Below are 111,705 nucleotides of genomic sequence, written 5' to 3' on the forward strand. Positions count from 1 at the left end.
GTGTTCGCGCTGGACCAGCTCGGCGGCGGACTGCCGCCGCGCTACTGCGCGAGCAGCGAGGCGGAGGCCCAGTTCGAGACGACGGTGGCGTACTGGCGGCACTGGCTGTCCGCGTCCCAGTACCGGGGCCGCTGGCGCGAGATGGTGCACCGCTCGGCGCTCACCCTGAAGCTGCTCACCTACGCGCCGACCGGCGCCATCGTGGCCGCGCCCACCACCAGCCTGCCCGAGCAACTCGGCGGCGAGCGCAACTGGGACTACCGCTACGTCTGGGTGCGCGACGCCGCGTTCTGTGTGTACGCGCTGCTGCGGCTCGGCTTCACCGAGGAGGCCGGGGCGTTCATGGAGTTCGTCACCCGGCATGTCTCCCCCGGCGACGGCCGGCCCTCCGGACCGCTCCAGATCATGTACGGCATCGACGGCCGCACCGACCTCCCCGAGCGCGAACTCGGCCATCTGGAGGGCCATCGGGGCTCGGCGCCGGTACGGGTCGGCAACGCCGCCGCCGAACAGCTCCAGCTCGACATCTACGGCGCGCTCATCGACTCGATCTACCTCTACGACAAGTGGGCCACGCCCGTCTCCAGCGCCCAGTGGGACGATGTGTGCGCGCTGGTGGACTGGGTGTGCGAGAACTGGGACCAGCCCGACGAGGGCATCTGGGAGACCCGGGGCGGCCGGAAGAACTTCCTCTACTCCCGGCTGATGTGCTGGGTCGCGATCGAGCGGGCCGTGCGGATGGCCAACAAGCGCGGGCTGCCCGCCGATCACGCCCGCTGGCAGCAGGTCAGGGACACCATCTACCGGCGGATCATGAGCCATGGCTGGTCGGAGCGGCGGCAGGCGTTCGTACAGCACGAGGGCGGCGAGGTGCTGGACGCGGCGGTGCTGATGATGCCGCTGACCAAGTTCATCGCGCCCACCGACCCCAAGTGGCTCTCCACCCTGGACGCCCTCACCCAGGACCTGGTCTCCGACTCCCTCGTCTACCGCTACGACCCGACGGCCAGCCCCGACGGACTCCGCGGGGACGAGGGCACCTTCTCCATCTGCTCGTTCTGGTACGTGGAGGCGCTGGTGCACGCCGGCCGGGTGGACGAGGCCCAGCTCGCCTTCGAGAAGATGCTGACGTACGCCAACCACCTCGGGCTCTACGCCGAGGAGATCAGCCACACCGGTGAGCAGCAGGGCAACTTCCCGCAGGCGTTCACCCACTTCGCGCTCATCAGCGCCGCGTTCAACCTGGACCGCGCGCTCGGCTGACCCCACCACCGCCTTCACCGTCCCTAGTTTCCGATTCCTCGTACGGGAGCCCCAGTTGACGAGTTCCGACACCCTGCTCGCGCCCACCGGCGACGACGAGACCGCCTCCCTGACCCTGACCGGAGTGCGCCTGGGCGCGGGCGGACCGCTCGGCGCCCTGCGCGTGGCGGACGGCAGGATCACCGCCCTCGGCCCGGACGTCGACGCGGCACAGGCGGGTGAGACCGACGTACGGGACCTGGGCGGTCGGACCGTCCTGCCGGGGCTGTGGGACGCGCATGTGCATCTCGGCCAGTGGGCCGGTGTGCGGCACCAACTCGACCTCGCCGGGCTGACCTCCGCACAGGCGGTCGCCGACGCCGTACGCGCGCGAACCCACACCACTCAGCCGGTCACCCGGCCGGACGCCCAGCCCGATGTGGTCGTCGGCTATGGCTTTCGCGACGGGCTGTGGCCCGACCTGCCGCACAAGGATGTGCTGGACGCGGTGTGTCCGGACCGGCCGGTCGCGCTGGTCAGCGGGGATCTGCACGCCGCGTGGCTCAACTCGGCGGGGCTGGCGCTGGTCGGCCGGGCCGGGCATCCGACGGGGCTGCTGCGGGAGGGCGAGGCGTTCGCGGCCGTGTCGGCGCTGCCCGAGGTGCCGGTCGATGTCCTGGACCGCTGGGTGGCGGAGGCGTGCGAGGCCGCGGCGGCGCGCGGGGTGACCGGGGTCGTGGACTTCCACTTCGCCGACAACCTCGCCGACTGGACCCGCCGCGCCGCCACCCGGCGGCCGGCCGTACGGGTCGAGGCGGCCGTCTATCCCGCCCACCTGGAGGCGGCGATCGCGCGCGGCCTGCGCACCGGCGACCCGCTCCCCGGCTCCGGCGGCCTGGTCCGGGTCGGCCCGCTGAAGCTGTTCACCGACGGCTCCCTCAACACCCGCACGGCCCTGTGCGGCGACCCGTACCCGGGCCTGGAGGGCACGGCGGAGGCGTACGGCATCGAGGAGACGTCGTACGACAGCCTCGTACGGCTGATGCGGCGGGCGGCCGGGCACGGCATCACGCCCGCCGTCCACGCGATCGGCGACCGCGCCAACACCCTGGCCCTGGACGCGTTCGAGGCCGTCGGCCACGAGGGCCGCATCGAGCACGCGCAGTTGCTCACGGCGGCGGACGTGCCGAGGTTCGCGGCGCTGGGGGTGACGGCCGGGGTGCAGCCCGCGCACGCGACGGACGACCGGGACGTGGCGGACCGGCACTGGGCGGGCCGTACGGGACGGGCGTTCGCGTACGGCGATCTCCTCGCGGCGGGCGCCCGGCTGGAGTTCGGCTCGGACGCGCCCGTGTCGCCGCTGGACCCCTGGCTCGGTGTCGCGGCGGCCGTCCACCGCACCGCCGACGGACGTCCCGCCTGGCACCCCGAGCAGCGGATCCCGGTCCGGGACGCGCTGGCCGCCTCCGCGCGGGGCCGGGCGGCGCTCGCGGTGGGGGACGTGGCGGACCTCGTGGTCGTGGACGTGGACCCGCTGGAGGCGGACGCGGCGACGCTGCGGGCGATGCCGGTGCACGCGACGCTGCTGGGCGGGCGGTTCACCCACGGGCCGGGGTGATCCGGAGCCCTGACCGAGGCGGCCTCCCCGCCGACGCCACAAGTGGCTAAGGTAAGCCTTACTTTGCCTTTGCGCCGGAGGGGAGAACACGTCATGCGTGTCGCCATGTTCGGGTACCAGACCTGGGGTCATCGCACGCTCCAGGCCCTGCTCGACTCCGACCACGAGACCGTCCTGGTCGTCACCCATCCCAAGAGCGAGCACGCCTACGAGAAGATCTGGGACGACTCGGTCGCCGAACTCGCCGAGAAACACGGCATCCCCGTCCTGCTGCGCAACCGCCCTGACGACCCGGAACTCCTGGACGCGCTGCGGGAGGCCCGGCCGGACATCATCGTGGCCAACAACTGGCGCACCTGGCTCCCCCCGGAGATCTTCGACCTGCCGCCGCACGGCACCCTCAACGTCCATGACTCGCTGCTGCCGTCCTACGCCGGTTTCTCCCCGCTCATCTGGGCCCTCGTCAACGGCGAGGAGCGGGTCGGGGTCACCGCGCACCGGATGAACGGCGAACTCGACGCCGGGGACATCCTGGTGCAGCGCTCGGTGCCGGTCGGGCCGGCGGACACGGCGACCGACCTGTTCCACCGGACCGTCGACCTCATCACGCCCCTCGTCCAGGAGTCGCTCGACCTCATCGCCTCCGGGCGGGACGCCGGACGCTGGCTGCCGCAGGACCGCGCCCGGGCGAGCTTCTTCCACAAGCGTTCGGCGGAGGACAGCCGGATCGACTGGACCTGGCCGGCCGAGCGGCTGGAACGGCTGGTGCGCGCCCAGTCCGACCCGTACCCCAACGCGTACGCCTTCCACAAGGGCAGGCGGCTGCGGATCGTCTCGGCTGCGGTCTCCGAGGGCCGCTACGGCGGTACCCCCGGCCGTGTCTTCATCCGGGAGGGCGACGGCGTGGTCGTGGTGGCGGGCGCGGAGGCGTACTCCGGCCGCCACCCGGGGCTGCTGGTGAGGCGGGTACGCACCGACGACGGGACGGAGTACGCGGCCTCCGACTACTTCCGCACGATGGGCGGATACCTCACCTCCCGGCCCTGACCGCCGACCAGTACCCGGGAGGGGGGACCGGGGACCGGGAACGGGGGACGGGGGCCGGGGGTTCCTCGGGTCTCAGCGCGGTGACGTGGGACGTGCTCGTGGGCGGTCGTGGGCCACAGCGGATGCGCGCCGCCCGCCGGCGCGGACGGCGTGTCACCTCACGGCGGCGGGCCGGCGCGGCCGTAGTACTCTGCTTGTAGTGATTTGACCGTCCGCCTTCCCTTCCCACGGAGTCCCCATGGCGCGCAGGAATCCCGAGCGACGGGCCGCCCTCGTCGATGCCGCGATCGAGGTGCTCGCCCGGGAAGGGGCCCGCGGGCTGACCTTCCGGTCGGTGGACCAGGAGGCGGCGGTGCCGGGGGGTACGGCCTCGAACTACTTCGCCAACCGCGACGATCTGCTCACCCAGGCCGGTGCCCGGGTGTACGAGCGTCTCGTGCCGGACGACGCGTTGATCGCACGGCAGCGCAACGCCTCCCCGGACCAGGAGACGTACGCCGGATTCATGTACGAGATGGTGGAGCGGGTCAGTTCGTTCCGCAGCGGGTATCTCGCCCTGCTGGAACTGCGGCTGGAGTCCACCCGGCGGCCCGAGCTGCGCAGGATCCTCACCGAGCGGGTGCGCGCCGATCTCGACCAGAACATCGCGTATCACCTGGAGTCCGGGCTGCCCGGCGACTCCACCGCTGTCGAACTGCTGTATCTCGCCCTGAACTGGCTGATCGTCGAACAGCTCACGCTGCCGGACGTGTTGTCACCGGCGGACCGGGAGCGGCTGGTGCGGGCGGCGGTGGAGCGGATCGTGACGGGGTAGGCCGGGCCGCCGCCCGGGGCACCGGTGCGGCAGCCCGGATCGGGGCGGTGCGGGCGGGTTACGCGGGGCGCGGCGCGCGGATGACGCCGTACGCGGACGCGCCCAGCAGGGCCACCCCGGACGCCAGGAGCAGGGTCCCGGGCAGGGACCGGCCGACAGTGGCACCCGCGACCGCGGCGCCCAGGGCGTAGGCGGTGAGCTTGAGGCTGGCGCCCGTCGTGAAGATCTGGCCGCGCAGCCGCTCGGGCGCGTCCCGGTGCCGTACGGCGAACAGGGCCGTCAGTTGCGGGCCCTCGCCGAGGCCGACGAGCAGCGCGGCGACGACCAGCGGGACGGGGCGACCGGTCGCGGCCAGGGCCAGCGCCGCGCACTGCACCAGGGCTCCGGCCCACAGGAACGTGTCCGGCGCCATGACGCGCGGTACGCGCGCGAGGACGGCGTTGGCGGCGAGCGCGGACAGCGCCGCGCAGGCCAGCAGCAGGGCCCCCTGGCCGGCGCCGCCGAGCACCCGCTCCCCGAGCAGCGGCAGACAGGCCACCAGCATGCCCTGGGCCGCGCAGCAGAGGACCGAGGTGAGGGTGGCGCGGGCCAGGCCCGGCACCTTGACGACGCAGAGCGTTCCCGCGCGCAGCTCCCCGGTGAGTGAGGACCGGTCCCGGCGTACGGCGGCGGCACGGGCCGGCAACCGCCATGCGGCGGGCAGCGCCACCGCGATCACGACCACCGGGACGACGAGGGCGGTGGACGCGCCGAGCGCCTCGGCCGCGAGACCGGCGAGGGCGGGACCGGCCAGCGCGGCGAGACCGAAGGTCATCGCGTCCAGCGCGTTCGCCCGGTCCAGGGCGGCGCCCGGTGCCACCCGGGGCAGTTGGGCGGTCCAGCCGCCCGACAGGGCGGGCCCCAGCAGTCCGGTGACCACCGCGAGCAGCACCACCGTCTCGATCGGGAGCCGCCCGAGCCCGGCGAGGACGGCCAGCAGGCCGCCGCCGTACAGCACGAGGGCGAGTGTCAGGAGGCGGCCGGGGTGTACGGCGCGGTCGAGCAGGGCGCCGAGGACTGGGCCGCCGACGGCCGCCGCGACGGTGAGGCCCGCGAGGAGGAGCGCCGCCTCGGACGAGGAGCCGGTGACGGTGAACCCGGCGAGGAGCAGTGCGGGGCCGGACATCTCGTCGCCGGTGCGGGCGGTCACCGCGCCGACGAGATAGCCACCCAGGGGGTAACGCGATCTCATGGCTGGGACGTTACGGAGGTAACTCAAACCTTCGCAATATGCGTTACATTCGCTGGGTGGACATGAGCATCCAGGACTCCGCCCCCGACCGGTCGGCCCGGCACTCCGTGCTGGCGACGGCCCGGCGCGCCGCCGACCTGGTCAATGTCCTGACCGCCGAGGCCGACGCGACGGTGGACGCCGTCGCCGCGGTCCTGCGGTCGTACGGCGAGGCGGAGCCGGTGACGCTCACGCCGGACGACGTGAGGGCGATGCGTACGGCGGCGGGGCTGCTCCGCGAGGTCTTCGCGGCCGGAAGCCCTCCCGCGCAGAACGCGGAGTCGGCGACGGGCACGGTGGACGGAGCGGCGCTGGTGCTGAACCGGCTGCTCCAGGAACACACCGGGCCGCTGCGGCTGACCGCGCACGGGGGTGCCACGCCCTGGCATCCGCATCTCGACCGCGACGACGACGGGCCGTGGGACGCGTGGCTGCTGGCCTCGTCCTGCATGGCCCTGGCCGTGCTGCTCTGGGACCATCAGCGCCCGCCGGGCCGGGTCTGCGCGTCACCGTCGTGCGGCCGGGTCTTCATCGCCCACGGCAGCGGCCCGGAGCGGCGCTACTGTTCCCGCCGCTGTGCCACGCGGGAGCGGGTGGCGGCGCACCGGCGGGCACGGTCCGGGTGAAGGGCGCCCTCACCGCGACCGACGTCGGCCGGGGGAAGGCCAGGCCGTGGGGGGTCAGGCGCTGGGAAGGTGCCGTACGTCGGTGGCCGCGAGTTCGGCGAGCCGTTCGCCCGTGCGGTGCAGTTCGATGAGGAGCGGGCGCAGGGCGCGTCCGGCCGGGGTGAGGGTGTACCGGGTGCGGACGGGGAACCCGGGGAGCCGTTCCTGGGTGAGGAGACCGCGGTCGCACAGGGCGTGGAGCCGGTCGGCGAGCACCTTGTCGCTGATCTCGGGCAGCCGGGCGCGCAGGGTGCCGTAGGAGTGCGGGGCGTGCAGCAGTTCGCGGACGACGAGGGTGGTCCAGCGGCCCGCGACGGCCGCGAGGGCGATCTCGACCGGGCAGGTCTCCTCCGGGCGGATGGTGCGGCCGGAGCCGGGCGGCACGAGTTCGGCGTCCCACTCGTAGCCCGGTGAGTGCGCGGGCGGGTGGCCCGTGGGCTCCCCGCGCCCGGCGTGGCTTTCCGTTTGGTGAGCCATTTCCGCACCGGCTTGGCTTCCGTCATGGACATCATCGACGCCAGATCCCTGCATGCCGACCACGCTACTGTCCGCCCCGGCCCCCTGGCCCTGGTTCCGGAGCGGCATCCCGCGGTCTTCGCGTCGGCGTTCAACTCCGGTGACCCGCAGGCGCTCGCGGGGGTCTACGACGAGGGCGCGGTGTTCGTCCCCCGTCCCGGCGAGGCGGTCGCGGGCGCGGAACGGGAGGCGGCCAACGCGGAGTTCCAGGCGCTGGGCCTGCCGATCAGCGTCCGTCCGCGTCACACCTATGTGGCCGACGACATCGCGCTGCTGATCGTGAACTGGGTCATCGAGGGCGACCGCGGGGACGGCGAGCACGTCCGGATCGAGGGCACCGCCACGGATGTCGCCCGGCGCGGCCCGGACGGACGGTGGCGGTACGTGATCGACAATCCCTTCGGCGTCGCGGTCGAGGACACTCCGTTCGACGCGGTGGGCGCCTGAGGAGGTCACGATGCCTTCGATGCGTCCCCGGCACACACCGCACACACCGCACCCGACGCGGCTGAGACGAGCCGCCGCCCCCGTCGGACCGGCCTGGACGGGCCGCGCGGCGAGGAATCGGCACCGATTACGGTGGATCCGCATGACCTCCACGGACATCGAGATCACCGCGGACCTGGTCCGCGATCTGCTGAACGACCAGCACCCCGACCTGGCCGACCGCCCGTTGCGGCTCGGCGCGCGCGGCTGGGACAACCAGCAGTGGCGGCTCGGCGACGACCTCGCGGTACGGCTGCCCTGGGCGACACCGGGGGCCGATGATCTGCTGCTCAAGGAACACGCCTGGCTGCCGTCCCTGGCCCCGCTCCTCCCGCTCCCGGTTCCCGTGCCGCAGCGCTTGGGCGTACCCACCCCGCGTTTTCCTCGCCCGTGGATCGTCACCACCTGGGTGCCGGGCACACCCGCCGACCAGGCTCCGCTCACCCGCGCCGCCGACGCGGCGGACACCCTGGCCGCCTTCCTCGGGGCGCTGCACCGGCCCGCCCCCGCGGACGCGCCCGGCGGCCGTGGCCGCGGTGCACTGGCCGACCAGGCCGACCGGTTCGCCGAGCAGTTCGCCGCCGTCACCGGACAGGGGCTGCTCGCCGACCCGGACGGGGTTCTCGCGGTGTGGGAGGACGCCGTCGCCGCGCCCGACCGGACCGGGCCCGCGGTATGGCTCCACGGCGATCTGCACCCGGCCAACGTCCTCACCCGGGACGGCGACCTCTGCGGTGTCATCGACTTCGGCGACCTGCGCGCGGGCGATCCGGCCACCGACCTCGCCTCCGCGTGGGTCCTGCTGCCGGACGGCGCCGTCGACCGCTTCCACACCGTGTGCCGACCCGCCCCGGACGCCGCGACACTGCGCCGCGCCCGCGGCTGGGCGGTGCTGGGCGCCCTCGACGGAGTCCTCATCGGGGAGGCGGGGGTACAGGGACGCCCCGGGGGCAAGGCGACGTGGGGGCCACCCGCCCACGCGGCACTGCGCCGCCTCGTGGCGACGACCGCCGACGCATGACACCGGCTGATGAAGCCCGGACCCACCGACCACCCGCTCAGGCTCCGGACGGCTGCGGTCCCGGCCAGGGGACGTCCGTCTCGGTCGGGACCGAGTAGTCCACCCCGGGCACGGTGAACCCGTACAGCCGCCCGACCTCGTCACGGAACCAGTCGAGGTCGGCGAGGTCGGCGACGGTGTCGGTGGTCGCCGCGTGCCAGCGCTCGGCGACGGCCCGCTGGACGTCGCCGGAGAGTTCCCATCCGTCGAGCCGTACCCGTCCCTCGCTGTCGACGTCGAGCGGGGCGGTCCCGGTCAACCGGTCCCACAGCTCGGCCAGTTGACGGGCGGGTGGGACCATTCCGTCGCCGAGGACTGCGCGCAGCAGTCCGGTGTAGAGGGCGATGCCGGGGATGGCGGTGGAGGACTGGGTGACGGCGGCGCCGTTGACGGAGGTGACGGCACGGCCGCCGACGAGTACGCGGAGCCGTTCGTCCAAGGTGCGGGCCGTGCGGAGGAGGCCACTTGGGTCGGAGAAAGGCAACTTCGACATGGCTCGCAAAGGCAGTTACCTTCACCTGGCCTTCGACGGTCGCCGTGCAGGGGTTCCTTCGGGCTGGGCCACCTGTCACGGGATGAGGCGGTCACGCCCCACCGCTCCTCGCCCCGTGGGTAGGCCACCGGACCGGGCGTACCAGCCGCCCTAGACCAGGGAGAGACACATGCCCCATCTTGCTCTGTACACGTTCGGCGTACTCAAGTCACCTCTCGCCGATCCCTCCCCTCTGACACGGGAGTTCCACGAGAGCGGTGAGGCCGCCTACCGGGAGATCGCCCAGCAGCCCGGATACCTCGCTCGTGCCGAATCGACGGATCGCAGTCTGGGCGCACGGACGGACTTCGACGCGGACTGGGGTGACTGGGGAGAGTTCGTTGTTCCGGCCTGGTACGGGAAAGGGCGCACTGTGGAGACCATCGCCCTGGCCGCGACCCTCTCACTCTGGGCCGACCTTCGTCCCGCCTTCGACGCCATCTACAGCGGTCTGCACCGAGGGGCGCTCAACAGGCGTTACGACTGGTTCGAGAGGACAGGACACCCGGGTCACGTGTTCTGGTGGGTCTCCGGCGGCGTGATACCCACCTGGCAGGACGGGGTGTCCAGGCTGGAGCACCTGCACGACCACGGCTCCGCGCCGCACGCCTTCACCTTCCAGCACCCGTTCGCAGCGGACGGGACTCCGACCAGCGTCAAGGGCGCCGGGCCAGGAGCGACCGGGTGCACTGTCCAGCCATGAGCACGGACCTCCGCAGTCACTCCCGTACCCCCGCCGACGCCACCGCCCGGCCCCGCCACACCGTGTGCGCGCCGGGTACGACCGCCGCCGCGACGGCCAGCACCGCGCACGCGACCGCCGCCGCGCCGACGGTGTCCCACGGCATGACGATCGGTGACCGCACCGACAGCAGCCGCAGAGCGACCCACATGCCGCCCAGGTTGAGCAGCGCGACCAGGAGTCCGAGGAGCGCCCCCACGGCGACGACGGTGAGGGCCTCGGCGCCGAGGAGCCGGAGCACCTGCCAGGGCGTGGCCCCGGCCAGCCGCAGGACCGCCAGTTCACGGATCCGGTCCGAGGTCGCCATCACCATGGTGTTGACCAGCGAGATGGCCGTGTACAGCAGGGCGATGCCGAGCACCAGCGCGTAGCCGAGCCGGGCGGTGCGGTCGGTCTCGGGGTACGTCGCCCTGACCCATCCGTCGGCGGTGTGCACCCGCCCGCCCTCGGCGGCGACCGCCTTCCGCAGCCCCGCCGCGACCGCCTCGGCGTCGGCTCCGGCGGCCACGGCCACCTCGACCCGGTCGACGACGGCACCCGGGGCGTTGGCGGGGGTGACGTAGACGCCGTTGCCGCCGGTGCCGGTGGTCATCACGGCGGCGATCCGCAGCGTCCTCGGCGTGCCGTCGCCCAGCCGGACCCGTACCCGGTCGCCCACGGTGTGCCGCTCCCACTCCTCGTTGACGACGATCGAGCCGTCGTCCAGGTCGCTCAGCCTCCCGGCCGCGAGCGGCAGCCGCGCGGTGGCCGCCAAGGCGTGCGGGTCGACGGCGCGGGCGTCGGACCGGACGAGCGCCACCCCGTCCTCCAGGACGTACACCGCGCTGGACGAGGTGGCGGAGACCTCCGCCCCGGGGATCGCGCGCAGCGCGCGCAGCGTCCGCGCGCCGAAGCCGGTGTCGTCGGCCGGGGTGATGACGTGGTCCGCCGTGGTCCGCTTCCGGGTCTCGGTGGCCCGCGCCTCGTTCAGAGTGGCGACGGCCCCGAGCAGCGAGCCCGCCAGGGCGACCGTGACCAGGACGGGCGCCGCGATCGCCGCCGTACGGCGCACTCCGGCGGCGGCGTTCTCCCGTACCAGCATCCCTCCGGCCCCGGGCAGCCGGGCCGGGAGCCAGGTCAGCAGCCGGGTCAGCGGGCGGACCACGACCGGCGCGAGCAGCGCGACGGCGGTGATCAGCAGCATGGGCCGGACCACATAGGTCTTGCGGTGCAGGAGTTCGCCGGGAGTTCCCGCCAGGGCGAGGACGAGGGTCAGGACGGCGGCGAGCAGCAGGCCCGCGCCGCACAACAGGCGGCCCCGGGTCAGGGTCCCGGTGTCCACGGACGCCTCCCGCAGCGCCTGGACGGGACCGATGCGGCCGGCCCGCCAGGACGCGGCCACCACCCCGCCCAGCGCGACCAGCAGGCCGGTCCAGAAGGCGAGATGGTACGGCCAGGTGGGCCCGCCGATCCTGAACCAGGCCGGTGCGAGACCGCCGTCCACCACCCGGGCGGCGAGTCTCGGGGCGCCGTACGCGCCGAGCGCGCAGCCGGTGGCGGAGGCGAGCACCCCGACCACCACGGCCTCGGCGAGCACCAGCCGGCGGAGCTGACCCGGTGTCGCCCCGGCCATGCGCAGCAGCCCGAACTCCCGGCTCCGCTGGGCGACGGCGAAGGCGAAGGTGGAGGCCACGACGAAGACGGAGACGAAGGCGGTGACGCCGCCCGCCGTGCCGAACAGCGCGTTGAGCGCGGTGAGCGCCTCGGTGTCCCGCTCCGGGTCGGCGTCGGCGTACCGGCGCGCCTCCCCGGTCAGCACCTGGGCGCCGCTCCCCCGTACCGCCTCGCGGACGGCCGCCGGGTCGGCGTCGACCACCAACTGGCGGCTGACGGGCGCCAGTCGAGCGGCACGGGCATCGTCGTGGAACACGGCGTTCTCGAAGCCGCCATCGCCCTCGCCGCCGTGGTCGGCCGCCGCCGTGCCGACGACCCGCAGCGCGCCGTGGTCCGTGCGGATCCACTGGCCGGGGTCGGCCCAGTCGCCGCTGACGACGACCTCCTCGGCCGTGCGCGGTGCCCGCCCTGAGGTGATCTCGTACGGGGCGAACGCCGCGCTGGACCAGGCGTGGCCCACCAGATCGGCGGGGCCGTCCTCCGCCCGTACGGCGAAGGAGCGGTCCTCGGTCACGGGGCCGAGGTCCCTCAGCGCGGCCACGGTCGCCGGGGGCACGGGGTGGGGGTGGGCGAGGGGCTGGGTGCGGTCGCCGATCGGGGTGGGGACGCGGAGGGTGTCCTGGCCCTTGACCACGACCGGCGCGGCGGAGAAGCGCTCCGGGGCGCGTTCGGGCGCGTCCAGGGAGGCGGCGAGGGTCAGTCCCATGACGGCGAGCAGGGCCGTGCCCAGGGACAGGGCGACAAAGCTGCCGGTGAAGGTGGTCCAGCGGGAACGGAGGGTGCGCAGCGCGATCCTCAGCACGGGGCGCCCTCCAGACGGGCCATGCGCGCGGCGATGGACTCGGCTCCGGCGCCGGTCAGTTCGCCGTCGACGCGGCCGTCCACGAGGAAGACGACACGGTCGGCGTAGGAGGCAGCGACCGGGTCGTGGGTGACCATGACGACGGTCTGGCCCTCGCGGTCGACCATGGCGCGCAGCAGGGCCAGCACCTCGCGGCCGGTACGGGAGTCGAGGGCGCCGGTCGGCTCGTCGCCGAACAGGACGTCGGGGCGGGTGATCAGGGCGCGGGCCAGGGCGACGCGCTGCTGCTGGCCGCCGGAGAGCTGGGTGGGCCGGTGCCGGGCCCGGTCACCGAGGCCGACCTGGTCCAGTGCCGCGCGCACCCGGGCGCCGGGCACCCGGTGGCCCGCGAGGCGCAGCGGCAGGGCGACGTTCTGCTCGGCGGTCAGGGCGGGCAGGAGGTTGAACGCCTGGAAGACGAAGCCGACGCGCTGCCGGCGCAGCAGGGTCAGCCGGGTCTCGCTCAGCCCGGTCAGTTCGGTGCCGCCGAGGGTGACCGAGCCGGAGGTGGGCCGGTCGAGCCCGGCGGCGCACTGGAGGAGGGTGGACTTGCCGGAGCCGGAGGGGCCCATGACGGCCGTGAAGGTGGCCGGGGGGAGGGACAGGGAGACCTGGTCGAGCGCGGTCACGGCGCTGTCGCCGGAGCCGTAGCGTCTGCTGACCCCGCGCAGGACGATCGCGTCGGGGTCCCCCGGCGCCGGTGCGCTCGCGCTCCCCCGCCCCGGTCCGCCCCTCTCCCCCGACCCGCTCCTCCGCCCCGGTCCGCCGCTTTCCCCCGACCCGCTCCCCCCTCCCGGTCCGCCGCTCTCCCCTGGGCTGTTCGGCCGTCCCCGCTCGATCATCCGTCCCCGCTCCCGTCGTCCGTCCGTCCCGGTCCGGGCCGTTCGCCCGGTGGCTCCACCCAAGCGAACGGGGGCCGTCGGGCGCAGTGCGGCAGAGCGGAGACCTGGGGTAGGGCCAGGCATACCCCCAAGGCTCCCGCTGGGTGGATGGCGGGCTCCGGAGCGGGCGTTCTACGGTGACCGGCATGCAGGCTCGGAATGTGTGGCAGGCCATGGCGCGGCCCGGCTTCGTCGTCTCCTGGTGGCCGTGGCGCTCGGTCGCCTATCTGGTCACCGGCGCGGTGACCGGTGCCGTCGTCCTGGTGGGCCTGGTGGCCGCGGTGGCGGCGGGCGGGGTGCTCGCGCTGGTGCTGGTGGGGCTGCCGCTGCTGGTGCTCACCGCGTTCGCGGGGCTCCCGGTGGCCCGGCTGGAGCGGTACCGGCTGCGTCTGATGGACCGTGACCCGGCGCCGGACGGCCGACGGCCGGTCACCGTGCCGGGGCTGTGGCCCTGGGCGCGGACCCGGTTGCGAGAGCCGGGCACCTGGCGCGAGCTGGGCCACACCGTGCTGCTCGCGGTGCTGCTGTGGCCGGTCGACGCCCTGGTGGTCGCGGTCGCCCTGCTCTGTCCGCTGTCGCTGGTCGCGACGCCCCTGCTGATGGCGACGGTCGGTGAGGGGCGGGAGGCGAAGGTGCTGAAGGAGTGGACGGTCACCGCCTGGCCCGCGGCGTTCGGGGTGGCCCTGCTCGGGCTGGTGCTGCTGGCCGTGTGCGCCTATGCGCTGGGGGTCGCGGCGGGGGCCCGTGCGGAGCTGACCCGGCTGCTGATCGCGCCGCGCGGGGGCGACCTGGACGCCAGGGTGGTCGAACTGACCCGGTCCCGGGTGCGGTTGGTGGACGCGTTCGAGGCCGAGCGGCGCCGCATCGAGCGCGACCTGCACGACGGGGCGCAGCAACGCCTGGTCGCGCTGACGATGACGCTGGGCCTGGCCCGGCTGGACGTACCGCCCGGTCCGCTCGCCGACCAGCTCGCGAAGGCCCACGAGGAGGCGGGGGCGGCGCTCACGGAACTGCGTGAGCTGATCCACGGCGTCCATCCCAAGGTGCTGGCCGACTACGGGCTCCAGGAGGCCGTCGCCGACGCGGCGGACCGCTCGGCCGTCCCGGTGGACGTCGGACTGCGCCTGGCGGGACGGCTGCCGCCGGCCGTGGAGGCCGCCGCGTACTTCGTGGTGTGCGAGGCGCTCGCCAATGTGGCGCGGCACAGCGGGGCGGGCCGGGCGGAGGTGGACGGCGAGCACCGCGACGGCCGGCTCTTCCTGCGGGTCGGCGACGACGGGCGGGGCGGCGCCCGGGCCGGGGCGGGCGGCGGTCTGACCGGTCTCGCCGACCGGGTGTCGGTACTGGATGGCAGACTCTCGCTGTCCAGCCCGCCGGGCGGACCGACCCTGCTGTCCGTGGAGATCCCTTGCGAGTGGAGCGAGCGCTGCGCGTAGTACTGGCCGAGGACAGTGTGCTGCTGCGGGACGGGCTCATCGCCCTTCTGGAGCGCTTCGGCCATCAGGTCGTGGCCGCCGTCGGTGACGCCGAGGCGCTGATCGCCGCGGTGGAGGCGGACCCGCCGGACGTCGTCGTGACGGATGTGCGGATGCCGCCCGGCTTCCAGGACGAGGGACTGCACGCGGCGGTGCGGCTGCGCGAGCGGCGGCCCGGTCTGCCCGTCCTGGTCCTCAGCCAGTATGTGCAGCGCACGTACGCCTCCGATCTGCTGGACTCGGGCGACGGCACCGGTGTCGGCTATCTGCTGAAGGACCGGGTCGGTCAGGTCGAGGAGTTCGTCAGGGCGCTCGGCGAGGTCGCGGCGGGCGGCACGGTGGTGGACCCGGAGGTCGTACGGCAACTGCTGCGCCGTCGGCGTGATCCGCTGGAGCGGCTCACCGCGCGGGAGCGGGAGGTGCTGGCGCTGGTCGCGCAGGGCAGGTCCAACCGGGCGGTCGCCCGTGAACTCGTCGTGTCCGAGGCGGCCGTCGGCAAGCACATCGGCAGCATCCTCACCAAGCTGGATCTGCCGCAGGCCGAGGAGACCCATCGCAGGGTGCTGGCCGTACTGGCGTATCTGCGGGCCTGAGTACCGGGGGCGGACGCCCTCGCCGGGCGGTCCCGGCCGACAGACCCTAGGCTCGTGGCGGCACCCCCATCGACGTACCGGCGCCCCGGGGTTCCCGGGGCGCCCCCAGCGCCGCCGGAGATCCGATGCTCGCCTCCTGGTACGACCGCCAAGGCCCCGCCCCCGATGTCCTGCGGGTGGGTGAGCTGCCCGATCCGTGGCCGGGGCCGGGCGAGGTCCGGGTCCGGGTGGCCGTGTCCGGGGTGAATCCGGGCGATACGAAGAAGCGGCAGGGCTGGCTCGGTTCGTCCATGCCGTATCCGCGGGTGGTGCCGCACAGCGACGGCGCGGGCGTGGTGGACGCGGTCGGCGAGGGCGTCGACGCGGGGCGGACGGGACAGCGCGTGTGGGTGTACGGCGCCCAGTCCTACCGGGCGTTCGGCACGGCGGCACGGTACGTGGTGGTGCCGGAGGAGCTGGCGGTACGGCTGCCGGACCATGTCCCGGACGACCTGGGGGCGTGTCTGGGCATCCCGGGGATCACCGCGCACCGCACGGTGTTCGCGGACGGCCCGGTGGACGGCGCGACGGTCCTGGTGCACGGCGTCCTCGGCGGGGTGGGCTCGCTGGCCGCGCAGTTGGCGCGGTGGGGCGGTGCCACCGTGCTGGGCACGGTCCGGCGGGGCGCGGATCTCGACCGGGTCGATCAGGCGGTGGTCCCGCACGCCGTGGCGCTGGACTGGGACGATCCCGCCGCCGCGCTGCTCGACCGGGCGCCGCGGGGAGTGGACCGGATCGTCGAGGTCGCGCTGTCGGACAACGCGGACCTCGACAACGCGGTGGCCGCCGAGAACGCCGTCATCGCCGCGTACGCGACCCGCGCGGACCGCACGGAGGTCCCGTTCTGGCCCCTGCTGTTCAAGAACGTCACCCTGCGGCTGCTGGGCAGTGACGACTTTCCCGGGCCGGCGCGGCGTCAGGCGGTGCGGGATCTCACCGCCGCCGCGGCCGTCGGCGCCCTGAGCGTCGGGATCGGGGCCCGCTTCCCGCTGGAGCGGATCGCGGCGGCGCACGACCGGGTCGACGCGGGCGGCCGGGGCCGGGTCGTGGTGGACCTTCCGCGGTAGCCGCCCCGGGACGGCGCCCGGGGTGCGGTCAGAGGGGCGGTACGCGGGCGAAGCGGGTCGCGATGTGCAGGTCCGTCTCGATGTCGGCGGCGGCGACCCGGAGCGGGGGCAGGACGTCGGTGACGCACTGCTCGGGGGTGCGGCGGCTGCTGTGCAGGGTGACGTTGACCGCCGCGACCGGGGTTCCGTCGCGGTCGCGGACCGGTACGGCGATCGAGCGCAGCCCTTCCTCCAGTTCCTCGTCCACGAGGGCGTATCCGTCGGCGTGGACGCGGTCGAGGGCGGCGGCGAGGTCGGCGGGGCCGGTGACGGTCCGGGCGGTGAGCGGGTCCGCTGCGGACCGGGCGAGCCGCGCCGCGCGCTCCTCGGGCGGCAGGGCGGCGAGCAGTACCCGGCCGACGGAGGTGGCGTGGGCGGGCAGACGGGAGCCGACGGCGATGTCGACGTCCATGATGCGGCCCGTGGGGATCCAGGCCGTGTACTGGACGTCGTCCCCGGCGAGCACGGCGAGCGCGCTGGAGTCCTGGACGCGCCCGGTGAGGGCGGTGAGGTGGGGGCGGGCGATCCTCGGGAGGGTGGTCCTGGACAGCGGCGGGAAGCCGAGGGCGAGGACGCGCGGGGTGAGCCGAAAGTCGCGGCCGTGGGCGGTGACGTGGCCGAGGTGTTCGAGGGTGATCAGGGCGCGGCGGGCGGTGGCGCGGGCCAGTCCGGTGGCCTCGGCGACGGCACTGAGGGTGAGGGACGGGCGGCCTTCGCCGAACGCCGTGATGACGGTCAGACCGCGGGCCAGTGACTCCACGAACTCCCGGCCCAGTTCCTGCTTGGAGGCTGCGGTCCAGCCGGCCAGCCCGGACGGGGTGCCGGGGGCCGGCGGGGGCGGTCCGGCGGTGAGGGCGGCTTCCATGGCGGTGACCGTCGTCCGCAGGGGAGGCAGCAGGGCGGTGCGCAAGGAGTCGGCGCTGTGCCGGCTGGTGTGGCTGACGACGCTGACGACGCAGGCGATCCGGCCGTCCGCCGTCCGCACGGGGGCGGAGAGGGCGACGAGTCCGGGCTCGATGAGCTGGTCGTCCAGCGCCCAGCCGTCCGACCGCGCCCGCTCGACCGCCGTCCCGAAGGCGTGGTCGGGGGTGGGGTGCGGGCGGGGCGGTACGGCGGGGAAGGTGCGGTCGGTGGGGTCGGCGGCCCGGCGCGCCTGCCAGCGCCGCCAGTCCGCGGCCGTCCACTCGGTGGCCAGCAGGGGGCCGGGGGCGGTGCGTTCGGCGGGGAGCAGGTCGCCGATGCGGAAGCTGAGGGAGAGGGCGCGGCGGCGGGTGGCCTGGTGGAGGAAGCGGATGCCGTCGCCGTCCGCCACCGCCAGCGACACGGACTCGTCGAGGGCGTCGGCGAGGGCGTCGGCGTGTTCCCGCAGCAGGGCGGGCAGTCGCAGGGCGGCCAGGTAGGCGTTGCCGAGTTCCATGACGCGGGGGGTGAGGTGGGCGGTCCGGCCGTCGAGGCGGACGTGACCCATGCGCGCGAGGGTGGCGACGATCCGGTCGACGGTGGAGCGGGCGAGTCCGGTGGAGCGCTCCAGTTCGCTGAGGCCGGCGCCGCCCCCGGCGTCGGTGAGATGGCGCAGCACGGCGATACCGCGCATCAGCGGGGCGACCGCCTCGGGGGGCGGCGCGCCCGCCGGCCCGGGGTCGGGGGGCGGCAGGGGGTGGCTCGTGGTCATGGGCGCTCCGTGACGAAGGTCGGGGCCACCGTAGCCGGGTGGACGGTGCGCGGGGTCCGGGGTGTGCGCGGCTCGGGGCCGTTGACAGGACCGGGAGCCGCGCGCACACTCACCCCGGTAAGTGTGAACTATTTTTCACCAGACGAACAGCCGCCTCGCCGCGGTGCCCGATGACCGTCCCGAGGCATCCGGAGGCCGTTCGGCCGCCGTTCGGCGGCTGTTGGCGACGTTCGGCGGCTGTTAGGCGGCTGTTGGCGACCGTTCGGCGGCCGTTCCGCGGCTGTTGGCGACCTTCGGCGGCGAGGAGATGCCCATGCACACCACGGTCGGGATCATCGGCGGCGGCCCCTCGGGACTCCTGCTGGCCCGTCTGCTGCACAACGCCGGGATCGACAGCGTGGTCCTGGAACGACGCGACCGGGCCTACGTCGAGCAGCGGCAGCGCGCCGGGATCCTGGAGCAGGCCACGGCGGACGTCCTGATCGCGGCCGGTGCCGGGGCGCGGCTGGAGCGGGAGGGGATACCGCACGAGGGCATCGAGCTGCGTTTCGGCCGCCGGTCCCACCGGCTGGACTTCCCGGCGCTGACCGGCGGCCGGCGGGTCTGGGTGTACGCCCAGACCGAGGTGGTGAAGGATCTCGTCGCGCTGCAACTCGCCGAGGGCGGCCCGCTGCTGTTCGAGGCCGAGGTGTACTCCGTGGACGGCGCGGACACCGACCGCCCGCTGATCCGCTACACCCACGAGGGCCGCGAGCAGACCTTGACCTGTGAGTACGTCGTCGGCTGCGACGGCTACCACGGGGTGGCCCGCACCGCCCTGCCCGAGCGGGTGCGCACCACGTACGAGCGGGTCTATCCGTACTCCTGGCTGGGCATCCTCGCCGAGGCCGCCCCCGTGTACGGCGAGCTGATCTACGCCCATTCCGAGCGCGGCTTCGCCCTCGCCAGCATGCGGTCGCCCACGGTCAGCCGGCTCTACCTCCAGGTGCCCAACGGCACCGATCCGGCCGACTGGCCGGACGAGCGGATCTGGGACGAGCTGGACGCCCGCCTCGCGACGGACGCGGAGCCCGGCCGGCTGCTCCGGCGCGGGCCGGTCACCGGCAAGTCGGTGCTGCCGATGCGCAGTTCGGTGACCGAGCCGATGAGCCACGGGCGGCTCCATCTGGCCGGGGACGCGGCGCACATCGTGCCGCCGACGGGCGCGAAGGGGCTGAACCTGGCCGCCGCCGACGTGGTGGTGCTGGCCCGCGCCTTCGCCCATCTCCGGAGGACCGGCTCGGCCGCGCTGCTCGACGCGTACTCCGACACCTGTCTGCGGCGGGTGTGGCGGGCCGAGCACTTCTCGTACTTCATGACCACGACCCTGCACACCGACCCGGACCAGAGCCCCTTCGAGACCCGGCTCCAATGGGCGCAGCTCGACCGGATCGCCTCCTCCCCGCACGCCGCGGCGGAACTGGCCGAGAACTACACGGGTCTGCCGCTGCCCAGGGTGGGGTGACGTACCCGCCCGTCCGGCCTGCTGAGATGATGGCGCCGACCACGACCGGGCCAGGGCACCGCACCCCCGCACAGGGCGCCACCCGGCCCGTACAGCAGGAGCAGCAAGGGAGAAGCGCATGATGGCACTCGTCCTGATCGGCGTGCTGGTACTCGCCGTCGGCGGTTGCGTCTGCGTCGTCTGGGCCTCGCGCGGCGGCCCGCGCTGGACCCGGGCCGTCGCCTCGGCGACGCTGGCGGCGGGCGAACTCGTCCGCAAGTCGAACCGCTCGGGCGGGCGTTCGAGGTCCGGGGACGAGGGGTAGCACCCGGACGGGCAGTCGCCTCGGTGTCGTCGTCAGCCGCCCTCCTCACTGATGTTGACCATCCAGGACACACCGAACCGGTCGGTACACATGCCGAAGACGTCGCCCCACATCTGTTTGTCCAGCGGTACGGCCACGGTGCCGCCCGCGGAGAGCTTCTCCCAGTAGCCGCGCAGGGCGGCGCCGTCGTCGCCGCTGAGGCTGATGGCGTAGGTGTTGCCGGGGGTGTACTGCATTCCGGGCGGCGTGTCGGCGCCCATGAGGGTGGGGCCGCCGTCCGGGGCCTCCAGCATGCCGTGCATGATCTTGTCGGCGCCGGGGGCGCCCTCCTGGCCGTACTCGCCGAAGGTGTGGAGGGCGAGGGTGCCGCCGAAGACCCCCTGGTAGAACTCCAGCGCCTGCCGGGCGTCGCCGTCGAAGCTGAGATACGGGTTGAGTCGCGTGGCCATGGTTCCTCCTGGGAAGCGGCCGGAAGTCCGGTCGTCCGGACGCTAACGCGCGACGCGGATCACGGCGCTCCCGGCAGGACCACTTGGAGCACACGGCGCTCGTGGCGCCGCGCGGACGGGACACGGGGGCGACGCACGCCCCGGTGTGGCGATCGGGCTGGTCCGCTCCCGGCTGGTGTGCCGGGGCCAGGGCGGGCGGGACCGGCGCCGAGCGTGCGCCACCGGCGTTCAGATCGGGGTCAGTGCGGATCGCAGCACCCCTCCCTGCGCAGTTGCCGGCTCACCTCCAGCCAGTCCTCGGCGGCGGACCGTGCCGTCGTGGTCTCGAACGCGTCGATCAGGTCGCTCTGTTCGAAGAGCAGTCCGCCGCGCAGGACGGCCGGGGTGCGGACGAGGGTGGCGAAGTCGGTGAACGGGTCGCCGTCCACGAGGGTGAGGTCCGCCAGCTTGCCCCGCTCCAGCGTGCCGAGGTCCCGGTCGGCGCCGAAGACGCGGGCGGGCAGCACGGTCGCCGTGCGCAGGGCCTCGGCCGGGGAGAGCCCGGCGCGGTGCAGGGCGCGCAGGGCCAGATGGAGGTGGAGGCCGACCGGGACGAGCGGCTGATCGGTGCCGAGCGCGACCAGGCCGCCGCCCGCGAGCACCCGCCGGTAGATCGCCGTCTCACGGCCCAGCGTGTCCAGTTGGTCTCTGGTCGGCGGGGCCGCCGCCTGCTGGCGGACGAGCGCGGTGTCCCAGGGCGGCATCAGGGTGCTGACGCGCGGGTCGTCCGCCAGGGCCGGGTCGGCGCCCAGCAGCGGGCCCGCGGTGAACGGGGTGGCGACGAGGTGGAAGTCGGTACCGGTGTAGATCTCGGTGACGTCCTGGTAGGAGCTGCCGCGCGCGGAAGTGGCGTGCCCGAACTCCAGCCGCTGGGTGGCCTGGAGGTGGGTCGTCAGGTCCTGTCCGAGCTGCACCCCGGGGCTGCACAGATGGCTGCCGCTGCGCACCCCGAGCCGCTCGTGTGCGAAGGAGGACGCCTCCTTCATCACCCAGCCGGGGGCGCGGACGTAGGTCTTGACGAAGTCCCAGTCCAGCGCGGCGGCGCGGGCGAGGGAGCGGTGGAGGCCCTCACGGGTGCGGTGGGCGCGGCCCATGCTGTAGGCGACCCGGGCGCCGTCGAGGAGTTCGCCGGTGGTCAGCAGGCGGGGCCCGGCGAGGACCCCGGCGGCGACGGCCTCGCGGAGGCGGGCCTGTTCGTAGGCGAAGCCGCCGAAGGAGACGGCGGTGGTGATGCCGTAGGCGAGTTGGAGGGCGGTCTGGCGTCCGCCGTAGGTGGACTGCCAGGGGTGGGTGTGCGCGTCCCAGAGGCCCGGGATCACGGTCCGTCCGCTCGCGTCGATCCGGCGGGCCGCCGGGCGTCCGGAGCGGTGCGGGACCACCTCGGTGATCCGCCCTTCGCGGACGACGACGTCGATGTCCTCGCGGACCTCGCTCCCGGTGCCGTCCCAGAAGCGGCCCGCGTGGACGACGGTGTCGGCGGGGCGCGGCCTGCGGTGGTCGAGCGGGACCCGGACGGTACGGGCCTTGCCGCTGTCGACGTCCAGCAGTCGGAGTCGGCCCGCCGAGAGGTAGAGCAGGGTGCGGGCGTCGGCGGACCAGGAGGGGTGGTCGGCGGGCTCGTCGGTGAGGCGGCGGGGTTCGCCGTCGGGGGTGCCGTCGGCGCGGACCGGCAGCAGCCACAGGGCCGATTCGGCGACCACGGCCATCGCGCGGCCGTCGGGGGACCAGACGGGCCCGGAGTCGTAGCGGTCGGAGAGGGAGGTGTGCGGGGCGAGGGCGTGCAGGGTGGCGGCGCCGGTGGTGGTGTCGACGACCCGGATGAGGTTGTAGCCCTCGCGGAAGCGCCGGTTGAGGCGGTTGCGGTCGCACAGGGCGACGTACCGGCCGTCGGGCGACCAGCTGGGCCGGCCCGGCAGTCCGCCCGTGCCGAGCGGGGCGGCGAGGACGCGTTCGGTGCCGCCGGGCAGGTCGCGCACCAGCAGGTTGCCGCTGATGTCGAGGCAGGCGAGTCGGGTTCCGTCGGGCGAGAGCGCGGGGAAGATCCGGCCGCCCTCGGCGAGCACGGTGTCGGCGCCGGTGGTGAGGTCGCGGCGGCGTACGGCGAACAGCCCGTCGCGGTCGTCGGCGTAGACGAGCGCCTTCCCGTCGGCGGTCCAGGCCGGGGCCGACACATAGCGGGTGACGGGTGCCTGGAGGATCTTGCGGGGTGCCCGGCGCCCGTCCGTGGGGGCCGTCCACAGGGCGTTGAGCGCGGCGAACGCGACGGAGGCGCCGTCGGGCGAGAGCGCGGGCAGATGGAGCGCGCGCACGGGGCGGGTTCCGGTGCCCTCGAAGTCGTAGGTCTTGCCGCGGTACTTGGGACGGTCCACGGGGAGTGTGGCGGTGAACGCGATCTCCTCGGCGGTCGCGGGCGCGTCCGGGTCCGTGAGGCGGAACCGGCCGTCGACGCAGAGCAGCAGTCGCCCGCCGTCGGTCCAGCGGGGCGGGGCCGCAAGGACGTCGCCCGCGACGGCGATCGGCTCGCCGTCCACGACGAGGGTGCAGGAGGCCGCGGGCGCCGCCGTGGTGCGCAGCAGGGCGAGGCGTCCGTCGGGTGCGACGGCGGGGGTCATCAGCTGGGCGCCGGAGCGGTCGAGGTGCTCGGTGGTGACCGGACCGGCGCCGTCGGAGGCGACCGCGGCGACGGTGTCGGCGCGCAGGGTGCCGGAGGCGGTGACGGCGGCCCGGACGAACAGCACGCGCTCGCCGTCCGGTGACCAGGTGGGGTCGGAGTCCTCCCACTCGCCGTCCTGCCCGGGCCCGGTCTGTCCCGGGTTCCCGGTGAGTCGGGTGAGCGCGCCGGTGCGGACATCCACGACCCAGATCCGGTACGGGGATCCGGTCACGGTGTCGCCGCCGCGCTCGGAGGCGAACGCGATCCGGGTGCCGTCCGGTGACCAGGCGGGGGCCCGGTCGTCGAAGGGGCCGTCGGTGAGGCGGCGCAGGCCGGTGCCGTCGGGGCGGAGTGTCCAGAGGTGGAAGCCGCCGCCGCGGTAGGCGCAGACGACGAGGGTGCCGCCGTCGGGCGAGAACTGCGGGCGGGTGGGTTCGAGGCCGGGCACGGTGAGCGCGACGGCCTCGCCGCCCGCGCGCGGGACGGACCACAGGACGCTCTGGACCTCGGCGACGAGGTGCTTCCCGGAGGGCGCGAGGGTGGCGGAGCCGCCGGTGGCGGCGGTGAAGGTGAGGGTGGTGGTGGCGGCGCCCGTGCCGGGTGCGGCGACTGCGGCGGGGGCGCCGGGTGCGGTGAGGCCGGAGGCGGTGACGGTGGCGGTGACGGTGACGGTGACGGTGGCGGTGACGGTGGCGGTGGCGGTCGCCTGGAGGAATCTGCGACGGGAGAGCGGGCCGGGGCGAGAGGAGTCCGAGCTGGCGTCGATGTCCAAGGATGCTCCCAGTGCACGGGGTTGGGGTGCCGGACAGGAGAGACCACGGGGAGCAACGTACGGGGGTGGGGCGGATTCCGACGGTGGCTGCGGCGGATATCGGCCGATCTTCACTCCAGGGGTGGGCCAGGGGTGGACAGATCGTTCCCCTGCCTTTCACGAGGCGATCATCTCCGGACGGTTGCGCTCACGTGCGGTCGAAATACGGTCATGGTGACCCATCGATCCGACCCGAGTGAGGTGCAGATGTCCGTAAGACGAGTGGTGGCCGTCCTGGCGCTGGCGCCGGTCCTCCTGCTGTCCGCCCTGCCCGGCGCCGCACAGGCGGCGGCGTACGAGCGCGGCGGACCGGCGTCGCACAAGAACCGTTTCGACCTCCAGGCCCACCGAGGCGGCCTCGGGATGACGACGGAGTCCTCCCTGGAGGGCTTCGCGAAGGCGCTGCGGCTGGGGGTGACCACCCTGGAGCTGGACACCCAGGTCACCAAGGACCGCAAGGTGGTCGTCACCCATGACCGTCAGGTCAGCGCCACGAAGTGCCGGGACACGGGGCCGGTGGTGGCGGGCGATCCGCTGTACCCGTACGTCGGCAAGTACATCAAGGATCTGACGCTGGACCGGATCCGGACGATGGACTGCGGCTACCAGCAGTTGCCCGGCCACCCCGGGCAGGAGGTCGTCGGCGGGCTGCGGATGGTCGAGCTGAAGGAGGTGCTGGACCTGGTCAGGAGCTACCGCGCCAAGCAGGTGAAGCTGAACATAGAGACCAAGGTCGAGGCGGGCGCCCCCGAGCAGACCGCGCCGCGCGACCTGTTCGTGCGCCGGGTGTACGAGGAGATCCGCAGGTCGGGCATCGAGGACCAGGTGACCATCCAGTCCTTCGACTGGGGCGCGCTGAAGGCGATGCACGAACTGGCCCCGAGGTGGCCGCTGGTCGCCCTCACCAACTACGACTTCCTCCAGGTCGGCAAGCCCGGCGCCTCGCCCTGGCTGGGCGGGATCGACGCCGACGACCACGACGGCGACTTCGTCCGGGCCGCCGCCACCGTCCCCGGCGTCAAGGCGCTCTCCCCGAACTACGGCTTCCCCCAGAACGGCAAGGTCGGTGACCCGGGCTTCCGGTTCTACCCGGACCGGAAGATGATCGCCGACGCGCATGCCAGGGGCCTGAAGGTCGTCCCGTGGACCTGCGACGACCCGGCGACCGTCGAGGCGCTGATCGACATGGGCGTGGACGGCATCATCACCGACTACCCGGACCGGGTCCGCGAGATCATGAAGGACCGGGGCATGCGGCTGCCGAAGTCGTACGGGCCCCGGTGACCGAAGGACTGGTGACCGAAGGACCGGTGACCGAAGGACCGGCGAGCGGCGAGCGGCGAGCGGATGACCGGCGGCCGGATGACTGGCGACCCGCAACCTGCAACCCGCAACCCGCAACCCGCAACCCGCAACCAGATGACCTGCGACCCGCGCCCTGCGACCGGATGACCGTTTCGTTCAAGACCGGGCCGCCGTCCGACGGCTACCGTCACGGCCATGGCACCGATCGACAGTGACACCCTGCACCTGAGCACCCGTATCGACCGCCCCGTCCAGGACGTCTACGACTACGCCTCGATCCCGTCCCACCTGCCCGAATGGGCGGCGGGACTGGGACGTACCGTCGAGCACCGGGACGGGCGCTGGTTCGCGGACTCCCCCATGGGCCGGGTGGAGGTCGTCTTCGCGCCGCGCAACGAGTTCGGCGTGCTGGACCACGACGTCACCCTTCCGTCGGGCGAGACGGTCCACAACCCGGTCCGGGTGATCGCCGACGGCGCGGGCTGCGAGGTCGTCTTCACCCTGCGCCGCCGGCCGGGCATGAGCGACGAGGAGTTCCGGCGCGACGCGGACACGGTGACCGCGGACCTGGCGACCCTCAAGGAACTCGTGGAACGGGGCGCTTAGCCGACCCGTTGGAGTGCCGCGTCGCGGTACGCGGCGACGCGGGAGCCGGACTGGCGCCGCGCCATCCGCCGGAGCACGACGGGCGCGAGGACCAGTCCCAGCAGCGCCCAGGCCCCGAGCACGCCCAGGGTCTCCAAGTGACGCCAGGACTGGCCGATCTCCACCGCGGCCATGTCCTGCGGCAGCAGCGCGGACCGCATGCCCAGCCCCAGCCAGTAGACGGGGAACACCTGGGCGATGCCCTGGAGCCAGTCGGGCAGCGCGGTGATCGGATAGAAGATGCCGGAGACCCCGATGAGCCCCATCACCGGGAGCGACATGACACCGGCCGCGCGCGGGTTGGACGCCAGCGCGCCGAACACGGCCCCGAGGGATTGCGTGCCCAGCAGCCCGAGCATCACCACCCAGGCCAGGGTGAGCCACGATCCGGCGCTGTCGAGCCGGAGTCCGTCGACGATGAACGCCCCGGGGATCAGCAGAATGGCGAGATAGACGAGGACGGAGCCGGACGTGGTGACGAGTTTGCCCAGGAAATAGCCACGGATACCGTGCGGAAGGGTTCTGGCGCGCAGGAGTGTGCCGTCCTCGCGTTCCACGGTGAGGTACTGCATGACGAGGATCATTCCCAGCGCGATGAACATGCCCAGCACGCCCGGCATCACGAGCGTGCCCAATGCGAAGCCGGTGTCCCGGAACTCCCGGTCCCGCAGGAAGAAGACCGCCGTGAGGGTCGCCACGGGCCAGAGCAGTTGATTGACCAGTTCGAAACCCGCGAACGCCTGGCGCAGTTCGATCAGCCCGCGGGAGAATCCGGTGCGTACGGCGGTCGTGGTGGCTGCACCTGCCTTTCCGGCCTTTCTTGACTTTCCGGCCTTTCTTGCCTTTCCGGTTTTTCCGGCTGTGGTGGCCGGGCCGGTGGCCGTCGTGGGGGATTTCATCGCGCCGCCGCCTTCCGTACCGGGCCGATGGCCTCGGTCTTCCCGGATTCGGCTTGTCGTACGAGGGACAGATAGGTGGCTTCGAGCGAGGAGCGGTGGACTTCGAGTCCGGAAACACCCTCGCCGCCCCGCGCGAAGAGGTCGCGGACGAAGCGGGTGGAGTCACGGACCGACTCGACGTGCCGCCGGCCGTCCTGGGTCCAGCGCACCTCGTCCCGGCCGACGAGGCGCTCGGCGAGTTGACCGGCCGTGCCGTCGGCGACGATCCGCCCGTCGTCGAGGATCACGATACGGTCCGCGAGTTTCTCCGCCTCGGCCAGATCGTGGGTGGTGAGCATGATCGTGGTCTCCCCCGTCGCGACGAGTCCCAGGATGAGGTCGTGGAACGTATGACGGGCCTCCGGATCGAAGCCGACGGTGGGTTCGTCCAGGAACAGCATCTCGGGGCGGCCCACCATGCCGATCGCCACGTCCAGGCGGCGCCGCTGCCCGCCCGAGAGCATCCTGATCGGCCGGTCGGCATGCCCGGTCAGCCCGACGTGGGCGATGAGTTCGTCGGCGTCCCAGGGGCGCTGGATGTCCGCGGTGGAGTAGGCGGCGTAAAAGGCGCCCATGTGGACGAGCAGGTCCCGTACCCGCCATTTCGCGTGATCCCGCCAGGACTGGAGGACGATTCCCACCCGGGCCCGCCAGAGTTCGTCACCACGCTCGGGGTCGGCCCCGAGGACCGAGACCCGTCCGGCCGAACGTTTCCGGAATCCTTCCAGAATCTCGATCGTGCTGGTTTTCCCGGCCCCATTGGGGCCCAGCATCACCAGCACCTCACCTCGATACGCCCGGAAGGTGACGTCCTTGAGGACGTCGTTGTCGCCGTAGCGCATACGCAATCCGTCGACTTCCAGGACGACTTCACCGTGCGTTGTCATCGACATGCAGTCAACCTAGATTGACAGCAGGAGCTTGTCAACCTAGGTTGCTCACCGGGCGACGGGCCCGTCCTCCATGGGCAAGACCCCCGGGAGGGTCGCGCGCCACCCGCCCGGATCACCGCACGGGCGCGCTGCTCCGCCCCTGGCCCCGCCCGCTCAGCTCGGCGTCGAGCGTCTCCTGCGCGACACGCATCCCCTCGGCGTGGACCGGCTCCTGGAGCCGCCGCCACATCTCGTCCTCGGCGACCACCTCGACCAGGGTGGAGACCCACCAGATGTTGCCGAAGGGGTCCTTGACCCGGCCGCCGCGGAACCCGAACGCGTCGTCCATCACCTCGGTGACGATCCGCCCGCCCGCGGCCACGGCACGCGCCATGGCCGCATCGGCGTCCGGCACATACACGTTCAGCAGACTCGGCATGACCGGCCAGTCCGCCCGCCGGTCGAAGGCCAGGACGACGGTGTCCTCGACCCTGATCTCCGCATGCCCGATCAGCCCGTCCTCGGTGGTCACCCGCGCCAGTTCCACCCCGCCGAACGCCTGGGCGACAAAATCCAGGAACGCCCCCGTGTCGTCCGTGACCACCCACGGCGAGACGGCGGTGTACCCCTGCGGCGCTGCGTTCTTCTGCTCGGGCATCGTGCGTCCTTCACTTCGTCGTTCACCGTCACCACGGCGGCGCGGTTCGTGTCGATCACGACGATAGGAACCCACTAGGTCAGATCACGTCCTAGTGACACGGTGGACGGGAGGCCGGATAGGGTCACCGGGCGAAGTGGGCCGGTCAGGTAGGGAGATCCCGATGTCCATGCACGAGATCGAGGACCTGGTCGCGGACTCGGTCCGCGTCCTGGACCTCCACACCCCGTCGGACGACGCGCGCGTCCGGGACTGGTTCGCGGTGCTGTACGGCTTCCAGGGCCGGTACGACTGCTCGTTCACGCACTTCCGGGTGATGGACATCCTGCTGCGCCGCCGATACGCGTACCGGTTCCCGATCGACCGGCACCCGGACCACGCCGAACGATCCGCGTACTTCGACGCGCTGTCCGAGTTCACCGGCCTGCGCGAGTTCGACGAGAACGCGCCGGAGTTCGAGGGCTATGACTCCTGGCTCGAAGACGGCTACGTCGACCCGCCGTTCCTCTACTGCGACGCCGGCACCGACCTGTGGCGGCGGATGGTCGCCGTCGGTGAACTCGGGGGCCCGGAAGCCGCGGCGCCCCGCCGCACCCCCCTGATCGACGTGGTCCGCGAGGTCGCCGTCGCCGCCGAGAAGGAGCGGGACCACGACCTCATCGGCCTGTGGTACGCCTTCGGGTGCGACACCCTTGTCGGCGGCCCCGCGGGCTGTCCCTTCGACGTCACCGAACTCGCCGAGATGCCCGCCGTGCGGGACCTCCGTGCCGTGGTCCGCCGCACCGACGCCCTGTCCCTCGCCCAACGCTCGCCCTACGCGGTGCCGTCGGAGTTCGCCGAGCACCACGAGCTGGAAGCCTGGTGGTGGGACCTCTAGCGGCCCGCACCCGCCGAGGGACGCACCCAGCGACGCCGTCCCCTAGTCGCAGATCTCGACGGTGCCGACGTAGTCGAGCTTCTTCCTCAGGACGTAGCCGGTCGCGCTGCCCGAGATGACCTCGTCAACGGTGCCGTAGTAACGGTCGTCCACGGGCGGGGGGTAGCTCGCGGACTCCCGGCGGAAGAACAGGGTGCCCGAGGCCACGTCGCCGATGCGGTTCCCTCCGGAGTCCCAGATCTGGCCCTTGTTGTTCACCCGGTACTGCTGCCGCAGCGGACAGGCACGCGTGGGTGACGGCTTGGGCGCGGGACGCTCCGGCGGCCTGGAGGACTCCGTCGGACGCGGGGCCCGCGACGTGGGCGAGGCCGTCGGCCGGGGTTCCCGCGGCGGCGACGAGGCGTTCGGCGCGGGATGCGGTGTCGCACGGGGCGTAGGAGTGGGCGTGGCGCTCGACGTGGTCGAGGGGGACGCCGACGGTACGGGCACCGTCAGGAGCGGCGGAGTGGAGCGGGGCGGATCCGAGGCGTCGTGCCCACTGAGGAGGACCGCTATCAGCCCCGCGAGCACGACGACCATCACCCGCTGCGCCCCGGGCCGCAGCGGTCCGTGCGCGAAGCAGTTGTACTGGACGGCCTTGTCCCCGATCACATTGCCGTCCCCGTTGACCGTGCAGGGCTGGCCCGGGCATTCGGCGGAGCACTTCTTCGTCACGGGTCAGTGGAAGTGGTTCTTCTGGATGATGCGGTCGCCGCATGCGACGCCCCGGCCGCCGTTCACCACGACGTGGTACTTGCCGGGTGGAACGTCGGCGCCGGACCCGGTCGCCGACCCGCTGCCCTCGTCCGCCGCGGTACCGGGCTCGACAGCGCCGCCTGTGGCACCGCGCCTCCGTGACACCAGGGAGGTCAGTGCCTCCCACCCCCTCCTTCCGGCCCGCTGGACCGTCTCCGTCAACCCACCCACCAGCCCGGCCGTCAAGGCGCCGACCATCAGTTCCATCGCAGGCACTGTTCCCCCTTTGCCGAGTCACCCCGTCCTGGATCGAGATGACGTCACCGAGGCCCAGTATGGTCAGCGCTCTCCTAGATCCTTTGTCGGTGACACGACCGGACGCGGCATGACCTCGGGGGACGCCACAGCGTTTTCGCCCGCACGGGTGAAGCACCGGACGACGGCACGGGCAGCCTCATGTCTCGTCCGGCCAGGCCGTGAGGGTCTCGCCGGTCTCGTCGTCCACCAGAACGACCCGCGTCCCCGGGAGACTGCCGTAGCTGCCCACCCAGGCGATGAACTTGCGCCTGGCGACCGCCTCGGTCTCCCACCAACCGGTCTGCACCTGGAGTCCGTCGATGGTGAGGGAGAGGCGGTAGCGCTCCTCGACGCCCATGGGGTCAGGGTCCCGCGCCGACACGGACTGTGCCAGCGCACCCCCTCTGACGTGCGGCGATGCCGCCGGACGGGTCAGCCTTCGAGTCGGTGAGGCGACTGGTGGCCCGGTCGGGGCGTGGGCCGGTGGCCGGTGGCCGGTGGAGCCCCTCCCGCCGGGAGTTCGCGGTCTCCCGGCGGGAGGGGCGTCGTGAGGGTGCGACCCTGACCCATCGGTCGCCCGGGCTCCATGCCGGGGGTCAGGGACGGCGGCGGACGTCGACGCAGTAGCGGTGGACCCGGCCCGCTCTCGTCGCCCCGCCGGACGGGCTGACCTTGTCGTACGGCACCCAGACGTCACCCGATTCGATCGGCTTGTCGCAGACCAGGCACATGACCTGACCACGCAGTGCGGCGTGGTGATCGCAGAGAACCAGGACGGACCGGGCGAGCCGCTCCACACGCGCCACCTCCGCGGTCAGCCCCTCCGGCACCGGCTCGTCCAGCCGCCGCCGTGCCTCGCGCACGCCGACCGCCGCGACCCGGGCCGGGCAGTCGTCCAGGGGCTGCGCGTCGGCGAACCGCTCGACCTGGGGGATCAGGTGTTCCAGGTACCGGCGGAAGTCGGCGCCGAAGCGCTTCACCGCCTGGCGGCGCAGTACGGCCTTCTGGTCGCGGAACCACACGGCCTGGGCCCGCATGATGCCGGTCGACGGGACCGGGGCCGTGGCCTGCGGCTCGCTGGTGACGGCGTTCACCGGCTGCCCGTAGGGCGGTGCATCGGGCACGCGCACGGTTCCAGTTGGTCAAGGCCCCAGAGGTTCCCGGCGGGTTCGTAGTCGTGGGGCACGACCACGGTGGCGCGCGGCGGGGTCACCCGTCCGTCCCGCGTCACGGTGTACACGTCGATGGTCATCTTCACGCCGGGTGGGCGTGGCGGCGGTGGGACGATACGGTTGGTCATGTTGACGCTTCTCTCTGCTTCGAGCGTTGGCCATCCCCGGGACCGGTCGCACGGTCGCCGGGACTTTCACTTCGGGGCAGGGTCAGAATCGGGCGGCGGACTCGATGGGGTCGGCGTTCGGCACGTTGACGACGAACGCCCGGTGGACTGCCAGCCACGTGTCGAACTGCTCCTGGTCCGCTTCACGAAGGCCGCACAGGCGGTGTATCGGGGTGACGATCCCCTGCGCCTGGCCGCTCTCGATGAGTTCGGCCAGCCTGGCCCACTGCGGTCGGTCCGTCATCGGCGTAGCGGCGCCGGACGGGTCGACCAGTTCGTCGGCCACGCTCCAGTCTCGGGCTGCGGCGTACGCGCGCAGATCGGTGAGAACCCGTTCGGTGTGCCCGTCGGGGAGGCACACGTACAGCACGACGCTGATGCGCCGGACGCCGCCGGTGGCAGCGTCCGCGATCTGTGTCCGACGGGCCTGTTCGGTTCGTGTCCTGGGCATACCGATACCGTCCCGCTGCACGACGTGTACGTGAAGAAGCGCCCCGTACGATTCTGCGGATTGCTGCTTCCGCCAGTCGTACGGGGCGCTTGCCCACGCCCTGCGACTCCTCGTCAGATCACTGGCAGGGTAAGAGTGTTGGGGGCATCAAGCTCCACCTCTCGTACGTCACATACGAGTCACACGGCTGTCCTGGCTGCCGAGGGCAGGGAGCCGTTCGCTCCTGTCGGCGCCACGCCGATCAGCTCCGACACCCGCCTGAGCCGCGCGGTGCCCGCCTTCCCGATCTTCTGCACGATCACACCGGGCAGGGCCTGATGACGACCCCACTCGGGATCTTTGGTCAGAGCCTTCTCCAGAACGTCGAGGGACGCGTCCCACATCTTCGCGTCGGCGTACGCCATGGCCCGGTCCATCTGGTACCGGTTGGTCGCAGCCCCCGACAGTGCGGACAGGTCGTCGTCCTGGATGGACTTCATCAGGGTCAGCGCCTTGCCCGTGTTACCGAGGGCCAGGTTGATGCCGACAGCCTGCGTCGTCGCGGAAACCGGCCCGAACAAAGTTCCGTGGGCCTGGTGTTCACCGCCCATGCGGGCACCCGTGGCATGGGACTGGCTGAGGTAGTCGGCGGTCCGCTCCTTGTCGCCCGTCCGGCTCGCCACCACCGCCGCGAAGTTCACGTGCGATCCGAACGCCACCAGCTCGTTCTTCGACGCCTTCGAGAAGCGGGGCTCGATGTCGACGGCGGACTTCTCCGCCAGCCGCAGGGCGTCCGCCAGCCTGGCGTCCCGCAGATACACCCAGGCCCGCCCGGAGGTGACCAGCGCTTGACGAAGCTCGTCGCCACCCCGCTCGGCGGCGACCTGCGCCTGCCCGATGGCCGCGTACGCCAGATCCCGGTTCCCCATGAGGTTCGCCACGTACCCGGCGAGCCGGTAGGCATCCGACATCACGCCCCACGCCGGCGACTGCTCCCCGGCGGCCTGTTCTCGCAGGCGGGCAGCCGCCGAGGTGATGAAGGGCGCGGCGATCGCTCCGGCCTCGGCGTACCGGCCGTCCCAGTACAGCCGCCAGCAGCGGTCCGTGATGTCCCGGAGTTCGTCCAGACCTGCCGCTTCCACACCTTCGGGGACGAGGCCGGCAGCCGTGTCGTGGACGGCCCGTGAGAGGTCGCGCATCATCGTGCGGTCCTGCTGCTCCATCGCACGGCGCGGGGCCTGCTGGCCGAGGATGACCGAGGTGTCGACCCCGATCGCGTCGGCGATCCTCAACAGCGTCTGGAGGGTGAGTCGTTTGTCCTGCTCGGCTTGCTGGACGGTGGGCAGTGAAAGCCCGGTCATGTCAGCGAGGTCGCTCTGCCGGATGCTCTTCCCGCGAAGGATCTTGATGCGCTCGCCGGTCGTGTAGTCGCTCCAACGGGCCATACTGGTCTCCATTCCTAGCGTCCACTAGGAAACGGTACCCCCGACCTCTCAACGGGCGGACCCGTTACGGGCCTTACGGTCACCGAGCGTGAGCCCGCCGCCGTTCTGCGGGCCACCACAGAAACCCGGCCCGGTCGGTTCGTGACGGCAAGGGGCCACCCCCGCACGCGCGGGGAGCACCGGGATCGTCGGCGCGGTCGACGTCGCCAGGACGGGACCACTCCCACATACGCGGGAAGCACAGGAGATGACCAGCGCGGTTGTCGTCAGAGCACCCAGACTCTGCCCACTTCACTCAAGCCAGGCCAGGCGAAGACGCAGATCCTCGTCCGCCCCCCGAAGGGCAACCCCGACGCCCCCAGGTCCTCCGCTGACCCTCGCAGGGCCACCGCAACCCCCGACGTGCAGCAACCCCCCGGCCGGGTGACGCTGAAGTATGACGTCAGCGACCCCCGTGGTGATCTACCCGCCCGACGAGCAGGGCGGCCGACGGGTACGCGTGGCCGGGCAGATCCTCGGTCGCGCCTACTCCGTGAACGACGTCGCCCGGATGCTCCAGGAGGTCGGGCTCCATGACTGGGACGAGATGGACGTCGTACGCAGCGCCCTGATCGAGTGGCGCGGCGGCGGACCGGACCGGTGGGGGCCGGACTAGAACGGCTGACCGGCGGTCCGGACGAAGACGGCTGGCCGGCGGCCCGGCCGCGGCGGCTCCCGGCGGCGACCCACCCTTGCCCCGCCCCCACCTCGCCCCTAGCCTGCTTTTGTGCCGCTAATAAACAAACTCCGGTTCCACAGCGCCGTGGCCGGACACGATCCCGAACTCCGCCGCCTCCGTACCGTCCTGACCTGCTTCTTCGCCCTCGACGGCGTCATCTTCGCCGGGTGGGTCGTCCGGATCCCCGACATCAAGCACCAGACCGGCGCCTCCGCCAGCGCGCTCGGGCTCGCCCTCCTCGGTGTCTCCGCCGGAGCCGTCATCACCATGATGATCACCGGCCGCCTCTGCCGACGCTACGGAAGCCATCGCGTCACGGTCGCCTGCGCCGTACTCCTCTCCCTCAGCATCACCCTCCCCCCGCTCACCCACTCCCCGCCGGCCCTCGGCCTCGTCCTGCTCGTGTTCGGCGCCGCCTACGGCGGTATCAACGTGGCCTTCAACAGCGCCGCCGTCGATCTCGTGACCGCCCTGCGGCGTCCGATCATGCCCAGCTTCCACGCCGCCTTCAGCCTGGGCGGCATGGTCGGCGCCGGGCTCGGCGCGCTGGTGGCCGGGAGCCTCTCCCCCACCCGCCATCTGTTCATCCTCGCCGTGATCGGCCTGCTCGTCACCGCCGTCGCCGGACGCGCCCTGCTGCGCATCCCACCGCCCCGCCTCCCCGAACGCACCCCGGGAACCGCGGGCGGCGGCCCGCACCGGCTCGCCGGGCGGGAGCGGCGACTCGTGACCGTCTTCGGGCTGATCGCCCTGTGCACGGCGTACGGCGAAGGCGCCATGGCCGACTGGGGCGCCCTGCATCTGGAGCAGGACCTGGACGCGTCCCTCGGCATGGCCGCGGTCGGCTACTCCTGCTTCGCGCTCGCCATGACCGTCGGTCGGCTGAGCGGGACGGCCCTGCTGGAGCGGCTCGGCCCCACCCGTACCGTGCTGCTCGGCGGGCTCACCGCCGCGCTCGGCATGCTGCTGGGCTCCCTCGCCCCGTCCGTCTGGGCGGCCCTGATCGGCTACGCCGTCACCGGACTCGGCCTCGCCAACCTCTTCCCGGTCGCCGTCGAGCGCGCCGGTGCCCTCGCCGGGCCCAGCGGGGTCGCCGTCGCCTCCACCTTCGGTTACAGCGGCATGCTGCTCGGCCCTCCGGCGATCGGCTTCATGGCCGACTGGTTCTCGCTGACCGCCGCCCTCACCAGCGTCGCGGTCCTCGCCGCCGTCGCCGCGCTCATCGGCTTCCTGACCCGGCGGGCCCTCACCCCCACCGGCTGACGACCGGGCCGCGCGGCGGGCTCGGAACGGTTCTTCCGGGGCTCTCTTGCGTGAACAGGCATACCGTCCGGCAGACTCACCCCATGGACACCTCCCGTCTCCTCGACACCCTCGACGCCGAGGGCCGGTCGCTCGCCACGGCCGCCCGGCAGGCCGGGACCGACGCCACGGTGCCGACCTGTCCGGAGTGGCGGATCGCGGACCTGCTGCGACACACGGGCGCGGTCCACCGCTGGGCGGCGGGCTTCGTCGCCGAGGGACTCAAGCGGCCACGCCCCCTCGACGCGCCACCGGAGGTGGACGGGGCCGAGTTGGTGGACTGGTACCAGGACAGTCACCGCACCCTGGTCGAGACCCTGCGTACGGCCGCGCCGGACATCGACTGCTGGACCTTCCTCCCCGCGCCCTCGCCGCTGGCCTTCTGGGCCCGGCGCCAGGCGCACGAGACCACCGTGCACCGGTTCGACGCCGAGTCAGCGCTGTCGGGCCCGCAAGTCCCCCAGGTGCCCCAGATTCCGCAGGTCCCGCAGATCCCGCAGGCCACACACATCCCGTCGGCCGGACCTGCGGTGCCCGCGCCCTCCCCCGTCGCCCCCGGCTTCGCCGTCGACGGCATCGACGAACTGCTCCGCGGCTTCCACGCCCGTTCCCGCAGCCGGGTGCGCACGGACGAGCCCCGGGTGCTGCGCGTACGCGCCACCAACACCCGCCTTCACACCCGCGCGGACGCCGACGCAGAACCCGACCCGGACACCGACACCGGCGCCGACGCCGTATGGACCGTACGGCTGTCGCAGGAGCCGCCGGTCACCACGCGCGGCGCGGACGGACCGGCGGAGTGCGAACTGGCCGGTCCCGCCGATCAGTTGTACCTGGCGCTGTGGAACCGGGTCCCGATCCCGCAGGTGTCCGGCGACCCGGCCCTCGCGGCGCTGTGGCGGGAGCTGTCCGGGATCTGACCATGGGCGGGACGGCCGTCAGCTCCCCTGGCGGCCCACTGCCGCGTCACCCTCGCCCGCCAGCATCCGCGTCAGCACCCCGCGCTGCACCGGCAGCACGGCCCCGTGCAACGCGCGGCCCTTCTCGGTGAGCAGGACCCGTACGCCCCGCCGGTCCTCCGCGCACATGGCCCGCTCCACCAGCCCGTCCCGTTCGAGGCGGGCGACCAGCCGGGACAGGGCGCTCTGGGTGAGGTGGATCCGGTCGGCGATCTCCTGGACCCGGAAGGAGCAGTCACCGCCCGGGACGGCGCCCTCGGCGAGCACGTCGAGCACCTCGAAGTCGCTGGCGCCCAGGCCGTGTTCATGCAACACGCGGTCGAGTTCGCACTGGGTGCGGGCATGCAGCGCGAGGATGTCGCGCCACCGCTCCACGAGCGCCCGCTCGCCTCTCTTCTCCGGCATGGGCGGCACCGTAGCAGAGACGGAGTTTTATTGCATCAGAATTAAATGCACTTGCACTGAATGCGTATGCATGTAGTGTCAGCGCTCATGACCTCTCCGCTCACCGTCTCCGCCTCCGAGGGCCGCTGGACGCCCCGCCTGTGGGGCACCCTGCTGGTGCTCTGCGCCGCGATGTTCCTCGACGCGCTGGACGTGTCGATGGTCGGTGTCGCCCTGCCGTCCATCGGCTCCGACCTCGGCCTCTCCACCTCGACCCTGCAATGGATCGTCAGCGGCTACATCCTCGGCTACGGCGGCCTCCTGCTCCTCGGCGGACGCGCCGCCGACCTGCTCGGCCGCCGCCAGGTCTTCCTGGTCGCGCTCGGTGTCTTCGCCGTGGCCTCACTGCTCGGCGGACTGGTGGACTCGGGCCCGCTGCTGATCGCCAGCCGCTTCATCAAGGGCCTCAGCGCGGCGTTCACCGCGCCCGCGGGCCTGTCGATCATCACCACCACCTTCCCCCAGGGCCCGCTGCGCAACCGGGCCCTGTCCATCTACACCACCTGCGCCGCCACCGGCTTCTCCATGGGGCTGGTCCTCTCCGGTCTGCTCACCGAGGCCAGTTGGCGGCTGACCATGCTGCTGCCCGCGCCCATCGCCCTGATCGCGCTGATCGCCGGTCTGAAGCTGCTGCCGCGCAGCGCCCGTGAACGCGACCACCAGGGCTACGACATCCCCGGCGCCGTTCTCGGCACCGCCTCGATGCTGCTGCTGGTCTTCACGGTCGTCCAGGCTCCTGAGGTCGGCTGGACATCGGCCCGCACCCTGCTGTCCTTCCTGGCCGTGGCCGCCCTGCTCACCGTCTTCGTCCAGGTCGAGCGGCGTTCACCGGGTCCGCTGATCCGGCTGGGCGTCCTGCGCTCCGGCAACCAGATCCGCGCCCAGCTCGGGGCCATGGCCTTCTTCGGCTCGTACGTCGGCTTCCAGTTCCTGGTCACCCTCTACATGCAGTCACTGCTCGGCTGGTCGGCGCTGCACACCGCGCTCGCCTTCCTCCCGGCCGGTGCCGTGGTCGCGCTGTCGGCGACCACCGTCGGCTCGGTCGTGGACCGCTTCGGCACCCAGCGGCTGCTCGCCGTCGGCTTCGCGCTGATGGTCGCCGGGTACGCGCTGTTCCTCGGCGTCGATCTCGACCCGACGTACGCCGCCGCGATCCTGCCCAGCATGCTGCTCATCGGCGCCGCCTGCGCCCTGGTCTTCCCGGCCCTCAACATCCAGGCCACCAACGGCGTGGACGACCACGAGCAGGGCATGGTCTCAGGACTGCTCAACACCTCGGTGCAGGTCGGCGGCGCCCTCTTCCTGGCCGTGGTGACGGCAGTGGTGACCGCGGGAGCCCCCGAGACCGCCACCGCGCAGGCCGTGCTGGACAGTTACCGCCCCGGCCTGCTCGTCATCACCGGCGTCGCCACGGCCGGACTGCTCCTGTCCCTGACCGGGCTCCGCGGCCGGGCCAGGAAGGAGTCCCTCGTGGTCACCCGGTCCACCCCGCGGGAGGCGGAGGCGGCCGAGCGCGTGGCGACCCGCGACTAGATCGCGACCGCAGACGCTCGACCTCGGGGGAACGAACGCCTCCGGCGGATGCCCGGCGAAGCGCACTTGCCTCGCCGGGCATCCGCGTCGGACACTCCGGGGAGGAAGCAGCGGACTTACGGGGGAACCGGGATGAGTACGTACGAGGGGGAGCGGTCACGCGGCGATCGGGACGCGAGGACCGTCGAGATCGGGTACGCGCTCGTCAGCGGGGTGTTCGCGGCGGCCCTGCTCTTCGGGGCGGTGGCCGGCCCGGCGCTGCTCCTCGACCTCCACGGCACCTTGGAGAGCGGGCTGCGGATCGCGGGGCTGGTGCTCGCCCCGCTCCTGTTCACCGTCCGGGTGGTGAGCGTGCTCCAGAAGTTCGAGCGCTCCCGTCAGCCCAGCCAGCCCGGCCGTACCAGTCCCGACTCGTAGGCCAGCACCACCAGTTGGGCCCGGTCGCGCACGCCCAGCTTCACCATCGTACGGCTGACATGGGTCTTCGCGGTGAGCGGGCTGACCACCAGCCGCCGGGCGATCTCCTCGTTGGACAGACCGATCCCGACCAGGGCCATCACCTCCCGTTCCCGCTCGGTGAGTTCCCCGAGCGTGCCGGTCGCGGCGGGTTCCTTGGAGCGGGCGGCGAACTCGGCGATCAGCCGTCGGGTCACCCCGGGCGACAGCAGCGCGTCCCCCGCGACCACGGCCCGTACCGCCCGGACGAGTTCCTCCGGTTCGGTGTCCTTCACCAGGAAGCCCGAGGCTCCGGAGCGGATGGCCTCGAAGACGTACTCGTCCAGTTCGAAGGTGGTCAGCATGACCACCCGCACGTCCCCGAGTTCCGCGTCCCCGGTGATCCGGCGGGTCGCGGCCAGGCCGTCCAGCACCGGCATGCGGATGTCCATCAGGACGACGTCGGGGCGGAGTTCACGCACCGTGCGCACGGCCTCCTCCCCGTCGGACGCCTCCGCCGTCACCTCGATGTCCGCCTGCGCGTCCAGCAGCGCGCGGAACCCGGCCCGCACCAATGACTGGTCGTCGGCGAGCAGTACGCGGATCACCGGTCCTCCTCCTCGTGTCCATCGGCCGTGGCTCGCCGCGCCCCCGCCGTGCCGGCGTCGTGCGCCCGCTCCGGCCCGCTCCCGCCTCGCGTGAGCGGCAGCACGGCCCGTACCCGGAATCCGCCGTCGTCGCGGCGGCCCGCCTCGATGGTGCCACCGAGGGCGGCGGCCCGCTCCCGCATCCCGGCCAGTCCGTTGCCGCTGCCGCCGGCCTCGGCGCCGGTCGCGGGCCCGTCGTCATCGATCCGCAGCCGCAGGGTCCCGCCGCCGTGGGTCACGCGCACCCGCGCCTGCCGCGACCCTGAATGCCGTACGACATTGGTGAGCGCTTCCTGGATGATGCGGAACGCGGCGAGATCGGTACCGGGCGCCAGCCGCGGCGGCCGTCCCTCCACCTCGACCGTCAGCCCGGCGGAGGCGGCCTGTTCCACCAGTTCAGGGAGCCGGTCCAGGCCGGGCGCGGGCGCGCGGGGGGCGTCGCCCGGGGCGCGGAGGGTGTCGAGCACCTGGCGGACCTCGCCGAGCGCCTCCTTGCTGGCCGACCTGATGGTGGTGAGCGCGGCCCGCGCCTGCTCCGGGTCGGAGTCCAGGAGGGCGAGCCCCATACCGGCCTGGACATGGATGACGGAGACACTGTGCGCGAGCACGTCATGGAGTTCGCGGGCGATCCGCAGCCGTTCCTCGTCGGCGCGGCGGCGGGCCGCCTGGGCGCGTTCGGCCCGCTCCTTGGCCCACTGCTCACGCCGCACCCGGGTCAGTTCGGCCACCGCGACGATCGCCGCCACCCAGGCCGCGATCACCAGTTCCTGCCCCCAGGGCGCGGGGGTGTCCCCGGCGGGCGGCAGCCAGCGGTACAGCCAGTGCGCGACCAGGACATGACCGCTCCACAGCATCAGCAGCGCCGCCCACGCGGCCCGGCGCCGCCCGACGACGAGCGCGCTGAAGAACCCGACGGCCACCGTCAGGAAGACCGGCCCGTACGCGTAGCCGGCGCCCAGATAGACCATCGCGGCCAGCGCCGTACCGAAGGCGACGGGGACCGGGTACCGCTTGCGGAACAGCAGCAGCACACATCCGGCGAGCAGCAGCAGGCGCGCGAAGGTGTCGAGCGGGGCGCGCTCACCCGACTGGGCCTGTGCGGCGAAGCTCGATCCGACGAGCACGATGACGGTCAGCGCGAGGGTGGAGCGCCAGGGCAGGCGGCTGTCGTCCTCCTCGTTCCAGCGGTTCCACGAGGACGGCCCGTGCCGCCACCAGGGCGGACCCGGCCATCGCCCCTGCTGCCTCTCCATGCCCGCCACGCTAGACGCCACCGGCCGCCCGCGCCGTCGGCCGGAGGGGGTGATCGGCCGTACTCCCGTGGAAGTACGGCCGATCACCGGGCCCTGCCTCCTCCCCTCCAGGTCGCCGACGACGACAAGCCGCCGGTGCTGCGGGCCTACCTCGAACGCTGGAAGTCGGAAGTGGGCGCGTTCTTCAAGGGAGTCGGCCCCGATTCCTCCGACGCGGAGCTTCGGCGGATCGCCCCGGACCATCCGGTCTTCCGGCTGACCTTCACCAGGACCCACTGAGCCGACAGGGCGGTCATCCGGAAGTGACCCGTCCGGCCAGGAGCCCGGCCGCCTCCTCGCGCGCCCGGGTGATCGCGTCCGGGAAGATCCGCAGCCCGTGGGCGACCAGGGCCCCCTCGTGCAGCAGCATCAGCGCGCGGGCCGTGTCCGGCTCCCCCACCAGGTCGGTGAAGAGCGCCAGCATCCATCGCTTCTGGGCGCTGATGACCGCGTAGGCCGGATGGGCGGGGTCGCTGATCTCGGCGTGCGCGTTGACCATGCTGCACCCCTTGGCGCCGTGCTTGGTCATCCAGTCCCGGGAGGCGTCGAAGACGGCGCACACGCGCGGCACGGTTCCCGTCACACCCTCCAGCCGCCGCGCCAGATACTCCCGCCAGCGCTCGTCCCGCGCGGCGAGGTACTCCACGACGATCTGCTCCTTCGAGCCGAACCGGTCGTAGAGCGTCTTCTTCGTCACCCCGGCCTCGGCGGCGATCAGATCCACCCCCACGGCGTGGATCCCGCGCTCGTAGAACAGCCGTGAGGCCGCGTCGAGCACCCGGTGTGCGCCGGGGGTCATGGTGATCCGTCTGATGCCCATGGCTCCAGAGTATACCGATCTGTATAGTCGCTGCGGTGAGCCAGGTAGACCGATCTGTCTAGTCACTCGGAGCGAACCATGGATCTCCTTCTGTCCGTCGCCTTCGTCCTGTGCTGGAGCTCGGGGTTCGTCGGCGCCAAACTCGGTACGGCGGAGGCCGGCGCCGTGACCCTGCTGATGTGGCGGTTCCTGCCGCTCGCCGTCCTCCTCGGCGCGGTCGCCGTGGTGCGCGCCCGGGCGTCCTGGCGCGGGCTCACCCCGCGCGACCTGGGACGCCAGGCGGTGATCGGCCTGCTCTCCCAGAGCGGCTACCTGCTGACCGTCTACTACGCCATCCAGCTCGGTGTCTCCAGCGGCACCACGGCCCTGATCGACGCCACCCAGCCGCTCGTCGCCGGGGCGCTCGCGGGGCCGTTGCTGCGGCAGTACGTCTCGGCCCGGCAGTGGCTCGGGCTGTGTCTGGGGCTCGGCGGGGTGGCCCTCGTCAGCACGGCCGACGCCTCCGCCGCCGACGGGGTCGCGTGGTGGGCGTACCTCGTCCCGTTCGCCGGGATGCTGTCCCTGGTGGCGGCCACCTTCCTCGAAGAGCGGTCCCGGACCCGGGTCACGCCGTTCGTCTCGCTCACCGTCCACTGCGCCACCAGCGCCGTCGTCTTCACGGGCGCCGCCCTCGCCACCGGCGCCGCCGCCCCGCCGGGCACGTCCTCCTTCTGGGTCGCGACCGTCTGGCTCGTCGTCCTGTCCACCTTCGGCGGCTACGGCCTGTACTGGCTGGTGCTACGGCGCTCCGGCGTCACCAAGGTCAACACGCTGATGTTCCTGATGGCACCGGTCACGGCCGTCTGGGGCGCGGCGATGTTCGACGAACCGTTCACCACCCGGACAGCCCTCGGGCTCGCCGCCGCCCTGGCCGCGGTGGTCGTCGTCAACGGGGCGGCCGGGGGCGGACGGAGGGCCGGGGGCCGGACGGTCACCGGGACGGGGGCCGCGGCCTCTGCGGGCGGAAGCATGCCCATGTCGGGGAGCACGTCCATGTCCGGGCGCATGCCCACGCCCGGGTGCACGTCCACAGCCGGACACAAGCCCACACCCGGGAGCACGTCGGCGCCCGAGGGCAAGCCCACGTCCGGGGCGGCGGCGCAGTCGCCCGTCTGTGCGCAGCCGTACCGGAGGGCGTGACCACCGCCCAGCCGCGCCTCCGGTCGGCGGAGGGGGCGCCCCGCGCCCGTCAGTCCCGGGACCCCGGACCCTCCGGCGACTCCGACTCCGACTCCGACTCCGACTCCGAATCCGGCTGCGCCTGGGAGTTCGGCCTCGGGCTCGACTTCGCGTCCGGGTCGGGTTTCGCGTCCGGGTCGGCGTCCGGCTTGCGCGTCTGCTGTTCGGGCTCCGACTCCGCCGCCCGGCGGTCCAGCATGGCCAGGCCGCGCTGGGCGATCGGGCGGCTGCGGACGAGTTCGCCCAGGGTGGTCGAGCCGCGCGTGATGTCCATGAACGCCCTCCAGGCCGGGCGGAACCCGGTCAGGGCCGCGTGGAACAGCCCGGGACGCCGCTCGAAGATCCGCAGCATCCGCTTGCCGACGGCCATCTCCACACCGAGGCCGGCCTTGACGGCGAAGGCGTAGTTGAGGGCCTGGCGGCGGGTGTCGACGGCGTCGTGGGCCTCCGCGATACGGACCGCCCACTCCCCCGCGAGCCGACCGGAGCGCAGCGCGAACGAGATGCCCTCGCGGGTCCACGGCTCCAGCAGCCCCGCCGCGTCCCCGCACACCAGCACCCGGCCGCGCGAGAGCGGCGAGTCGTCGGCGCGGCACCGGGTCAGATGGCCGGAGGAGATGCTCGGCTCGAAGCCGGCCAGACCGAGCCGTCCGACGAAGTCCTCCAGATAGCGCTTGGTGGCGGATCCCTCGCCGCGCGCGGAGATGACCCCGACCGTGAGGGTGTTGCCCTTGGGGAAGACCCAGCCGTAACTGCCGGGCATCGGCCCCCAGTCGATGAGGACCCGGCCCTTCCAGTCCTCGGCGACCGTGTCCGGCACCGGGATCTCCGACTCCAGGCCGAGGTCGACCTGCTCCAGCTTGACGCCGACGTGCGCCCCTATCCGGCTGGCACTGCCGTCCGCGCCGACCACGGCCCGCGCCAGCAGCGTCTCCCCGCCCTGGAGGACGACGGCCACCGTGCGGCGATCGGGTACGGCCGAGCCGTGCTGCTCCACCCGGGTCACCGTGGCCCCGGTGCGCAGTTCGGCGCCCGCCTTCTGCGCGTGCTCGACCAGTTGCTGATCGAATTCGGGCCGGTTGATCAGACCGAACAGCATCTGCTTGGAGCGGCGCGTCCGTGTGTACCGCCCGTTGTGAGAGAAAGTGACCGCTTGCACCCGGTCCCGCAGCGGCAGCTCGAAGCCCGGGGGCAGCGAGTCGCGCGAGGGGCCGATGATGCCGCCGCCGCACGTCTTGTACCGGGGCAGTTCGGCTTTCTCCAGCACCAGTACGCGCCGCCCCGCGACCGCCGCCGCGTACGCCGCCGACGCACCCGCCGGCCCCGCGCCCACCACAACGACGTCCCACACCTGCCGCACGTCGTCCGCCGAAGAGTTCTCGCTGCTCACGATGGTCTACTGCTCCCGATCCGCCGCCTGCCGACTGTCCCCCGCATCCTACGGCCGTGACGCCGCAGGCCCTTGTGGGAGGATCGGCTCCGTATGCGCCCCGCACGAGGACGCGCCTACACCCGCGCGGTCATCAGTACGCAAAAGCGTTGCTTGTCCGTGCGCGCAACCTTGCACCAAATGGCACAGAAGTCACAGACAACACTTCGCGGTGTCCGCTGACCGCGCAGACCCGTTCACAGAAGTACAACGTCGCACCTACGAGGAGCGTGCCCATGTCGTCGAATCCGCTGGCCGAAACCATCGCCTCGCTGTTGCCCAGGGCGAAGGCGGAGCTCACCGAGCTGGTGGCCTTCAAGTCGGTGGCGGACTTCGACCAGTTCCCGCGGAGCGAGAGCGAGGGTGCGGCGCGCTGGGTCGCGGACGCGCTCACCGCCGAGGGCTTCCAGGACGTCGCCCTGCTCGACACCCCGGACGGCACCCAGTCGGTCTACGGCTTCCTGCCGGGCCCCGAGGGCGCCAGGACGGTGCTGCTGTACGCGCACTACGATGTGCAGCCGCCGCTGGACGAGGCCGCCTGGACCACCCCGCCCTTCGCGCTGACCGAGCGCGACGGCCGCTGGTACGGGCGCGGTGCCGCGGACTGCAAGGGCGGGGTGCTCATGCATCTGCTGGCGCTGCGCGCGCTGAAGGCCGACGGCGGGGTCCCGGTCCATGTCAAGGTGATCGTCGAGGGCTCCGAGGAGCAGGGCACCGGCGGTCTTGAGCGGTACGCCGAGCAGCACCCGGACCTGCTCACCGCCGACACGATCGTGATCGGCGACGCCGGGAACTTCCGCGTCGGCCTGCCGACCGTCACCACCACGCTGCGCGGCATGACCCTGGTCCGCGTCCGGGTCGACACCCTCGAAGGCAATCTCCACTCCGGCCAGTTCGGCGGCGCCGCCCCGGACGCCCTGGCCGCGCTGATCCGCGTCCTGGACTCGCTGCGCGCGGAGGACGGCTCGACCACCGTCGACGGGCTGGACGGGGTGAGCGGCTGGGAGGGGCTCCAGTACGAGGAGGAGCAGTTCCGCAAGGACGCCAAGGTGCTGGAGGGCGTGGAGCTGATCGGCTCCGGCACGGTCGCCGACCGGATCTGGGCGCGGCCGGCGGTCACGGTCATCGGTATCGACTGCCCGCCGGTCGTCGGTGCCACCCCGTCCGTGCAGGCGGGCGCGCGGGCGCTGGTGAGTCTGCGGGTGCCGCCGGGGGTCGACGCGGCCGAGGCGACCAAGCTGCTCCAGGTCCATCTGGAGGCCCGCACGCCGTGGGGTGCCCGGGTGTCCACGGAGCAGGTCGGCCAGGGCCAGCCGTTCCGCGCCGACCCGACCAGCCCGGCGTACCAGGCGATGGCCGACGCCATGGCGGTCGCCTATCCGGGCCAGGAGATGCAGTACGCCGGACAGGGCGGCTCCATCCCGCTGTGCAACACCCTCGCCGCGCTCTATCCCGAGGCCGAGATCCTCCTCATCGGGCTGAGCGAGCCGGAGGCCCAGATCCACGCCGTCGACGAGAGCGTGTCGCCGCGGGAGTTGGAGCGCCTGTCGGTGGCGGAGGCGCTGTTCCTGCGCAACTACGCGGCGGGCTGACCGGATCGGGGCGCCCCGGGGGCGGAGCCGTACGCGGGCCGGTGAGGGCCCCGGCCGCGGTACTTGCCGGGCGCCCTGGCCGTCGTACTCCCGCCGTGGTTCTTTCACTCTTCCGCCGACGCCGAAAGGGTGTCAGGTGGGGCCTCAGCTTCTCGTCCCCACCGGCACGCCGGCCTCCAGGTACAGCGTGGCGCCGCGCTCGCGGGCGCGCAGGGCCCAGCGCAGACGTTCGTAGCGCACCGGCGGGAGCAGTCGGGCGGCCTCCTCCTCCGTGACGAAACGGCAGTCGCGGAGTTCGGGTCCCGGGAGCATCAGCCGGGCGGCCTCGGTGGAGTCGAGCGAGCCGCCGTCGAAGAGGAGGCGCAGCCCGCCGTAGCCGGGGGGTGCGGGCGGCTCCCAGTCGACCACGAGCAGCCGGGGCAGTGCGTCGAGGTGGACGCCGGTCTCCTCGGCGACCTCGCGGACCCCGGCGCGGGCGGGGGCCTCGCCGGGTTCCACGACACCGCCGGGAAACTCCCAGCCGGGCTTGTACGTGGGGTCGACCAGCAGGACGCGGTCCTGTTCGTCGAAGAGCAGGACCCCGGAGGCCACGGTCTCGGCGGTGGGTTCCGGGGTCTGCACGATCTCGCAGGCGGGCGCGGTCCCCGAGCCGACGGCGTCGGCGATCCGGACGGCGGTCTCGTAGGGGGTGAGGGTGCCGTTGTCGACCGGGTGCGCGTCGGTGGCGAGCCAGTTGGCGAGGGCCGCCTTGAACGGTTCGATGTGGTCGTACGACCACTGCCGGACGCGTATCTCGCCGTCCGGCAGTTCGGGCGGGACCTCCCGGTGGGCGATCCGCTCACGCAGGATCGTTTCGGCCGGGGCGAGCAGCAGATGTCGGACACCGATCCGGCGGGCGGCGAGTCCGCCGAAGATCTCGTCGCGGTAGTCCTGACGCAGCAGGGTCATGGGCACCACGAGCGTGCCGCCGAGTTCGGCGAGCAGGGCGGCGGCGGTGTCGATCACCAGTCGGCGCCAGATCGGTAGGTCCTGGTGGTCGCCGACCTCGGCGAGGTGCTTGGCGGGCAGCAGATGAGGGAGCGCGCCGCCGATGACCTCGGGGTCGAAGAGCGTGCTGTTCGGGATCAGCTCGATCAGTTCCCGTGCGGTGGTGGTCTTGCCCGCACCGAACGCGCCGTTGATCCAGACGACGGTCACAGGTCCCCCTCTTCTGTTGGCCCCCTGTGGCTTGCCCGCTCCACCCTGCCACGGAAACCAGCCGCAGTTGAGGGCGGGTGGAAGCACCGCGGCGCCGGACCCCCGGGCGTACGGGGTCCGGCGCCGCGGCGCTCGTTCGGGCTCGCGCCCCTCACTCGCTCCGGCCACCACCGCTGCTCTGGCTGTTGCCGCCGAGGGCGTTCTCCTCCATGGCGAAGCTGTCGCTGGCGAGCGTCTTGTCCACGGCGCTGAGGGTGCCGTTCACATCGAGTTCGGTCAGTTCGTCGCCGAGGCCGTGGGACGGGGTGATCGCGGCGACGACGAAGCCGGTGGCGAGGGAGGCGATGGCGAGCATGCTGCGCTTCTTCATGCCCGGAACAACTCCGTCGGCGGCCCCGGGGTCACGGCCCGAGAGCCGGACGGGTGGACCCGATCGGCCGCGCCGCGCCGACCGGAGAGTCCCGGCGTCGGTGGATGCGCCGGTCACCGCGCGGGCGAGGGCCACGGCCGGCCCGGGAAGAAGCCGGCGCCTGGGACGTCGGCGCCTGGGACTCGGTGCCTCGGACGTCGGCACCTGGACTCGGTGCCACTCGGTGCCATGGACGTGCGCGATGGACCTGCGCGACGGACGTGCGCCATGGACGTGCGCGATGGACCTGCGCGACGGACGTGCGCCATGGACGTGCGCCATGGACCTGCGCGATCGCCTCGGTGAACCCCGGTTCGCCGAGGCGGCGTTCCCTCTTCCTTCCGCGGGCTCACACCCCCGCCGTGGTCGGGTCGCCCTTGCGGGCCAGCGCCGCCGCAGCCGCCCCGACCAGCCCCGCGTCGGTGCCCATCTGGGCCGGTACGACCGTCAGGCGGCGGGCGAAGGAGAGGGTGGCGTAGGCGGCGAGGGCCTTGCGGAGGGGGTCGAGCAGGACCGGGCCCGCCTTGCCCACCCCGCCGCCCACGACGGCGATGTCGATCTCCACCAGGGTCGCGGTGGCGGCGATCCCGGCGGCCAGGGCCTGCGCGGCGCGCTCGAAGGAGGCGACGGCGACCGGATCGCCCGCGCGCGCGGCGTCGGCCACGGCGGCGGCGGAGGTGTCACCGTCGGGGCCGGGGCGCCAGCCGCCCTCCAGCGCGCGGCGGGCGATGTTGGGCCCACTGGCGATCCGCTCGACACAGCCGCGCGAGCCGCACGGGCACGGGTCGCCGTCGAGATCGACGCTGATGTGGCCGATGTGCCCGGCGTTCCCGGTCGGCCCCGGATGCAGTCGGCCGTTGAGGACGAGTCCGCCGCCGACCCCCGTGGAGACCACCATGCACAGCGCGTTGTCGTGCCCGCGCGCCGCGCCGTGCCAGTGCTCGGCGGCGGCGATCGCGACCCCGTCGCCGATGAGTTCGACGGGCAGCCCGCCCGCCGCCTCCTGGACACCCCGGACCAGTGGGTAGTCCCGCCAGCCCGGCACATTGACCGGGCTCACGGTCCCGGCCGTCGCGTCGACCGGACCCGCGCTGCCGATGCCGAGGGCGTCGACGCGGCCCCACAGCGGGGAGGCGGTGAGTTCCCGGACCACCTCCGTGACGGCGGCCATCACGGTGTCGCCGTCCTCTTGCGCCGGCGTCGGGCGCTGCGCCCGCTTCTGGATCGTGCCGTGGCCGTCCACCAGCGCTCCGGCGATCTTGGTGCCGCCGATGTCGAGCGCTGCCACGAGGTCGGTGTGCATCTGAGTCGGTACTCCCCGTCAACCATGTCGGGCTCCCCGCCGTCGCGGGGAGAGGGCAGGACGGTCCTGCGGTGGGGCGCTCGGGCCGAAGATTGCGTGGAACAGTCTCTCGCGCTTCTGACAACGTTGTCCAGGCTCTATGCTCGTCGCCAACATCCTCATACGACCCGATACACCGGTGTATCCCCGTGGACCACAGGACAGGACACTCCATCGTGCCCGAAACGCACCGCCGCGCAGACGGACTTCCCATGAGCCGTTACGGCAACCGGCCCACGATGAAGGACGTGGCGGCCCGCGCCGGGGTCGGTCTGAAGACCGTCTCGCGGGTCGTCAACGGGGAGCCCGGGGTGACGCCCGAGACCGAGCGGCGTGTGCAGGAGGCCATCGACGCCCTGGGGTTCCGGCGCAACGACAGCGCGCGCGTGCTGCGCAAGGGCCGCACCGCGAGCATCGGTCTGGTGCTGGAGGATCTCGCCGACCCGTTCTACGGACCGCTCAGCCGGGCCGTGGAGGAAGTGGCCCGCGCGCACGGGGCGCTGCTCATCAACGGTTCCAGCGCCGAGGATCCCGACCGGGAGCAGGAACTGGCGCTGGCGTTGTGCGCGCGGCGGGTGGACGGTCTGGTGGTGATCCCGGCCGGGGACGACCACCGCTACCTGGAGCCGGAGATCCGGGCGGGCGTGGCCACGGTGTTCGTGGACCGGCCGCCGGGGAAGATCGACGTCGACACCGTACTGTCGGACAGTTTCGGCGGGGCCCGTGGCGGTGTGGCGCATCTGATCGCGCACGGCCATCGGCGGATCGGCTTCATCGGTGACCGGCCGCGCATCCACACCGCCGCGGAGCGGCTGCGCGGTTACCGGACCGCCATGGAGGACGCGGGGATACCCGTCGCGGACGGCTGGATGTCCCTGGGGGTCACGGATCCGGAGCGGGTGCGGCGGGCGGCCGAGGCGATGCTGACCGGTACCGACCCGGTCACCGCGATCTTCGCGGGCAACAACCGGGTGACGGTCACCGTGATCCGGGTGCTCGCTGAGCAGACCCGGCCGGTGGCCCTCGTCGGTTTCGACGACATCGAACTCGGCGATCTGCTCCGTCCGGGTGTCACGGTCGTCGCCCAGGACGCCGCGGCGCTGGGCCGTACGGCCGCCGAGCGGCTCTTCCGGCAGTTGGACGGCAGCCTGATCACTCCCGAGCGCCTCGAACTGCCGACCCGGCTGATCACCCGCGGCTCGGGGGAACTGCCCCCGGTGGACTGAGGGAAGACACGATGGACGGCACCGACGGCAACGAGGAGGAACCGGGCGTACCCACCGCCTCCGACGGGACCTCAGGGCGCGGGACTGCGCCCTCGGCGGAGCACGGCGGGGCGGCGGAGCCATCCGGCGGGGTCTCGGACGAGCGCGGCGGGACGCCGGAGCCGCCCGGCGGGACCCCGGCCGCACATGACGTCACGCCCGAGCCACCCGGCCGGGCCGGCCAAAACCACGGCGGAGCCCTGGAGCCGACCGGCGGAACCCCGGCGGAGCACCACGGGGCCCGGATGCCAACCGGCGAGACCTCGAAGGAGCCCCACGCGACCCCGGAGCCAACCGGTGGACCCCGCAAGGAGCATGGCGGAACCTCGGCGCACCCCGGCGGGCCCCGCAAGGAGCAACACACACCCCCGGGGGAACCCGGTGGGACAGCCTCGGCGGAGCACGGCGGGGCCGGGGAGGGGCTGGGCGGCGGGGCCGGGGAGGTGCGCGGCGGGGCGGCGGAGCCATCCGGCGGGGTCTCGGACGAGCGCGGCGGGTCGTCGGAGCCGCCCGGCAGGACTCTGGTGGAGTTGGGGCTTGCCGGGGTGCCTCGGGATCGGCCGTTGGGGTATCCGGGGGTTTGGCCGCGGGGATCGGGGTTGCTGGTGGGTGACCGGATGCTGCCGTTGGAGCGGCTCGTGCATCCGGACCGCACCCCCGTTCTGGCCGTCGGGTCCAATGCCTGTCCCGGCCAGCTCCGTGCCAAGTTCGCCGAGTCCGGGATCACGGCGCCGATGCCGCTGGTACGGGTGCGGGTGACCGGGATCGACGTCGGGGTGTCCGCGCACATCAGCCGGATGGGATATGTCAGCGCCTCCCCGTTCGCGGCGCCGGGCACCGTGCGTGAGCTGTTCCTGACCTGGCCGGACGCCGGGCAACTCGCGGTCGTGGACGCCAGCGAGGGCGTCCCGCTGCCGTACGGCAACTACCGTCGGGCCTGGCTGCCCGCGCCGGAGGTGCGGATCGAGTTGGAGGACGGCCGTACGCTCCCGGGCGCGTTCGTCTACGTCAATCGGCGCGGCGTCCTGCACGACGGCACCGGCGCGCCCCGCCGCCATGGCGACCAGCGCGCCCTGCTGACCGCGCTCCTGACCGAGCTGCCCCGGTTGCGGGAGCTGTGCGGGGACACCCCGGAGGAGTTCTGCGCGCGGGTGCGCTCCGATCCGGCGCTGGGCGCGCGCGGTACGGCGCTGTTCGCGGAGGAGGGGCTGGTCGTGCCGTCGGGTCTGGAGCGGTACGTGGGCGGTCGGCGGACCGTGGGGCGCGGGGCCGGGGCGCCGTGGCCTCCCCCCTGACCGGTCCCGTCCCGCCCCGGGGGCGCCGCCTCCGCGTTCCGGGGTCAGATGACGCCCTGTGCCAGCATCGCGTCGGCGACCCGTTCGAAGCCCGCGATGTTCGCGCCGGTCACATAGTCGCCGGGGGCGCCGTAGCGGGCGGCGGTCTCGTGGCAGGTGGCGTGGATGTCGTTCATGATCTGCGTCAGCTCGTCCTCGACGCGCTCCGCCGGCCACGAGGTACGGGCGTGGTTCTGGGCCATCTCCAGCGCGCTGACCGCGACGCCGCCCGCGTTGGCCGCCTTGCCGGGGCCGAAGGAAACGCCCGCCTGCTGGAACAGGTGCACGGCGGCGGGGGTCGTCGGCATGTTGGCGCCCTCGGAGACCGCCTTCACCCCGTTGCGGATCAGCGTGGCGGCGGCGTTCTCGTCCAGTTCGTTCTGGGTGGCCGACGGCAGGGCGACATCGGCGGGGACCTCCCAGACACGGCCGCCGGGCACGAAGCGGGCGGAGGCGCCGCGGCGTTCGGCGTAGGTGCCGACGCGGGCCCGCTCGACCTCCTTGACCTGCTTGAGCAGTTCCAGGTCGATGCCCTTCTCGTCCACGACGTACCCGGAGGAGTCCGAGCAGGTGACGGGGTTCGCGCCGAGGGCGCGCAGCTTCTCGACGGTGTGGATCTCGACGTTCCCGGAGCCCGACACCACCGCCGTCTGGCCCTCCAGGTCCTCGCCGCGCTCGCGCAGCATCGCGGCGGCGAACAGGACGTTGCCGTAGCCGGTCGCCTCCGGGCGGATCAGCGAGCCGCCCCAGCCCTGGCCCTTGCCGGTGAGGACTCCGGCCTCCCAGCGGTTGGTGATGCGCCGGTACTGGCCGAAGAGGTAGCCGATCTCCCGGCCGCCGACGCCGATGTCACCGGCCGGTACGTCGGTGTGCTCGCCGATGTGCCGGTACAGCTCCGTCATGAAGGACTGGCAGAACCGCATGACCTCGGCGTCGCTGCGTCCGTGCGGGTCGAAGTCGCTGCCGCCCTTGCCGCCGCCGATGCCGAGACCGGTCAGCGCGTTCTTGAAGATCTGCTCGAAGCCCAGGAACTTGATGACGCCGAGATCGACCGACGCGTGGAAGCGCAGCCCGCCCTTGTACGGGCCGAGCGCGCTGTTGAACTCGACGCGGAAGCCCCGGTTGACCTGCACCCGCCCGCGGTCGTCCTGCCACGGCACCCGGAACACGATCTGCCGCTCGGGCTCGCACAGCCGCTCCACGAGCCCCGCCTCGGCGTACTCGGGACGGGCCACGAGCACCGGCGCCAGCGTCTCCAGGACCTCCTGGGCGGCCTGGTGGAACTCGGGCTGAGCGGGATTGCGCTGCTCGATCCCGGCGAGCAGGGCACCGAGCTTGGTCCGCATGTCGGATCGCGTCGTCACGAGGGGCCTTTCTGGCGCGGCGGTCACCGGATCCCGGGCAGGTGCGGCCCGCCCGGGATCCGGTCCGTCGATGAGCGCTCGGCGGCGTCGCCGCGCGCGGTGCACGATAAGTGTGACGTGCAGGTAAACATCTTGACCAGCACATCGGCCCGCGCGGCCCGCTGAAGAGTGGCTTCTCAGCCGCCGGACGCCGACAGGTCGCCGCGGCGGGGTACCGCGAAGCCCTCCAGCGCGGCCCGGTCGAGGCCGGTCCGTGCGGTCACCTCGGGGAGGTCGAGGGCGCCGCAGTCCAGGCCGCGCAGCAGGTGGCCGCTGAGGGCCTTGGCGGTGGCGGGCTCGTCCATGACGTCCCCGGCGGTGCGGCTGACGTAGCGGGCGAGGCGGGCGGCGGCCGGTTCGAAGCTCTCGCGGTAGAAGGCGAACACGGCGGCGTAGCGGGTGGGGAGGTGTCCGGGGTGCATGTCCCAGCCCTGGTAGTAGGCGCGGGCCAGGGCGCGGCGGGTGAGGCGGTGGTGGAGGCGCCAGGCGTCGTGGACCTGCTCGGTGGTGCCGACGGGCAGGACGTTGGTGGAGCCGTCCGAGACACGGACGCCGGTGCCGGCGGCGGCGACCTGCATGACGGCCTTGGCGTGGTCGGCGGCCGGGTGGTCACTGGCCTGGTGGGCGGCGGAGACGCCGAGGCAGGCGCTGTAGTCGAAGGTGCCGTAGTGCAGTCCGGTGGCCCGGCCCCCGGCGGCCTCGATCATCCGGGCGACGGTGGCGGTGCCGTCGGAGGCGAGGATGGCCTGGCTGGTCTCGATCTGGATCTCGAAGCCGAGTCGGCCGGGCTCCAGGGCGTGTGCCTCCTCGAACGCGTCCAGCAGCCGGGCCATGGCGGTGACCTGCTCGGGGTAGGTCACCTTGGGCAGGGTGAGCACGAGCCCGTCCGGCAGCCCGCCGGACTCGATCAGGCCGGTGAGGAAGATGTCGAGGGTGCGGATGCCGCGGTCGCGGACGGGTGCCTCCATGCACTTCATACGGATACCCATGTACGGGGCCGCGGTGCCGTCGGCGTACGCCTCGGCGATCAGCCGGGCCGCTCGGGCGGCGGCCTCGTCCTCCTCGGCGTCGGGGCGGGGGCCGTAGCCGTCCTCGAAGTCGACCCGGACGTCTTCCACCGGCTCGTGTTCCAGTTTGGCCCGTACGCGGGTGTGGACGGGTTCGGCGAGCGACTCGTCCAGTCCGAGGACGGCGGCGAAGGCGGCGGCGTCCGGGGCGTGTTCGTCCAGGGCGGCGAGCGCCCGGTCGCCCCAGGAGCGGAGGGTGTCGGCGGCGAAGATGTCGCCGGGGACGTAGACGGTGTGGACGGGTTGGCGGGTGCCGGGGTCTCCGGGGTAGCGGCGCTCCAGTTCGGCGTCGACCGGCGCGAGGGAGGCGCTGACGGCCTCGCTCACGGCGCCCGCGAGGCTCGTGGACACCCGTTCCTGCCGGTCCTGACCCATTCGGCTCCTCCAGCCTTCCGCGCTTGCGTACTCCGTACCCCGCGCTTCGTACCCGCGCTTCGTCCCCTGCGCTTCCGTTCTTCCGCGCTTCTGTACTTCCGCACGGTGAAATCAACATTCTGTTGAAGGAAACTATCTGTCGCCCCTCCGCCGGTCAACACCCCTTCGACCCCCGTCACTCCACCGCTCATGGAGGCCCGCTCCCGTCCCGCACGGCGGTACGACCTCCCGGAACCCAGTGAAGGAGCACCCGTGCCGCACCACCGCCGCGTCACCCGCCGTCTCGGTCTGAAGACCGCGCTCGCCGCCACGGTCGCCGGCTCCCTCTCCGGCACCGCGCCGTCGGCGAACGCCGCCCGCGCCGAGGAGCGGACGGAGGGCCGTCTGGAGGTGATGACCTTCAACCTGCGCTACGCGAGCACCGCCGAACCCCACAGCTGGGCGGTGCGCAGACCCGTCACCCGGGCCCTGCTGCGCCGCGAGCGCCCGCATCTCATCGGCACCCAGGAGGGCCTGTACCAGCAGCTCCGCGACATCGAGAGCGACCTCGGCCCCGCCTACGACTGGATCGGCACCGGCCGCGCGGGCGGCAGCCGCGACGAGTTCATGGCCCTCTACTACGACACCCGGCGCCTCGCCCCGCTGGAGTACGACCACTTCTGGCTCTCCGACACCCCGGACGTGATCGGCTCCAACACCTGGGGCGGCGGCTCCATCCGGATGGCCACCTGGGTGCGCTTCCGAGATCTCGGCGACGGCGGCCGGGAGTTCTACGCCCTCGACACCCACCTCGACAACAGCAGCCCGAACGCCCGCGCCCGCGCCGCCGCGCTGATCGTCGAGCGGCTGGGCACCCTCGACCCGTCCCTCCCGCTGCTGATGACGGGCGACTTCAACGTGCCCGCGCACCGGAGCCCCGTCCACGGCACGCTCCTGGCGGCCGGTCTCACGGACGCCTGGGACAGCGCCGCCGAGCGCGGCCCGGCGTACGGCACCTTCCACGGCTACCGGCCGCTGAAGCCGGACGGCGACCGCATCGACTGGATCCTCACCACACCCGGGGTGACGGCCCATCGCGCGGTCATGAACACCTTCTCGCTGGGCGGCCAGTTCCCCAGCGACCATCTGCCCGTGCAGGCCACCCTGACCCTCGGCTGAGTCCTCGGCCGAGCCCTCGGCCGGACACCGGGTCGGACACCGGGTCGGGCACGGCGAGGCCCCCGTGACCGGTCGCCGGTCGCGGGGGCCTCGTACGGAACGGAAGCGGGATCAGCCCTTGCGGGTCTTGATCTCCTCGGTGAGCTGCGGGACGACGTCGAAGAGGTCGCCGACGACGCCGTAGTCCACCAGCTCGAAGATCGGGGCCTCGGCGTCCTTGTTGACGGCGACGATGGTCTTCGAGGTCTGCATGCCCGCCCGGTGCTGGATCGCGCCGGAGATGCCGGCGGCGATGTACAGCTGGGGGGAGACGGACTTGCCGGTCTGGCCGACCTGGTTGGTGTGCGGGTACCAGCCCGCGTCCACCGCCGCGCGCGACGCGCCCACCGCGGCGCCCAGCTCGTCGGCGAGGGACTCGATGACCGCGAAGTTCTCGGCGCCGTTGACGCCCCGGCCGCCGGAGACGACGATCGCGGCCTCGGTCAGCTCCGGACGGCCGGTCGACTCGCGCGGGGTGCGCGCGGTGACCTTGGTGCCTGTGGCCTGCTCCGAGAAGGACACGGCGAGCGCCTCGGCGGTGCCCGCGGCGGGCGCGGCCTCGACAGCGACGCTGTTGGGCTTGACCGTGATGACGGGAGTGCCCTTGGCGACCCGGGACTTGGTGGTGTAGGCGGCGGCGAACACCGACTGGGTGGCCACCGGACCCTCGTCGCCGGCCTCCACGTCGATGGCGTCGGTGATGATGCCGGAACCGATGCGCAGCGCGAGGCGGGCGGCGATCTCCTTGCCCTCGGCGGAGGACGGCACGAGCACGGCGGCCGGGGAGACGGCCTCGTGGGCGGCCTGGAGGGCGTCCACCTTCGGGACGACGAGGTAGTCGGCGTACTCGGCGGCGTCGTCGGTGAGGACCTTGACCGCGCCGTGCTCGGCCAGCGTCGCGGCGGTGTCGGCCGCGCCGTTGCCGAGGGCGACGGCGACCGGGTCGCCGATGCGGCGGGCCAGGGTGAGCAGCTCCAGGGTGGGCTTGCGGACGGCGCCGTCCACGTGGTCGACGTAGACGAGAACTTCAGCCATGGGACTTCTTCTCTCCTGCTTGCGAAGGGGGCGGGACGGTCGGCGCACACCCGCCGGGCGGCGGCTCGCGCCGGGGGGCGGCTACGCGCCGAGTGCCGGGCCTCAGACGAACTTCTGGCCCGCGAGGAACTCGGCGAGCTGCTTGCCGCCCTCGCCCTCGTCCTTGACGATCGTGCCCGCGGTACGGGCCGGACGCTCGGTGGCGGAGGCCACGGCGGTGTACGCGTTGTCCAGACCGACCTCGTCCTCGTCGATGTCCAGGTCCGACAGGTCCCAGGACTCGACCGGCTTCTTCTTCGCCGCCATGATGCCCTTGAACGACGGGTAACGGGCCTCGCCGGACTGGTCGGTGACGGACACGACCGCCGGGAGGGAGGCTTCGAGCTGCTCGGAGGCGGCGTCGCCGTCGCGGCGGCCGGTGACCTTGCCGTCCTCGACGGAGACCTCGGACAGCAGGGTGACCTGGGGAACGCCGAGGCGCTCGGCGAGCAGGGCCGGGACGACGCCCATGGTGCCGTCGGTGGAGGCCATGCCGGAGACGACCAGGTCGTAGCCGGCCTTCTCGATCGCCTTGGCCAGGACCAGGGAGGTGCCGATCGCGTCGGTGCCGTGCAGGTCGTCGTCCTCGACGTGGATCGCCTTGTCCGCGCCCATCGACAGCGCCTTGCGCAGCGCGTCCTTGGCGTCCTCGGGGCCGACCGTGAGCACGGTGACCTCGACGTCGTCGTCGGAGTTCTCGGAGATCCGCAGGGCCTGCTCGACCGCGTACTCGTCCAGTTCGGAGAGCAGCCCGTCCACGTCCTCGCGGTCGACGGTCAGGTCATCGGCGAAGTGCCGGTCGCCAGTGGCGTCGGGCACGTACTTCACGGTGACAACGATCCTCAAGCTCACGCCGGCTCTCCTACTGCAATCGACATTTCTCGGCTGCCTTCCAGCAGGCAGCATAGGCGCCCGTGGCGGCCGATCCCGGCCGGGGCGACCCGCGCTCCGACCACGATATTACTCGTCAGTACATCCAGTTCATGCCCACTGAGCAAGCGCTTTGAACTGTGACCTTCGCAACGCAGCGTAACCGGAACTCGACGGTCCCGCAGGCGTGGGCTCCCCCCGGGACCAGGCTGGCGATCATTGCCCCATACAGTCAAGCGCGTCCCTGTATATGGGAGGTGGCTCACCGCGGCGGAGTGATCCGCCGACGCGCCACCCGACCTGCCCTCCCGCGGCCGGCGTTCCCGCCCGCGGAGCGCTCGCTCCCGGCGTCGCGCCGTCAGACCGCCTCGCCCAGCGCGGCCAGCACCTCCGCCTTGCGCGGCTGCCCGGTGGCCCGTCGTACGACCCGCCCGTCCGCGTCGAGCACCAGCACCGTGGGGGTCTTGAGGATGTCCAGCGCGCGGACGAGGTCCAGGTGCGCCTCGGCGTCGATCTCGATGTGGGTGACGCCGGGCACCAGGTCCGCCACCTCCCCGAGGATCCGGCGGGTCGCCCGGCAGGGGGCGCAGAAGGCGCTGGAGAACTGTACGAGGGTGGCCCGCTCCCCCAGTTCCCCGCCCAGTTCGGCGGCGCCGAGCCGCTTGTCCTCGTCCCGCCCGCGCACGCGCACTCTCCCGCTCCGCCGCCGGTGCAGCACTCCGTAGGCACTCGCCGCGGCGAGCACCCCCAGGCACACCAGTAGTCCGGTCATCGGCGGGTTCAGCGTTCACGAGACCGCAAAGATTCCCGGGGCCGCGGGGCGGGTGCGCTGCGGAATGCTGGCTCCATGGACATCGATGTGAGGGGGCCGCGGTTCGGGGCGGCCGTGACCGCGGTGGTGCTGGCGGTCGTACTGGTCACCGGGAGCGGGTGGTTGCTGGCGTGGCAGACCCTGGCGTTCGCGCTCGGCGCGGCGGGCGGGGTGCGCCGGGCGCCCTACGGCTGGGTGTTCCGGCGGTTCGTGGCGCCGCGGCTCGCACCGCCGACCGCGTTCGAGCCGCCGGAGCCGCCCCGGTTCGCGCAGGCCGTCGGGTTCGGCTTCGCGACGGTCGGCCTCGCCGGGTTCGCGCTGGGGCCGGGATGGCTGGGGCTCGCGGCGACGGGGGCGGCGCTCGCGGCGGCCTTCCTGAACGCCGTGTTCGGGTACTGCCTGGGCTGCGAGATGTATCCGCTGCTGCGCCGGGTCGCGGTGCGCGCGCGGTGAACCACGCAGGTGAAACCTGGCGGTGACGTGACGAGGATTACGCCGGGGACGGGCACCAGGGCTGGCTCCGCGTTCGTTCTTCGGGCACCATCTGCGAGATGCCGTAAAACCTACGGCTGCGTAGCTTTCCCGCCGGGAATCCCTTCCCAGGCAGAGCAGGAAGGGTCCGTCCAGCCCATGGCAGAGCTTGTGTACCGCCCCGCCGTCGGTCTCGCCCTCACGTTGTTCAAGGCGTGGGATCTGAAGATCGACTGCAAGGGATCGGAGAACATCCCGCGGTCGGGCGGTGCCGTTCTGGTCAGCAATCACATCAGTTACCTGGACTTCATCTTCAACGGTCTGGCGGCGCTGCCGCAGAAACGCCTGGTGCGTTTCATGGCCAAGGACTCGGTGTTCCGGCACCGGATCTCCGGGCCGCTGATGCGCGGGATGAAGCACATCCCGGTGGACCGCAAGAACGGCGAGCTGGCCTACCAGCACGCGCTGGACTCGCTGCGTTCGGGTGAGATCGTCGGGGTCTTCCCGGAGGCCACCATCTCGCCGTCCTTCACGCTGAAGAGCTTCAAGTCGGGTGCCGCGCGGCTCGCGCAGGACGCGGGTGTGCCGATGATCCCGATGGCGGTGTGGGGGACCCAGCGGCTGTGGACCAAGGGCCACCCGCGCAACTTCAAGCGCAGCCACATCCCGGTGACCGTCCGCGTCGGGGAGCCGATGGAGGCTTCGCGCGAGGAGTACGCGGGGGCGATCACCCGCCGGCTGCGCGGGCGGGTGCAGGAGCTGCTGGAGGCGGCGCAGCGCGCCTATCCGGTGCGGCCGAAGAACGCCGAGGACACCTGGTGGGTCCCCGCCCACCTCGGCGGCACGGCCCCGACCCCGGAAGCGGTCCGCGCCGCCGAGTCACGCTGACGGCCACGGGCCGGACGCCCTCCCGCTCCGGCGGGTCGGGCTGACGAGCCTACGACGGACGGCCCAGGTCGGCCGGGCTCGCTGACCGTCGTACGGTGGGCGGCCCGGGACCGCTCGGGCCCGCTGGCGGACCGTAGGGCGGTCGGCGGGTGGGCCGGTGGGTCAGTGGGTGCGGGCTCCGAGGGTGATCCGTGCGCCGGGGCTGAACTTCTCCAGCAGTGCGGCGAGTTCCTCCGCCGCCGTCTCCGCCTCGGCGACGGGCATCGGGGCGAGGCTCTCCAGCAGGAAGATGCCGGAGGTGGTCTCCTCGCCGAGCCGGGTGCGCGGGCCCTGGCGCCAGTTCCAGCGGCGGCAGGTGACGCCGAGGTCGTCGCGCCACACCACCTCGCCCGGGTCCGGGTGTTCGACGGTCTCCGCTCCGCCGGAGACGGTCACGAAGTCCTCGTCGCCGCGCGCGACCACCAGCCGCATCCCGCCCGCGATCCGGTCGATGTCCTCGCCGCCGACCGGGATCAGATGGGCCACGCTGATGGCGTTGTAGAGGTCCACCAGGAGGTTGATCCGGGGCAGCCCGGCCTCGGTCAGGGCTCGCTTGGCGAGTGCCTCGGCCGAGTTGCGGGTGCGGGAGGGCTTGGCGCCGAACGCGGTGTACGCCGTACGCCAGGCGGCCATGTGCGGGTCCTCGTGCGGGGCGCGGCCGGCCAGCCGGGCGGCGAGTCGCTCGGCGGCCTCGTCCAGCAGCGCCGAACTGGCGTCGGTGCTGGGCCCGTTGACGAGTCCGTGGGCCTCGACGGTGACGGGGGTGAAGCCGGGGGCGAGGGCGCGGACCTCGTCGGACACGGTCAGGGAGAACGTCATGGCTGCCTTCAGAGTGCGGTGGGGAGCGTCTTCCAGAGGTGGGGCCGGTCCGGAGCGGCTCTCAGCGCGTCCAGAACGGCCGGGTGCGGTTCAGCGTACAGGACCGGATAGTCCACCTCGCTGGACTGCGGGTCGACGGGGAAGGCCAGCCGTTCGCCGTCCAGGGAGAACCGCGCGTCCACTCCGGGCTTGTTGCCGCGCGGGTCCTGCCGGTGCCAGGCCCCGTCGAACCGCACCGCGACCAGCCCGTGGACGACATGGCCGCCGCCGTCGTCGTGGAGCAGCCGCTGGTAGCACAGGGCGGTGGGGATGCCCTCGGCGCGCAGCAGGGCGGCGAGGGCGTGGGCCTTGGCGTAGCAGATGCCGGTGCGCCGCTCCAGGACGTCGGAGGCCCGCCAGGTGACCCGCGGGTCCCCGCTGTCGGCGGAGTGCGGCACGGTGTCGCGTACGAACTCGAAGGCGGCCCGCGCATAGGCATACGAGCCGGTGACTCCCCGGGCGATCTCGGCCGCCGTCCGCCGCACCAAAGGGTGTTCATGGTCGATGACCTCGTCCGAGGCCAGATAGGCGGAGAGGTCGTCGGTGTTCTGGATCAGCCGCATGCCCGCAGAGCATAGGAACGCGACCACCCGAATGTCTATGCATTTTCGGGTGGCCGCATACCTATGCAACACATTCCGGTACTCGGCCGAAGAGCGGTCGGCCCGTGCTAGCGGGCCATCTCCTCCTTCAGCGCCGCGAGGAAGGTGTCGACGTCCTCCTCGGTGGTGTCGAAGGCGCACATCCAGCGCACGTCACCGGCGGCCTCGTCCCAGAAGTAGAAGCGGAACCGCTCCTGGAGCCGGACCGTCACCGCGTGCGGCAGCCGGGCGAAGACCGCGTTGGACTGCACCGGGTGGAGCACTTCCACGCCGTGCACGGCCCGCACGCCCTGGGCGAGCCGCTGGGCCATCTCGTTGGAGTGGCGGGCGTTGCGCAGCCACAGGTCCCGGGCGAGCAGGGCCTCCAGTTGCACGGAGACGAACCGCATCTTGGAGGCGAGCTGCATGGACAGCTTGCGCAGATGCTTCATATGGCTGACGGCGTCCTGGTTCAGCACCACGACCGCCTCGCCGAACAGCGCCCCGTTCTTGGTCCCGCCGAGGGAGAGCAGGTCGACCCCGGCGGCGTTGGTGAACGCCCGCATCGGGACGTCGAGAGAGGCCGCCGCGTTGGCGAGGCGGGAGCCGTCCAGGTGGACCTTCATCCCGTGCGCGTGGGCGTGCTCGCAGATCGCGCGGATCTCGTCGGGGGTGTAGACGGTGCCCAGCTCGGTGCTCTGGGCGATCGACACCACCTGCGGCATGGCACGGTGCTCGTCGTCCCAGCCGTACGCCTGCCGGTCGATCAGCTCGGGGGTGAGCTTGCCGTCGGGGGTGGGCACGGTGAGCAGCTTCAGACCGCCGACCCGCTCGGGCGCCCCGCACTCGTCCACGTGGATGTGGGCGCTCTCGGCGCAGATGACCGCGCCCCAGCGGTCGGTGACCGCCTGGAGGGCGACCACGTTGGCGCCGGTGCCGTTGAAGACCGGGAATGCCTCTGCCCCGGCCCCGAAGTGGCTGCGTATGAGGGTCTGGAGGTGCCCGGTGTAGTCGTCCTCGCCGTAGGCGACCTGATGGCCGCCGTTGGCGAGGGCCAGGGCGGCGAGCACCTCCGGGTGGGCCCCGGCGTAGTTGTCGCTGGCGAAGCCGCGGACCTCCGGGTCGTGATGACGGCGCGCGTCGGTCTTCGGGGGGTTCACGGCTTCTCGGTCAGCCACAGACGGCGTCCGTTCACTTCGGTGGCGGGCTTGTCCCAGACGCCGGCGACGGCGTCGGCCAGGTCCTGGACGTCGGTGAAGCCCGCGAACTTCGCGTGGGGGCGTTCGGCGCGCATCGCGTCGTGCACCAGCGCCTTCACCACCAGGATGGCAGCGGCGGAGGTCGGTCCCTGCTCGCCCCCCGCCTTCTGGAAGTAGTCGCCGAGGGCGAGGGTCCACGCCTCGGCGGCGGCCTTGGCGGCGGCGTAGGCCGCGTTCCCGGCGGTCGGCTTGCTGGCGCCGGCGGCGCTGATCAGCACATACCGGCCGCGGTCGCTGCGCTGGATCGCCTCGTGGAAGGCCAGCGAGGTGTTCTGGACCGTGCGGATCAGCAGCAGTTCCAGGAAGTCCCAGTCGTCGAGCCGGGTCTTGGTGAAGGTCTCGCTGCCGCGCCAGCCGCCGACGAGATGGACCAGGCCGTCGACCCGGCCGAAGTCCTTCTCGATGCGGTCGGCCCAGTCCTGCGCCGACTTCCGGTCGAGCAGGTCGACGGTGTCCCCGACGACGGTGGCGCCGCCGTGGGCGAAGCTGGCCGCGTCGACCGCCTCGGCCAGCCGCTCCGGGTCGTTGTCCGCGCCGACGACCGTCGCGCCGGCCTCGGCGAGCCGGAGCAGGGTGGCCCGTCCGGCGGGTCCGCCCGCACCGGCCACCGCGATCACGGCTCCGCTGAGCGCCCCGTTCCCCATGTTCCTCGCCTCCTGAGCAGCCTGTGCAGTGTGCAGCGCGTGGTCGCTCACGCGGCGACGCGCTCGGCGGTGTCCGCCGTGATGCCTCGGGTCGAGGCGATCACATTCTTCAGCTTCTTGGACAGGGCCTCATAGAACATGCTCAGCGGAAATTCGTCCGGAAGCACGTCATCGACCAGTTTGCGCGGCGGCAGGCTCAGGTCCAGGGCGTCGGGGCCCTTGGCCCAGGTGGAGCCCGGGTGCGGGGCGAGATAGGTGGCGACCAGTTCGTAGCCCTTGAACCAGTGGACGAGTTTGGGGCGGTCGATGCCCTCGCGGTACAGCGTCTCGATCTCGGCGCAGAGCTGGTTGGTGATCTCCGGGGCCCGCTCCCAGTCGATCGACAGCCGGTTGTCGGTCCAGCGCACGACCTCGTGCCGGTGCAGGTAGGCGAAGAGGAGCTGACCGCCGAGCCCGTCGTAGTTGCGGACCCGCTCACCGGTGACCGGGAAGCGGAACATCCGGTCGAAGAGGACCGCGTACTGCACGTCACGGGCCTGCGGGACGCCCTCCCGGGCGAGCTGCACGGCCTCCTTGAAGGCGGTGAGGTCGCAGCGCAGCTCCTCCAGGCCGTACATCCAGAACGGCTGGCGCTGCTTGATCATGAACGGGTCGAACGGCAGGTCGCCGTGGCTGTGGGTGCGGTCGTGGACCATGTCCCAGAGCACGAACGCCGCTTCGCTGCGCTTCTGGTCGTGGACCATCGCGGCGATGTCCTCGGGCAGTTCCAGGCCCAGGATGTCGACGGCGGCGGCGGTCACCCGGCGGAACCGGGCGGCCTCGCGGTCGCAGAAGATGCCGCCCCAGGAGAACCGCTCGGGCGCCTCGCGCACGGCGATGGTCTCGGGGAAGAGGACGGCGGAGTTGGTGTCGTAGCCGGCCGTGAAGTCCTCGAAGGTGATGCCGCAGAACAGCGGGTTGTCGTACCGGGTGCGCTCCAGTTCGGCCAGCCAGTCGGGCCAGACCATCTTCAGCACGACCGCTTCGAGGTTGCGGTCGGGGTTGCCGTTCTGGGTGTACATGGGGAAGACGACCAGGTGCTGGAGGCCGTCGCGGCGGTCGGCCGCGGGCTGGAAGGCGAGCAGCGAGTCCAGGAAGTCGGGGACCTGGAAGCCGTCGGCCGCCCAGCGGCGCAGATCCTCGACAAGGGCCGTGTGGTAGGCGGCGTCGTGCGGGAGCAGCGGGGCGAGCGCCCGGACCGCGTCGACCACCTCGGCCACGGCACGCTCGGCGTCCGCGGCGGCGGGGGCGTCCTCGGCGGTGAAGTCGATCGAGCCGTCCTTCGCCTGCCAGACCCGGATCCGCTCGACGGCGTCCTTGAGCGCGGGCCACGCGGGTTGTTCGACCACCTTGTGTCCGACCACCTTGGGCACGGAAGGAACCTCCCCCTCGCTCGTCAGCTGCTCAAGAATTTCCGTCATGTCCCATCCTCCACGGGAGAACCTTGCGTAGAGACACCGTATGCGTACGGGGTTTCTTCCAGCAAGGGGAGGCTCGGGAAATCATCCTGTGAACACCCGATGATCGCCGTGTTTTTTCCTGCGAGACGGGGGTACGGCGGAATCTGGTGCACCCACGCCGGGTGGGGTCGCGAGCGTGGCCCGCGCGGGAGGTCCGGCGGTTCGTTCGAGCGTGCGGGACCCGCCGGTGCCGTAGCGCACGTCCCGCGCCGGGGACCACCCCCCGGGCGGTGGATCCGCAACGTAAGCGGGGGGCCATCTCACCTCCCGGCCACTAAAGTGCGGAACTCGGAACCATCGGAACCAACCGTGCGGACGCCCGCCGTCCGCTCGGCCGCCTGCCCGTACGACGGAAGCGAGCCGGATCTTGAACTTCCTCACCATCGGACACCGCGGAATCATGGGAGTCGAGCCCGAGAACACCCTGCGTTCCTTCGTCGCCGCCGAGCACGCCGGGCTCGATGTCATCGAGCTGGACCTGCATCTGAGCAAGGACGGCGCGCTGGTCGTCCTGCACGACGAGGACGTGGACCGCACGACCGACGGCACCGGACCGGTCGCCGAGAAGACCCTCGCCGAACTGCGCACACTGGACGCCGGACGCGGGGAGCGCGTCCCGGTCTTCGAGGAGGTGCTGGACGCCGTACGCAGCCCGCTCCAGGTCGAGATCAAGGACACCGCGGCGGCCCGGGCGCTGGCCGAGGTGATCACGGAACGGAATCTGCTCGGGCGGGTGGAGGTGTCGTCCTTCCACGACGAGGCCGTCACCGAGATCGCCCGGCTGGTGCCGGGGGTGCGGACCGCGCTGATCGGCAGCCGCTACGGCACGGACATCGTGGAGCGGGCGGTACGGGCCGGCGCCTCGACCGTCTGCCTCAACATCCGCCGCCTCACCCTGGAGATCACCCAGCTCGCCCGCGAGGCCGATCTCCGGGTCATCGGCTGGGTCGTGAACACCCAGGACCACCTGCGGCTGGTCCGGGCGCTGGAACTGGACGGCGCCACCACCGACCACCCGGAGATCAAACGGACGGGCCGCTTCACTGCCTGACCCTTCCGGGCCCCCTTCCCGTCACGGCTTCTTCCCGTCACGGCTGCGTCCCGTCACGGCTTCGTCCCGTGACAGGTCCTTCCCGTCACAGCTCCTTGACCAGCAGCTCGAACTGGAGGTCGTCGCGCTGCGGGATGCCGAAGCTCTCCTGGCCGTACGGGAAGGGGGTCATCCGCCCGGTGCGCCGGTAGCCGCGCCGCTCGTACCAGGCGATGAGGTCCTCCCGTACGGAGATCACGGTCATGTGCATCTCCCGGGCGCCCCACCGCTCCCGGGCCCGGCGCTCGGCCTCCGCGATGATGATCTTGCCAAGGCCCGCGCCCTGGAGCGCGGGGCTGACCGCGAACATGCCGAAGTAGGTGTGGTCACTGCGGTGTTCGAGCTGGCAGCACGCCACGATCCGGCCGTCCCGCTCCACCGTCAGCAGGGTGCTGTGCGGTGTCTTGATGACCGCCCGCACCCCGTCGGCGTCCGTGCGCTGCCCCTCCAGGATGTCCGCCTCGGTGGTCCATCCGGTACGGCTGGAGTCCCCCCGGTAGGCCGACTCGATCAGGGTGACGAGGTCGTCCACGTCGGCGTCGGTGGCATCGCGGTAGACCAGTGCGTCGGTGGCGGGGCGGACATCCATGCGCTTCTCCGTTTTCTGCGGCGCGGCGGGGCCACGAGGAGGGTAACGCGGCCGACGCGCCGCCCCGCTCCGGCCCCGTCCCGCCTTCTGGGGTCTGTCGTCTGGATCAGCCCGGCTGTGAGAAAGCGGTGCTGTTCGGTCGGCCTGAGCGGGGTCTGGTGCGTGGAGCTGCAAGGCGGAGGAGGGCGGCGACGCGGAGCGCCGGCAACCGACGACAACGCCGCTGGGGGTGCCCCACGCCTTTCGGGCAGTGGGGGAGCGTGCCGGACCCCGCGACGCCGGGATCCCGACGGCACCCCGATCGTGCTGGTGGAGGTGCCGCCGGACCATCCGCTGCGCTACCGGCCGACGATCTGACCGGCCTCGGTCACCGCCGGCCGGGCGGGCTCAGCCGGTGTCGGCGCCGTGCCGCCAGCCCCGGTCGGTGCGGGTGAGTTCCCGGAAGCCCGCGGCGGTCAGCACGTCGATCGCCGCCCGGTCCTCGGGGTCCTCGTAGGCGAGCAGCCGGTCCGCCCCGCAGAGCCGCAGCCAGTCCGCGGCCTGCCCGATCAGCCACCGCTCCCAGCCCGCGTCGGCCGCGTCGCCGTGGTCGTGGTGCTCGTCGCGTGCGTCGTGGTCGCCGGTTCCGCCGTCCCCGCCGTCTCCGGCGTCTCCGGCGTCTCCGGCGTCTCCGGCGGTTTCGGCGGTTTCGGCGGTTTCGGCTACGACGACCAGGTTGCCGATGTCGGCGAGGCCCGCGGTGCGGGTGTGGCGCTCGGGGCGGGCGAGGGCGGTGTCGATCTCGATGAAGCCGAGGACGTCACCGCTGTCCCGGCGGGCGGTGAAGCGGGTGCCGCACTCCCCCAGCGTGCGCTCCACGGTCACCCCGGGGCGGGGCTCGGGCCGGGGCAGGTCGGCGACGTGGGCGATGAGCAGCAGTTCGGTGTCCCCGGTGTGCCGGAAGCCCGCGTTCTCGTACACGGCCCGGATGTGCGGCCAGGCGTGCGGGAGGCCGTAGACGGCCGGTGCGGGCAGCGCGCCGTCCGCGTGGCGGACGCGGACGTCCCAGCGGGCGAGCCGGGCCAGGCAGGCGTGCATGAGGGATGCGGCGGCCTCGCCGGTGTCCGGCAGGAAGGACGCCTCAGGGCGGCAGACGAACCAGCTGATCTCGCCGGCGCCCCGGTAGTCCTCGCCGACCTCGTCGTCCGCGCGGTAGCGCAGCAGATGGGCCGCGGCCACGAGGTGCCGGCGCTGCTCGGCGACGAGCGTGACGCGCTCGGCCACCCAGGGGTCGGTGATGAACTCGTCCGGCTGTCGCTCCAGCGAGCTGAGCACGGTGTTCACGGAGACGGAGACGCCGGGCACGACGGCTGCGACGTGCAGATTGATCAGATCGGTGAGCTGATCGCGGTCGGCGCGGTGGAAAGGCCGCACGGTGGGCATGGGTGACCTCCGGTCATGGAGTCGTACGAGGGAGGCCGCCATGCGATGCGGTACGGGAGGAGCTTACGACGGGGGGCGGGGTCGGCGCGAGGCGGTATCAGCGGTGGGGCGGTATCGGCGGTGGGGCGGGGAGGGTCGGGGGCCGGGGCGCCGCCCGTGCTCCCGGCGTGCTCCCCGTGTACGCCCGTGCGCTCGTATGCGCGCCGCGCGGGTCGGGCATCGCATCCCTGGACCGAGTGTCGAGCGGGGAGGTGCGTGTGCACGGACCGGCTTCACCCGGATGGCTGCTGGTGGCGCTGTGCGCGGCGACCGGCGTCTCCTGCGTGCTGCGGATGCGCGGCGGCGGGGTGGAACAGCGCAGGACGGCGGGGGCCGAGGCGCTGATGGCGTTCGGCATGGCCGCGATGGCCGTACCCGCGACCGTGTTCAGCCCGCCGTCGTGGGCCTGGGCCGGGTACGCCGTGGTGTTCGGCGCGGCCGGGGTGCGCGCGCTGTGGGCGGCGCGGGCCGGCGCGCATCATCTGCATCACGCGGTCGGCGCGCTGGCCATGGTCTACATGTCGCTCGCGATGACGGTCACGGCCGGGCAGGGGCCGCACCTCCACGGGGGCCCGGCCGGACTGCCGCTCCTGACCGGGGCGTTCCTCGTGTACTTCACGGGGTACGTGCTGGTGTCCGGGGTCCGTCTGATGCCGGTCCCGGAGGTGGCGGGGGTCGCTCCGGTGCCCGCGGGGCGGGGCGACCGGCCGGAGTTGGCGCGTGCGTGCCGGCTGTCGATGGGGATCGCGATGATGGCGATGCTGATGCCGCTGTGAGCGGGCGGGAGGCGCCGGGCGGGCACGGTGTGGGCACGGTGTGGGGGCGGCCTGGGCGCGGCGTGGGGGCGGCCTGGGGGCGGCCTGGGGCGGTACGAAGCCGTGGCCTGTGTCACTTTGCGGCCGTCGGCCGTTTCACGGGGTAGCCGGCCGCTCATAGGCTGTCGCCCATGATGGTCCCCGCGGCACTGCTGCTGCTCGGCGTTCTGACCGCCTTGGCCGGCCCCCGGCTGCTCGCCCGCGCCGACTGGTCCGACCGTGAACCGGTGGTCGCGCTGTGGGCGTGGCAGTGCGTGGTGGCGGCCGTACTGCTGTGCTGCGCGCTGTCGATGACGCTGAGCGCGGCGACGGCCTGGCAGGTGGTGCGCGGACATGTCTTCGCACCGGCGCCGCGCGGGGTCGTGGAGGCGTACATGTCGGGTGCGGCCGGGCCGTGGGCGGCGACGACCGCCGTGGTGCTCGCGCTGGCCGGGGCGTGGAGCGGTGCGATGCTGGTGCGGGAGATCGCGGGCGCCCGTGCCCGGCGTCGGCTGCGGCGGGCCGAACTGGCCGTGCGCGCTCCGCGGTTGCCCGGTGAGACGTCCGACGCGGGGCGGCTGGTGGTGCTGGAGGGGGAGCGGGCGGACGCCTGGTGGCTGCCGGGGACGCCGCCCCGGATGGTGGTGACGACGGCGGCGCTGCGGCGGCTCAAGGGGCGGCAGTTGGACGCGCTGCTGGCGCACGAACAGGGGCACGCGCTGGCCCGGCACGACTGGCTGCGGCACACCTCGGCGGCGCTGGCGGCCGGGTTCCCGCAGGTGCCGGTGTTCGCGGCGTTCCGGGGCGAGATGCACCGGCTGGTGGAACTGGCCGCGGACGACATGGCCTCGCGTCGCTTCGGGCGCCTCACCACGGCGCTCGCGCTGGTCGAACTCAACGAGGACCGCGGGGTGTTCGGTCCCTCCCCCGCGCCCCAGGCGCACGTTCCGCAGCGCGTGCACCGTCTCCTCACTCCCCCGGACCGCCTTGCGCCGCTGCACCGTCTGCGGCTGACGGCGACGGCGGCGCTGGTGCCGGTGATCCCGGTGCTGGTGGCGTTCGTGCCGGGCCTGCGGGCCCTGGGGTAGCGCGGGAGAGTCCGCCGGGGTCGGTGTCCGCGCGCCCCCGGTCGCCGGTGTTCCGCCCCTGGTCGCTGGTGGTCCGTGGCGGTTTTCGGCCCTCGTGGCACCTTCCTCGCGCCCGGTGGCACCCCCTGGTGGCTTCGCGCCCCGCGGGTCGGCGAGAATCGCATCATGAGCCTCACGCCCGTCGACCGTCCCACCCGTCCGACGGAGCGCCGTACGGCCGTCCGCGCCGCGCTCGCGCTGGCGGTGTGCTCGCTCGTGCTGCTGATCCTGGTCGCGTTCTCCTGGGCCCCGTTGATCCGCCTGGACGAGAGCATCGCCCGGACCACCCATCGCTGGGCGGTCGAGCAGGACGGGCTGACCCACGCGTTCCGGATCCTCACGGACTGGGTGTGGGATCCCCTGACCCTGCGCATCCTGGCCGGGGTCGTGATCATCTGGCTGGTGTGGCGGCGCGCGGAGCGGTTCACGGCGGGGTGGCTGCTGGTCACCGTGGTGGTCACGACCCTGCTCCAGCAGGGCTTCAAGGCGGCCGTCGACCGTGAGCGCCCGGTCTGGCCGGACCCGGTGGACTCGGCCAACTTCGCGGCCTTCCCCTCCGGCCACGCCATGACGGCGACGGTCGTGTGCGGTCTGCTCGTCTGGCTCCTGCACCACTACGGCGCACCGTGCGCGCTGGTGCGTACGGCCGCGGTGGTGGCCGCCGTGTCGGTCGTGGGCGTCGGCCTCACCCGGATCTGGCTGGGCGTCCACTGGCCCACCGACGTCCTGGGCGGCTGGCTGATGGGGGCGACGGTGATCGCGGTGGCCGTGGCGGTGCACGAGCGGCTGCGCCCGGTGCTGTCCTCACGTGCGCCGGAAGAGCCCTCGGACGGCTGATCCCCACCCTCTCCGGCCGGAGCCCTCGGGTCCGGTTAGTAGCCTCGGCATACCGGTTCACGACAGAAAACCGCCCACCTCGGACGATCCCCCGTGTCGCCCGAGGCAGGCGGCAGCCGGGCCGGGCCTGTGCAGGAGCCTGGCCGGACATCCCTGAGTATAGTTGGCTGGCAGCCAGTCAACGCAGGAGTTACAGGATGTCCCCGCGCAGCGCCCAGGTCAATGAGGAGCTGCGGCGCCGTTCCCGGGAACGGCTGCTGCAGGCCGCGATCGAGCTGGTCAGCGAGCGCGGTTACGAGGCGACAACGTTGGCGGACATCGCCGACCGGGCGGGCTCGGCCCGCGGACTGGTGTCGTACTACTTCCCCGGCAAGCGCCAGCTGGTCCAGTCCGCGGTGCACCGGCTGATGCACCGGACGCTGGAGGAGGGGCTGGAGCACGAGCCGCGCACGGAGGACGGCCGGGAGCGGATGGCGCGGGCGATCGACGCGATCCTCGGGCTGGCCAGGGACCAGCCGGTGCTGATGCGCCAGCACATGGCGGGGCTGCTTCAGGCCGAGGGGTTCGTGCAGTGCCCGGAGCAGCGGCGGCTCGCGGAACTGCTGCGGGACACGGTGGTCCGGCGCGGCAGCGGCGATGTGGACGCCGACTATCCGATGTTGCGGTCCCTGCTGATGGGGGCGGTCTACGCGATGGTGCTGCCGAACGTGCCGATGCCCATCACCGCCGTACGCGCCGAACTCTTCAGCCGCTACGGGCTCGACGGGGAGCAGGGCGTCCCGCCGGACACCGAGGCGTCCGGCGGGACGTGCGAGAGCGATCTGTCACGGTTCTTCACGCCGGACGAACCGCCCGACGCGAAGGGCCGCTAGCCGGTCCGTCAGTCGAAGTAGTCCGGCTGGGTCTGCACGTTCAGCTCCCGCATCTTGACCCAGCGCCCCGGGTCGGTACGGCGGTCTTCGACCTTGAGGACGTCGAAGCCCTTGGCCATGTCGTTGGAGTAGATGTAGCCGTTGTAGTAGTACGCCGACCAGGAACCGCCTCCGACGAGCGAGTCGGTGGAGATCGGTCCGCGCTCGAAGTAGCCGATCTCCTTCGGACGGGACGAGTCGGTGAAGTCCCAGATCGACACGCCGCCCTGGTACCACGCCTGGACCATCAGGTCCTTGCCCTTGACCGGGATCAGCGAGCCGTTGTGGGCGACACAGTTCTCGGTGTCCGCCTGGTGCCGCGGGATCTTGTAGTAGCTGCGGAAGACCAGCTCACGCTTGTCGCCCTTGCCGACGACGTCGTAGATGCCGTTCGCGCCGCGCCTCGGGCCGATCGCCGCGTTGCAGGTGGCGCTGCCGCCACCGCCCAGCTCATCGGTGAAGACGATCTTGTCGGCGTCCTGGTTGAAGGTCGCCGAGTGCCAGAACGCGAAGTTCACGTTGTCCTGGACCTGATCGATGACTTTCGGGCGTTCGGGATCCTTGATGGAGAGCAGGATGCCGTCACCCATGCAGGCACCGGCCGCGAGGTCCTCCTCGGGCAGCACGGTGATGTCGTGGCAGCCGCTGGTCTTGGTCACGCCCGGGTTGGTGGATCCGCCCGGGTTGCCGCCGCCGTCCGGCCCCTCACCGGGGAAGAGCACCGGGAAGTCGATGACCTTGGACTTCTCGGGCGCGTTCCGCGGCACCTTGATGATCGAGATGCCGTCGTGCGGAGGCTGGCAGTCCGGGTAGCTGGCGTGCGGCGCGTACGAGGAGACGTACACGTACACGTTCTTGCGCTCCGGCACCAGGGTGTGGGTGTGCGAGCCGCAGGCGGTCTCCACGGCGGCGACGTAGCGCGGGTTGCGCTTGTCGCTGATGTCGAAGACCTTCATGCCCTCCCAGGAGGACTTCTCGGTGAGGGGCTGCGTGGTGCTGTTGCAACTGCTGTCGCTGCGCGAGGAGTCGGTCGACAGGAACAGCAGGTCACCCGAGACCGAGATGTCGTTCTGGGCGCCGGGGCACAGCACCTGGGAGACCGTCTTCGGCTTCTTCGGGTTGCTGATGTCGAAGACGCGGAAGCCGTCGTAGTTGCCGGCGAAGGCGTACTTGCCCTGGAAGGCGAGGTCCGAGTTGGTGCCGCTCAGCACGTCCTTCGGGACGTTCGCGAGGTGTTGGACGTTGGACGAGTGAACGATCTCGTCCTTGCCGGGTATCTCGCCGGCGGATATCGCCGCACGTGCCTCGGCCCGGTCGCTCTTCGACACCTCTTGCTGCCCGGCGGGCTTGTCGCCCGGGTCGGGTGTGGCGACGGCCTGTTGAGCCGTCATCAGTGAGGCCAGGAGCCCGACCGCGGCTGCGCCTACCGCAAGCCGTCTGTGCCGGGTCCGGGCTTTCTTGAACAGGGTCACTGCGTCCTCCCTTGTTCCGTTGGCGAGGGAACGCTTCACGGATCAAGGGCAGTATGGTCGGCGTCATGCACAGATCAACAGGGTGCAACGGACTCGTAATGCAGTTTTCTGATCGTTCGAGCGCAAGACCGTGCTAGGAAAGTCATCTGCGCTCACCATGCGCAGTCATGCGGTACTCACCGTCACGCCTGCCACAGGAGGTCGCAGTGCTCTTCCGCCGTGCTTCCCGCGCGTCCCTCACCACCGCCGCTCTGACCACGGTGGTGGTGCTGAGCCTCGGAGCGTGTGAATCCGGCTCCGGCGAGGAGTCCGGGTCCAAGTCCGCCCCGGCGAGCGGGCCTTCGGTGCTGGTGCCGGGGGCGCCGGGCGAGGACAACCGGACGCTCTCCGCCCAGGAGGCGAAGGAGCAGCGCAAGGAGGACGACACACCCAACACCGCGGATGTGTCGTACGCCCGCATGATGATCGTCCATCACCAGCAGGCGCTGGAAATGACCGAACTCGCCCCCAAGCAGGCCGCATCGGATGCGGTCAAGCGGCTGGCGGAGCGGATCGCCGCGGCGCAGGAGCCGGAGATCGGCGCCATGCGGGGCTGGTTGAAGGAGCACGGCAAGTCCGAGAAGGCGGACGAGGGGGACGGACACGGCCACGGCCCCGCCCCGATGCCCGGGATGGCGACCGAGGCACAGCTGAAGAACCTCCGGGCGGCGAAGGGGACATCGTTCGACCAGCTCTTCCTGACGCTGATGATCACTCATCACGAAGGGGCGATCGCCATGGCCACGGAAGTGAAGGGGCAGGGCAACAACATCCGGGCCGAGGAGATGGCCGACGATGTGATCGCCACGCAGACGGCGGAGATCGGGCGGATGCGGGACATGGGCTGAGGTTTGGCCGGGTGCTGCTGGACGGCTGGGCTGACGGCTGGGCCGGACTGGGCTGGGCTGGGCTGAGGAGTTGGGTGGGCCCGGAGCCGTCCCGCGCGTGCGGGTGCCGCGCCTCAGCGGCGGGCGTGACGTGGGGTCAGCAGGCCCGCGTCACGCGCCTGGGCGATCAGCCGGAGCGCCTTGCGGCGGCTGCGGCCGGTCGCGCCCATCACGGCGACGACCGGGTCGGTGCCGCCTCGCTGGGCGGTCAGGTACGCGCGCGCGACGAGCCGTCGGCCCTCGCCGCCGCGGGGCCAGGCGGGGCGGGCGTGGTGGGAGTGATGGGTGTGAGGGGGCTGGTGGGCGTGGCGGGCATGGTGGGTGTGGTGGGTGTGGTGGCTGCGGTCGGGAGCCTCCGAATCCTCGCCCTCATCGGCGACATCGGCATCATCCACGTCATCGGCATCGTCCGCGTCATGGGCGACATCCGCGTCATGGGCGACATCCGCGCGATCAGCGCCTTGGCCGTCGTCAGGGCCGTCGTCGGGGCCGTCGTCAGGGGCGTCGTCAGGGGCGTGGCACGCGGCGGCGTCGACCGCGGGTTGCGGGGCGACCGCGGGGCCGCCCGCTGCCCGATCGCGGGGTCGCGCCTCAAGTCCGCACGCCGCGAACACCGCTCCCTCGATCCACTCACCGAGCGCCCCGAGGTCGTCCGGCGACAGCGCGGGACGGGCGTGGACCTCCTCGACGGAGACCTGGCGGCCGGTGACGACCGCGAGGGCCTCCACGCACGCGCCGTCCGCGAAGGCCAGCCGCACGGTGAACCACGACATGGTGCCGCCGCTCTCCCGCACTTCCCACGCGGGCCACACGGACACCGCCCCGTCCGCACGCCGACGATCGGAAAGATTAAGAAAGGATGCTTCAAGCACACACGCAACGTAACCGCATGATCACATTCCATACGAACGTGTACGAACGGACACGCTCACCAGGCACTCCGTCGGCGCAGCACCCCGATCCGGCCCCCGCTGGCCTCCGTCCTCTCCCCCGGCATCCCCGGCACCGCCCCAAGCCGCCCCGCCCTACCTCCCCCCCGGCCTTCATCGCCCCCCTCCCCCTCACGCCCGCCCGGTGGGATGCTGGAGCCATCAGCGACCTCCTGACAAGGAGAGTTCCGCCGTGCTGCGTGTCGCCGTCGTCGGTTCCGGCCCCAGCGGGGTCTACACCGCCCAGAGCCTGGTCCAGCTCGACCCCGAGGTACGGGTCGACGTCCTGGACCGGCTGCCGTGCCCGTACGGCCTGGTGCGGTACGGCGTGGCACCGGACCACGAGAAGATCAAGTCGCTCCAGAACACCCTGCGGACGGTGCTGGAGCACGACCGGGTGCGCTTTCTCGGCGGCGTCGAGATCGGGGCGCGCGGGGTGCCGGTGCGGCGGCTGCGGGAGCTGTACGACGCGGTGGTGTACTGCGTCGGCGCGGCGACCGACCGCCGGCTCGGCGTCCCGGGCGAGGATCTGCCGGGCAGTTGGTCGGCGACCCGGTTCGTGTCCTGGTACAGCGCCCATCCGGACGCCGTGGACGACGGGTTCGTACGGGAGGCGCGCTCGGCCGTCGTGATCGGGGTCGGCAATGTCGCGGTGGACGTCACCCGGATCCTCGCGCGCGGAGCGGCGGAACTCGCCCCCACCGATATGCCGCAGGCGGCGCTCTCCGCGCTCGCGGGCAGTGGGGTGGCCGATATCCACATGGTCGGGCGCCGGGGGCCCGCTCAGGCCCGTTTCACCACCAAGGAGCTGCGCGAGCTGGGTGTTCTGCCGGACACGGAGGTGCTGGTGGACGCCGAGGAGCTGGGTCTGGACCCGCTCTACGGCGATCCGTCCGGGGCTCCGGCGGCGGTGCGCAGGAACATCGAGGCACTGCGCGCCTGGGCGGACCGGGGAGACCGGGGCGACCGGGGAGACCGGAGCGACCGGCCGGACCCGGGAAGGAACCCGGGCAGGGACGCAGGGCGCCGGATCCACCTGCGGTTCTTTCTGCGCCCGGTCGAGGTGGTCGCCGACGGGAGCGGCACCCGGGTGGCCGGTGTGCGGTTCGAGCGCACGCTTCCGGACGGGAAGGGCGGCGTCGTCGGCACCGGCCGGCACGAGACGATCGCGGCGCAGTTGGTCCTGCGCTCGGTCGGCTATCGCGGAGTGCCGCTGGAGGGGCTGCCGTTCGACGAGGACAGCGGGACCGTGCCGCACGCGGCCGGGCGGGTGCTGCGCGAGGGCGCGGTGGCCCCGGGCGAGTATGTGGCGGGCTGGATCAAGCGCGGGCCGACCGGGGTCATCGGCACCAACCGCGCGTGCGCGAAGGAGACCGTGACGTCCCTGCTGGCGGACGCCGCCCGGTCCGCCCGGCCCGCCCGCTCCGCGCGGATCTCACCGCACGGCGATCCGCTGACCGCGCTGCGCGCCGAGGGGGTCCGTCCCGTCGCATGGGCGGGCTGGCAGTCGATCGAGCGCGCGGAGGCGGAACTGGGCGCCTCGCTGGGCCGCCGGGTGGTCAAGCTCCCCGACTGGCCGTCGTTGATGAGGGCGGCAGGCGGCGACGCCCGCTGAGGCTCACGCCCCGCCGTCGACGCCGATCTCGGTGGCCTCGGAGACCTCTGTGACCTCTGAAACCTCTGCGACCTTTGCGACCTCTGCGACCTCGGCCGCCCGGACCGTCTCCCGGTCGGCGGCCAGGAGCAGGGCGTCCAGCAGCCCCGGGAACAGACCGTCCAGATCGGTCCGCCGCAGTCCGTTCATCTTGGCCGTGCCCCGGTACGTCTGGTGGATCACACCGCTCTCGCGCAGCACGCGGAAGTGGTGCGTGCTGGTGGACTTGGTGACCGGCAGCGCGAACTGGGAGCAGGTCAGCTCGCTGCCGACGGCGGCGAGTTCACGGACGATGCGCAGCCGCATCGGGTCGGACAACGCGTGCAGCACACCCTCCAGCCGGATCTCCGCACAGACCGGGTGCGGCAGATCGCGGGTGCCCGCGGAGGCGGTGGTGCTGGTCACGGTGGCTCCACTTCGTCAGGACGCCCACAGGTCGGGCGACCGGGTCCCCGGCTCTTCTCTCGGCTCCTCCATAGTACGAGGACTCTCGTAGTTTGACATCCACCGTACTACGGCGTCTATCGTACGAGTCGACCGCTCACCCCTGATGAATGGAGGCGCCGTGAGCGCACTCTTCGCACCCTTCACCCTCCGTGACCTCACGATCCCCAACCGGATCTGGATGGCGCCGATGTGCCAGTACTCGGCCGCGCCCGACGGGCCCGGGGCGGGTGTGCCGGGCGACTGGCACTTCGCCCACTACGCCGCCCGCGCGACCGGTGGCACCGGGCTGATCCTCACGGAGGCGACCGGGGTGAGTGCCGAGGGCCGGATCTCCCCGTACGACCTCGGTATCTGGAACGACACCCAGGTGGAGGCGTTCCGTCGGATCACCCGCTTCCTGGTCGCGCAGGGCACGACGCCCGGGATCCAGCTCGCCCACGCCGGGCGGAAGGCGTCGACCGAGCGGCCGTGGAAGGGCGGGGCGCCGGTCGGAGCGGACGGGCACGGCTGGCAGCCGGTGGGGCCGAGCGCGCTCCCCTTCACCGAGCGGCACCAAGTGCCCGACGAACTGAGCGTCGAGCAGATCCAGGTGGTCGTCCGGCAGTTCGCCGAGGCAGCTCAGCGGGCGCTCGCCGCGGGCTTCGAGGTCGCCGAGATCCATGGCGCGCACGGCTATCTGATCAACGAGTTCCTGTCCCCGCACTCCAACCACCGCACCGACGCCTACGGCGGTTCGTGGGAGAACCGCACGCGCTTCGCCCTGGAGGTCGTGGACGCGGTGCGGGCGGTGTGGCCGGACGAGAAGCCGCTGTTCTTCCGTATCTCCGCGACCGACTGGCTCGACCCGGCGGGCTGGACGGCGGACGACACGGTCCGCTTCGCCGGCGCACTGCACACCCATGGCGTCGATCTCCTCGACGTCTCCAGCGGAGGCAACGCGTCCGCCGCGTCGATCCCGACCGGGCCCGGCTACCAGGTCCCGTTCGCCGCGCGCGTGAAGGCCGAGACTCCTCTGCCGGTCGCGGCGGTCGGCCTGATCACCGGGGTCGAACAGGCCGAGAAGATCGTCGCCAACGGGGAGGCCGACGCGGTGCTCCTCGGCCGCGAACTGCTCCGCAACCCGTCCTGGGCGCGGCAGGCGGCACAGGAACTGGGCGGCTCGGTGCGCGTACCGGACCCGTACCTGCGCTCGGTGTGAGCGCGCGAGCACGAGGCAGGTGAGTGCGGGCGGGTGGCGCCCCGCCCGTCTCACTCCCGGTGCACGAGCGCCGTCATCTCCCGCCGGTACGCCGCGTAGGCGGTGCGCAGAGCCGCCCCCGGCCAGTTCGCGGGGAGCAGTGCGGGCGGGAGCACGGGGTCGGCCAGCAGATGCCGTACGACGGCCGCGAAGGCGGTGAAACGGTCGGCGGGGTGTTCCGCGCGCGCGGCCCGGTCGAGCAGCGTACGCGCGGTGGCCGCCCAGTCGTCCAGCGGCCACAGCCGCGCGGCGAGGTCCCCCGCCGGGGCTTCGGGCCGTGCCGTGTAGTGCTGGGCGGCCCCGGCCGGGTCGGTCGGCAACGGGCGCAGCAGATTGGCCGGGCGCAGCCAGACGCCCTCGCGGAGTTCGGCGAGCCGCAGATCGGTCAAGCGGGCGCGCAGTGCGGCGCGTTCGGCGGGGCCGCGCCCGGTGGCGGTGACGACGGCCATCTCCCAGTCGCCGTCCCACGCGCGCGTACGGGGCTCCACGGCCTCGTCCTGGCGGCGTCGGCGGTCCAGCAGCCGGTCGCTGAGCCCGTACACGGTGTCCGTGCGCAGCAGGTCTCCGGCCGCGACCATGCGGCTGAGCGCGGCCCGCAGAGTGGATCCGCCGACCCCGAACGGTGCCACCGCGCTCACCAGGTCCTTCACCGGCATCTCCGGGGGGTGCGCGCCCAGCAGCAGGCTCAGGACGACCGACCGCGCGGACAGCGGACGCAGCCCGGCACCGGTCCCGGGAGCCGCGGTGGCCCCGGTGGTCCCGGTGGTCCCGGTGGTCCCGGCTGCTCGGACGGGCGCGTTCACGGGCGTACGTACCTCCGGATGCATGGCCGTACCTTACGCTCGCACGCCCCTCGGGTGTTGCACTATTGCTGCGGTCGTAGGAATAGTGCAACACTCGTGGCATGGCCACCCTTCCCGCACCTCCCGCGTACGACGCGCTCACGGCGCCCGGGCAGCACGCCACCCACGACGTCACCAATCAGCCGCCGCCCCTGGCCCCGTACGACGCCAGTGCCGATCCGGCTCTCCTGGAAGGGCTCCGCCGGGAGGGCGCCGACTGGGCTGAGCCCGCGTTGCGCCGACTCGGGGCGCTGGCGGGCGGGGTCGAGGCGCAGGAGTGGGGTGAGCTGGCCAACCGGCACGAGCCGGTGCTGCGGACGCACGACCGGTTCGGCAACCGGATCGACGAGGTGGAGTTCCATCCGAGCTGGCACGAGCTGATGCGGGTGGCGGTGGCGGAGGGGCTGGCGGGTTCCGCGTGGGCGGACGAGCGGCCGGGCGCCCATGTCGCCAGGACCGCCGGTGGTCTGGTGTGGGGGCACAGCGAGGCGGGACACGGCTGCCCCACGTCGATGACGTACGCGGCCGTGCCCGCGCTGCGCCACCAGCCCGAGCTGGCCAAGGTCTACGAGCCGCTGCTGACCAGCAGGGAGTACGACCCCGGGCTGCGGGTGCCGGCCGAGAAGCGCGGGCTGCTCGCGGGGATGGGCATGACGGAGAAGCAGGGCGGCTCCGACGTGCGGACGAACACGACGACCGCCGCGCCGACCACGGAGCCCGGCGTGTACACCCTGCGGGGACACAAGTGGTTCACCTCGGCGCCCATGTGCGACGTGTTCCTGGTGCTCGCCCAGGCGCCCCACGGGCTGTCGTGCTTCCTCGTGCCGCGTGTGCTGCCCGACGGCACCCGCAACCCGTTCCGCATCCAGCGCCTCAAGGACAAGCTCGGCAACCGCTCGAACGCGTCCTCGGAGCCCGAGTTCGAGGGAACCGTCGCCTGGCTGGTCGGAGCGGAGGGGCAGGGCGTGAAGACCATCATCGAGATGGTCAACTGCACCCGCCTGGACTGTGTGATGGCCTCGGCGACGCTGATGCGCAAGACGCTGGTCGAGGCGGGCCACCACGTCCGGTACCGCGGCGCGTTCGGGGCGCGGCTGCTGGACCAGCCCCTGATGCGCAATGTGCTGGCCGACCTCGCGCTGGAGTCCGAAGCCGCGACCACGCTCGCCCTGCGGCTCTCGGGAGCGGCCGACCGCGCGGCGCGCGGCGACGAGGCCGAGCGCGGCTTCCGGCGGATCGCCACCGCCGTCGGCAAGTACTGGGTCACCAAGCGCGGTCCGGCGTTCACCGCGGAGGCCCTGGAGTGCCTCGGCGGCAACGGCTACGTCGAGGAGTCGGGCATGCCCCGGCACTACCGTGAGGCCCCGCTCCTGTCGATCTGGGAGGGCTCGGGCAATGTCAACGCGCTCGACGTGCTCCGCGCGCTGGGCCGCGATCCCGCCACCGCCGACGCCCTGTTCGCCGAACTCGCCCTCGCGCGCGGGGCGGACGCCCGGCTGGACACGGCGGTGGCCGGTCTGAAGGACCAGGTGGCCTCGGCGTCACCGGCCGGGGCACGCCGGCTGGTGGAGCGGATGGCCCTGACGCTCCAGGCGTCCCTGCTCGTCCGGCACGCGCCGCCCGCCGTCGCGGACGCCTTCTGCGCGAGCAGGCTGGGCGGCGACTGGGGCCATGCGTTCGGCACCCTCCCGTCCGCGGCGGACGTGGACGCCGTCCTGGCACGGGCACTGCCGTCCGACGGATGACCCTGCGGCTGCCGCCGTCAGACGGGTGACCCGACAGCTGCCGGCCTCAGACGGATGACCCGGCAGCTGCCGCCGTCCGACGGGTGACCCGACGATCACTGCCGTGCGACAGGTGATCCGGCGGGCGCCGCCGTCCGACGAGCGACCCGCGCGGTCACGCCACCGCGCGCCCCCGGTGCGCCGCCCCCGGCTCGACCAGGCGACACCCCGTGAAATCCCGTGCGCCCGCGGCCCTCACCTCCCCTATCCTCCCCACGGGATTCCGGTTCGTTGTCAGTGCCGTGGTGCAGACTCCAGATCGGACGGGCAGTGTGACCACTGCACCCGGGGGAGGACGGGATGTTCACGGGGATCGACGACATCGACTGGCCATCCCTGCGCCATGCCTACGGCAGCGCGCGGGACGTGCCGGAACTGCTCCGAGGGCTGGCCTCGGAGGACCCCGCCGAGCGGGAGACCGCGCTCGACGGGATGTACGGCGCGGTGCACCACCAGGGCAGCGTGTACGACTCGACGCTCGCCTGCGTTCCGTTTCTCCTCGCGCTGGCCGCGCGCGAAGGCGGCCGGGACCGCGGTGGGATCGTGGAACTTCTGGTGAGCATAGGCGGCGAGGCGGACGGCCCCGACGGCGGGGACGCGTCCGACGACCACTCCGGGACGGGGGGATCCGGGGCCGTCCGTGCGAGCCGTACGCGAAGGCGCTCGGCGGCGGAGACGGACCTGCGCACGCGGGCGCGCGACGCGGTGCGCGCCGGTGCGCCGGTCTTCACACGGCTCGCCGGGGACACCGACGTGTGCGTGCGCCGGGCGGTGCCCCGCGCGCTGGTGGGGTTCCTCGACGAACCGGCCCGCGTGCTGGAGCAGTTACAGGACTGGCTCCACCGGGAGCACGACGACCGGGTCCTGATCGCGCTGACCGAGGGCCTCGGCCTGTTCGCGCTCCGCCATCCCACCTATTCGGGCCCGGCGCTGGACATCCTGGCCGTGCAGAGCCGCCCGCCCCACGGGCCCGCGCTGCGACTCGCCGCGCTCGGGCAACTGGCCGCCCGCGCGCCCGAGCGGCTCCCGGCCGACCTGGTCGACACCGTCGTAGGGCTGCTCAAGGAGCGGTCGACGGGGCGGCGACCGGTCGAACCCTGTCATCCCGTGACGGACACGCTGGCCCGGCACTTCCGGCGGCTGCGGCCGTCGGACGAGGAGGGCTCGCGGCTGCTGCGGACCCTGCATTCCGCGCTGGACGATCGGGTGCCGGACCGGATCGCGCTGCTGAACGGGCAGTTGAGCAGTCCGGGCACCTCGGACCGGTGCAACGCGGTGTGGATGTCCACGGGCCTGTTCCGCGGCTGGCGGGGCGACTACGAGGAGTCCGTGGCCCTCATAGGGGCCCAGTTGAGCGCGGAGGAGGGCGGGCTGCGCGATGCCGCGGTCTCCGCCCTGGGCGATCTCCACGAACTGGCCGCCCCGGCCGCCGACGCGCTGTACGGGCTGGCCATCGCCCGCCCCGACCTGTGGGTACGGCGCTGGGAGCGCGGCGCGCCGACCCTGGGCGGCCCCCTGAGGGCGCTGGCCAGGACGGGTGACCCGCGCACCACGGCGCTCCTCGCCGAGGTCCTGGAAGGAGCCGCCGTCCCCGACGATCTGCCGCTCACCGTCAGCCACCTCGGCGGACACGCGGCCCCGCTGGCGCCCGCCCTGCTGCGCGCGCTGACCGCCGTCGACCCCGGCTCCCCCACCGCCCCCAGCCGCACCCTGCCCCTGCTCACGGCCCTCACCGAACTCGGCGACGACGCGGTGGTGCCGCAGGCGCTGCGGCTGCTGCGGGGGCGGCCGTACGAGGCACCGGACACGCTGATGGCGCGGGCGGCGATCCGCACCCTGGGCGCGTTCGCGACCGCCGCGCGGGAGGCGACCCCCGTGCTGCGCGGGCTGCTGGACGGGGACCTCGGCACGGCCGCCGCGGGCGCCCTGTGGTCGCTGGAGGGCGACGCGTCGGCCGTGCTGCCGGTGCTCCGGCGGGACTTGGCGGGCCGGGACCCGTACCGGCGTACGGCCGCGGCGGAACAGCTCGCCCGGCTGGGACCGGCGGCAGGCGCCGCGCTGCCCCGGCTGCGGCGGCTGGCCCGGTCCGACTCGGTCTGGGAACGCACGGCGGCGGCGTACGCCCTGTGGCGGATCACCGGGGCCCCGGAGCCGGCCCTCCCGGTTCTGCGGTCCGCCTGGGCCGAGAGCCCGTATCCGCGTGTCCGGGTCGCCGAGCATCTGCACGAGATGGGAGCGGCCGGCACGCCCCTGCACGACCTGCTCGCGGCCGAACTCTCCGCGAGGCGCCGGCATCTCGCGCGCGAAGGGGGGCACGGCAGCGACGACATACCGAAGGACGAGCGGCTGCTGAGACTGTGCCGGGAGACGGTGGGAGGGGTGGGTGCGGATCCGGCGTGAGCGCCCCGGCGCGGGTCACGCCCCCGCACCCGGGCCCCGCACCCGGCCCCCGCCGCACCCACACCCACGGATCCACGGATCCACGCCGCCATGGGCCCTGACCTGCGCCGGAGGCGTGCGCGAGGGACACTGTCAGTGCCGGGGTGCAGACTGGCCGGTGTCTGGGACGACGACGTCGCGGAGGTGACCGGCATGACCGGAGTACTGCTCGCCGTGGGCACCCGCAAGGGCCTGTTCATCGGGCGCCGCCGCGGTGGTGCCTGGGAGTTCGACGAGAGCCCCTACTTCAACGCGCAGGCCGTGTACTCGGTCGCCATCGACACCCGGGGCGGGACCCCGCGCCTGCTGGCGGGCGGGGACAGCGCGCACTGGGGGCCGTCGGTGTTCCACTCCGACGACCTGGGGCGGACCTGGACGGAGCCCGCGCGCCCGGCGGTGCGGTTCCCCAAGGACACGGGGGCTTCGCTGGAACGGGTGTGGCAACTGCACCCGGCGGCGGCCGAGCCGGACGTGGTCTACGCGGGCACGGAACCGGCGGCGCTGTACCGCTCGCGGGACCGCGGTGAGACGTTCGACCTGGTCCGCCCGCTGTGGGAGCACCCGACCCGCTCGAAGTGGGTGCCGGGCGGCGGGGGCGAGGGACTGCACACGGTGATCACCGACGCGCGCGACCCGCGGGCGGTGACGGTCGCCGTGTCCACGGCCGGAGTGTTCCGCACCACGGACGGCGGCGAGAGCTGGACCCCCTCCAACACCGGTGTCTCGGCGGTGTTCCTGCCGGACCCCGACCCCGAGTTCGGCCAGTGTGTGCACAAGATCGCGAAGGACTCGGCCGACCCGGACCGGATGTATCTCCAGAACCACTGGGGTGTGTACCGCACCGACGACGCGGGCGCGCACTGGACCGACATCGGTACGGGCCTGCCGTCCACGTTCGGCTTCGCGGCGGCGACCCATCCGAGCCGCGGCGGCACGGCGTACGTCTTCCCGATCAACGCCGATGCCGACCGGGTGCCCGCCGGCCGGCGCTGCCGGGTGTTCCGCACGGCGGACGCGGGCGGTAGCTGGGAGCCGCTCACGGCGGGGCTGCCGCGGGAGGACCACTACGGGACGGTGCTGCGCGACGCCCTGTGCACGGACGACGCCGACCCGGCGGGCGTGTACTTCGGCAATCGCAACGGCGAGCTGTTCGCCTCGGCCGACGACGGCGACAGCTGGCGGCAGTTGGCGTCCCATCTGCCCGACGTGCTGTGCGTGCGGGCCGCGGTGGTCGGATGAACGCACCCTGGGGCGAGGGTCGGGAGCGGCGGTCATGGCCATCGGTTGATCACCGCGCGGTGTACGGCAGTAGGGTGAACCCGTGGCATCACGACCCTTGCATGAGATCGTCGAAGCGGGCTGGGCGAAGGCCCTGGAACCGGTCGCCGGACGGATCGCCGGAATGGGCGACTTCCTGCGCGCGGAGATCACCGCCGGACGCACCTATCTCCCGGCCGGACCGAACGTCTTGCGCGCCTTCCAGCAGCCTTTCGACGACGTACGCGTGCTGATCGTCGGACAGGACCCGTACCCCACCCCGGGGCACGCGGTCGGGCTGTCCTTCTCGGTGGCGCCGGACGTCCGGCCGCTGCCCGGCAGCCTCATCAACATCTACCGCGAGATGCACACCGACCTGGGGCTGCCGCAGCCGTCCAACGGTGATCTGACCCCCTGGACCCAACAGGGTGTGCTGCTGCTGAACCGGGCGCTGACCACGGCCCCGCGCAAGCCGGGCGCCCACCGGGGACAGGGCTGGGAGGAGGTCACCGAGCAGGCGATCCGGGCGCTCGCGGCGCGGGGCAAGCCGCTGGTGTCGATCCTGTGGGGCCGGGACGCGCGCAATCTCCGCCCGCTGCTGGGCAGTCTGCCCGCGGTGGAGTCGGCGCATCCGTCACCGATGTCCGCGGACCGGGGCTTCTTCGGCTCGCGGCCGTTCAGCCGCGCCAACGATCTGCTGATCTCCCAGGGCGGCCCGCCGGTCGACTGGCGTCTGCCGTGACGGCGGGCGGGGACCCGGACCCGGCGTTCCTCGCCGTCGACTCGGGCGGCTCGGGCCTGCGCGTGATCGTCGGTACGGCGGCCCGCGGCGCCCTCGCCCAGCGGGACTCCGCCCAGCCCGTCCGCACCGGGGCGCGCGGCATCGACCCGGAGCATCTGCTGCGCCAACTGGTGCCGATGGTCCGGTCACTGGCCGAGGAGACGGGAGTGCGCACGCCGGGCACGGCCGTCGTGGGAGCGGCCGGTCTCGGCACCCTCGGCGAGGGTCTGCGCGCGGAACTGCCGGGCGCCCTGCACCGGGAGTTCGGCGTGGAGACGGTCGCGCTGGCCGCCGACGCCGTCACCGCGTACGCCGGTGCGCTCGGGGCGCGGCCGGGCGCGGTGGTGGCGGCCGGGACCGGGCTCATCGCGATCGGCACCGATCTCGTGCGGTGGCACCGGGCCGACGGCTGGGGGCATCTGCTGGGCGACTGCGGCAGCGGCGCCTGGATCGGGCGGGCGGGGCTGGAGGCGGCGCTGCGCGCGCACGACGGGCGGCCCGGTGGTTCGGGGCCGTTGCTGGCGCGCGCGGAGAAGGAGTTCGGGCCGCCGGAGGCACTGCCCGCAGCGGTGTATCCGCGCACCGACCGGCCCGCCGTACTGGCCTCGTTCGCGCCGCATGTCGCCGCGTGCGCCGACGAGGACCCGGTCGCGGCGGACATCCTGCGGGCCGCCGCCCGGCACATGGCCGACTCGGCGGCGGCCGTCTGCCCCGCCGGGGGCGAACCGCGCGTGGCGCTCACCGGCGGCCTGTTCAAGATGGGGCCGCCCCTGCTCGGGCCGCTGGAGGCCGAGTTGACCGCGCGTCTGCCGCACGCGCGGCGGGTGCCCGCCGAGGGCGATCCGCTGCACGGCTCGGTGTCCCTCGCCGCGAGCCTGGCGACCGGCGCGATGCCGCTCCCGTACGACAGGAACATGCTGTCGGTGACGCGCACGTCCGGCCGATCGGATGACCGTCCTTACTGATGCGTACGTAACCCATCAGACAAAACCGGACGGATACCGCTCACCAGCCCCCTCCCCGAACAGGGGAGCCCAGGAAGCCAGTAACATGCGGCGCCATGAGCTCCTCCACTGGGCCCACCCCCGGCCTGCCCGTACGAATGCCGCGACCCCGACAGCCGGGCCGGCACCGCCGCCCCGAGCCGCTCGCGGCTCCCGAGGGCGCACCCGCCCTCGTTCTCGCGGTGCCCGGCACGCCCAGCGCCGCCACCCGCGGCATCGCCGAGGAGATCGTGAGCATCGCCCGTTCCGAGCTGCCCGGCCTGGACGCGCGCATCGGTTACGTGGACGGCGACAACGAGGAGTTCCCCTCGCTGTCCGCCATGCTGGCCTACACGGCCGACGAGCGCGCCGCCCGCTACGAGCAGGCCCTCGCCGCCGGTGTGGAGGCCAAGGAGCCCGAGGGGCCCGTCGCGGTCGTCGTGCCGCTGCTGGCCGGCCCGGACAACGCGCTGCTGCGCCAGGTCCGCCAGGCCGTGATGGACAGCCGGGTCGCCGCCGAGCTGACCGATGTGCTGGGCCCGCACCCGCTGCTCGCCGAAGCGCTGCACGTACGGCTGTCGGAGGCCGGGCTGGCCCGCGCCGACCGCGCCCGGCTGTTCACCGTCGCCACCGCCGCCGACGGCATCGTGCTGGCCTCCGTGGGCGGCGAGGAGGCCGTGCAGGCGGCCGGGATCACGGGCATGCTGCTGGCCGCGCGGCTCGCCGTGCCGGTGATGGCCGCCGCGCTGGACGAGGAGGGCTCGATCGCGCGGGTCGCCGAGCAGTTGCGTTCCTCGGGTTCGCACCATTTGGCGCTGGCGCCGTATCTGATCGGCCCGGAGATCGACCCGGCCCTGCTCGTCGCCGCCGCGACCGAGGCCGGCTGCTCCGCCGCCGAGGCGCTGGGCCCGTATCCGGCGATCGGAAAGCTGGCGCTCGCCAAGTACACGACGGCGCTGGGCATCGCGCCGCAGCAGGCGCAGGGCGCGCCGGTGCGCTGAGCGCGTTGAGCGCACGGCACGACCGACGGACGACATCGGGCCCGCTCCCCCCGTGGGAGCGGGCCCGTCGGCGTGTCGCAGCGTGGCGAGGCGTGGCGCAGCGAGGTGTGGCGTGGCGAGGTGTGGCGTGGCGCGTGGCTCAGTCGAAGACCACGCAGGACGCGGCCGGGACCCGGATCGAACCCGCGCGACGGGGCAGGCCGGTGGCCGGGTCCAGGGCGAACCAGGTCACGTCGCCGGAGCGTTCGTTGGCGACGTAGAGACGGCCGCCGGACTCGGTGAGGGCGCGCGGCCAGTGACCGCCGCAGGGGACGGTCGCCACCAGCCGGAGTTCGTCGCCGTCGACGGCGAGCACGGACAGGACGTCCTCGCCGCGGGTGGCGGTCCACACGAACCGTCCGTCGCGCGAGGCCGCGATCCCCGACGGGTACGCGTCGCCGTCCGGGGAGTCGGCCAGCAGCGGCACCTCGGACAGGGGCTTGAGCGAACCGTCGACGGCGTCCCAGCGGCAGACGGTGACCGTGGGCGTGAGTTCGTTCACGACGTAGGCGTGCGAGCCCTGCGGGTGGAAGGCGAGGTGGCGGGGGCCGGAGCCGGGGCGCAGCGCGATCTCGCGGTGCAGGGCGAGGCGGCCTTCGGTGAGGGTGCACACGCGTACGGAGTCGGTGCCGAGGTCCACGCTGACGGCCCAGCGTCCGCTGGGGTCGGGCTGGACCTGGTGGGCGTGCGGGCCCTGCTGGCGCGGGGTGTGGGGGCCGGCGCCCGTGTGGGTGAGCACGTCGGAGGGGGTGGTGGCGAGGCCGCCGTCCGGGCGCAGGGGCAGGGCGCTGACGCTGCCGGAGCCGTAGTTGGCGGTCAGGACGTGGCCCGCGTGCACGCTGAGGTGGGTGGGGCCGCTGCCGCCGATGGACACGGGCGGGCCCGCGGGTTCGGGCGTGTCGCCGTCCACGCGGTAGGCGGCCACCGCGCCCTCGGTCGTCTCGCTGACCGCGTAGAGCATGTCGCCCTCGGGTGACAGGGTGAGGTAGGAGGGGTCGGGGACGCCGTCCACGCCGCTGAGCACGGTCAGCGCGCCGTCGTGCGGGTCCACGGCCGCCGTGACGACTCCGGGACCGCCGGCCGCTGTGAACGACCCGATGAACGCCCGTTGTCCTGTGCGCCCTCTGCCGCCGTGTGTCACCGCTGTCCCCTCTCGGTGGCTGTGTCCGTCACGCGTTGGGTGTGCCTGTCCGAGGTGACGGTAGCAGTCGATCTACGGCGGTCTAGACCAAGGGTGGTGGGGAATCGGACGGGTCTTCGCGCGCCGGGGCCCGGCGTGGGCGGTGGCCTCGGCGTGTCCGCGGCGGCCGTACGGCGTGCAATTGCCGTCTTCGGGCCCTGCGGTGTGCGGCACCCGGTCAGGCGCCCACCAGCGGGGAGCCGGTGGGTGCGCGCAAGGGGGTGGCGAGTTCGGCGAGGGCGCGTTCCAAGCGGTGCAGATGGGCCAGGGCGGGGGCGTCCGGGTGCGGCTCCGGGGCCGGGGCGGTCCATCCGGCGGCGCCCCCGGTCAGCGCCTCCACCGCCGTCTCCACCCGCCAGCAGGCCGCCGTCAGGCGGGCGTCGTGCGAGGCCACGGGGTCCGCGGCCACGGCGACCAGGCCGCGCAGTTCGCGCGCGCAGTCGTCCAGCAGGGCGAGCACCCGGCGGGCCCGCCGCTTGCGGCCGGACATCGGGTTCAGCGGGTGGACGAGCGGGGCGACCGAGAGCCTCACCCGGCCCAGGAACTGTTCGAGTTCGGCCACGCGCGGCGCCGGGTCGGCGTGCGGGTCGCCGGCGAGGCGGGCGGTGGCCTCCGCCGTGCAGGCGTGCACACAGCGCAACGCGCGCTGGATCCAGCCGTCCGTGACGGCGTGCGTGGTGACCGGCAGCACGAACAGGACGGCGAGCGCGGCGCCCAGGGCGCCGACCCCGGTCTCGGCGAGCCGCAGCGCGAGGAGGGCGGGGTCGAGGACGCCGAGCAGACCGTAGAGCAGCGAGGCCAGCAGCGTCACCCAGAGCATCATCCAGGTGTACGAGACGGCGGCCGTGTAGAAGATCCCGAACACACAGCCGGCGAGGATCACGGCCGTGGGCGCCGCGGCGGTGTGCAGGGGCAGGGCGACCAGCAGGCCGAGTCCGATGCCGAGGACCGTGCCGAGGACCCGGCGGAAGCCCCTGACCAGGGTCTCCCCGCGCGAGGCGGTGTTGACGAAGACCCACCAGGCGGCGCCGACCGCCCAGTACCAGCGCTCCCCCGACACGAGCTGTCCCACGACCAGCGCGAAGCCCGCGCCGACGGTGGCCTGGACGGCCTGTCGGGTGGTGACGCGCGCCAGTCCGGTGCCGTCGGGCGGCGCGGGCGCCGGGGCGGGCGGAAGCCGGCGCTCGTAGCACCACAGGCCGAAGCGGACGGTGGCCGCGACCAGGACCGACAGCAGCATCGCGGCGTACAGCTCGGGGAGCTGCCGGGGTGTGGCGTGCAGGAACTGGGCGACGAAGTAGGTCATGAACGCGAACACGCCGAGGCTGTGTCCGCGCGGCCCCCAGCGGCGGGCGTACACGCCGACGCCGACCACCGTGAGGAAGACCAGGTCGCGGGCGAGGGGCTGGTCATGGAGCCCGGCCGCGGCGGCGAGCACGGGCAGGCCGACCACCGGGAGCAGGGCGGTGGTGACCGCCTGTCCGCGGACGGTGGCGTCAGTGACGGTGAAGAGGGCGAGCAGCGCGGCGAGGCCGCCGGTGACGGCGCCGACGAGGGAGTGCCCGGCGAGACCGCAGACGAGGACCGCCAGGCCGATGCCGAGCACGGCGCGCGCGGCGAAGCGCAGCCGCACCCGGCCCGGGTCCGGAGCCGTGAACACCGTCTTCAGCACTGCTTTCGCCCCCTTGCCCTCGGCCGACCCGATCGCCCACGCACCCGGAAACCCCCGTGACGCTCCTGAGCGTCGGGCCCCTGAGACGCGCACCGGAAGATCGAACGCGCATGAGAAAGGCGCCGCGGGATCCGCAGCGCCGTTGACACCACCATGAGAGCACCCTTGAGGCGCTGGCTCAAACGACCTCGGAATCAGTGGGCCAATGGCTCGGAGAAGGCGCTTTCTGGTCGTCCATAAGCGGGCCAACGGACTACCTCGCGGGACCGAGTGCGCCAGTCGCCCACCGGACCGCTGTACAGTCGGTGAAGATCGACAAGGACGGGCCGGGGTCGAGGAGGAGGGCCGGTTCCATGGCCGTGGACGAGCTGGACACCCGCATTCTGCGTCTGCTGCTGGAACAGCCGCGCACGAGCGTGCGCGAGTACGCGCGGCTCCTCGGGGTCGCGCGCGGCACCCTCCAGGCCCGGCTCGACCGACTGGAGCGGGAGGGTGTGATCACCGGCACGGGACCGGCCCTCTCCCCCGCGGCGCTCGGCCATCCGGTGCTCGCCTTCGTGCACATCGAGGTCACCCAGGGACATCTGGACGACGTGGGGGACGAGCTGGCCTCCGTACCGGAGATCGTCGAGGCGTTCTCGATCACCGGTGGGGGCGATCTGATCACCCGGGTCGTGGCGCGGGACAACGCGCATCTGGAGGATGTGGTCCAGAAGCTGATCAATCTTCCGGGGGTCGTCCGGACCCGTACGGAGGTGGCGCTGCGCGAGCGGGTGCCGCACCGCCTGCTGCCGCTGGTCGAGTCGATCGGCCGCTCGGTGAGCAAATGATCACCCGGTGATCTCTTCTGTGCTCACTCTTGGCATGCTGAACCGTATGAGCACTCTTGGCGCCCTCTCGGTCATCTTCGATCTCGACGGAACGCTCGTGGACAGCGAGCCCCACTACTACGAGGCCGGCCGGCAGGTGCTGGCCGAGCACGGTGTGCCCGACTTCTCCTGGAGCGAGCACGAGGAGTACGTCGGTATCAGCACCCTGGAGACGGTCACCGACTGGAAGCGCCGGTACGGGCTCACGACCTCCGTCGACGAACTGCTCACCGCCAAGAACCGGCACTACCTGGCCCTCGCCCGGACCTCGTCACGCGCCTACCCCGAGATGCGGGCGTTCGTGGAGTTGCTGGCCGCGCACGGGGTTCCCATGGCCGTGGCGTCGGGTTCCTCGGTCGAGGCCATCGAGGCGGTGCTGGCCAACACCGGACTCGACACCCATCTGCGCATCGTCGTCTCCGCCGACGAGGTGGACCACGGCAAGCCCGCGCCCGATGTCTTCCTGGAGGCGGCGCGACGGCTCGGCGCCGAGCCCGCCGACTGTGTGGTGCTGGAGGACGCGGCTCCCGGTGCGGCGGCGGCACACGCCGCCGGGATGCGGTGCATCGCGCTGCCGTACGTGGCCGCTCAGGCCGACGCCCCGGAGTTCGCGACGGCGGGGCTGCTGCTGCGGGGCGGCCAGGCCGAGTTCACCGCACGGCAGGCGTACGACTGGCTCGTCCGGTCGGCACCGACGTCCTGAGGGGCCGGGGCGGCTCCGGACGACAGCCTCTAGGAGCGTCGGCGCGGGCGGCCCCGCTTCGCCCCGCCGCCGGTGGCGCCGCGTGCCCGGCCGCCGCCCGTGGGCTTCCTGCCCGCCGAGGCGTTCCGGCCTGTCGCCGCCTTCTTGCCCGCCGCGGGCTTCTTCGCGGACGACGGGGCCTTACCGGCTCCCGTGCCGGTGTCGGCGGGGCGCTCGTCCTTGGTCCGGCCGCGGGTGCTGTTGACGGTCCTGCCGCGGACGATGCCGATGAAATCCTCGACCGGACCGGTCGTGGCCTCCTCGGGCCAGGACAGGACCACACTGGACTGCGGGGCGTCCACGACCGGGCGAAAAGTGATGTCCTTGCGGTGGTGGAAGCGGGCGAGGGACTGCGGGACGACCAGGACACCGACGCCGGCCGCCACCAGCTGGATCGCGTCCTCGGTGGTCGCGGGGCGTTCCACGGCGGGGCGGCCGGGGAGTTCGGGCCAGTCGAGCACGTCGTCCAGCGGGTGGAGGACCACGTCGTCGGCCAGGTCGGCGACGGACACCTCGTCGGCCGCGGTGATCAGATGGTCCTTGGGGACGACGACGACGGTCGCCTCGGTGTAGAGCGGGATGGCGCTGAGGACCGTTCGATCGACCGGGAGGCGGACGATTCCCGCGTCCGCCTGTCCGTCACGCAACAGGTCGGATGCCTCGGCCGCCGGTACGGCGAGCAGTGTGAGCGGGGTGCCGGGCAGGCGCTCCTGCCAGATCCGCACCCACTTGCCGGGGGTCGCCCCGGGGACGTACGCGAGCCGGAACGAGGGAGGTGCGTCGGAGCCTGTCACCTCGCCAGGCTACCGGCTGTGGTCGGATGTCTCGTCGTCGGCGGATAGTCTGGACAGCATGAAGTCGCACCCGACCACCCAGACCATGAAGCCCGCGACCGCGGCGAAGAAGCTGGGTGTGTACCTTCCCGCCACCCCCGCCGAGTTCCAGGAGGGTGTGCTCTCGCGTGCCGAGCTGAACCAGCTCCAGGCCGAGCCGCCCGAGTGGCTGCGCGAGCTGCGACGCAACGGCCCGCACCCGCGTCCGGTGGTCGCGGCCAGGCTCGGTGTCTCCATCGCCGGCCTCGCGCGCGGAGGGGTGACCGAGCCGCTCACCACCGAGCAGATCGAGGCGCTCAGGCAGGAGCGGCCCGAGTGGCTGGAGAAGGAGCAGGCGACCCAGGCCGAGGTGCGCAAGGAGGCGGAGCGGCTGAAGCAGCGCGACACCGAGCGGGCGGCCGGGCCCGGACCGCGCGACTGACGCTCCCCTCCACTTCGCCGCTCCCCGTATCTCCCACGGCCTCCCACGACCTCCCACGAGGAAGGTCCCCCGGGCGCCTCCGCCGCCGGGTCCTCGCCCCCGGCGGTCCCTACGCCACCGCGTCGACCTCCAGCGGCTCCTTGAACTGGGTCCGGTACAGCTCCGCGTACCGGCCGTCCCGCGCGACCAGTTGATCGTGCGTGCCCCGTTCCACGATCCGGCCCTCCTCGACCACGAGGATGAGATCGGCGGCGCGCACGGTGGACAGCCGGTGGGCGATCACGACCGCGGTGCGCCCTTCCAGCGCCTCGGCGAGCGCCTCCTGGACGGCGGCCTCGGACGTGTTGTCCAGGTGGGCGGTGGCCTCGTCCAGGATCACCACGCGCTGGCGGGCCAGGAGCAGCCGCGCGATGGTCATGCGCTGGCGCTCACCGCCGGAGAGACGGTAGCCGCGTTCGCCCACGATCGTGTCGAGCCCGTCCGGCAGTGACCGTACGAGCGCTTCCAGGCGGGCCCGGCGCAGGACGTCCCACAGGTCGTCGTCGGTGGCTTCGGGCCGGGCGAGGAGCAGGTTGGCGCGGACCGACTCGTGGAAGAGGTGGCCGTCCTGGGTGACCATGCCGAGCGTCTCGCGCAGGGACCGGGCGCTGAGGTCGCGTACGTCGACGCCACCGAGGCGTACGGCGCCCTCGTCGGTGTCGTAGAGGCGGGGCAGCAGGCTCGCGATGGTGGACTTCCCGGCGCCCGAGGAGCCGACGAGCGCGACGGTCCAGCCGGGTTCGGCCCGGAAGGAGATCCCGTGCAGGACGTCGGCGCCGCCGCGGGTGTCGAGGGAGACCACCTCCTCCAGGGAGGCGAGGGAGACCTTGTCTGCGGCCGGGTAGGCGAAGCGCACCTGGTCGAACTCGACGGCCACCGGACCGTCGGGGACCGCGCGGGCGTCCGGCTTCTCCTCGATCAGCGGCGGCAGGTAGAGGACCTCGAAGACCCGCTCGAAGCTCACCAGGGCGGTCATCACCTCCACACGGGCGCCCGCGAGGGAGGTGAGCGGGGCGTAGAGACGGGTGAGGAGCAGGGCGAGGGCGACGATGGCGCCCGGTTCCAGGGTGCCGCGCAGGGCGAACCAGCCGCCGAGCCCGTAGACGAGGGCCAGCGCGAGGGCGGAGACCAGGGTCAGGGCGGTGATGAACGCGGACTGGGCCATGGCCGTGCGGACCCCGATGTCCCGGACCCGGCGGGCCCGGACGGCGAACTCCGTCGACTCCTCGCCGGGCCGTCCGAACAGCTTGACCAGGGTGGCGCCGGGTGCCGAGAAACGCTCGGTCATCCGGGTGCCCATGGCCGCGTTGAGGTCGGCCGCCTCGCGCTGGAGCCGGGCCATGCGGCTGCCCATCCAGCGGGCGGGCACCACGAACACCGGAAGCAGCACCAGGGAGAGGAGGGTGATCTGCCAGGAGAGGGTGAGCATCACGGCGAGGGTGAGGAGCACGGTCACCACATTGCTGACCACGCCGGAGAGGGTGTTGCTGAAGGCGCGTTGGGCGCCGATCACATCGTTGTTGAGGCGGCTGACGAGCGCCCCGGTGCGGGTGCGGGTGAAGAACGCGACCGGCATGCGCTGCACATGGTCGAAGACGGTCGTCCGCAGATCGAGGATCAGTCCCTCGCCCAGGGTGGCGGAGAGCCAGCGGGCGAGCAGCCCGAGCGCCGCCTCGGCCAGCGCGATCACCGCGATGAGCACGGCGAGGCGTACGACGGTGCTCTCCTCGCCGCCCGAGACGATCGCGTCCACGACCCGCCCCGCGAGGACCGGTGTGGCGACGGCGAGCAGGGCGGTCACCACGCCGAGCAGGACGAACTGGATGATGCGGCGGCGGTGCGGTCGGGCGAAGACGGCGATCCGGCGCAGGGTCGCGCGGGCCAGGGGCCGGCGGCTCTCGTGGGCGTTCATGACGTTCTGGAGTTGCATCCAGGCGGTGGTCTCCATGCTCATGCCGGAGACGGTAGAACCTCAAGCTTCGTTGAGGTCAACCTCCCGCGGCCGACCCGCTGAATGCGGCATCCCGAGGCCGCATCCCGAGTCGACACTCGGGTCGACATCGGGTGGACATTCGGGTCGGCGTCCCGGCTCCGGCGTCCCGGGTCCGGCCTCCGGGGTCAGGCGGAGTGGGTAAGGTCCTCCGCCCGTACCGGGGCGAGGTACGGCAGTCCTCGGGCGTAGCGGTCCAGTTCGTCCAGCGCGGCCTGGGTCAGCCGGGGCAGCTCATTGCCGAGGGAGCCGGCGATGTGCGGGGTGAGCAGGACGTTCGGCAGGTCGTACAACGGCGAGGCGGGGTCCGGGACTTCGGGGTCGGTCACATCGAGGACCGCGTCGAGGCGGCCGGCGACGAGTTCCGCCGTGAGTGCCTCGGTGTCGACCAGGGAGCCGCGGGCCGTGTTGATGAGGGTGGCCCCGTCGGGCAGCAGGGCGAGGGTGGCACGGTCGAAGAGGTGACGGGTCTCCGGGAGCGCGGGGGCGTGGATCGTCACGATGCTGCTGGAGCGGGCCAGGGTGTCGAGCGGGACGCTCCGCACGCCCCATGCCTTCGCCCGGTCGGCGTCCACATAGGGGTCGTGCAGCAGGAGGTCGAGGTCGTAGGGGCTGAGCAGTTCGATGACGCGTCGCCCGATGCGTGAGGCGCCGACGACCCCGACCGTGCGGCGGTGGTTGCCGCCGTCCGCGAGCAGCCGGAAGGGGTCGATCGCCGTGCGCTGTTCGCGGTAGGCGCGGGCCGCGCGCAGGACGCGCTTGCCCGCGAAGAGGATCGCGGCGACCGTGAACTCGGCGACGGGCACGGCGTTGGCGTCGGCCGCCGAGGCGACGGTGATGCCGCGGTCCCAACAGGCTTGCGTGACATGCTCTTTCACCGAGCCCGCGGCGTGTACGACGGTGCGCAGCCGGGGCATGAGCGCCAGGGCCCCGGCGGTGATCGGGGGGCAGCCCCAGCCGGTGAGCAGGGCCTCCGTCGCGCCGAGGGCGTCGGCCGCGGCCGGGTCGGCGAAGTCCTGGACGAGCAGGTCCGGGTCGACGTCGGCGACGGCTGCCAGCCGTTCGAGCGCGGCCCGGTCGAACAGCGCCTCGCGGACGGGGGCGTCCATGGCGAGGACGGTGCGGGGGCGGCGGGGCGAGGGCGTCACTGGGCGGCTCCCGGGAGCGAGGTGAACGTCGGACATCATTCGCGCACGATCGATCGCAGTCAATGGACATGACCGTCCCGGCGGCCGAACGGACATCAGGGATCAGAGGTCCGGCTCGGTCCGGGTCTCCACGGCGCTCGGCACGGTTCCCAGGTCAGCGTCCAGTTCCAGTACGACGATCTCGTTGCGGCCCGGGCGCAGCAGCGGCCACGGGAGGTAGAGCGTGCGCTGGGGGCCGCGGGACCGCCAGTACCGGCCCAGGCAGAAGCCGTTGACCCAGACGTAGCCCTTGCCCGCTTCCGGGAGTGCCAGGTGGGCGTCGGCGGGTTCGGACACGTCCAGGGTGCCGCGCAGGAACACCGGCCCCGTCGGTGCGGGGGACGGCGCCGTGCCGGGAGGCTCGGTCGCGGGTGCCCGGCTGTCCGCTCTGCTGTCCCAGGTGAGCCGGTCGGGGGTGCCGTGGCCCAGTTCGATCGGGCGGGCGGTCCAGCCGTGCAGGTGCTGCTGGGTGTGGAGCACGCGCCGGACGCCCTTGCGGTCGCCCAGGGCGACGCCGTAGTTGACCCGGCCCATGGACTCGACCAGCAGATCGAGGCGTGCGCCCTCGGCCGGGACGGGGATGTCCGGGAGTTCGGTGGTGCCGTCGCGCTCCAGGACCCCGGCGTGGGTTCCGTCGACGTAGACGTGGGCCCGGTCGGCGAGGCCCTGGGCCGAGAGCGGGTACGGCTGCCGGGGTCCGGGGATGCGGGTGCTGTAGAGGACCAGTCCGTGGGGGGTGCCGAGTTCCTCGAAGGACGGGGGCAGGGCGGCCCGCGCGGTCGGGCCGGCCAGGGTGTCGAGAGTGTCGGACAGGCGGAGTGATGCGGTGAGTTCGACGCGGGTGGGCGGCAGGAGGGGGGCGGGCGGTTCGGGGTCGGGGAGCGGGCCGTCCGCGTACGGGGCGAGTGCCTCGCGGAACGCCCAGAACTTCTTCGTCGTGGCGCCGCGTTCGTCGATCGGGGCGTCGTAGTCGTAGGAGGTCACCGTCGGCAGATAGCGCTCGCCGGTCGTGGGGTTCTCGGTGTTGGCGCCGGCCCAGGTGGCGAAGTTGGTGCCGCCGTGGGCCATGTAGAGGTTGACGGAGGCCCCCGCGTCGAGGATGTCGGTGAGGGTGGCGGCGGCGTCCTCGGGATCGCGTACGACATGCTCGGCGCCCCAGTGGTCGAACCAGCCGCACCAGAACTCCATGCACAGCGGCGGGTCGTCGGGCCGCAGGCGGGCCAGTGAACGGAAGGCGTCACCGGCGCGGCTGCCGAAGTTCACGGTGGCCAGGGTGGCGGGCAGGGTGCCGCCGGTGAGGAAGAAGTCGTCGGGGCCGTCGGAGGTGAACAGCGGTACGTCGATGCCCCGGGTGCGCAGTCCGTCGGCCAGGTGCTGGAGGTAGCCGGTGTCGGTGCCGTAGGAGCCGTACTCGTTCTCCACCTGGACCATCAGGACGTTGCCGCCGCGGGTGGTCTGATGGGCGGCCAGCAGCGGGACGAGTCGGTCGTACCAGCGGTCCACATGGGCCAGGTAGGCGGCGTCCCGGCAGCGCAGGGCGCGGACCTCGGGGTCGGCCGACAGCCACCAGGGCAGTCCGCCGTTCTCCCATTCGGCGCAGATGTAGGGCGAGGGGCGGACGATCGCGTGCAGGCCCTCCTCCCGCGTGGTGTGCAGGAAGCGGTCCAGGTCGGCGATGCCCGAGAAGTCGTAGGCGCCGGGGCGTGGCTCGTGGAGGTTCCACGGGACGTAGGTCTCGACGGTGTTCAGGCCCATCGCGCGCAGCATCCGCAGCCGGTGCGGCCACTGCTCGGGCAGGACGCGGAAGTAGTGCAGGGCGCCCGAGAGCAGGCGCAGCGGGCGGCCGTCGAGCGAGAAACCCTCGGGCGAGATCGTGAACATGAGCGCTCTCCTCAGGACAGGCCGTGGCTCCGGGCGGGCGGCACGCCGGTGGGCGGGACGGTCGACTCGCGGATGTTCAGTACGGGGAGGATCGACACGCGGTGGGCCGGGCGGTCCGGGGTGGCCAGGCGGTGGACGAGCAGGTCCACGGCGGCGGCGCCGACCGCGCGTTTGGGCGGGGCGACCGCGGTGAGCGGGATGTCGGCGAGGGCGGCCACCTCGTCGTCGTAGGCGACGAGCGCCAGCCCGCGGGGGATGTCGACGCCGCGGGCCCGCAGCCGCTGGAAGGCGACGATGGCGTCGTGGTCGTTGTGCACGAGCGCGGCCGTCAGCGTGCCGCTCACGGCTCGGTCCGCGAACGCGGAGAACAGGCGCTCGCGTTCGGCGGGGTCGGTGTGCGGCGCCGGCAGCCGGAACACGGCGGCCTCGCCCGGCGGCAGTCCGACGGCGGCCAGCCCGGAGAGGTAGCCGTCCAGGACGAGTGCGGCGTGCGGACTGTCCTCGCGCAGCAGCAGCGCGATCGGTTCCCGGCCCGCCTCGGCGAGATGGCGTACGGCGATCCGCGCGCCGTGGGCGTGATCGGTGACGACGCGTTCCTCGCCCCAGGCGTCGGTGTCGGGGCGGCGCTCAATGAGGACGTGGGGCACTCCGGTGCCGGTGGTCGGGTCCGGCGGGCCGCACGGAGTGATCAGCAGTCCGTCCACGCCGTCCTCCACCATCCGCCGGACCTGGGCGCGTTCCTCCTCGGGGTCGTACTGCGAGATGCCCAGCACCAGACGGATGCCCCGCTCGGCGGCGGCTGCGCGGGCGCCCTTGATGATCTCGGGGAAGTAGTAGTCGGCGGCCGGGACGATCAGTCCGAGGACGAGAGGGCGGCCGTCCGCCCGGGCGACGCGCGGCGGCACGGCCGGGGTGACGGCGACCGGGTGCGCCCGGGGCCCCGGCAGTCCGGCACGCAGTACGGCACCGCCGTGCACCCGGGTGAGGAGCCCGCGTTCGGCGAGGGACTCCACGTCGCGGCGGACGGTGATCGCGGAGACGCTCAGGACCTGGGCCATCTCCGAGACCCGGAGGGAACCCCGCTCACGCAGGCGTTCGAGGATCGCCTGGTGCCTGTCTTCGGCATGCACGTGAACGGGCTCCCCCGTGTCGTCCGTCGGGCAGATCAGGAGCCTAGCGGCCCGGTGATCGAACACGAACGTTTCTGCTCAGACAATCAGGCACATGAGCATGGGGGTACGGGTGGCTCTCGGCGGGAGGCTCTCCGCAGGTGGCTCTCCGCGGGCGGACTTCGGTGTGCGGACTTCGGTGTGCGGACTTCGGTGTGCGTCGCCGAGGGCCTCCGGCGGGTGCTCGTCATCGGAGGCGCCTCACCGTGTCGCGCTCCAGGAGTGGGCCACGTCCACCACGACCCGGTCCGTCAGCACCTGGACTCGGAAGGGGAGTCGGCCCCGGACGCCGAGGCCGATCTGGGTCTCGCCCTCGAAGCTGCCGGCGAAGCGGGCGTCCTGGAAGGTGCGGTAGCCGGTGAGGCTGACACCGGGCAGGGGTTTGCCCGGTCGGCCCGGGTAGGTGGCTTCGCCGGTGGCGGGGGCGTAGGCGGGCGCGGCGACGCGGACCTCCAGGATCGCTCCCCCGCCGACGGGGATGTGGGTGCCGGAGCCGTCCTGGTGGAGGCGGTCGACGTAGCGGACGAGGTGGCCGAGGCCGGTGCCCGCCCCGGGGACGTCGATGACCATGCGGTCGTAGCAGTCCTGGCGGCCGGTCCTGACGTCGGTGACCGACGCCGTCGTCGTGGCGGTGCGGGTCTTGTCGAGACTGCCCCAGCCGGTCGGGCAGGCCGACGCCGTGGAGGCGGTGGCCGCCGGGGCCGCCGCGCCGACGGGCGCGGCCACCATGACGGCGGTGGTGCTCAGCAGAGCGAGCGCGGCGAGCACAGATCGTTTGCGTGCCATGACATCCCCCTAGGGAGGGCGATATTGGGATGTGTACTTGGACACCCCATATCGCCGGATGGTTGCACGTCCCGCGAACCCACTTGTTCGATCCCCTACCGACGTGTGTCCGATGCCTTTGCGATGTGTGCGATCCCCTTGCGTGCGGGTTCAGTGGCCTCTGAACGCTTCTTCCAGCCACCACGCGCCCCGGTCGCGGGTCACCTTGGCGTCGATCAGCAGGGGCGCGGAGCGGGGACCGGCGAGCCAGTTCCCGACTCCCTTCAGGTCGTCGGCCGAGCGGACGGTGAGCGTCTCGAAGCCGTATCCGCGGGCCACGGCGGCGAGGTCGGTCGGCGGGAACTCCACGGTCCCCAGGGGGTGTCCGTCCGGGCCGAAGTGGTGGACCTCCGCGCCGTAGGAGTCGTCGTTGTAGACCACGACCACCATCGGCAGGCCCAGCCGTCGTACGGTGTCGAGTTCGGCGGCGCCCATGAGCGCGCCGCCGTCGCCGAGGGCGGCCACGGGGAGCCGGTCGGGGCGGGCCAGGGCGGCGCCGATCGCGGTGGCCAGGCCGAGGCCGATCGACTGGAACGCCTGGGTGAAGCAGAAGCCGTTCTCGTCGGGCGCGGAGAGGTACACGCTCGGGTAGCCCATGAAGTTGCCCGAGTCCACGCCGATCACCCGCTCGGCGGGGAGGAGGGTGTCGAGGACGATGCTGAGGGTGCGGGGGTCGATGCGTTCGTGGGTGCTGTCGTCGTCGTAGGGCACATCGCGCCAGTGGGCGCGGGCGGCGATGGCGGCCCCGGTCTCCGGGGTGCGGTAGCCCTGGTGGGTTCCGGTGTCCGTCTCCAGGACGCGTCGCGCGGTGCGTTCCACGTCGCCGGTGACCCCGAGGTCCACCGGGCGGTGGGCGCCCAGGGCGGAGGGGACGTCGTCGATCTGCGCGACCTTGGTCCGCGGGCCGATCAGCCGGCCGTGGCGCATGGTCCACATGTTCAGCGCGCAGCCCCAGCCGACGATCAGGTCGGCGCCCTGCACGAGTTCGGCGGCCAGAGGGGAGGCGAAGCCGCCGGAGACACCCAGGGACCAGGGGTCGTCGGGGAAGAGGCCGCGGGCGACGGCCGAGGTGGCGAGCAGGGCGCCGTACCGCTCGGCGAGGGCCGTGAGGGCGTCCCGGGCGGCCGGGCCGCGGGCGCCGCGCCCCGCCACGAAGACCGGGCGGCGGGCGTCCGCGAGCAGCCGGGCGAGGGCCGCGGTGTCGGCGTCCGTCGGCTCGACCGGCTCGCGCGCGGGAGGCGGTCCGAGCCGCTCCGCGGCGGTGGGGTCGGGCACCTCCTCGGACTGCACGGTGAGGGGGAGGGCGAGGACGACGGTGGTGCGTCCGGCCACGGCGGTGTTGATCGCTCCGCCGGTCCGTTCCACCGCGTCCCGGGCCGAGGTGATCCGTACGGTGGTGGCGCCGACGGCGCGGACGAGCGCTTCCTGGTCGAGGTGGAAGTTCGACCGGGGTTCGGTCGCCTCGGGGGCGAGTACGACGAGCGGGGTGCCGCTCTTGACCGCCTCCGTGATGCCGGTCAGGGCGTTGGTCAGACCCGGCCCCTGATGGACGGTGAGTGCGGCGACCCGCCCGCTCGTACGCGCGTACGCGTCGGCCATGGTCGCCGCGCCGCCCTCGTGCCGGGCGGCGACGAAGCGGGCGCCGGCGGCGATCAGGGCGTTGGTGACATGGAAGTTGCCCGAGCCCACCACCCCGAAGACATGGTCGACGCCGGACGCCGCGAGGGCCCGGCCCACCGCCTCCGCGACCCGCATCAGCGCTCCACCAGGGCGAGGACCCGAGCGGGGGAACCGGACCCGGTGACGATGGGCAGGGGTCCGGCGATCACGACGGCGCCGGTCGGCGGCAGCGCGGCCAGATTGCGCAACTGGGTCAGCCCGTACTTGTCGCTGCCCATGAGGTAGGAGTGGCAGGGGAACACCGGGTCGAAGGAGTGGGCGCCGCCGGCGTCGGTGCCGACCGTCTCCACGCCGAGGCCGATCACCGGTGACTCCTGTGCCACCCAGCGGGCGCACTCCGGGGAGAGTCCTGGGGTGTGCGGGCCGTTCTCGTCCGCGTTGACGAACGTCTCCTGGCTGTGCGAACGGGCGTCCCAGCCGGTGCGCAGCAGCAGCCAGCCGCCGTCGGGCAGCGGCCCGTGCTCCGCCTCCCACGCCCGCACATGGTCGACCTCGACCAGGAAGTCCGCGTCCCGCGCCGCCTCGGCGGTGAAGTCCAGGACGGCGGCGGGGGCGATCAGCCGGCGGGCGGGGACGGACGCCACGTCGTCGAGTTCCTTGCCGGTGACCCAGTGGTTCGGCGCGTCGAAGTGGGTGCCGGTGTGTTCGCCGGTGCGGAAGTTGTTCCAGTACCAGGCGGGTCCCCGGTCGTCGTAGCGGCTGATCTCCTCCAGTTCGAACACGGCCGTCTGACCGAATTCCGGGGGCAGTTGGATGATCGGGGTGGACGACGACAGGGGCGAGGTGAGGTCCACGACCTCGATCGACCCGCCTCGCAGTGCGGACACGAGCGCGGCGAGAACGGACGACGGCTCGGGCATGTGGTGCCTCCCTGGCATGACGGACGACGGACGACAGACCGGCGCGAGGGGCAGGTGGGTGCCACTTCGAAGGACAGCATCGCAGCCCGGGGCGGTGTGTGCCGGTCGCCGGCCGACACGGGGCGCCCGCGTACCTCGGATCAGTCCCCACGAAGGCGGCGTCGTGGGCGGGGCGGCGTCGTGGGCGGCGTGGCGTCGTGGGCGGGGCGGGGCGGCGTGGCGTCATGGGCGGCGTGGCGTCATGGGCGGCGTGGCGTCATGGGCGGCGCGGCGTCATGGGCGGCGCGGCGTCATGGGCGGCGTGGCGTCCGCCAGTACTGTCGTCTGCCCTCGTCCCGTACGGCCACGCCGAGGCGGTTCAGTTCCCGGCGCAGTTCGTGGGCGTCGGCGCTGTCGTCCTTCTTGCGTGCCTCGGCGCGGGCGATCAGCAGGGCGTCGGCGCCCTCGGGCAGGCCGGGGGTGCCGGGGACCCAGCGGCGGAAGTCCTCGCGGTACGGGTCCTCGTCGGCCCAGGCGTACCCGTGGGCGCGGAATGCCTCGGCCACCTGGCGCCAGGACAGGCCGCTGCGCTCCCGCGCGTGTTCCCTGCCGTCCGGGTCGAGCAGCACGAGCTGTCTGCCGTCGCGGACGGCCAGGGCGATCCGGTCCGCGGTGAACTCCTGGTCGCTGTCACGGACGGTCAGGACGACGCGTTCGGCGTGGACGGCGACGGTCAGCGCCTCATGGACCGCGAGGAAGCCGACCAGCAGTCCGAGCAGCCCGCCCACGGTGATGCCGCCGAGGGTGAGGCCGGGTTCGGGAACGGAGGTGATCAGTTCGGCGGGGCCCTGGAGGGGGGCCCACGGCAGTGCGGTGAGCCATCCGGCGAGCAGGGTGATCAGCCAACCGCCACCGAGTCCGCACCCGACGCAGACGAACACCGTGAGCCAGGCCGACTCCGCGATGACGGTCGTCCCCCCGGCGGTCCGCTCGCCCGGTCCCCGGCGCCGTTCCGCCGCGGGCCGCTGCCGCTTCACCCTGTCCATGTGCCTCTCGTCCCCCGATGTGTGGCCGTCGCCGGTGCTCGTTCGCTCACCGGTGGCCAGGTCGTCAGATCGCGGTTCGAGTGTGGCGGCCGGTGGGCGCGATCCGCCATCGGCCGTTGGTCTACGGCGCCGCAACTTTGGTAGCGGGCCTGCACTAATGTGGCGCGCATGACGCGACGACTCGCCGAGGTGGCCCGGAAGGTCGGGGTCAGCGAGGCCACGGTCAGCAGGGTGCTGAACGGCAAACCGGGGGTCTCCGAGACCACCCGGCAGTCGGTGCTCTCCGCGCTCGACGTGCTCGGCTACGAACGCCCCACCCAACTGCGCGGCGAACGCGCCCGGCTGGTCGGGCTGGTCCTGCCCGAGTTGCAGAACCCCATCTTCCCGGCGCTGGCGGAGGTGATCGGCGGCTCCCTCGCCCAGCAGGGGCTCACGCCGGTGCTGTGCACCCAGACCAAGGGCGGGGTGTCCGAGGCGGACTATGTGGAACTGCTGCTTCAGCAGGCGGTGTCCGGGGTGGTGTTCGCGGGTGGGCTGTTCGCCCAGGCCGACGCCCCGCACGACCACTACAAGCTGCTCGCCGACCGGATGATCCCGGTGGTGCTGGTGAACGCGGCCATCGCCGACCTCGGGTTCCCGTGTGTCGCCTGCGACGACGCGGTGGCCGTCGACCAGGCGTGGCGGCATCTGGTCTCGCTCGGGCACGAGCGGATCGGGCTGGTCCTCGGCCCGCTGGACCATGTGCCCTCCCGGCGCAAGCTCGCGGCGGCCGAGGCGGCGGCGCGGCAGTCGGGCCGGGAGCTGCCCGGGGAGCGGGTGGAGCGGACCATGTTCTCCCTGGAGGGCGGTCAGGCCGCGGCGTCCCGGCTGCTGGAGCGGGGGGTCACCGGGATCATCTGTGCGAGCGACCCGCTGGCGCTGGGCGCCGTACGGGCGGCCCGCCGAAGGGGGCTGGAGGTTCCCGGTGGGGTCTCGGTGGTCGGGTACGACGACTCCGCGTTGATGAGCTGCACCGAACCGCCGCTGACCACGGTCCGTCAACCGATCGAGGCCATGGGCCGGGCGGCCGTGGAGCTGCTCTCCACCCAGATCCAGGGCGGTGACGTCCCGCCGGGCGAGTTGCTCTTCGAACCGGAGCTGGTGGTGCGCGGCTCGACCGGGCAGGCACCGGGCTGAACGACCGTGGTCCAATGGGCCGGCACACGGCGGAACACGGGGTGGAGCGGACGTGCTGAGCAACGGTGGGGACACGGCGGGGAGTTTCGGACCGCTGCAGGACGGTGACCCGCGACTCGTCGGCGGCTACCGGCTGGTGGCGCGGCTCGGCTCCGGCGGGATGGGGCGGGTGTATCTCTCCCACACGCCGGGCGGGCGGGCCGTCGCGGTCAAGGTGATCCGGCCCGAGCTGGCGGAGAACGCCGAGTTCCGTACCCGCTTCCGGGCCGAGGTCACGGCCGCGAGCCGGGTGCACGGGCTCTACACCGCCCCGGTGGTCGACAGCGACACCGAGGGACCGGTGCCGTGGTGCGCGACGGCGTACGTGCCGGGTCCCTCCCTCGCGGACGCGGTACGGGACCATGGGCCGCTGCCCGTCGACACGGTGCTGCGGCTGGTCGCCGGGGTCGCCGAGGCGCTCCAGGCGGTGCATCGCGCGGGGGTCGTGCACCGGGACCTCAAGCCGTCGAACGTGCTGCTCGCCGCGGACGGACCGCGGGTCATCGACTTCGGGATCGCGCGGGCCACGGACACCACGTCGGTGACGCAGAGCGGGATGGCGCTGGGAACGGTCGCGTACATGGCGCCGGAGCAGGTGCTCGGCGGGGAGGCCACGTCGGCGGCCGATGTGTTCGCGCTGGGGCAGACGGCCGTGTTCGCGGCGACGGGCAGCGCCGGGTTCGGGGGCGGGGACTCGCACGCGGTGCTGTACCGGGTGATCCACGAGGAGCCCGATCTGGGCCGGGTCCCGCCCGAGCTGCGGGAACTGATCGCCGGGTGCCTGCGCAAGCCCGCCGGTGAACGTCCCGCCCCCGCTGAGGTCATCCGCGCCGTCCAGGCGATCCAGGCGCGGCGCGGCGACGAGGCCAGGTTCGCGTCCGGCGCGTGGCTGCCGGGCGTGCTGGCGGCCGGGGCGGCGGCGATGGCCGCGAGCGCCGATCAGGCCCGGGGCACGGGGGCGACGGCGACCGGAGCCTCGGGTTCCGGGGCGTTCGGGGCGGCCGTGGGGTACGCGCCCGCGGGCCCGGGGGTGGCCGCCGGTGCCGGTACGGGGTACGCGCCGACGGGGCCGGGAGCCGCCGGGGCGCCGGGACAGTACGCCGGGGCTCCTTGGCAGCAGCCGCAGCAGGCGGCGCAAGCACAGCAGCCACAGTCCCAGCAGTGGCCGTCCCAAGAATGGCCGTCCCAGCAGCCGTCCCAGCAGGCGCAGGAGCATCAGCCGCACGCGTACAGCCCCCCTGCACCTCAGCCCTACCGACAGCAGCCCCCGGGATCGCAGCAGCCGGTGCCCGGGCACGACGGACCTCATTCGGCGCGGACCGCCCCCGTGGACGCGGGCGGTGGCCGTCGCCGTCGGGCGCCGGTGTGGCTGCTGTCCGCCGCCGCGGTGGTGCTGGTGGCGTGCGGTGCGGGGGCCGCGGTGCTGTTCATGCCGAACGACCGGGACCGGGTCGACGACCGGGCCCAGGAGCTGGCGTCCACGCGCACGGCCGAGCGCCCGCGGGAGTCCCCGTCGGTGTCGCTGGAGGCGTCCGCGCGTACGTCGAAGAAGCCCGAGCGGGGCCGGTCGGCGCAGCCACCGCCGCCCTCGGGTGCGCCGAGTGCCTCCCGCGAGGCGACCTCCGCGCCCCCGGCCGCCGCCTCCCGCGAGCCCGCCGCGCCCAAGGGCCCGACGGCGGTGTCGTACCCGGGACTGCGGATGACCAGGAGCCAGGACCTGTATCTGGCGGACACTCCGGTGCGGCCCGAGGCGGACACCGGGTCGGCCGACGAGGATCTGACCTACGCCGTCTACTCCTCGGGCGCGGTCCTCGCCCCCGGTACCGACTCGGGCAGTTCGCTGGCCCTCCTTCCGGCGGGCCGCGCCGGGAGCCTCCAGGCGTGCAGGGCGGCGACCGGATTCAAGAGCTACCTCTGGGTCGCGGAACTCACGCCCGGCCGGCAGATGTGTGTGATCAGCGGAACCGGACATGTGGGGCTGGTGACGTTCCGGGGCGCCTCGGGGACGCCGTCGGCCACGCTGGACGTGAAGGTGTGGCGCGGCGGGGCGTGAGGCGGCCGGACGGCGGGCGGCTCCTCCGGTGGCACGTCCCGGCTGGCGCGGGGCCGTGGGTCCGGGCAGCGTGGGTGCGGAGACATCGACGCTGAGCGAGGTGGCCATGGGTTCCTCTGACCCGGTACGTGTCCCGGTACGTGAGCCGGTGCGACGGGTGGTCGTGGGGGTGGACGGTTCACCGACGTCGCACGCGGCGCTGCGCTGGGCGGCCGGGTACGCGCGGGAGACCGGGGCGGTCGTGGAGGTGGTGTACGCCTGGGACACCCCGTCGTCGGCCGGCTGGACCGGGCCCGCGATCGATCCGGAGTTCGATCTGGAGCAGGCGCACGAGCGGTTCGCGGCCGAGTTGCAGTCGGTCTTCGGCGACGAGCGTCCGGCCGGGCTGCGGGAGGTGCTCGTGGAGGGTGACCCGTCGGAGGTGCTGATCCGTGCCTCGGAGGGCGCCGACCTGGTGGTCGTGGGCCGTCGGGGGCGGGGCGGGTTCGCCCGGGCGATGCTGGGCTCGGTCAGTCAGCGTGTCGCCCAGCACGCGGCGTGTCCGGTGGTCGTCGTACGACCGGAGCAGACACCGGACGCCGTGCGGTAGGTGCCGCCTGCGGTCGTTCGTAGGCGGGTGCGGTGTGCCCGTGCGGTCCCGGCTGGCGCTCCGACCGCCCTTCGGGTAGACCCGTCACGTGCTGTTCCGTCAACTCGAATACCTGGTCGCCCTCTCCCGTGAGCGTCACTTCGCCCGGGCCGCCGACCTCTGCCGTGTCTCCCAGCCCGCGCTGTCCGAGGCGATCCGCAAGCTGGAGGTCGAGTTGGACGTGCCGCTGGTCAGACGGGGGCGTACGTACGAGGGGCTGACTCCCGAGGGCGAGCGGATCGTGGTGTGGGCCCAGCGCATCCTCGCCGACCGGGACGCCCTGAAGGACGAGGTCGACGCGTTGCGCACCGGGTTGGGCGGGCGGCTGAGGGTCGGTTCGGTGCCGACGGCGTCGGGGGCGGTCTCCCTGCTGACCGGCCCGTTCTGTGTGGCGCATCCGCTGGTCACCGTGGAGATCAGCTCGGACCTGCAGGCCGGGGACATCCTGCGCCGGTTGAGGGACTTCGACCTCGACGCGGGCCTCACCTATCTCCACGAGGAACTCCCGGACGGCTTCCGCACGGTTCCGCTCTACGACGAGCGGTACGTCCTGCTGACCACCGTCACCGCTACAGCCGGCGCCACCGCCGGTGCCGGTGCCGGTGTCGATGGCTCCGGGCAGCGGCCGACGGCCACGTGGGAGGAGGCCGCGCACCTCCCGCTGTGTCTGCTGTCCCGCGCGATGCAGGGCCGCCGGATGGTGGACGGGGTGTTCGAGGAGGCGGGGCTGCGACCGGAGCCGAGGGTGGAGACGGACTCGGTGGGGACGCTGTTCGCCCATGTCAGGACGGGACGTTGGGCCAGTGTCGTCCCGCACGCCTGGCTGCATGTGTTCGGCGTGCCGCCCGGTATGAGGGCGCTGCCACTGGTCGAGCCCGCGCGTACGGTGCCGGTGGGGTTGGTGACCGTGGCGCGCGAGCCGGAGTCGGTGATGGCCCGGGCGCTGACCGACCTGGCCCAGGAGGTCGACGTGGCGGGGGCGCTGGAGCGGCTGCCGGACACCCCTTAGAGGCGGGGCCCGGCCGGTTCCAGTCGTACGAGCACCGCCTTGGACGTGGGGGTGTTGCTGATGTCGGCCACACTGTCCAGCGGTACGAGGACATTGGTCTCGGGGTAGTAGGAGGCGGCCGAGCCGGGGGTGGTGGGGTAGGCGACGACGCGGAAGCCCTCCGCCCGGCGTTCGCGGCCGTCGTGCCAGAGGCCGACGAGGTCGACCAGGTCGCGGTCGGCGAGGCCGAGACGGTCCAGGTCGGCCGGGTGGACGAGGACGACCCGGCGGGCGTTGTGGATGCCCCGGTAGCGGTCGTTGTGGGCGTAGGGGACGGTGTTCCACTGGTCGTGCGAGCGCAGGGTCTGGAGCAGGAGGTGGCCCGGGGGTACGCGCGGCATCGTGAATGCGTTGCGGGTGAAGACGGCTTTGCCGCCGGGAGTGCGGAAGACGCCCTCGTTGACGGGGTTGGGCAGTCGGAAGCCGCCGGGCCGTGCGACCCGGGCGTTGAAGTCCTCGAAGCCGGGCACCACGCGGGAGATGCGGTCGCGGACGGCGCCGTAGTCGGCCTCGAACTCCTCCCAGGGGATGTCCGGCGCGGTGCCGAGGACACGGCGGGCCAGGCGGCCGATGATGGCGACCTCGCTGAGCAGATGCGGGGAAGCGGGGGCGAGCCGGCCGCGCGAGGCATGCACCTCGCTCATCGAGTCCTCGACAGTGATGAACTGTTCGCCGGTGGCCTGGATGTCCCGGTCGCTGCGGCCGAGGGTGGGCAGGATCAGGGCGGTGTCACCGCAGACGGTGTGGGAGCGGTTCAGCTTGGTGGAGATGTGCGCGGTGAGCCGGCAGCCGCGCATCGCGGCCTCGGTGACCTCGCTGTCGGGGGTGGCGCGGACGAAGTTGCCCGCGACGCCGACGAACACCTTGGCGCGGCCGTCGCGCATGGCCCGGATGCCGTCGACGGAGTCCAGTCCGGGCCGGTCGGGCGGGGTGAAGCCGAACTCGCGGCCCAGCGCGTCCAGGAACGGCTGCGGCATCCGCTCCCACACGCCCATGGTGCGGTCGCCCTGGACGTTGCTGTGTCCGCGCACCGGGCAGACACCGGCGCCGGGGCGGCCGATGTTGCCACGCAGCAGCAGGAAGTTGACGACCTCCCGGATGGTGGGGACCCCGTGCTTGTGCTGGGTCAGTCCCATCGCCCAGCACACGATGACCCCGCGGCTCTCCAGGACCATCCGGTGCACCCGCTCGATCTGTTCGCGGCTGAGCCCGGTCGCCTCGACGACGGCGTCCCAGGACACCTTGCGGGTCTGCTCGGCGAACTCGGTGAAGCCGGTGGTGGAGGTGGCGATGAAGCGGTGGTCGAGGACGGTGCCGGGCGCCGCGTCCTCGGCCTCCAGGAGCAGCAGGTTCAGCGCCTGGAACAGGGCGAGGTCACCGCCGGGGCGGATCTGGAGGAACTCGTCGGCGATCCGCGTGCCGCGGCCGATCACCCCACGCGGTTTCTGCGGGTGCTTGAAGCGGATCAGCCCGGCCTCGGGCAGCGGGTTGACGGCGACGACCCGGCCCCCGTTGCGCTTGGTCTCCTCCAGGGCGGTGAGCATACGGGGGTGGTTGGTGCCGGGGTTCTGGCCCACCACGAGGATCAGGTCGCAGTGGTGGATGTCGTCCAGCGAGACGCTGCCCTTGCCGATGCCCAGGGTCTCCTGGAGGGCCGAACCGCTGGACTCGTGGCACATGTTGGAGCAGTCGGGGAGGTTGTTGGTGCCGTAGGCGCGGACGAAGAGCTGGAGCAGGAACGCGGCCTCGTTGTTGAGTCGGCCGGAGGTGTAGAAGAGGGCCTCGTCGGGCGAGTCGAGGCGTCGTAGTTCAGCGGCGAGAAGGCCGAGGGCTTCGTCCCAGCCGATGGGTTCGTAGTGCGTGGCGCCGGGGCGTTTCACCATGGGTTCGGTCAGCCGGCCCTGCTGGTTGAGCCAGAAGTCGGATTTCGTGTCCAACTCGGCGACCGAGTGCTCGCGGAAGAAGTCGGCGGTGACCCGGCGAGAGGTCGCCTCGTCGGCGATGTGCTTGGCGCCGTTCTCGCAGTACTCGTTCTTGTGCCGCGCGCCCGGCGCGGTTTCGGGCCAGGCGCATCCCGGGCAGTCGAAGCCCTTGACCTGGTTGATGTTCAGCAGCGTCAGCGCGGTCCGCCGTACGGAGGTCTGTCCCAGCGCGTACTCCAGCGCGTGGGCCACGGCGGGCGCGCCCGTCGCCCACTCCTTGGGCGGAGTGACCGTCAGATCGTCGTCAGGGTCCTCGATGCCGGTCATCGCGTTCCTCTTCTCGCCGGGGGCGGAATTGCCGACGGGGCAGCATCCAATGCGTTCGAGGAGGCCGTCAAAGAGGTGGCGCCGATCGCTTGATAAGCACCGTCGATCGCGTATGGGGTCCGGGTCAGTCGCGGGCCTCGGCGGCGGCCTTCAGTTCCCTCAGCCATGCCTCAAGGCCCATCCCCAGGTGCTCGGTCGCGGTCGGGATGTCGGCCTCCACCTGGTCGCCGGTCCAGGTCTCCTCGGTGTGGACCCGGACGCCGCCCTTCACCTTCTGGAAGGTCCACAGGTGGACACCCCGGTCGATCCGGAGTCCCTCGCCGACGGCCGGGCCGCTCCACAGGAGGCACTTCTTGTTCTTGACCTGCTGGACGGTGGAGGTGATGTCCAGCGTGGTGGCGGGGGTGGTGGGGGTGGCCGGCACCGGGGTCGTCCACACCCACTGGGTGCCCTTGCGGAACGGGCCATGGCCGACGCGCTCGGAGGTGAGGACCGGCGACTGCCAGGACGGCCAGCGCTCGACGTCGGTCTGGAGCTTCCAGATGGTGTTCAGGGAGGCGTCGATGACGATGTCCGTCTCGTAGCGGATCAGGGCGTCCCGGTCGACGCCCTGGCCCCGGCAGGTGGGCCGGTTGCCGTGGTGGCCGGAGTGGGCCTGGGCGGGCAGGACGGTGCCCGCGAGGACACCGGCGACGGCGAGCGAGACGGTGAGGGCTGCGGCACGGCGGTGGCGGAGGGTCTGCATGGTGTTCTCCCTGGTGTCGAGGGTCTGTTGACGGGTGGGGTGTGCGGTCGGTCCGGTGGGCGGCACTCGGCGGCGGCCCGCGCGGTGAAGGGTGACGTCAGCGGCGGCCGGCCCGGCGCAGGCCGACGATCAGCGCGACGGACGCGGCGACGACCAGTCCCACGAACCCCGGGTGGAGGTCCTGGGACAGGCTCGGCGCGGGGTCGGCCCGGGTGAGCCAGATGACGAGGGGGACCGTGTAGGTGGCCGCGAGCAGCGCGGCGGACACC

At 72.9% G+C, this 111,705-nt stretch carries 102 protein-coding genes and 4 pseudogenes (2 of these 106 only partly in view); 51 read left to right on the forward strand and 55 right to left on the reverse strand.

Annotated elements, in window-relative coordinates:
- From ACIQNG_RS13710 to ACIQNG_RS13725, 4 genes are all read left to right on the forward strand, one after another.
- Window positions 1-1,263, forward strand: the 3' portion of a protein-coding gene (locus ACIQNG_RS13710; RefSeq protein WP_401484803.1) for a glycoside hydrolase family 15 protein. It extends 573 nt beyond the left edge of the window; 1,263 of the gene's 1,836 nt are visible here — the last part of the coding sequence; its start codon lies beyond the left edge, outside the window; the stop codon is at window positions 1,261-1,263.
- A gap of 55 nt (window positions 1,264-1,318) precedes the next feature.
- Window positions 1,319-2,860, forward strand: coding sequence for an amidohydrolase (locus tag ACIQNG_RS13715; RefSeq protein WP_401484805.1), 1,542 nt, complete (start codon window positions 1,319-1,321; stop codon window positions 2,858-2,860).
- Window positions 2,861-2,953: 93 nt separating this feature from the next.
- Window positions 2,954-3,907, forward strand: coding sequence for a methionyl-tRNA formyltransferase (locus ACIQNG_RS13720; protein ID WP_401484807.1), 954 nt, complete (start codon window positions 2,954-2,956; stop codon window positions 3,905-3,907).
- A 238-nt stretch (window positions 3,908-4,145) separates the two neighbouring features.
- Window positions 4,146-4,721, forward strand: a complete 576-nt coding sequence (locus ACIQNG_RS13725) for a TetR/AcrR family transcriptional regulator (protein ID WP_401440028.1) — start codon at window positions 4,146-4,148, stop codon at window positions 4,719-4,721.
- Between the two features lie 58 nt (window positions 4,722-4,779).
- Here ACIQNG_RS13725 and ACIQNG_RS13730 read toward each other — a convergent pair whose 3' ends face one another.
- Window positions 4,780-5,952, reverse strand: a complete 1,173-nt coding sequence (locus ACIQNG_RS13730) for an MFS transporter (protein WP_401484809.1) — start codon at window positions 5,950-5,952, stop codon at window positions 4,780-4,782.
- Window positions 5,953-5,990: 38 nt separating this feature from the next.
- Here ACIQNG_RS13730 and ACIQNG_RS13735 point away from each other — a divergent pair, with 38 nt between their 5' ends.
- A complete protein-coding gene (locus ACIQNG_RS13735) occupies window positions 5,991-6,617 on the forward strand; it encodes a CGNR zinc finger domain-containing protein (RefSeq protein ID WP_401484811.1) in 627 nt (208 codons plus the stop codon).
- A 54-nt stretch (window positions 6,618-6,671) separates the two neighbouring features.
- Here the strand turns inward: ACIQNG_RS13735 and ACIQNG_RS13740 are convergent, their stop codons facing one another.
- Entirely contained in the window at window positions 6,672-7,133 is a 462-nt protein-coding gene (locus tag ACIQNG_RS13740) for a winged helix-turn-helix transcriptional regulator (RefSeq protein WP_401484813.1), read from the reverse strand.
- A gap of 24 nt (window positions 7,134-7,157) precedes the next feature.
- Between ACIQNG_RS13740 and ACIQNG_RS13745 the strand changes: the two genes are divergently transcribed.
- Both ACIQNG_RS13745 and ACIQNG_RS13750 read left to right on the forward strand, forming a co-directional pair.
- The gene (locus ACIQNG_RS13745) at window positions 7,158-7,619 is read left to right on the forward strand and encodes a YybH family protein (protein ID WP_401484815.1); all 462 of its coding nucleotides are present in this window, start codon (window positions 7,158-7,160) and stop codon (window positions 7,617-7,619) included.
- 142 nt (window positions 7,620-7,761) lie between these two features.
- The gene (locus tag ACIQNG_RS13750; RefSeq protein ID WP_401484817.1) at window positions 7,762-8,679 is read left to right on the forward strand and encodes a phosphotransferase; all 918 of its coding nucleotides are present in this window, start codon (window positions 7,762-7,764) and stop codon (window positions 8,677-8,679) included.
- Window positions 8,680-8,716: 37 nt separating this feature from the next.
- Here ACIQNG_RS13750 and ACIQNG_RS13755 read toward each other — a convergent pair.
- Window positions 8,717-9,169, reverse strand: a pseudogene (locus ACIQNG_RS13755) (enoyl-[acyl-carrier-protein] reductase FabV); the annotation flags it as partial.
- A gap of 211 nt (window positions 9,170-9,380) precedes the next feature.
- On the opposite strand from ACIQNG_RS13755, the gene ACIQNG_RS13760 reads away from it, so the two are divergent.
- Window positions 9,381-9,953, forward strand: a complete 573-nt coding sequence (locus ACIQNG_RS13760; protein ID WP_401484819.1) for a DUF3291 domain-containing protein — start codon at window positions 9,381-9,383, stop codon at window positions 9,951-9,953.
- Window positions 9,954-9,969: 16 nt separating this feature from the next.
- Here ACIQNG_RS13760 and ACIQNG_RS13765 read toward each other — a convergent pair whose 3' ends face one another.
- Entirely contained in the window at window positions 9,970-12,447 is a 2,478-nt protein-coding gene (locus ACIQNG_RS13765) for an FtsX-like permease family protein (RefSeq protein WP_401484821.1), read from the reverse strand.
- Entirely contained in the window at window positions 12,441-13,328 is an 888-nt protein-coding gene (locus ACIQNG_RS13770) for an ABC transporter ATP-binding protein (RefSeq protein WP_401484823.1), read from the reverse strand. Before ACIQNG_RS13770 ends, ACIQNG_RS13765 begins: the two co-directional genes overlap by 7 nt.
- A 185-nt stretch (window positions 13,329-13,513) precedes the next feature.
- On the opposite strand from ACIQNG_RS13770, the gene ACIQNG_RS13775 reads away from it, so the two are divergent.
- From ACIQNG_RS13775 to ACIQNG_RS13785, 3 genes are all read left to right on the forward strand, one after another.
- Window positions 13,514-14,803 carry a sensor histidine kinase gene (locus ACIQNG_RS13775; protein ID WP_401484825.1) on the forward strand — a complete coding sequence of 430 codons (1,290 nt, stop codon included), beginning with the start codon at window positions 13,514-13,516 and terminating at the stop codon, window positions 14,801-14,803.
- Window positions 14,776-15,435: a response regulator gene (locus tag ACIQNG_RS13780; RefSeq protein ID WP_401440047.1), complete on the forward strand. Its 660-nt coding sequence runs from the start codon at window positions 14,776-14,778 to the stop codon at window positions 15,433-15,435. The genes ACIQNG_RS13775 and ACIQNG_RS13780 overlap by 28 nt, the downstream gene beginning before the upstream one ends.
- A gap of 125 nt (window positions 15,436-15,560) precedes the next feature.
- Window positions 15,561-16,541, forward strand: coding sequence for an NADPH:quinone reductase (locus ACIQNG_RS13785; RefSeq protein WP_401484827.1), 981 nt, complete (start codon window positions 15,561-15,563; stop codon window positions 16,539-16,541).
- Window positions 16,542-16,569: 28 nt separating this feature from the next.
- Here the strand turns inward: ACIQNG_RS13785 and ACIQNG_RS13790 are convergent, their stop codons facing one another.
- The gene (locus ACIQNG_RS13790; protein WP_401484829.1) at window positions 16,570-18,252 is read right to left on the reverse strand and encodes an IclR family transcriptional regulator C-terminal domain-containing protein; all 1,683 of its coding nucleotides are present in this window, start codon (window positions 18,250-18,252) and stop codon (window positions 16,570-16,572) included.
- 313 nt (window positions 18,253-18,565) lie between these two features.
- Between ACIQNG_RS13790 and ACIQNG_RS13795 the strand changes: the two genes are divergently transcribed.
- Both ACIQNG_RS13795 and ACIQNG_RS13800 read left to right on the forward strand, forming a co-directional pair.
- Entirely contained in the window at window positions 18,566-19,756 is a 1,191-nt protein-coding gene (locus ACIQNG_RS13795; RefSeq protein ID WP_401484831.1) for a 4-hydroxybenzoate 3-monooxygenase, read from the forward strand.
- A 118-nt stretch (window positions 19,757-19,874) separates the two neighbouring features.
- Window positions 19,875-20,060 carry a hypothetical protein gene (locus ACIQNG_RS13800; protein ID WP_401440055.1) on the forward strand — a complete coding sequence of 62 codons (186 nt, stop codon included), beginning with the start codon at window positions 19,875-19,877 and terminating at the stop codon, window positions 20,058-20,060.
- 32 nt (window positions 20,061-20,092) lie between these two features.
- On the opposite strand, the gene ACIQNG_RS13805 is transcribed toward ACIQNG_RS13800, so the two are convergent.
- Both ACIQNG_RS13805 and ACIQNG_RS13810 read right to left on the reverse strand, forming a co-directional pair.
- Window positions 20,093-20,509 carry a VOC family protein gene (locus tag ACIQNG_RS13805; protein WP_401440057.1) on the reverse strand — a complete coding sequence of 139 codons (417 nt, stop codon included), beginning with the start codon at window positions 20,507-20,509 and terminating at the stop codon, window positions 20,093-20,095.
- A gap of 239 nt (window positions 20,510-20,748) precedes the next feature.
- Window positions 20,749-23,973, reverse strand: coding sequence for an amidohydrolase family protein (locus ACIQNG_RS13810; protein WP_401484833.1), 3,225 nt, complete (start codon window positions 23,971-23,973; stop codon window positions 20,749-20,751).
- A gap of 246 nt (window positions 23,974-24,219) precedes the next feature.
- Here ACIQNG_RS13810 and ACIQNG_RS13815 point away from each other — a divergent pair, with 246 nt between their 5' ends.
- Both ACIQNG_RS13815 and ACIQNG_RS13820 read left to right on the forward strand, forming a co-directional pair.
- Window positions 24,220-25,296, forward strand: a complete 1,077-nt coding sequence (locus ACIQNG_RS13815; RefSeq protein WP_401440061.1) for a glycerophosphodiester phosphodiesterase family protein — start codon at window positions 24,220-24,222, stop codon at window positions 25,294-25,296.
- Between the two features lie 216 nt (window positions 25,297-25,512).
- Complete coding sequence (locus tag ACIQNG_RS13820; protein WP_401484835.1) at window positions 25,513-25,923, forward strand: SRPBCC family protein; 411 nt, start codon at window positions 25,513-25,515, stop codon at window positions 25,921-25,923.
- Here ACIQNG_RS13820 and ACIQNG_RS13825 read toward each other — a convergent pair.
- From ACIQNG_RS13825 to ACIQNG_RS13835, 3 genes are all read right to left on the reverse strand, one after another.
- Window positions 25,920-26,861 (reverse strand): ABC transporter permease, encoded by a 942-nt coding sequence (locus ACIQNG_RS13825; protein ID WP_401484837.1) that lies wholly within the window; start codon window positions 26,859-26,861, stop codon window positions 25,920-25,922. The two genes, ACIQNG_RS13820 and ACIQNG_RS13825, sit on opposite strands and share 4 nt — an antisense overlap.
- A complete protein-coding gene (locus ACIQNG_RS13830) occupies window positions 26,858-27,787 on the reverse strand; it encodes an ABC transporter ATP-binding protein (protein ID WP_401485106.1) in 930 nt (309 codons plus the stop codon). The genes ACIQNG_RS13825 and ACIQNG_RS13830 overlap by 4 nt, the downstream gene beginning before the upstream one ends.
- Window positions 27,788-27,905: 118 nt before the next feature.
- Complete coding sequence (locus tag ACIQNG_RS13835) at window positions 27,906-28,430, reverse strand: VOC family protein (protein ID WP_401440069.1); 525 nt, start codon at window positions 28,428-28,430, stop codon at window positions 27,906-27,908.
- 163 nt (window positions 28,431-28,593) lie between these two features.
- Between ACIQNG_RS13835 and ACIQNG_RS13840 the strand changes: the two genes are divergently transcribed.
- The gene (locus tag ACIQNG_RS13840) at window positions 28,594-29,307 is read left to right on the forward strand and encodes a hypothetical protein (RefSeq protein ID WP_401484839.1); all 714 of its coding nucleotides are present in this window, start codon (window positions 28,594-28,596) and stop codon (window positions 29,305-29,307) included.
- 42 nt (window positions 29,308-29,349) lie between these two features.
- Here the strand turns inward: ACIQNG_RS13840 and ACIQNG_RS13845 are convergent, their stop codons facing one another.
- From ACIQNG_RS13845 to ACIQNG_RS13870, 6 genes are all read right to left on the reverse strand, one after another.
- Window positions 29,350-30,021 (reverse strand): hypothetical protein, encoded by a 672-nt coding sequence (locus ACIQNG_RS13845; RefSeq protein ID WP_401484841.1) that lies wholly within the window; start codon window positions 30,019-30,021, stop codon window positions 29,350-29,352.
- Window positions 30,022-30,024: 3 nt separating this feature from the next.
- A complete protein-coding gene (locus ACIQNG_RS13850; RefSeq protein WP_401440074.1) occupies window positions 30,025-30,309 on the reverse strand; it encodes a hypothetical protein in 285 nt (94 codons plus the stop codon).
- Window positions 30,310-30,496: 187 nt separating this feature from the next.
- Window positions 30,497-30,697, reverse strand: coding sequence for a hypothetical protein (locus tag ACIQNG_RS13855; protein WP_401440076.1), 201 nt, complete (start codon window positions 30,695-30,697; stop codon window positions 30,497-30,499).
- Window positions 30,698-30,935: 238 nt separating this feature from the next.
- Window positions 30,936-31,463: a DUF6415 family natural product biosynthesis protein gene (locus ACIQNG_RS13860; RefSeq protein ID WP_401484843.1), complete on the reverse strand. Its 528-nt coding sequence runs from the start codon at window positions 31,461-31,463 to the stop codon at window positions 30,936-30,938.
- Window positions 31,464-31,721: 258 nt separating this feature from the next.
- Window positions 31,722-32,129 (reverse strand): hypothetical protein, encoded by a 408-nt coding sequence (locus ACIQNG_RS13865; protein WP_401484845.1) that lies wholly within the window; start codon window positions 32,127-32,129, stop codon window positions 31,722-31,724.
- Window positions 32,130-32,308: 179 nt separating this feature from the next.
- Entirely contained in the window at window positions 32,309-33,553 is a 1,245-nt protein-coding gene (locus ACIQNG_RS13870) for a helix-turn-helix domain-containing protein (protein ID WP_401484847.1), read from the reverse strand.
- Between the two features lie 436 nt (window positions 33,554-33,989).
- Between ACIQNG_RS13870 and ACIQNG_RS13875 the strand changes: the two genes are divergently transcribed.
- The 3 genes from ACIQNG_RS13875 to ACIQNG_RS13885 all read left to right on the forward strand — a co-directional run bounded on the left by ACIQNG_RS13875 (window position 33,990) and on the right by ACIQNG_RS13885 (window position 36,493).
- Window positions 33,990-34,208 carry a hypothetical protein gene (locus ACIQNG_RS13875; RefSeq protein WP_401484849.1) on the forward strand — a complete coding sequence of 73 codons (219 nt, stop codon included), beginning with the start codon at window positions 33,990-33,992 and terminating at the stop codon, window positions 34,206-34,208.
- Window positions 34,209-34,319: 111 nt separating this feature from the next.
- A complete protein-coding gene (locus ACIQNG_RS13880; protein WP_401484851.1) occupies window positions 34,320-35,534 on the forward strand; it encodes an MFS transporter in 1,215 nt (404 codons plus the stop codon).
- Window positions 35,535-35,617: 83 nt separating this feature from the next.
- A complete protein-coding gene (locus ACIQNG_RS13885) occupies window positions 35,618-36,493 on the forward strand; it encodes a maleylpyruvate isomerase family mycothiol-dependent enzyme (RefSeq protein ID WP_401484853.1) in 876 nt (291 codons plus the stop codon).
- Between the two features lie 18 nt (window positions 36,494-36,511).
- Here the strand turns inward: ACIQNG_RS13885 and ACIQNG_RS13890 are convergent, their stop codons facing one another.
- A complete protein-coding gene (locus ACIQNG_RS13890) occupies window positions 36,512-36,937 on the reverse strand; it encodes a MarR family winged helix-turn-helix transcriptional regulator (RefSeq protein WP_401484855.1) in 426 nt (141 codons plus the stop codon).
- A gap of 87 nt (window positions 36,938-37,024) precedes the next feature.
- Here ACIQNG_RS13890 and ACIQNG_RS13895 point away from each other — a divergent pair, with 87 nt between their 5' ends.
- Entirely contained in the window at window positions 37,025-38,509 is a 1,485-nt protein-coding gene (locus tag ACIQNG_RS13895) for an MFS transporter (protein ID WP_401484857.1), read from the forward strand.
- Between the two features lie 132 nt (window positions 38,510-38,641).
- Window positions 38,642-38,926: a DUF6332 family protein gene (locus tag ACIQNG_RS13900; RefSeq protein WP_401430729.1), complete on the forward strand. Its 285-nt coding sequence runs from the start codon at window positions 38,642-38,644 to the stop codon at window positions 38,924-38,926.
- Here ACIQNG_RS13900 and ACIQNG_RS13905 read toward each other — a convergent pair.
- Both ACIQNG_RS13905 and ACIQNG_RS13910 read right to left on the reverse strand, forming a co-directional pair.
- Window positions 38,887-39,552 carry a response regulator gene (locus tag ACIQNG_RS13905; protein WP_401430731.1) on the reverse strand — a complete coding sequence of 222 codons (666 nt, stop codon included), beginning with the start codon at window positions 39,550-39,552 and terminating at the stop codon, window positions 38,887-38,889. The genes ACIQNG_RS13900 and ACIQNG_RS13905 overlap by 40 nt on opposite strands.
- On the reverse strand, window positions 39,549-40,844 hold the full coding sequence (locus ACIQNG_RS13910; protein WP_401484859.1) for a sensor histidine kinase: 1,296 nt from the start codon (window positions 40,842-40,844) through the stop codon (window positions 39,549-39,551). The genes ACIQNG_RS13905 and ACIQNG_RS13910 overlap by 4 nt, the downstream gene beginning before the upstream one ends.
- A 108-nt stretch (window positions 40,845-40,952) precedes the next feature.
- Between ACIQNG_RS13910 and ACIQNG_RS13915 the strand changes: the two are divergent.
- Window positions 40,953-41,123: pseudogene (locus ACIQNG_RS13915) on the forward strand (deazaflavin-dependent nitroreductase); the annotation flags it as partial.
- Window positions 41,124-41,136: 13 nt separating this feature from the next.
- Here ACIQNG_RS13915 and ACIQNG_RS13920 read toward each other — a convergent pair.
- A complete protein-coding gene (locus ACIQNG_RS13920; RefSeq protein WP_401485107.1) occupies window positions 41,137-41,682 on the reverse strand; it encodes a TetR/AcrR family transcriptional regulator in 546 nt (181 codons plus the stop codon).
- Between the two features lie 99 nt (window positions 41,683-41,781).
- Between ACIQNG_RS13920 and ACIQNG_RS13925 the strand changes: the two genes are divergently transcribed.
- Window positions 41,782-42,882: a DMT family transporter gene (locus ACIQNG_RS13925; protein ID WP_401484861.1), complete on the forward strand. Its 1,101-nt coding sequence runs from the start codon at window positions 41,782-41,784 to the stop codon at window positions 42,880-42,882.
- Window positions 42,883-42,931: 49 nt separating this feature from the next.
- Here the strand turns inward: ACIQNG_RS13925 and ACIQNG_RS13930 are convergent, their stop codons facing one another.
- Entirely contained in the window at window positions 42,932-44,311 is a 1,380-nt protein-coding gene (locus ACIQNG_RS13930) for a geranylgeranyl reductase family protein (protein ID WP_401484863.1), read from the reverse strand.
- Window positions 44,312-44,586: 275 nt separating this feature from the next.
- On the opposite strand from ACIQNG_RS13930, the gene ACIQNG_RS13935 reads away from it, so the two are divergent.
- Window positions 44,587-45,942, forward strand: coding sequence for a dipeptidase (locus ACIQNG_RS13935; RefSeq protein ID WP_401484865.1), 1,356 nt, complete (start codon window positions 44,587-44,589; stop codon window positions 45,940-45,942).
- A 144-nt stretch (window positions 45,943-46,086) separates the two neighbouring features.
- Here the strand turns inward: ACIQNG_RS13935 and ACIQNG_RS13940 are convergent, their stop codons facing one another.
- The 3 genes from ACIQNG_RS13940 to ACIQNG_RS13950 all read right to left on the reverse strand — a co-directional run bounded on the left by ACIQNG_RS13940 (window position 46,087) and on the right by ACIQNG_RS13950 (window position 48,851).
- Window positions 46,087-47,139, reverse strand: coding sequence for an NUDIX domain-containing protein (locus ACIQNG_RS13940; RefSeq protein WP_401484867.1), 1,053 nt, complete (start codon window positions 47,137-47,139; stop codon window positions 46,087-46,089).
- A 151-nt stretch (window positions 47,140-47,290) separates the two neighbouring features.
- A complete protein-coding gene (locus ACIQNG_RS13945) occupies window positions 47,291-47,509 on the reverse strand; it encodes a hypothetical protein (RefSeq protein WP_401430745.1) in 219 nt (72 codons plus the stop codon).
- A 388-nt stretch (window positions 47,510-47,897) separates the two neighbouring features.
- On the reverse strand, window positions 47,898-48,851 hold the full coding sequence (locus tag ACIQNG_RS13950; RefSeq protein WP_401484869.1) for an ROK family protein: 954 nt from the start codon (window positions 48,849-48,851) through the stop codon (window positions 47,898-47,900).
- Window positions 48,852-49,066: 215 nt separating this feature from the next.
- On the opposite strand from ACIQNG_RS13950, the gene ACIQNG_RS13955 reads away from it, so the two are divergent.
- Complete coding sequence (locus ACIQNG_RS13955) at window positions 49,067-50,116, forward strand: LacI family DNA-binding transcriptional regulator (RefSeq protein ID WP_401484871.1); 1,050 nt, start codon at window positions 49,067-49,069, stop codon at window positions 50,114-50,116.
- A gap of 638 nt (window positions 50,117-50,754) precedes the next feature.
- Window positions 50,755-51,450, forward strand: coding sequence for a hypothetical protein (locus ACIQNG_RS13960; protein WP_401484873.1), 696 nt, complete (start codon window positions 50,755-50,757; stop codon window positions 51,448-51,450).
- Window positions 51,451-51,494: 44 nt separating this feature from the next.
- Here ACIQNG_RS13960 and gdhA read toward each other — a convergent pair whose 3' ends face one another.
- Entirely contained in the window at window positions 51,495-52,835 is a 1,341-nt protein-coding gene (gene gdhA, locus ACIQNG_RS13965) for an NADP-specific glutamate dehydrogenase (RefSeq protein WP_401485109.1), read from the reverse strand.
- Window positions 52,836-53,029: 194 nt separating this feature from the next.
- Window positions 53,030-54,334 (reverse strand): DUF6986 family protein, encoded by a 1,305-nt coding sequence (locus tag ACIQNG_RS13970; RefSeq protein ID WP_401484875.1) that lies wholly within the window; start codon window positions 54,332-54,334, stop codon window positions 53,030-53,032.
- A 252-nt stretch (window positions 54,335-54,586) separates the two neighbouring features.
- Between ACIQNG_RS13970 and ACIQNG_RS13975 the strand changes: the two genes are divergently transcribed.
- Window positions 54,587-55,492: an endonuclease/exonuclease/phosphatase family protein gene (locus tag ACIQNG_RS13975; RefSeq protein WP_401484877.1), complete on the forward strand. Its 906-nt coding sequence runs from the start codon at window positions 54,587-54,589 to the stop codon at window positions 55,490-55,492.
- Window positions 55,493-55,603: 111 nt separating this feature from the next.
- On the opposite strand, the gene ACIQNG_RS13980 is transcribed toward ACIQNG_RS13975, so the two are convergent.
- The 3 genes from ACIQNG_RS13980 to ACIQNG_RS13990 form a co-directional block, all read right to left on the reverse strand.
- Window positions 55,604-56,566: an electron transfer flavoprotein subunit alpha/FixB family protein gene (locus tag ACIQNG_RS13980; RefSeq protein ID WP_401484879.1), complete on the reverse strand. Its 963-nt coding sequence runs from the start codon at window positions 56,564-56,566 to the stop codon at window positions 55,604-55,606.
- Between the two features lie 102 nt (window positions 56,567-56,668).
- Complete coding sequence (locus tag ACIQNG_RS13985) at window positions 56,669-57,457, reverse strand: electron transfer flavoprotein subunit beta/FixA family protein (RefSeq protein ID WP_401430759.1); 789 nt, start codon at window positions 57,455-57,457, stop codon at window positions 56,669-56,671.
- Window positions 57,458-57,833: 376 nt separating this feature from the next.
- On the reverse strand, window positions 57,834-58,247 hold the full coding sequence (locus tag ACIQNG_RS13990) for a thioredoxin family protein (RefSeq protein WP_401430761.1): 414 nt from the start codon (window positions 58,245-58,247) through the stop codon (window positions 57,834-57,836).
- Window positions 58,248-58,322: 75 nt separating this feature from the next.
- On the opposite strand from ACIQNG_RS13990, the gene ACIQNG_RS13995 reads away from it, so the two are divergent.
- Window positions 58,323-58,739, forward strand: a complete 417-nt coding sequence (locus ACIQNG_RS13995) for a DUF4395 domain-containing protein (RefSeq protein ID WP_401484882.1) — start codon at window positions 58,323-58,325, stop codon at window positions 58,737-58,739.
- A gap of 177 nt (window positions 58,740-58,916) precedes the next feature.
- Entirely contained in the window at window positions 58,917-59,645 is a 729-nt protein-coding gene (locus ACIQNG_RS14000) for a lysophospholipid acyltransferase family protein (protein ID WP_401484884.1), read from the forward strand.
- Window positions 59,646-59,807: 162 nt separating this feature from the next.
- On the opposite strand, the gene ACIQNG_RS14005 is transcribed toward ACIQNG_RS14000, so the two are convergent.
- The 5 genes from ACIQNG_RS14005 to ACIQNG_RS14025 all read right to left on the reverse strand — a co-directional run bounded on the left by ACIQNG_RS14005 (window position 59,808) and on the right by ACIQNG_RS14025 (window position 64,486).
- A complete protein-coding gene (locus ACIQNG_RS14005; RefSeq protein ID WP_401430767.1) occupies window positions 59,808-60,503 on the reverse strand; it encodes a B3/4 domain-containing protein in 696 nt (231 codons plus the stop codon).
- Between the two features lie 8 nt (window positions 60,504-60,511).
- Window positions 60,512-61,105 (reverse strand): transglutaminase domain-containing protein, encoded by a 594-nt coding sequence (locus tag ACIQNG_RS14010; RefSeq protein ID WP_401484886.1) that lies wholly within the window; start codon window positions 61,103-61,105, stop codon window positions 60,512-60,514.
- Window positions 61,106-61,212: 107 nt separating this feature from the next.
- Window positions 61,213-62,283, reverse strand: a complete 1,071-nt coding sequence (locus tag ACIQNG_RS14015) for a threonine aldolase family protein (RefSeq protein ID WP_401430771.1) — start codon at window positions 62,281-62,283, stop codon at window positions 61,213-61,215.
- Window positions 62,280-63,026, reverse strand: coding sequence for an SDR family NAD(P)-dependent oxidoreductase (locus ACIQNG_RS14020; RefSeq protein ID WP_401430773.1), 747 nt, complete (start codon window positions 63,024-63,026; stop codon window positions 62,280-62,282). Before ACIQNG_RS14020 ends, ACIQNG_RS14015 begins: the two co-directional genes overlap by 4 nt.
- Window positions 63,027-63,073: 47 nt before the next feature.
- Window positions 63,074-64,486: a DUF6421 family protein gene (locus ACIQNG_RS14025; RefSeq protein ID WP_401484889.1), complete on the reverse strand. Its 1,413-nt coding sequence runs from the start codon at window positions 64,484-64,486 to the stop codon at window positions 63,074-63,076.
- A 406-nt stretch (window positions 64,487-64,892) separates the two neighbouring features.
- On the opposite strand from ACIQNG_RS14025, the gene ACIQNG_RS14030 reads away from it, so the two are divergent.
- On the forward strand, window positions 64,893-65,576 hold the full coding sequence (locus ACIQNG_RS14030) for a glycerophosphodiester phosphodiesterase (RefSeq protein WP_401430777.1): 684 nt from the start codon (window positions 64,893-64,895) through the stop codon (window positions 65,574-65,576).
- Window positions 65,577-65,661: 85 nt separating this feature from the next.
- Here ACIQNG_RS14030 and ACIQNG_RS14035 read toward each other — a convergent pair whose 3' ends face one another.
- Window positions 65,662-66,204 (reverse strand): GNAT family N-acetyltransferase, encoded by a 543-nt coding sequence (locus ACIQNG_RS14035; RefSeq protein WP_401484891.1) that lies wholly within the window; start codon window positions 66,202-66,204, stop codon window positions 65,662-65,664.
- A 282-nt stretch (window positions 66,205-66,486) separates the two neighbouring features.
- Between ACIQNG_RS14035 and ACIQNG_RS14040 the strand changes: the two are divergent.
- A pseudogene (locus ACIQNG_RS14040) lies at window positions 66,487-66,561 on the forward strand (VOC family protein); the annotation flags it as partial.
- Between the two features lie 30 nt (window positions 66,562-66,591).
- Here the strand turns inward: ACIQNG_RS14040 and ACIQNG_RS14045 are convergent.
- Window positions 66,592-67,626: an N-acetyltransferase gene (locus tag ACIQNG_RS14045; protein ID WP_401484892.1), complete on the reverse strand. Its 1,035-nt coding sequence runs from the start codon at window positions 67,624-67,626 to the stop codon at window positions 66,592-66,594.
- 257 nt (window positions 67,627-67,883) lie between these two features.
- Here ACIQNG_RS14045 and ACIQNG_RS14050 point away from each other — a divergent pair, with 257 nt between their 5' ends.
- The 4 genes from ACIQNG_RS14050 (at window position 67,884) to ACIQNG_RS14065 (ending at window position 71,295) form a co-directional block, all read left to right on the forward strand.
- On the forward strand, window positions 67,884-68,441 hold the full coding sequence (locus tag ACIQNG_RS14050; RefSeq protein WP_401484893.1) for a DUF5134 domain-containing protein: 558 nt from the start codon (window positions 67,884-67,886) through the stop codon (window positions 68,439-68,441).
- Window positions 68,442-68,611: 170 nt separating this feature from the next.
- A complete protein-coding gene (locus tag ACIQNG_RS14055) occupies window positions 68,612-69,547 on the forward strand; it encodes a M56 family metallopeptidase (protein ID WP_401484895.1) in 936 nt (311 codons plus the stop codon).
- 165 nt (window positions 69,548-69,712) lie between these two features.
- Window positions 69,713-70,423, forward strand: a complete 711-nt coding sequence (locus ACIQNG_RS14060) for a phosphatase PAP2 family protein (RefSeq protein WP_401484897.1) — start codon at window positions 69,713-69,715, stop codon at window positions 70,421-70,423.
- A gap of 197 nt (window positions 70,424-70,620) precedes the next feature.
- Window positions 70,621-71,295, forward strand: a complete 675-nt coding sequence (locus ACIQNG_RS14065; protein WP_401430791.1) for a TetR/AcrR family transcriptional regulator — start codon at window positions 70,621-70,623, stop codon at window positions 71,293-71,295.
- Window positions 71,296-71,303: 8 nt separating this feature from the next.
- Here the strand turns inward: ACIQNG_RS14065 and ACIQNG_RS14070 are convergent, their stop codons facing one another.
- The gene (locus ACIQNG_RS14070) at window positions 71,304-72,725 is read right to left on the reverse strand and encodes an LVIVD repeat-containing protein (protein WP_401484899.1); all 1,422 of its coding nucleotides are present in this window, start codon (window positions 72,723-72,725) and stop codon (window positions 71,304-71,306) included.
- 287 nt (window positions 72,726-73,012) lie between these two features.
- Here ACIQNG_RS14070 and ACIQNG_RS14075 point away from each other — a divergent pair, with 287 nt between their 5' ends.
- Window positions 73,013-73,693, forward strand: a complete 681-nt coding sequence (locus tag ACIQNG_RS14075; protein ID WP_401430795.1) for a DUF305 domain-containing protein — start codon at window positions 73,013-73,015, stop codon at window positions 73,691-73,693.
- Between the two features lie 113 nt (window positions 73,694-73,806).
- Here the strand turns inward: ACIQNG_RS14075 and ACIQNG_RS14080 are convergent, their stop codons facing one another.
- Window positions 73,807-74,604, reverse strand: a complete 798-nt coding sequence (locus tag ACIQNG_RS14080) for a DUF6214 family protein (protein WP_401484901.1) — start codon at window positions 74,602-74,604, stop codon at window positions 73,807-73,809.
- A gap of 250 nt (window positions 74,605-74,854) precedes the next feature.
- On the opposite strand from ACIQNG_RS14080, the gene ACIQNG_RS14085 reads away from it, so the two are divergent.
- Window positions 74,855-76,276 (forward strand): FAD-dependent oxidoreductase, encoded by a 1,422-nt coding sequence (locus ACIQNG_RS14085; protein ID WP_401484903.1) that lies wholly within the window; start codon window positions 74,855-74,857, stop codon window positions 76,274-76,276.
- 99 nt (window positions 76,277-76,375) lie between these two features.
- Here ACIQNG_RS14085 and ACIQNG_RS14090 read toward each other — a convergent pair.
- Window positions 76,376-76,720, reverse strand: a pseudogene (locus ACIQNG_RS14090) (ArsR/SmtB family transcription factor); the annotation flags it as partial.
- Window positions 76,721-76,880: 160 nt separating this feature from the next.
- Here ACIQNG_RS14090 and ACIQNG_RS14095 point away from each other — a divergent pair.
- Entirely contained in the window at window positions 76,881-77,960 is a 1,080-nt protein-coding gene (locus ACIQNG_RS14095) for an NADH:flavin oxidoreductase/NADH oxidase (protein ID WP_401484904.1), read from the forward strand.
- A 50-nt stretch (window positions 77,961-78,010) separates the two neighbouring features.
- Here the strand turns inward: ACIQNG_RS14095 and ACIQNG_RS14100 are convergent, their stop codons facing one another.
- On the reverse strand, window positions 78,011-78,826 hold the full coding sequence (locus ACIQNG_RS14100) for a PaaX family transcriptional regulator C-terminal domain-containing protein (RefSeq protein ID WP_401484906.1): 816 nt from the start codon (window positions 78,824-78,826) through the stop codon (window positions 78,011-78,013).
- A 77-nt stretch (window positions 78,827-78,903) separates the two neighbouring features.
- Here ACIQNG_RS14100 and ACIQNG_RS14105 point away from each other — a divergent pair, with 77 nt between their 5' ends.
- From ACIQNG_RS14105 to ACIQNG_RS14130, 6 genes are all read left to right on the forward strand, one after another.
- On the forward strand, window positions 78,904-80,586 hold the full coding sequence (locus ACIQNG_RS14105; RefSeq protein ID WP_401484908.1) for an acyl-CoA dehydrogenase family protein: 1,683 nt from the start codon (window positions 78,904-78,906) through the stop codon (window positions 80,584-80,586).
- A 339-nt stretch (window positions 80,587-80,925) separates the two neighbouring features.
- A complete protein-coding gene (locus tag ACIQNG_RS14110) occupies window positions 80,926-83,025 on the forward strand; it encodes a HEAT repeat domain-containing protein (RefSeq protein ID WP_401484910.1) in 2,100 nt (699 codons plus the stop codon).
- A 135-nt stretch (window positions 83,026-83,160) separates the two neighbouring features.
- Window positions 83,161-84,303: a WD40/YVTN/BNR-like repeat-containing protein gene (locus ACIQNG_RS14115; RefSeq protein ID WP_401484912.1), complete on the forward strand. Its 1,143-nt coding sequence runs from the start codon at window positions 83,161-83,163 to the stop codon at window positions 84,301-84,303.
- 82 nt (window positions 84,304-84,385) lie between these two features.
- Window positions 84,386-85,063, forward strand: a complete 678-nt coding sequence (locus ACIQNG_RS14120) for a uracil-DNA glycosylase (RefSeq protein WP_401430811.1) — start codon at window positions 84,386-84,388, stop codon at window positions 85,061-85,063.
- On the forward strand, window positions 85,060-86,067 hold the full coding sequence (locus ACIQNG_RS14125) for an N-acetylglucosamine kinase (protein ID WP_401484914.1): 1,008 nt from the start codon (window positions 85,060-85,062) through the stop codon (window positions 86,065-86,067). Before ACIQNG_RS14120 ends, ACIQNG_RS14125 begins: the two co-directional genes overlap by 4 nt.
- 95 nt (window positions 86,068-86,162) lie before the next feature.
- A complete protein-coding gene (locus tag ACIQNG_RS14130; RefSeq protein WP_401484916.1) occupies window positions 86,163-87,086 on the forward strand; it encodes a sirohydrochlorin chelatase in 924 nt (307 codons plus the stop codon).
- A 139-nt stretch (window positions 87,087-87,225) separates the two neighbouring features.
- Here the strand turns inward: ACIQNG_RS14130 and ACIQNG_RS14135 are convergent, their stop codons facing one another.
- The gene (locus ACIQNG_RS14135; protein ID WP_401484918.1) at window positions 87,226-88,266 is read right to left on the reverse strand and encodes a lactonase family protein; all 1,041 of its coding nucleotides are present in this window, start codon (window positions 88,264-88,266) and stop codon (window positions 87,226-87,228) included.
- 217 nt (window positions 88,267-88,483) lie between these two features.
- Entirely contained in the window at window positions 88,484-89,977 is a 1,494-nt protein-coding gene (locus ACIQNG_RS14140) for an FUSC family protein (protein WP_401484920.1), read from the reverse strand.
- Window positions 89,978-90,330: 353 nt separating this feature from the next.
- Between ACIQNG_RS14140 and ACIQNG_RS14145 the strand changes: the two genes are divergently transcribed.
- Entirely contained in the window at window positions 90,331-90,807 is a 477-nt protein-coding gene (locus tag ACIQNG_RS14145) for an Lrp/AsnC family transcriptional regulator (protein ID WP_401430821.1), read from the forward strand.
- 46 nt (window positions 90,808-90,853) lie between these two features.
- Window positions 90,854-91,549 carry an HAD family hydrolase gene (locus tag ACIQNG_RS14150; protein WP_401484922.1) on the forward strand — a complete coding sequence of 232 codons (696 nt, stop codon included), beginning with the start codon at window positions 90,854-90,856 and terminating at the stop codon, window positions 91,547-91,549.
- Between the two features lie 29 nt (window positions 91,550-91,578).
- Here the strand turns inward: ACIQNG_RS14150 and ACIQNG_RS14155 are convergent, their stop codons facing one another.
- Window positions 91,579-92,382, reverse strand: coding sequence for a LysR substrate-binding domain-containing protein (locus ACIQNG_RS14155; protein WP_401484924.1), 804 nt, complete (start codon window positions 92,380-92,382; stop codon window positions 91,579-91,581).
- 58 nt (window positions 92,383-92,440) lie between these two features.
- Here ACIQNG_RS14155 and ACIQNG_RS14160 point away from each other — a divergent pair, with 58 nt between their 5' ends.
- Window positions 92,441-92,842, forward strand: coding sequence for a DUF5997 family protein (locus ACIQNG_RS14160; RefSeq protein WP_401484925.1), 402 nt, complete (start codon window positions 92,441-92,443; stop codon window positions 92,840-92,842).
- 109 nt (window positions 92,843-92,951) lie between these two features.
- On the opposite strand, the gene ACIQNG_RS14165 is transcribed toward ACIQNG_RS14160, so the two are convergent.
- The 8 genes from ACIQNG_RS14165 to ACIQNG_RS14200 all read right to left on the reverse strand — a co-directional run bounded on the left by ACIQNG_RS14165 (window position 92,952) and on the right by ACIQNG_RS14200 (window position 103,498).
- Window positions 92,952-94,835 carry an ABC transporter ATP-binding protein gene (locus tag ACIQNG_RS14165; RefSeq protein ID WP_401484927.1) on the reverse strand — a complete coding sequence of 628 codons (1,884 nt, stop codon included), beginning with the start codon at window positions 94,833-94,835 and terminating at the stop codon, window positions 92,952-92,954.
- 164 nt (window positions 94,836-94,999) lie between these two features.
- Window positions 95,000-96,055 (reverse strand): hydroxyacid dehydrogenase, encoded by a 1,056-nt coding sequence (locus tag ACIQNG_RS14170; RefSeq protein ID WP_401485110.1) that lies wholly within the window; start codon window positions 96,053-96,055, stop codon window positions 95,000-95,002.
- 66 nt (window positions 96,056-96,121) lie between these two features.
- Window positions 96,122-97,939 (reverse strand): beta-galactosidase family protein, encoded by a 1,818-nt coding sequence (locus ACIQNG_RS14175; RefSeq protein ID WP_401484929.1) that lies wholly within the window; start codon window positions 97,937-97,939, stop codon window positions 96,122-96,124.
- Between the two features lie 11 nt (window positions 97,940-97,950).
- A complete protein-coding gene (locus ACIQNG_RS14180) occupies window positions 97,951-99,069 on the reverse strand; it encodes a substrate-binding domain-containing protein (protein ID WP_401484931.1) in 1,119 nt (372 codons plus the stop codon).
- 240 nt (window positions 99,070-99,309) lie between these two features.
- A complete protein-coding gene (locus ACIQNG_RS14185; RefSeq protein WP_401484933.1) occupies window positions 99,310-99,894 on the reverse strand; it encodes a hypothetical protein in 585 nt (194 codons plus the stop codon).
- A 150-nt stretch (window positions 99,895-100,044) separates the two neighbouring features.
- Complete coding sequence (locus ACIQNG_RS14190) at window positions 100,045-101,688, reverse strand: thiamine pyrophosphate-binding protein (protein WP_401484935.1); 1,644 nt, start codon at window positions 101,686-101,688, stop codon at window positions 100,045-100,047.
- Window positions 101,688-102,473: a cyclase family protein gene (locus tag ACIQNG_RS14195; RefSeq protein ID WP_401484937.1), complete on the reverse strand. Its 786-nt coding sequence runs from the start codon at window positions 102,471-102,473 to the stop codon at window positions 101,688-101,690. Before ACIQNG_RS14195 ends, ACIQNG_RS14190 begins: the two co-directional genes overlap by 1 nt.
- A gap of 290 nt (window positions 102,474-102,763) precedes the next feature.
- Window positions 102,764-103,498, reverse strand: coding sequence for a hypothetical protein (locus ACIQNG_RS14200; RefSeq protein WP_401484939.1), 735 nt, complete (start codon window positions 103,496-103,498; stop codon window positions 102,764-102,766).
- A gap of 168 nt (window positions 103,499-103,666) precedes the next feature.
- On the opposite strand from ACIQNG_RS14200, the gene ACIQNG_RS14205 reads away from it, so the two are divergent.
- The 4 genes from ACIQNG_RS14205 to ACIQNG_RS14220 all read left to right on the forward strand — a co-directional run bounded on the left by ACIQNG_RS14205 (window position 103,667) and on the right by ACIQNG_RS14220 (window position 108,403).
- A complete protein-coding gene (locus tag ACIQNG_RS14205) occupies window positions 103,667-104,674 on the forward strand; it encodes a LacI family DNA-binding transcriptional regulator (protein WP_401430841.1) in 1,008 nt (335 codons plus the stop codon).
- A gap of 52 nt (window positions 104,675-104,726) precedes the next feature.
- Window positions 104,727-106,766: a serine/threonine-protein kinase gene (locus ACIQNG_RS14210; protein ID WP_401484941.1), complete on the forward strand. Its 2,040-nt coding sequence runs from the start codon at window positions 104,727-104,729 to the stop codon at window positions 106,764-106,766.
- 106 nt (window positions 106,767-106,872) lie between these two features.
- Window positions 106,873-107,355, forward strand: a complete 483-nt coding sequence (locus ACIQNG_RS14215) for a universal stress protein (protein WP_401484943.1) — start codon at window positions 106,873-106,875, stop codon at window positions 107,353-107,355.
- An 88-nt stretch (window positions 107,356-107,443) separates the two neighbouring features.
- Window positions 107,444-108,403 (forward strand): LysR family transcriptional regulator, encoded by a 960-nt coding sequence (locus tag ACIQNG_RS14220; RefSeq protein WP_401484945.1) that lies wholly within the window; start codon window positions 107,444-107,446, stop codon window positions 108,401-108,403.
- Here ACIQNG_RS14220 and ACIQNG_RS14225 read toward each other — a convergent pair.
- The 3 genes from ACIQNG_RS14225 to ACIQNG_RS14235 all read right to left on the reverse strand — a co-directional run.
- On the reverse strand, window positions 108,400-110,691 hold the full coding sequence (locus ACIQNG_RS14225) for an FdhF/YdeP family oxidoreductase (RefSeq protein ID WP_401484947.1): 2,292 nt from the start codon (window positions 110,689-110,691) through the stop codon (window positions 108,400-108,402). The genes ACIQNG_RS14220 and ACIQNG_RS14225 overlap by 4 nt on opposite strands.
- A 124-nt stretch (window positions 110,692-110,815) precedes the next feature.
- On the reverse strand, window positions 110,816-111,436 hold the full coding sequence (locus tag ACIQNG_RS14230; RefSeq protein WP_401430851.1) for an SRPBCC family protein: 621 nt from the start codon (window positions 111,434-111,436) through the stop codon (window positions 110,816-110,818).
- 97 nt (window positions 111,437-111,533) lie between these two features.
- Window positions 111,534-111,705, reverse strand: partial view of a hypothetical protein gene (locus ACIQNG_RS14235; RefSeq protein ID WP_401484949.1) — the 3' portion only. 191 nt of this gene lie beyond the right edge of the window; only the last 172 of its 363 coding nucleotides appear in the window; its start codon lies beyond the right edge, outside the window; its stop codon occupies window positions 111,534-111,536.

Source organism: Streptomyces sp. NPDC091377 (assembly GCF_044757045.1).
In the GTDB taxonomy this organism is placed as follows: Bacteria; Actinomycetota; Actinomycetes; order Streptomycetales; family Streptomycetaceae; genus Streptomyces.

Excerpts from the sequence above, each read along its gene's own strand:
- gdhA (WP_401485109.1), bottom strand. The coding sequence starts at position 52,835 with ATGCGGACCAAGCTCGGTGCCCTGCTCGCCGGGATCGAGCAGCGCAAT.
- ACIQNG_RS13925 (WP_401484861.1), top strand. The coding sequence starts at position 41,782 with ATGGATCTCCTTCTGTCCGTCGCCTTCGTCCTGTGCTGGAGCTCGGGG.
- ACIQNG_RS13935 (WP_401484865.1), top strand. The coding sequence starts at position 44,587 with ATGTCGTCGAATCCGCTGGCCGAAACCATCGCCTCGCTGTTGCCCAGG.
- ACIQNG_RS13725 (WP_401440028.1), top strand. The coding sequence starts at position 4,146 with ATGGCGCGCAGGAATCCCGAGCGACGGGCCGCCCTCGTCGATGCCGCG.
- ACIQNG_RS14145 (WP_401430821.1), top strand. The coding sequence starts at position 90,331 with ATGGCCGTGGACGAGCTGGACACCCGCATTCTGCGTCTGCTGCTGGAA.
- ACIQNG_RS14185 (WP_401484933.1), bottom strand. The coding sequence starts at position 99,894 with ATGGCACGCAAACGATCTGTGCTCGCCGCGCTCGCTCTGCTGAGCACC.
- ACIQNG_RS13735 (WP_401484811.1), top strand. The coding sequence starts at position 5,991 with ATGCGTTACATTCGCTGGGTGGACATGAGCATCCAGGACTCCGCCCCC.
- ACIQNG_RS13795 (WP_401484831.1), top strand. The coding sequence starts at position 18,566 with ATGCACACCACGGTCGGGATCATCGGCGGCGGCCCCTCGGGACTCCTG.
- ACIQNG_RS13720 (WP_401484807.1), top strand. The coding sequence starts at position 2,954 with ATGCGTGTCGCCATGTTCGGGTACCAGACCTGGGGTCATCGCACGCTC.
- ACIQNG_RS14225 (WP_401484947.1), bottom strand. The coding sequence starts at position 110,691 with ATGACCGGCATCGAGGACCCTGACGACGATCTGACGGTCACTCCGCCC.
- ACIQNG_RS13740 (WP_401484813.1), bottom strand. The coding sequence starts at position 7,133 with ATGGCTCACCAAACGGAAAGCCACGCCGGGCGCGGGGAGCCCACGGGC.
- ACIQNG_RS13875 (WP_401484849.1), top strand. The coding sequence starts at position 33,990 with ATGACGTCAGCGACCCCCGTGGTGATCTACCCGCCCGACGAGCAGGGC.
- ACIQNG_RS13825 (WP_401484837.1), bottom strand. The coding sequence starts at position 26,861 with ATGAAATCCCCCACGACGGCCACCGGCCCGGCCACCACAGCCGGAAAA.
- ACIQNG_RS13730 (WP_401484809.1), bottom strand. The coding sequence starts at position 5,952 with ATGAGATCGCGTTACCCCCTGGGTGGCTATCTCGTCGGCGCGGTGACC.
- ACIQNG_RS13945 (WP_401430745.1), bottom strand. The coding sequence starts at position 47,509 with ATGAAGAAGCGCAGCATGCTCGCCATCGCCTCCCTCGCCACCGGCTTC.
- ACIQNG_RS14165 (WP_401484927.1), bottom strand. The coding sequence starts at position 94,835 with ATGAGCATGGAGACCACCGCCTGGATGCAACTCCAGAACGTCATGAAC.
- ACIQNG_RS13745 (WP_401484815.1), top strand. The coding sequence starts at position 7,158 with ATGGACATCATCGACGCCAGATCCCTGCATGCCGACCACGCTACTGTC.
- ACIQNG_RS14045 (WP_401484892.1), bottom strand. The coding sequence starts at position 67,626 with ATGCCCACCGTGCGGCCTTTCCACCGCGCCGACCGCGATCAGCTCACC.
- ACIQNG_RS13790 (WP_401484829.1), bottom strand. The coding sequence starts at position 18,252 with ATGACCACGAGCCACCCCCTGCCGCCCCCCGACCCCGGGCCGGCGGGC.
- ACIQNG_RS13815 (WP_401440061.1), top strand. The coding sequence starts at position 24,220 with ATGTCCGTAAGACGAGTGGTGGCCGTCCTGGCGCTGGCGCCGGTCCTC.
- ACIQNG_RS13760 (WP_401484819.1), top strand. The coding sequence starts at position 9,381 with ATGCCCCATCTTGCTCTGTACACGTTCGGCGTACTCAAGTCACCTCTC.
- ACIQNG_RS13850 (WP_401440074.1), bottom strand. The coding sequence starts at position 30,309 with ATGGAACTGATGGTCGGCGCCTTGACGGCCGGGCTGGTGGGTGGGTTG.
- ACIQNG_RS13950 (WP_401484869.1), bottom strand. The coding sequence starts at position 48,851 with ATGCACACCGACCTCGTGGCAGCGCTCGACATCGGCGGCACCAAGATC.
- ACIQNG_RS13805 (WP_401440057.1), bottom strand. The coding sequence starts at position 20,509 with ATGGCCACGCGACTCAACCCGTATCTCAGCTTCGACGGCGACGCCCGG.
- ACIQNG_RS14110 (WP_401484910.1), top strand. The coding sequence starts at position 80,926 with ATGTTCACGGGGATCGACGACATCGACTGGCCATCCCTGCGCCATGCC.
- ACIQNG_RS13885 (WP_401484853.1), top strand. The coding sequence starts at position 35,618 with ATGGACACCTCCCGTCTCCTCGACACCCTCGACGCCGAGGGCCGGTCG.
- ACIQNG_RS13895 (WP_401484857.1), top strand. The coding sequence starts at position 37,025 with ATGACCTCTCCGCTCACCGTCTCCGCCTCCGAGGGCCGCTGGACGCCC.
- ACIQNG_RS13785 (WP_401484827.1), top strand. The coding sequence starts at position 15,561 with ATGCTCGCCTCCTGGTACGACCGCCAAGGCCCCGCCCCCGATGTCCTG.
- ACIQNG_RS14200 (WP_401484939.1), bottom strand. The coding sequence starts at position 103,498 with ATGGACAGGGTGAAGCGGCAGCGGCCCGCGGCGGAACGGCGCCGGGGA.
- ACIQNG_RS13920 (WP_401485107.1), bottom strand. The coding sequence starts at position 41,682 with ATGACCCCCGGCGCACACCGGGTGCTCGACGCGGCCTCACGGCTGTTC.
- ACIQNG_RS13800 (WP_401440055.1), top strand. The coding sequence starts at position 19,875 with ATGATGGCACTCGTCCTGATCGGCGTGCTGGTACTCGCCGTCGGCGGT.
- ACIQNG_RS13775 (WP_401484825.1), top strand. The coding sequence starts at position 13,514 with ATGCAGGCTCGGAATGTGTGGCAGGCCATGGCGCGGCCCGGCTTCGTC.
- ACIQNG_RS14005 (WP_401430767.1), bottom strand. The coding sequence starts at position 60,503 with ATGACGTTCTCCCTGACCGTGTCCGACGAGGTCCGCGCCCTCGCCCCC.
- ACIQNG_RS14105 (WP_401484908.1), top strand. The coding sequence starts at position 78,904 with ATGGCCACCCTTCCCGCACCTCCCGCGTACGACGCGCTCACGGCGCCC.
- ACIQNG_RS13855 (WP_401440076.1), bottom strand. The coding sequence starts at position 30,697 with ATGGGCGTCGAGGAGCGCTACCGCCTCTCCCTCACCATCGACGGACTC.
- ACIQNG_RS13865 (WP_401484845.1), bottom strand. The coding sequence starts at position 32,129 with ATGCCCAGGACACGAACCGAACAGGCCCGTCGGACACAGATCGCGGAC.
- ACIQNG_RS14130 (WP_401484916.1), top strand. The coding sequence starts at position 86,163 with ATGAGCTCCTCCACTGGGCCCACCCCCGGCCTGCCCGTACGAATGCCG.
- ACIQNG_RS14020 (WP_401430773.1), bottom strand. The coding sequence starts at position 63,026 with ATGGGGAACGGGGCGCTCAGCGGAGCCGTGATCGCGGTGGCCGGTGCG.
- ACIQNG_RS14205 (WP_401430841.1), top strand. The coding sequence starts at position 103,667 with ATGACGCGACGACTCGCCGAGGTGGCCCGGAAGGTCGGGGTCAGCGAG.
- ACIQNG_RS14010 (WP_401484886.1), bottom strand. The coding sequence starts at position 61,105 with ATGCGGCTGATCCAGAACACCGACGACCTCTCCGCCTATCTGGCCTCG.
- ACIQNG_RS14175 (WP_401484929.1), bottom strand. The coding sequence starts at position 97,939 with ATGTTCACGATCTCGCCCGAGGGTTTCTCGCTCGACGGCCGCCCGCTG.
- ACIQNG_RS14070 (WP_401484899.1), bottom strand. The coding sequence starts at position 72,725 with ATGACGGCTCAACAGGCCGTCGCCACACCCGACCCGGGCGACAAGCCC.
- ACIQNG_RS14065 (WP_401430791.1), top strand. The coding sequence starts at position 70,621 with ATGTCCCCGCGCAGCGCCCAGGTCAATGAGGAGCTGCGGCGCCGTTCC.
- ACIQNG_RS14170 (WP_401485110.1), bottom strand. The coding sequence starts at position 96,055 with ATGTCCGACGTTCACCTCGCTCCCGGGAGCCGCCCAGTGACGCCCTCG.
- ACIQNG_RS14100 (WP_401484906.1), bottom strand. The coding sequence starts at position 78,826 with ATGCATCCGGAGGTACGTACGCCCGTGAACGCGCCCGTCCGAGCAGCC.
- ACIQNG_RS13970 (WP_401484875.1), bottom strand. The coding sequence starts at position 54,334 with ATGGGTCAGGACCGGCAGGAACGGGTGTCCACGAGCCTCGCGGGCGCC.
- ACIQNG_RS13910 (WP_401484859.1), bottom strand. The coding sequence starts at position 40,844 with ATGGAGAGGCAGCAGGGGCGATGGCCGGGTCCGCCCTGGTGGCGGCAC.
- ACIQNG_RS13890 (WP_401484855.1), bottom strand. The coding sequence starts at position 36,937 with ATGCCGGAGAAGAGAGGCGAGCGGGCGCTCGTGGAGCGGTGGCGCGAC.
- ACIQNG_RS13870 (WP_401484847.1), bottom strand. The coding sequence starts at position 33,553 with ATGGCCCGTTGGAGCGACTACACGACCGGCGAGCGCATCAAGATCCTT.
- ACIQNG_RS13840 (WP_401484839.1), top strand. The coding sequence starts at position 28,594 with ATGTCCATGCACGAGATCGAGGACCTGGTCGCGGACTCGGTCCGCGTC.
- ACIQNG_RS14230 (WP_401430851.1), bottom strand. The coding sequence starts at position 111,436 with ATGCAGACCCTCCGCCACCGCCGTGCCGCAGCCCTCACCGTCTCGCTC.
- ACIQNG_RS13820 (WP_401484835.1), top strand. The coding sequence starts at position 25,513 with ATGGCACCGATCGACAGTGACACCCTGCACCTGAGCACCCGTATCGAC.
- ACIQNG_RS14150 (WP_401484922.1), top strand. The coding sequence starts at position 90,854 with ATGAGCACTCTTGGCGCCCTCTCGGTCATCTTCGATCTCGACGGAACG.
- ACIQNG_RS13835 (WP_401440069.1), bottom strand. The coding sequence starts at position 28,430 with ATGCCCGAGCAGAAGAACGCAGCGCCGCAGGGGTACACCGCCGTCTCG.
- ACIQNG_RS14215 (WP_401484943.1), top strand. The coding sequence starts at position 106,873 with ATGGGTTCCTCTGACCCGGTACGTGTCCCGGTACGTGAGCCGGTGCGA.
- ACIQNG_RS14060 (WP_401484897.1), top strand. The coding sequence starts at position 69,713 with ATGAGCCTCACGCCCGTCGACCGTCCCACCCGTCCGACGGAGCGCCGT.
- ACIQNG_RS13750 (WP_401484817.1), top strand. The coding sequence starts at position 7,762 with ATGACCTCCACGGACATCGAGATCACCGCGGACCTGGTCCGCGATCTG.
- ACIQNG_RS13830 (WP_401485106.1), bottom strand. The coding sequence starts at position 27,787 with ATGACAACGCACGGTGAAGTCGTCCTGGAAGTCGACGGATTGCGTATG.
- ACIQNG_RS14025 (WP_401484889.1), bottom strand. The coding sequence starts at position 64,486 with ATGACGGAAATTCTTGAGCAGCTGACGAGCGAGGGGGAGGTTCCTTCC.
- ACIQNG_RS14000 (WP_401484884.1), top strand. The coding sequence starts at position 58,917 with ATGGCAGAGCTTGTGTACCGCCCCGCCGTCGGTCTCGCCCTCACGTTG.
- ACIQNG_RS14190 (WP_401484935.1), bottom strand. The coding sequence starts at position 101,688 with ATGCGGGTCGCGGAGGCGGTGGGCCGGGCCCTCGCGGCGTCCGGCGTC.
- ACIQNG_RS14160 (WP_401484925.1), top strand. The coding sequence starts at position 92,441 with ATGAAGTCGCACCCGACCACCCAGACCATGAAGCCCGCGACCGCGGCG.
- ACIQNG_RS13995 (WP_401484882.1), top strand. The coding sequence starts at position 58,323 with ATGGACATCGATGTGAGGGGGCCGCGGTTCGGGGCGGCCGTGACCGCG.
- ACIQNG_RS13900 (WP_401430729.1), top strand. The coding sequence starts at position 38,642 with ATGAGTACGTACGAGGGGGAGCGGTCACGCGGCGATCGGGACGCGAGG.
- ACIQNG_RS14035 (WP_401484891.1), bottom strand. The coding sequence starts at position 66,204 with ATGGATGTCCGCCCCGCCACCGACGCACTGGTCTACCGCGATGCCACC.
- ACIQNG_RS14055 (WP_401484895.1), top strand. The coding sequence starts at position 68,612 with ATGATGGTCCCCGCGGCACTGCTGCTGCTCGGCGTTCTGACCGCCTTG.
- ACIQNG_RS13990 (WP_401430761.1), bottom strand. The coding sequence starts at position 58,247 with ATGACCGGACTACTGGTGTGCCTGGGGGTGCTCGCCGCGGCGAGTGCC.
- ACIQNG_RS13980 (WP_401484879.1), bottom strand. The coding sequence starts at position 56,566 with ATGGCTGAAGTTCTCGTCTACGTCGACCACGTGGACGGCGCCGTCCGC.
- ACIQNG_RS13770 (WP_401484823.1), bottom strand. The coding sequence starts at position 13,328 with ATGATCGAGCGGGGACGGCCGAACAGCCCAGGGGAGAGCGGCGGACCG.
- ACIQNG_RS14195 (WP_401484937.1), bottom strand. The coding sequence starts at position 102,473 with ATGCCCGAGCCGTCGTCCGTTCTCGCCGCGCTCGTGTCCGCACTGCGA.